Origin of the sequence: Actinosynnema pretiosum (genome assembly GCF_024171695.1) — a bacterium.
GTDB lineage: Bacteria > Actinomycetota > Actinomycetes > Mycobacteriales > Pseudonocardiaceae > Actinosynnema > Actinosynnema pretiosum.
Map to the genome: position 1 here is coordinate 1 of NZ_JAMTCF010000009.1, position 115343 is coordinate 115343.

General features: G+C 73.2%; 98 protein-coding genes, 1 tRNA gene and 1 pseudogene (1 of these 100 running past the window's edge). 60 read left to right on the plus strand and 40 right to left on the minus strand.

The annotated features are described in order from the left end of the window. Positions 1 to 327: pseudogene (locus LV78_RS19235) on the plus strand (IS5/IS1182 family transposase); the annotation flags it as partial. A 352-nt stretch (positions 328 to 679) separates the two neighbouring features. Here LV78_RS19235 and LV78_RS19240 read toward each other — a convergent pair. Continuing rightward, positions 680 to 925, minus strand: coding sequence for a DUF2530 domain-containing protein (locus tag LV78_RS19240; protein ID WP_253846660.1), 246 nt, complete (start codon positions 923 to 925; stop codon positions 680 to 682). 140 nt (positions 926 to 1065) lie between these two features. Between LV78_RS19240 and LV78_RS19245 the strand changes: the two genes are divergently transcribed. The 4 genes from LV78_RS19245 (at position 1066) to LV78_RS19260 (ending at position 5816) form a co-directional block, all read left to right on the plus strand. Continuing rightward, positions 1066 to 2505 carry an NCS2 family permease gene (locus LV78_RS19245; protein WP_253846661.1) on the plus strand — a complete coding sequence of 480 codons (1440 nt, stop codon included), beginning with the start codon at positions 1066 to 1068 and terminating at the stop codon, positions 2503 to 2505. 203 nt (positions 2506 to 2708) lie between these two features. Further along, a complete protein-coding gene (locus tag LV78_RS19250) occupies positions 2709 to 3155 on the plus strand; it encodes a MarR family winged helix-turn-helix transcriptional regulator (protein ID WP_177154480.1) in 447 nt (148 codons plus the stop codon). 4 nt (positions 3156 to 3159) lie between these two features. Further along, positions 3160 to 4545: an MFS transporter gene (locus LV78_RS19255; protein ID WP_253846662.1), complete on the plus strand. Its 1386-nt coding sequence runs from the start codon at positions 3160 to 3162 to the stop codon at positions 4543 to 4545. Beyond that, positions 4542 to 5816, plus strand: coding sequence for an MFS transporter (locus tag LV78_RS19260; RefSeq protein ID WP_253846663.1), 1275 nt, complete (start codon positions 4542 to 4544; stop codon positions 5814 to 5816). The genes LV78_RS19255 and LV78_RS19260 overlap by 4 nt, the downstream gene beginning before the upstream one ends. A gap of 183 nt (positions 5817 to 5999) precedes the next feature. On the opposite strand, the gene LV78_RS19265 is transcribed toward LV78_RS19260, so the two are convergent. After that, positions 6000 to 6629 (minus strand): superoxide dismutase, encoded by a 630-nt coding sequence (locus tag LV78_RS19265; protein WP_253846664.1) that lies wholly within the window; start codon positions 6627 to 6629, stop codon positions 6000 to 6002. Positions 6630 to 6732: 103 nt separating this feature from the next. On the opposite strand from LV78_RS19265, the gene LV78_RS19270 reads away from it, so the two are divergent. Both LV78_RS19270 and LV78_RS19275 read left to right on the plus strand, forming a co-directional pair. Further along, complete coding sequence (locus LV78_RS19270; RefSeq protein ID WP_308208731.1) at positions 6733 to 8346, plus strand: ABC-F family ATP-binding cassette domain-containing protein; 1614 nt, start codon at positions 6733 to 6735, stop codon at positions 8344 to 8346. A 4-nt stretch (positions 8347 to 8350) separates the two neighbouring features. Further along, the gene (locus tag LV78_RS19275) at positions 8351 to 8761 is read left to right on the plus strand and encodes a hypothetical protein (protein WP_253846665.1); all 411 of its coding nucleotides are present in this window, start codon (positions 8351 to 8353) and stop codon (positions 8759 to 8761) included. 67 nt (positions 8762 to 8828) lie between these two features. On the opposite strand, the gene LV78_RS19280 is transcribed toward LV78_RS19275, so the two are convergent. Then, entirely contained in the window at positions 8829 to 10322 is a 1494-nt protein-coding gene (locus LV78_RS19280) for a glutamate-cysteine ligase family protein (protein WP_253846666.1), read from the minus strand. Between the two features lie 195 nt (positions 10323 to 10517). On the opposite strand from LV78_RS19280, the gene LV78_RS19285 reads away from it, so the two are divergent. Genes LV78_RS19285 through LV78_RS40845 form a run of 3 tightly spaced genes read left to right on the plus strand, consistent with a single transcriptional unit; the run spans position 10518 to position 13793 of the window. Then, positions 10518 to 11300, plus strand: a complete 783-nt coding sequence (locus LV78_RS19285) for a TrmH family RNA methyltransferase (RefSeq protein WP_253846667.1) — start codon at positions 10518 to 10520, stop codon at positions 11298 to 11300. Positions 11301 to 11341: 41 nt separating this feature from the next. Next, on the plus strand, positions 11342 to 12058 hold the full coding sequence (locus LV78_RS19290) for a DUF2537 domain-containing protein (RefSeq protein WP_253846668.1): 717 nt from the start codon (positions 11342 to 11344) through the stop codon (positions 12056 to 12058). Between the two features lie 10 nt (positions 12059 to 12068). After that, the gene (locus LV78_RS40845) at positions 12069 to 13793 is read left to right on the plus strand and encodes an alpha/beta hydrolase family protein (protein ID WP_308208732.1); all 1725 of its coding nucleotides are present in this window, start codon (positions 12069 to 12071) and stop codon (positions 13791 to 13793) included. Positions 13794 to 14198: 405 nt separating this feature from the next. Here LV78_RS40845 and LV78_RS19300 read toward each other — a convergent pair whose 3' ends face one another. After that, entirely contained in the window at positions 14199 to 15470 is a 1272-nt protein-coding gene (locus LV78_RS19300; RefSeq protein WP_253846669.1) for an MFS transporter, read from the minus strand. A 71-nt stretch (positions 15471 to 15541) separates the two neighbouring features. On the opposite strand from LV78_RS19300, the gene LV78_RS19305 reads away from it, so the two are divergent. Further along, the gene (locus LV78_RS19305; protein WP_253846670.1) at positions 15542 to 17143 is read left to right on the plus strand and encodes a polysaccharide lyase family 8 super-sandwich domain-containing protein; all 1602 of its coding nucleotides are present in this window, start codon (positions 15542 to 15544) and stop codon (positions 17141 to 17143) included. A gap of 234 nt (positions 17144 to 17377) precedes the next feature. Here the strand turns inward: LV78_RS19305 and pdxH are convergent, their stop codons facing one another. Together pdxH and LV78_RS19315 are read right to left on the minus strand one after the other, a co-directional pair. After that, positions 17378 to 18037, minus strand: coding sequence for a pyridoxamine 5'-phosphate oxidase (pdxH, locus tag LV78_RS19310; protein WP_012783131.1), 660 nt, complete (start codon positions 18035 to 18037; stop codon positions 17378 to 17380). Between the two features lie 56 nt (positions 18038 to 18093). Then, positions 18094 to 18939: an urease accessory protein UreD gene (locus LV78_RS19315; protein WP_253846671.1), complete on the minus strand. Its 846-nt coding sequence runs from the start codon at positions 18937 to 18939 to the stop codon at positions 18094 to 18096. A 77-nt stretch (positions 18940 to 19016) separates the two neighbouring features. On the opposite strand from LV78_RS19315, the gene LV78_RS19320 reads away from it, so the two are divergent. Then, the gene (locus tag LV78_RS19320) at positions 19017 to 19553 is read left to right on the plus strand and encodes a DUF4232 domain-containing protein (protein WP_253846672.1); all 537 of its coding nucleotides are present in this window, start codon (positions 19017 to 19019) and stop codon (positions 19551 to 19553) included. Here LV78_RS19320 and ureG read toward each other — a convergent pair. The 5 genes from ureG to LV78_RS19345 form a co-directional block, all read right to left on the minus strand. Then, entirely contained in the window at positions 19523 to 20236 is a 714-nt protein-coding gene (gene ureG / locus LV78_RS19325; RefSeq protein ID WP_012783134.1) for an urease accessory protein UreG, read from the minus strand. The genes LV78_RS19320 and ureG overlap by 31 nt on opposite strands. Beyond that, positions 20226 to 20888: an urease accessory protein UreF gene (locus LV78_RS19330; protein ID WP_118945268.1), complete on the minus strand. Its 663-nt coding sequence runs from the start codon at positions 20886 to 20888 to the stop codon at positions 20226 to 20228. Before LV78_RS19330 ends, ureG begins: the two co-directional genes overlap by 11 nt. A 108-nt stretch (positions 20889 to 20996) precedes the next feature. Further along, positions 20997 to 22694, minus strand: a complete 1698-nt coding sequence (locus LV78_RS19335) for an urease subunit alpha (protein ID WP_253846673.1) — start codon at positions 22692 to 22694, stop codon at positions 20997 to 20999. Then, positions 22691 to 23002, minus strand: coding sequence for an urease subunit beta (locus LV78_RS19340; RefSeq protein ID WP_253846674.1), 312 nt, complete (start codon positions 23000 to 23002; stop codon positions 22691 to 22693). Before LV78_RS19340 ends, LV78_RS19335 begins: the two co-directional genes overlap by 4 nt. Before the next feature lie 65 nt (positions 23003 to 23067). Next, on the minus strand, positions 23068 to 23370 hold the full coding sequence (locus tag LV78_RS19345; RefSeq protein WP_253846675.1) for an urease subunit gamma: 303 nt from the start codon (positions 23368 to 23370) through the stop codon (positions 23068 to 23070). 230 nt (positions 23371 to 23600) lie between these two features. Here LV78_RS19345 and LV78_RS19350 point away from each other — a divergent pair, with 230 nt between their 5' ends. From LV78_RS19350 to LV78_RS19390, 9 genes are all read left to right on the plus strand, one after another. Then, entirely contained in the window at positions 23601 to 24716 is a 1116-nt protein-coding gene (locus LV78_RS19350; protein ID WP_253846676.1) for a citrate synthase 2, read from the plus strand. A gap of 152 nt (positions 24717 to 24868) precedes the next feature. Beyond that, positions 24869 to 25699, plus strand: a complete 831-nt coding sequence (locus LV78_RS19355) for an ABC transporter ATP-binding protein (RefSeq protein WP_253846677.1) — start codon at positions 24869 to 24871, stop codon at positions 25697 to 25699. Next, positions 25696 to 26493 (plus strand): ABC transporter permease, encoded by a 798-nt coding sequence (locus LV78_RS19360; protein WP_253846678.1) that lies wholly within the window; start codon positions 25696 to 25698, stop codon positions 26491 to 26493. The genes LV78_RS19355 and LV78_RS19360 overlap by 4 nt, the downstream gene beginning before the upstream one ends. Beyond that, positions 26466 to 27485, plus strand: coding sequence for a sensor histidine kinase (locus LV78_RS19365; RefSeq protein WP_253846679.1), 1020 nt, complete (start codon positions 26466 to 26468; stop codon positions 27483 to 27485). The genes LV78_RS19360 and LV78_RS19365 overlap by 28 nt, the downstream gene beginning before the upstream one ends. An 89-nt stretch (positions 27486 to 27574) precedes the next feature. Next, on the plus strand, positions 27575 to 28174 hold the full coding sequence (locus LV78_RS19370; RefSeq protein WP_253846929.1) for a response regulator transcription factor: 600 nt from the start codon (positions 27575 to 27577) through the stop codon (positions 28172 to 28174). A gap of 372 nt (positions 28175 to 28546) precedes the next feature. Continuing rightward, positions 28547 to 29680 (plus strand): phosphoserine transaminase, encoded by a 1134-nt coding sequence (gene serC / locus LV78_RS19375; protein WP_253846680.1) that lies wholly within the window; start codon positions 28547 to 28549, stop codon positions 29678 to 29680. 219 nt (positions 29681 to 29899) lie between these two features. Then, positions 29900 to 30715: a septation protein SepH gene (gene sepH, locus LV78_RS19380; RefSeq protein WP_253846681.1), complete on the plus strand. Its 816-nt coding sequence runs from the start codon at positions 29900 to 29902 to the stop codon at positions 30713 to 30715. Between the two features lie 744 nt (positions 30716 to 31459). Further along, positions 31460 to 31834 (plus strand): hypothetical protein, encoded by a 375-nt coding sequence (locus tag LV78_RS19385; RefSeq protein ID WP_253846682.1) that lies wholly within the window; start codon positions 31460 to 31462, stop codon positions 31832 to 31834. Between the two features lie 97 nt (positions 31835 to 31931). Further along, positions 31932 to 32516 carry a hypothetical protein gene (locus LV78_RS19390; RefSeq protein ID WP_253846683.1) on the plus strand — a complete coding sequence of 195 codons (585 nt, stop codon included), beginning with the start codon at positions 31932 to 31934 and terminating at the stop codon, positions 32514 to 32516. Between the two features lie 126 nt (positions 32517 to 32642). On the opposite strand, the gene LV78_RS19395 is transcribed toward LV78_RS19390, so the two are convergent. Continuing rightward, the gene (locus LV78_RS19395; protein WP_253846684.1) at positions 32643 to 32882 is read right to left on the minus strand and encodes a hypothetical protein; all 240 of its coding nucleotides are present in this window, start codon (positions 32880 to 32882) and stop codon (positions 32643 to 32645) included. Between the two features lie 104 nt (positions 32883 to 32986). On the opposite strand from LV78_RS19395, the gene LV78_RS19400 reads away from it, so the two are divergent. Together LV78_RS19400 and LV78_RS19405 are read left to right on the plus strand one after the other, a co-directional pair. Beyond that, positions 32987 to 34756, plus strand: coding sequence for an ABC transporter ATP-binding protein (locus LV78_RS19400; protein ID WP_253846685.1), 1770 nt, complete (start codon positions 32987 to 32989; stop codon positions 34754 to 34756). Beyond that, entirely contained in the window at positions 34753 to 36717 is a 1965-nt protein-coding gene (locus LV78_RS19405; RefSeq protein WP_253846686.1) for an ABC transporter ATP-binding protein, read from the plus strand. Before LV78_RS19400 ends, LV78_RS19405 begins: the two co-directional genes overlap by 4 nt. A gap of 117 nt (positions 36718 to 36834) precedes the next feature. On the opposite strand, the gene LV78_RS19410 is transcribed toward LV78_RS19405, so the two are convergent. Next, positions 36835 to 37812, minus strand: a complete 978-nt coding sequence (locus LV78_RS19410; RefSeq protein WP_253846687.1) for a glycoside hydrolase family 113 protein — start codon at positions 37810 to 37812, stop codon at positions 36835 to 36837. A 104-nt stretch (positions 37813 to 37916) separates the two neighbouring features. Between LV78_RS19410 and LV78_RS19415 the strand changes: the two genes are divergently transcribed. The 4 genes from LV78_RS19415 to LV78_RS19430 all read left to right on the plus strand — a co-directional run bounded on the left by LV78_RS19415 (position 37917) and on the right by LV78_RS19430 (position 42460). Further along, a complete protein-coding gene (locus LV78_RS19415) occupies positions 37917 to 38483 on the plus strand; it encodes a TetR/AcrR family transcriptional regulator (RefSeq protein ID WP_253846688.1) in 567 nt (188 codons plus the stop codon). A 366-nt stretch (positions 38484 to 38849) separates the two neighbouring features. Then, positions 38850 to 40232, plus strand: coding sequence for an APC family permease (locus LV78_RS19420; RefSeq protein ID WP_253846689.1), 1383 nt, complete (start codon positions 38850 to 38852; stop codon positions 40230 to 40232). Positions 40233 to 40374: 142 nt separating this feature from the next. Continuing rightward, positions 40375 to 41247: an aldose 1-epimerase family protein gene (locus LV78_RS19425; protein ID WP_253846690.1), complete on the plus strand. Its 873-nt coding sequence runs from the start codon at positions 40375 to 40377 to the stop codon at positions 41245 to 41247. A gap of 19 nt (positions 41248 to 41266) precedes the next feature. Beyond that, positions 41267 to 42460, plus strand: coding sequence for an amidohydrolase (locus tag LV78_RS19430; protein ID WP_253846691.1), 1194 nt, complete (start codon positions 41267 to 41269; stop codon positions 42458 to 42460). Positions 42461 to 42554: 94 nt separating this feature from the next. Here the strand turns inward: LV78_RS19430 and LV78_RS19435 are convergent, their stop codons facing one another. After that, a complete protein-coding gene (locus LV78_RS19435; RefSeq protein WP_253846692.1) occupies positions 42555 to 43700 on the minus strand; it encodes an acyl-CoA dehydrogenase family protein in 1146 nt (381 codons plus the stop codon). 82 nt (positions 43701 to 43782) lie between these two features. Here LV78_RS19435 and LV78_RS19440 point away from each other — a divergent pair, with 82 nt between their 5' ends. The 4 genes from LV78_RS19440 to LV78_RS19455 all read left to right on the plus strand — a co-directional run bounded on the left by LV78_RS19440 (position 43783) and on the right by LV78_RS19455 (position 48387). After that, the gene (locus LV78_RS19440) at positions 43783 to 44379 is read left to right on the plus strand and encodes a TetR/AcrR family transcriptional regulator (RefSeq protein WP_253846693.1); all 597 of its coding nucleotides are present in this window, start codon (positions 43783 to 43785) and stop codon (positions 44377 to 44379) included. Next, complete coding sequence (locus tag LV78_RS19445; protein WP_253846694.1) at positions 44376 to 45314, plus strand: carbohydrate kinase family protein; 939 nt, start codon at positions 44376 to 44378, stop codon at positions 45312 to 45314. The genes LV78_RS19440 and LV78_RS19445 overlap by 4 nt, the downstream gene beginning before the upstream one ends. Before the next feature lie 270 nt (positions 45315 to 45584). Then, positions 45585 to 46898 (plus strand): citrate synthase, encoded by a 1314-nt coding sequence (locus LV78_RS19450; protein WP_253846695.1) that lies wholly within the window; start codon positions 45585 to 45587, stop codon positions 46896 to 46898. A gap of 187 nt (positions 46899 to 47085) precedes the next feature. Further along, positions 47086 to 48387 carry a cryptochrome/photolyase family protein gene (locus LV78_RS19455; protein ID WP_253846930.1) on the plus strand — a complete coding sequence of 434 codons (1302 nt, stop codon included), beginning with the start codon at positions 47086 to 47088 and terminating at the stop codon, positions 48385 to 48387. A gap of 68 nt (positions 48388 to 48455) precedes the next feature. Here the strand turns inward: LV78_RS19455 and LV78_RS19460 are convergent, their stop codons facing one another. The 5 genes from LV78_RS19460 to LV78_RS19480 form a co-directional block, all read right to left on the minus strand. Beyond that, entirely contained in the window at positions 48456 to 49100 is a 645-nt protein-coding gene (locus LV78_RS19460) for a response regulator (protein WP_253846696.1), read from the minus strand. Between the two features lie 12 nt (positions 49101 to 49112). Beyond that, the gene (locus LV78_RS19465) at positions 49113 to 50402 is read right to left on the minus strand and encodes a sensor histidine kinase (protein WP_253846697.1); all 1290 of its coding nucleotides are present in this window, start codon (positions 50400 to 50402) and stop codon (positions 49113 to 49115) included. Positions 50403 to 50474: 72 nt separating this feature from the next. Next, on the minus strand, positions 50475 to 51692 hold the full coding sequence (locus tag LV78_RS19470; RefSeq protein ID WP_253846698.1) for an ABC transporter permease: 1218 nt from the start codon (positions 51690 to 51692) through the stop codon (positions 50475 to 50477). Beyond that, entirely contained in the window at positions 51689 to 52534 is an 846-nt protein-coding gene (locus LV78_RS19475; RefSeq protein ID WP_253846931.1) for an ABC transporter ATP-binding protein, read from the minus strand. Before LV78_RS19475 ends, LV78_RS19470 begins: the two co-directional genes overlap by 4 nt. Before the next feature lie 124 nt (positions 52535 to 52658). Then, complete coding sequence (locus tag LV78_RS19480; protein ID WP_012783164.1) at positions 52659 to 52919, minus strand: helix-turn-helix transcriptional regulator; 261 nt, start codon at positions 52917 to 52919, stop codon at positions 52659 to 52661. A gap of 183 nt (positions 52920 to 53102) precedes the next feature. Here LV78_RS19480 and LV78_RS19485 point away from each other — a divergent pair, with 183 nt between their 5' ends. The 4 genes from LV78_RS19485 (at position 53103) to LV78_RS19500 (ending at position 57903) form a co-directional block, all read left to right on the plus strand. Then, positions 53103 to 53546, plus strand: coding sequence for a YbaB/EbfC family nucleoid-associated protein (locus LV78_RS19485; RefSeq protein WP_012783165.1), 444 nt, complete (start codon positions 53103 to 53105; stop codon positions 53544 to 53546). 20 nt (positions 53547 to 53566) lie between these two features. Continuing rightward, on the plus strand, positions 53567 to 53875 hold the full coding sequence (locus tag LV78_RS19490; protein WP_253846699.1) for a type VII secretion target: 309 nt from the start codon (positions 53567 to 53569) through the stop codon (positions 53873 to 53875). Then, positions 53872 to 55638 carry a WXG100 family type VII secretion target gene (locus LV78_RS40850; RefSeq protein WP_301306895.1) on the plus strand — a complete coding sequence of 589 codons (1767 nt, stop codon included), beginning with the start codon at positions 53872 to 53874 and terminating at the stop codon, positions 55636 to 55638. The genes LV78_RS19490 and LV78_RS40850 overlap by 4 nt, the downstream gene beginning before the upstream one ends. Positions 55639 to 56703: 1065 nt before the next feature. Beyond that, positions 56704 to 57903: an amidohydrolase gene (locus LV78_RS19500; RefSeq protein ID WP_253846700.1), complete on the plus strand. Its 1200-nt coding sequence runs from the start codon at positions 56704 to 56706 to the stop codon at positions 57901 to 57903. On the opposite strand, the gene LV78_RS19505 is transcribed toward LV78_RS19500, so the two are convergent. The 7 genes from LV78_RS19505 to LV78_RS19535 all read right to left on the minus strand — a co-directional run bounded on the left by LV78_RS19505 (position 57893) and on the right by LV78_RS19535 (position 65412). After that, a complete protein-coding gene (locus tag LV78_RS19505; RefSeq protein WP_253846701.1) occupies positions 57893 to 58897 on the minus strand; it encodes an NADP-dependent oxidoreductase in 1005 nt (334 codons plus the stop codon). The two genes, LV78_RS19500 and LV78_RS19505, sit on opposite strands and share 11 nt — an antisense overlap. A 55-nt stretch (positions 58898 to 58952) precedes the next feature. Further along, positions 58953 to 59711: a GNAT family N-acetyltransferase gene (locus LV78_RS19510; protein WP_253846702.1), complete on the minus strand. Its 759-nt coding sequence runs from the start codon at positions 59709 to 59711 to the stop codon at positions 58953 to 58955. 93 nt (positions 59712 to 59804) lie between these two features. Next, positions 59805 to 60365, minus strand: coding sequence for a hypothetical protein (locus LV78_RS19515; protein WP_253846703.1), 561 nt, complete (start codon positions 60363 to 60365; stop codon positions 59805 to 59807). Further along, positions 60362 to 63160: an FtsK/SpoIIIE domain-containing protein gene (locus tag LV78_RS40855; RefSeq protein ID WP_308208733.1), complete on the minus strand. Its 2799-nt coding sequence runs from the start codon at positions 63158 to 63160 to the stop codon at positions 60362 to 60364. The genes LV78_RS19515 and LV78_RS40855 overlap by 4 nt, the downstream gene beginning before the upstream one ends. Position 63161: 1 nt before the next feature. Beyond that, positions 63162 to 63413: a hypothetical protein gene (locus LV78_RS19525; RefSeq protein ID WP_253846704.1), complete on the minus strand. Its 252-nt coding sequence runs from the start codon at positions 63411 to 63413 to the stop codon at positions 63162 to 63164. Continuing rightward, positions 63410 to 63670, minus strand: coding sequence for a hypothetical protein (locus LV78_RS19530; protein WP_253846705.1), 261 nt, complete (start codon positions 63668 to 63670; stop codon positions 63410 to 63412). Before LV78_RS19530 ends, LV78_RS19525 begins: the two co-directional genes overlap by 4 nt. Before the next feature lie 149 nt (positions 63671 to 63819). Then, positions 63820 to 65412 carry a hypothetical protein gene (locus LV78_RS19535; RefSeq protein WP_253846950.1) on the minus strand — a complete coding sequence of 531 codons (1593 nt, stop codon included), beginning with the start codon at positions 65410 to 65412 and terminating at the stop codon, positions 63820 to 63822. Positions 65413 to 65902: 490 nt separating this feature from the next. Here LV78_RS19535 and LV78_RS19540 point away from each other — a divergent pair, with 490 nt between their 5' ends. Further along, positions 65903 to 66427 carry an ESX secretion-associated protein EspG gene (locus LV78_RS19540; RefSeq protein ID WP_253846706.1) on the plus strand — a complete coding sequence of 175 codons (525 nt, stop codon included), beginning with the start codon at positions 65903 to 65905 and terminating at the stop codon, positions 66425 to 66427. 22 nt (positions 66428 to 66449) lie between these two features. Here LV78_RS19540 and LV78_RS19545 read toward each other — a convergent pair whose 3' ends face one another. Then, the gene (locus LV78_RS19545; protein ID WP_253846707.1) at positions 66450 to 67241 is read right to left on the minus strand and encodes an alpha/beta fold hydrolase; all 792 of its coding nucleotides are present in this window, start codon (positions 67239 to 67241) and stop codon (positions 66450 to 66452) included. 295 nt (positions 67242 to 67536) lie between these two features. Further along, positions 67537 to 68355, minus strand: coding sequence for a LysR family transcriptional regulator (locus LV78_RS19550; protein ID WP_253846708.1), 819 nt, complete (start codon positions 68353 to 68355; stop codon positions 67537 to 67539). Positions 68356 to 68429: 74 nt separating this feature from the next. Here LV78_RS19550 and LV78_RS19555 point away from each other — a divergent pair, with 74 nt between their 5' ends. Continuing rightward, a complete protein-coding gene (locus LV78_RS19555; protein WP_253846709.1) occupies positions 68430 to 69257 on the plus strand; it encodes a PhzF family phenazine biosynthesis protein in 828 nt (275 codons plus the stop codon). A gap of 572 nt (positions 69258 to 69829) precedes the next feature. After that, the gene (locus LV78_RS19560; protein WP_253846710.1) at positions 69830 to 70819 is read left to right on the plus strand and encodes a LysR family transcriptional regulator; all 990 of its coding nucleotides are present in this window, start codon (positions 69830 to 69832) and stop codon (positions 70817 to 70819) included. 73 nt (positions 70820 to 70892) lie between these two features. On the opposite strand, the gene LV78_RS19565 is transcribed toward LV78_RS19560, so the two are convergent. After that, on the minus strand, positions 70893 to 71708 hold the full coding sequence (locus LV78_RS19565) for an SDR family oxidoreductase (RefSeq protein ID WP_253846711.1): 816 nt from the start codon (positions 71706 to 71708) through the stop codon (positions 70893 to 70895). Between the two features lie 95 nt (positions 71709 to 71803). Between LV78_RS19565 and LV78_RS19570 the strand changes: the two genes are divergently transcribed. From LV78_RS19570 to LV78_RS19580, 3 genes are all read left to right on the plus strand, one after another. Next, positions 71804 to 72181: a winged helix-turn-helix transcriptional regulator gene (locus LV78_RS19570; protein WP_253846712.1), complete on the plus strand. Its 378-nt coding sequence runs from the start codon at positions 71804 to 71806 to the stop codon at positions 72179 to 72181. Positions 72182 to 72424: 243 nt separating this feature from the next. After that, positions 72425 to 73363, plus strand: coding sequence for a gamma-glutamylcyclotransferase family protein (locus LV78_RS19575; RefSeq protein WP_253846713.1), 939 nt, complete (start codon positions 72425 to 72427; stop codon positions 73361 to 73363). Positions 73364 to 73559: 196 nt separating this feature from the next. Then, positions 73560 to 74237 (plus strand): DUF4232 domain-containing protein, encoded by a 678-nt coding sequence (locus LV78_RS19580; RefSeq protein WP_253846714.1) that lies wholly within the window; start codon positions 73560 to 73562, stop codon positions 74235 to 74237. Between the two features lie 240 nt (positions 74238 to 74477). On the opposite strand, the gene LV78_RS19585 is transcribed toward LV78_RS19580, so the two are convergent. From LV78_RS19585 to LV78_RS19595, 3 genes are all read right to left on the minus strand, one after another. Beyond that, positions 74478 to 75935, minus strand: coding sequence for a hypothetical protein (locus LV78_RS19585; RefSeq protein ID WP_372494962.1), 1458 nt, complete (start codon positions 75933 to 75935; stop codon positions 74478 to 74480). Between the two features lie 475 nt (positions 75936 to 76410). Then, a complete protein-coding gene (locus LV78_RS19590; RefSeq protein ID WP_253846716.1) occupies positions 76411 to 78231 on the minus strand; it encodes a dynamin-like GTPase family protein in 1821 nt (606 codons plus the stop codon). Between the two features lie 98 nt (positions 78232 to 78329). Next, positions 78330 to 79196 carry an IniB N-terminal domain-containing protein gene (locus LV78_RS19595; RefSeq protein WP_253846717.1) on the minus strand — a complete coding sequence of 289 codons (867 nt, stop codon included), beginning with the start codon at positions 79194 to 79196 and terminating at the stop codon, positions 78330 to 78332. A gap of 245 nt (positions 79197 to 79441) precedes the next feature. Here LV78_RS19595 and LV78_RS19600 point away from each other — a divergent pair, with 245 nt between their 5' ends. Then, a complete protein-coding gene (locus LV78_RS19600; protein ID WP_253846718.1) occupies positions 79442 to 80752 on the plus strand; it encodes an Hsp70 family protein in 1311 nt (436 codons plus the stop codon). An 8-nt stretch (positions 80753 to 80760) separates the two neighbouring features. Then, positions 80761 to 83127 carry a helix-turn-helix transcriptional regulator gene (locus tag LV78_RS19605; RefSeq protein ID WP_253846719.1) on the plus strand — a complete coding sequence of 789 codons (2367 nt, stop codon included), beginning with the start codon at positions 80761 to 80763 and terminating at the stop codon, positions 83125 to 83127. 165 nt (positions 83128 to 83292) lie between these two features. Here LV78_RS19605 and LV78_RS19610 read toward each other — a convergent pair whose 3' ends face one another. Then, complete coding sequence (locus LV78_RS19610) at positions 83293 to 83829, minus strand: DUF2165 domain-containing protein (protein WP_253846720.1); 537 nt, start codon at positions 83827 to 83829, stop codon at positions 83293 to 83295. A gap of 124 nt (positions 83830 to 83953) precedes the next feature. Continuing rightward, on the minus strand, positions 83954 to 88000 hold the full coding sequence (locus LV78_RS19615; RefSeq protein WP_253846722.1) for a WD40 repeat domain-containing protein: 4047 nt from the start codon (positions 87998 to 88000) through the stop codon (positions 83954 to 83956). Positions 88001 to 89783: 1783 nt separating this feature from the next. Here LV78_RS19615 and LV78_RS19620 point away from each other — a divergent pair. Together LV78_RS19620 and LV78_RS40860 are read left to right on the plus strand one after the other, a co-directional pair. Then, entirely contained in the window at positions 89784 to 90965 is a 1182-nt protein-coding gene (locus LV78_RS19620) for a DNA-3-methyladenine glycosylase 2 (protein WP_253846723.1), read from the plus strand. 187 nt (positions 90966 to 91152) lie between these two features. Beyond that, positions 91153 to 91281 (plus strand): hypothetical protein, encoded by a 129-nt coding sequence (locus LV78_RS40860; protein ID WP_301306896.1) that lies wholly within the window; start codon positions 91153 to 91155, stop codon positions 91279 to 91281. A gap of 109 nt (positions 91282 to 91390) precedes the next feature. Here LV78_RS40860 and LV78_RS19625 read toward each other — a convergent pair whose 3' ends face one another. Further along, the gene (locus LV78_RS19625) at positions 91391 to 92224 is read right to left on the minus strand and encodes an SAM-dependent methyltransferase (RefSeq protein WP_253846724.1); all 834 of its coding nucleotides are present in this window, start codon (positions 92222 to 92224) and stop codon (positions 91391 to 91393) included. Positions 92225 to 92432: 208 nt separating this feature from the next. Here LV78_RS19625 and LV78_RS19630 point away from each other — a divergent pair, with 208 nt between their 5' ends. The 3 genes from LV78_RS19630 to LV78_RS19640 all read left to right on the plus strand — a co-directional run bounded on the left by LV78_RS19630 (position 92433) and on the right by LV78_RS19640 (position 94002). Continuing rightward, the gene (locus LV78_RS19630) at positions 92433 to 93317 is read left to right on the plus strand and encodes a Sco1979 family transcriptional regulator (protein WP_253846725.1); all 885 of its coding nucleotides are present in this window, start codon (positions 92433 to 92435) and stop codon (positions 93315 to 93317) included. A 156-nt stretch (positions 93318 to 93473) separates the two neighbouring features. Next, the gene (locus tag LV78_RS19635) at positions 93474 to 93713 is read left to right on the plus strand and encodes a DUF397 domain-containing protein (RefSeq protein WP_253846726.1); all 240 of its coding nucleotides are present in this window, start codon (positions 93474 to 93476) and stop codon (positions 93711 to 93713) included. Next, the gene (locus LV78_RS19640) at positions 93697 to 94002 is read left to right on the plus strand and encodes a hypothetical protein (RefSeq protein ID WP_253846727.1); all 306 of its coding nucleotides are present in this window, start codon (positions 93697 to 93699) and stop codon (positions 94000 to 94002) included. The genes LV78_RS19635 and LV78_RS19640 overlap by 17 nt, the downstream gene beginning before the upstream one ends. 397 nt (positions 94003 to 94399) lie before the next feature. Here LV78_RS19640 and LV78_RS19645 read toward each other — a convergent pair whose 3' ends face one another. Beyond that, positions 94400 to 95785, minus strand: a complete 1386-nt coding sequence (locus LV78_RS19645; protein WP_253846728.1) for a lytic murein transglycosylase — start codon at positions 95783 to 95785, stop codon at positions 94400 to 94402. Positions 95786 to 96148: 363 nt separating this feature from the next. Between LV78_RS19645 and LV78_RS19650 the strand changes: the two genes are divergently transcribed. The 4 genes from LV78_RS19650 (at position 96149) to LV78_RS19665 (ending at position 105979) form a co-directional block, all read left to right on the plus strand. Beyond that, entirely contained in the window at positions 96149 to 102121 is a 5973-nt protein-coding gene (locus LV78_RS19650) for an SdrD B-like domain-containing protein (protein WP_253846729.1), read from the plus strand. A 138-nt stretch (positions 102122 to 102259) separates the two neighbouring features. Further along, on the plus strand, positions 102260 to 103630 hold the full coding sequence (locus tag LV78_RS19655) for a serine hydrolase domain-containing protein (protein ID WP_253846730.1): 1371 nt from the start codon (positions 102260 to 102262) through the stop codon (positions 103628 to 103630). Between the two features lie 366 nt (positions 103631 to 103996). Next, positions 103997 to 104707, plus strand: a complete 711-nt coding sequence (locus LV78_RS19660; RefSeq protein ID WP_253846731.1) for a hypothetical protein — start codon at positions 103997 to 103999, stop codon at positions 104705 to 104707. Between the two features lie 705 nt (positions 104708 to 105412). After that, a complete protein-coding gene (locus LV78_RS19665; RefSeq protein ID WP_253846732.1) occupies positions 105413 to 105979 on the plus strand; it encodes an HD domain-containing protein in 567 nt (188 codons plus the stop codon). Here the strand turns inward: LV78_RS19665 and LV78_RS19670 are convergent. The 3 genes from LV78_RS19670 to LV78_RS19680 all read right to left on the minus strand — a co-directional run bounded on the left by LV78_RS19670 (position 105964) and on the right by LV78_RS19680 (position 108098). Beyond that, positions 105964 to 106437, minus strand: coding sequence for an NUDIX hydrolase (locus LV78_RS19670; RefSeq protein WP_253846733.1), 474 nt, complete (start codon positions 106435 to 106437; stop codon positions 105964 to 105966). The two genes, LV78_RS19665 and LV78_RS19670, sit on opposite strands and share 16 nt — an antisense overlap. Positions 106438 to 106548: 111 nt before the next feature. Then, the gene (locus LV78_RS19675) at positions 106549 to 107244 is read right to left on the minus strand and encodes an HAD family hydrolase (RefSeq protein ID WP_253846734.1); all 696 of its coding nucleotides are present in this window, start codon (positions 107242 to 107244) and stop codon (positions 106549 to 106551) included. Positions 107245 to 107255: 11 nt separating this feature from the next. Next, positions 107256 to 108098, minus strand: a complete 843-nt coding sequence (locus LV78_RS19680) for a GntR family transcriptional regulator (RefSeq protein ID WP_253846735.1) — start codon at positions 108096 to 108098, stop codon at positions 107256 to 107258. Positions 108099 to 108301: 203 nt separating this feature from the next. Here LV78_RS19680 and LV78_RS19685 point away from each other — a divergent pair, with 203 nt between their 5' ends. From LV78_RS19685 to LV78_RS19715, 7 genes are all read left to right on the plus strand, one after another. Then, positions 108302 to 108751 carry a hypothetical protein gene (locus LV78_RS19685; RefSeq protein WP_253846736.1) on the plus strand — a complete coding sequence of 150 codons (450 nt, stop codon included), beginning with the start codon at positions 108302 to 108304 and terminating at the stop codon, positions 108749 to 108751. Positions 108752 to 108869: 118 nt separating this feature from the next. Beyond that, entirely contained in the window at positions 108870 to 109037 is a 168-nt protein-coding gene (locus LV78_RS19690) for a hypothetical protein (RefSeq protein WP_253846737.1), read from the plus strand. Between the two features lie 82 nt (positions 109038 to 109119). Beyond that, positions 109120 to 109371 carry an AMED_5909 family protein gene (locus tag LV78_RS19695; RefSeq protein ID WP_253846738.1) on the plus strand — a complete coding sequence of 84 codons (252 nt, stop codon included), beginning with the start codon at positions 109120 to 109122 and terminating at the stop codon, positions 109369 to 109371. A gap of 319 nt (positions 109372 to 109690) precedes the next feature. After that, a complete protein-coding gene (locus tag LV78_RS19700; RefSeq protein ID WP_372494963.1) occupies positions 109691 to 111154 on the plus strand; it encodes an FtsK/SpoIIIE domain-containing protein in 1464 nt (487 codons plus the stop codon). Positions 111155 to 111180: 26 nt separating this feature from the next. Continuing rightward, a complete protein-coding gene (locus LV78_RS19705) occupies positions 111181 to 112749 on the plus strand; it encodes a replication initiator (RefSeq protein ID WP_253846932.1) in 1569 nt (522 codons plus the stop codon). Between the two features lie 12 nt (positions 112750 to 112761). Further along, positions 112762 to 112968, plus strand: coding sequence for a helix-turn-helix transcriptional regulator (locus tag LV78_RS19710; protein WP_253846740.1), 207 nt, complete (start codon positions 112762 to 112764; stop codon positions 112966 to 112968). Then, entirely contained in the window at positions 112965 to 114347 is a 1383-nt protein-coding gene (locus LV78_RS19715) for a tyrosine-type recombinase/integrase (RefSeq protein ID WP_253846741.1), read from the plus strand. The genes LV78_RS19710 and LV78_RS19715 overlap by 4 nt, the downstream gene beginning before the upstream one ends. Positions 114348 to 114533: 186 nt before the next feature. Here the strand turns inward: LV78_RS19715 and LV78_RS19720 are convergent. Beyond that, positions 114534 to 114606, minus strand: a tRNA-Arg gene (locus tag LV78_RS19720). Positions 114607 to 114782: 176 nt separating this feature from the next. Here LV78_RS19720 and LV78_RS19725 point away from each other — a divergent pair. After that, a protein-coding gene (locus LV78_RS19725; RefSeq protein WP_253846742.1) for a hypothetical protein crosses the window boundary here: on the plus strand, positions 114783 to 115343 show its 5' portion. The gene runs 402 nt beyond the window's last position; 561 of the gene's 963 nt are visible here — the first part of the coding sequence; its start codon is at positions 114783 to 114785; its stop codon lies beyond the right edge, outside the window.

Genomic DNA, 115343 nt, shown 5'->3' on the forward strand with positions numbered 1-115343 from the left:
GCACTGGCCCGAGCCTCCGTCGAACTCGACCTGCCCACCCTCGCAGACCAGGGCTATCTCAACGCGGGGCACGGGGTGGTCACCCCGAACCGCACCCCGCGCAAACGCTGGGCCGAACCCGAACTGAATGTGGACCAGAAGACCCACGACCTGCTCCTGCGTGGTCTGAGAGGTCGAGGCGAGCGTGGGTTCGCGCTACTGGTCGGACGGTGGAAGGCGTTGCGCCACACCACCGCCAGCCCACGAAAACTCACCCTCATCGTCGCCGCCGCACTGACCTGCACCCACTACGAACACAACTGGAACACCGACCAGACACCTCACTGAGATCACCTCACTTGTCAAGACGCCGTATGACACCCCGATCTACCGCACAATGCGGCGGCATCTTGACAAGCGCGCTTAGGCTTCGCCAGGCCAAACGGAGACGAGGGACGCGGGATTGGGGCTGCGTGGGCTCGCTGCGCTCGCCCCGCAGCCCGCGAGTGCGTGAAGCCTGCGGAATGCGTCTGTCTTGCGAATGCGTGTGACCTGTTGATGCGTGAAAGCCGGGAATGCGTGCGTCCCGAAACCGGCGTGCAGGCATGAGCAAGTGCGAGCAATTGCGAGCAGCGTAGGCAGGCGTGAGCAAGTGCGAGCGAGTACGTGCCCGTGCGGTGTGTGCGCAGCGTGTTCTTCGCTACTGCAACCCGCTCTGCGCCGTCCGCGACCCCCGCCGGGCCGCCGAGCGCTGCCAGGCGAAGATCCCGAACCCGATCCCGCCCAGGGTCCCACCTGCGACGCAGGTCCACACCACCACCGCAGGCGTCCCCATGACCAGTGTCACCACCAACCCCACCAGCCACAACGCGCTCACCACCGCGATCGGGGGCACGGGGTCCGTCAGCCTGGGCGGGAGAGGGGGCGGAGGGGGGAGTTCGGCCACGTCAGGCAGGCTACCTCCCCGAAACACCGATCAGGCAGGCTCCCACCCGCAACCGTCACCCTCGGCAACCTGCCTCGGGGACGGGGTTGGGCGTCGGAGTGCGCCCGAGCGGTCACACAGGGAACAGGGAGTTGCACGAAATGGGCCTGGACGGCTTCTTCAAAATCACCGAGCGCGGGTCCACCGTGGGCCGCGAGTTGCGCGGTGGTGTGGTCACCTTCGTCGCGATGGCCTACATCGTGGTCCTCAACCCCCTGATCCTCGGCAGCTTCTCCGCCGACGACCCGTCCGCGAAGACCGACATCACCGGCGCGATCCTGCCGGTGCCGCAGGTCGCGGCGGTCACCGCGCTGGTCGCGGGCGTCATGACCATCCTGTTCGGCCTGGTCGCCAACTACCCGTTCGCGCTCGCCGCCGGTCTGGGCATCAACTCGTTCGTGGCGGTCACCCTCGCCCCGCAGATGACCTGGCCCGAGGCGATGGGCCTGGTCGTGGTCAACGGCATCGTGGTGCTCCTGCTCGTCCTCACCGGGGTGCGCACGGCCGTGTTCAACGCGGTCCCGAACGAGCTGAAGGCCGCCATCGCGGTCGGCATCGGGCTCTTCATCTGCTTCATCGGCCTGGTCGACGCCGGGTTCGTGCGCCGCATCCCGGACGCCGCGGGCACCACCGTCCCGGTCGGCCTGGGCATCGGCGGCTCGATCGCGTCCTGGCCCACGCTCGTGTTCGTGGTCGGCCTGCTCGTCACCGGCATCCTGGTCGCCCGCAAGGTCCGGGGCGCGATCCTGATCGGCGTCCTGTCCACGGCGGTCTTCTCCATCGTCCTCGAAGCCGTCGTCAAGGCCGGTCCGTCGGCGGGCACCAACCCGAAGGGGTGGAACCTCGGCTACCCGGCCGTGCCGGACAGCTTCTTCAGCCTCCCCGACCTGTCCCTGGTCGGCGAGTTCTCGTTCGGCGCCTGGACCCGCCTGCCCGCGCTGGCCGCCGCGCTGCTGGTGTTCACGCTCGTGCTCACCGACTTCTTCGACACCGTGGGCACCATGACCGGCCTCGGCAAGGAGGGCGAGCTGATCAAGGCGGACGGGCAGCTGCCGAACGTCAGCAAGGCGCTGCTGGTCGACGGCGTCGGCGCGGTGGCGGGCGGCGCGGCGTCGTCCTCGTCCAACACGGTGTTCATCGAGTCCGCCTCCGGCATCGCCGAGGGCGCCCGCACCGGCCTGGCGAACGTGGTCACCGGCCTGCTGTTCCTGGTCGCGATGTTCTTCACCCCGCTCTACGAGGTGATCCCGGTCGAGGCCGCCGCGCCCGCGCTGGTGATCGTCGGCGCGCTGATGGTCGCGCAGGTCAAGGAGATCGACTTCGCCGACTTCTCGGTGGCGCTGCCCGCGTTCCTGACCATCGTCGTCATGCCGTTCACCTACTCGATCGCCAACGGCATCGGCGCGGGCTTCATCAGCTACGTGCTGCTGCGCGCGCTGACCGGGCGGGCCCGCAGCGTCCACCCGCTGATGTGGGGCACGGCGGTCGCGTTCGTCGTGTACTTCGGCATCGGCCCGATCCAGGCCCTGATCATGAACTGACGTCCGACCCAGGCGCTCGACCCGGACGCCTGACCTGGACGTCCGACCCCCGAGCGCGGGGAGAGCGCGAAGCCGAAGCGGCCCGCCCGGAGCCACCTACCGGGCGGGCCGTGCCGCACCACCGACCTGACCGGCGCGAACACCGTCCACCAGACCGCACGCCCAGCGCTGAATGGGCGATTTCACAGTGAAGGCCCGAGATCGTGAGGTATGCTAACTACGTGGCGGAGACCGACGACCATGGGCTGGCGAGCAGGCTGAGGCTCGCCATCATCAGGTTGAACCGGAGGCTCCGCGCGCAGCGGGTCAACTCCACGATCTCGCTCACCCAGGTGTCCGCGCTCTCCACGCTGCACAAGTGCGGACCGCTGACGCCGGGCGAGCTCGCGGCCAAGGAGGGCGTCCAGCCCCCGTCGATGACCAGGGTCATCGCCGCGCTGGAGGAGTTCGGCTTCGCCACCCGCAGGCCCCACCCCACGGACGGCCGCCAGGCCATCGTGGAGCTGAGCCCCAGCGGGATGCAGTACATCAACGCGGAGGTGTCCGCGCGCGAGGCCTGGCTCGACCAGCACCTCGCGGAGCTGACACCCGAGGACAGGGCGGTGCTCTCCAGGGCCGCCGAGATCATCGACAGGATGGCGGGGCAGTAACGAAGTGCCTGCTTATGCGGAGGGCTCGCAGACCGATCGACCCGATCGAGACACCGCGCTACCTCCGCCCAAGCGCAAGCGATCAGGCACGTTCAGCTCCCTGAAGGTCCGCAACTACCGGCTCTACGCCTCCGGCCAGGTCGTCTCGCTGGTCGGGCTGTGGATGCAGCGCGTCGCCCAGGACTGGCTGGTCCTGGAGCTCTCCGGCGGCGACCCGGTCGCGCTCGGCTTCGCCGCCGCCCTCCAGTTCGCCCCCACCCTGCTGCTGTCGCTGTGGGCGGGCGTGCTCGCCGACCGGCTCGACAAGCGCCGCCTGCTGCTCGTGCTGGAGACCGGACTCGGCCTGTGCGCGCTCGCGCTCGGCCTGCTGGAGGTCCTCGGCGCCGCCGAGCTGTGGCACGTCTACCTGCTGTGCCTGCTGCTCGGCGCGGTGTCCGCCGTGGAGACGCCGGTGCGCCAGTCGTTCGTGGTCGAGATGGTCGGCCGCGACCAGCTCACCAACGCGGTCGCGCTCAACTCCATGACGTTCAACCTGGCCCGCATGGTCGGACCGGCCGTCGCGGGCGGCCTGATCGTGGTCGTCGGCGGCACCGGCTGGGTGTTCCTGATCAACGCCGCCAGCTTCGTCGCGGTGATCGCGGGCCTGCTGCTGATGCGCCCCGCCGAGCTGCACCGGGGCGAGCCGGTGCCCAGGGAGCCCGGCCAGCTCCGGGAGGGCCTGCGCTACGTGCGCAAGCGCCCCGACCTGGTGATCCTGCTGTTCCTGGTGTTCTTCGTGAGCACGTTCGGGTTGAACTTCTACGTCACCCTCGCCGTGCTGGCCCGCAACACCTTCGGCGGCGACGCCGACGCGTACGGCCTGCTGTCCACGCTGCTCGCGGTCGGCACCCTCGCGGGAGCCACGCTCGCGGCCAGGCGCAGCACGCGCGGCGCGAAGCCGCAGCCGGTGCTGCTGGTCGTCGGCGCGCTGGCGTTCGGCGTGCTGGAGATCGTCGCCGGGCTGATGCCCACGCTGTGGCTGGTCGGGCTGGTGCTGATCCCGGTCGGCGTGGCCATGATGACCTTCACGACCACCGCCAACGCGACCGTGCAGCTGTCCGTCACGCCCGCCATGCGCGGCCGGGTGATGGGGCTCTACATGCTGGTCTTCCTCGGCGGGAACCCGGTCGGCGGGCCAGTCATGGGCTGGCTGGCCGACCACTTCACCGCCCGCGCGCCGCTCGTGGTCGGCGGCGCGGTGTCGATCGTGGCCGCGCTCGTCGGCGCGCTCGTGCTCACCCGCAGGGGCGGGATGCCGCTGCCCGTGGTCCGGCTGTCCCGGCGCAGGGCCAGCCCGGACCAGGCCGTGCCCGCCACCGCCACGCCCGCCACCACCACCCCCGACGCGTGACCGCGACCGGCGCGCCCCCGGCCCCGAGGCGGGCCGGGGCGTTCTCCTCGCTGCGCTCCCGCAACTACCGGCTCTACGCCTCCGGCCAGCTGGTGTCCCTGGTCGGCCTGTGGATGGAGCGGGTCGCGCAGGACTGGTTGGTGCTCCAGCTGTCCGGCGGCGACCCGATCGCGCTGGGCGTTGCCACGGCACTGCAGTTCGGCCCGGTGCTGGCGCTGTCCATGTGGGCGGGCGTGCTGGCCGACCGGCTGGACAAGCGGCTGCTGCTGATCGGCCTCCAGTCCGGCATGGCGGTGCTCGCGCTGGTCCTCGGCCTGGTCGACCTGTCCGGGATCGCCCAGCTGTGGCACGTGTACCTGCTGTGCCTGGCGGGCGGGGTGCTGTCCGCCGTTGAGGCCCCGGTGCGGCAGTCGTTCGCGGTGGAGATGGTCGGCCGCGACCAGGTCGCGAACGCGGTCGCGCTCAACTCGATGACGTTCAACGCCGCCAGGATGATCGGCCCGGCCGTGGCGGGCGGGCTGATCGTGGCGGTCGGCACCGGCTGGATCTTCCTGATCCGCGCGGCGAGCTTCGCGGGCGTGCTGGCCGGGCTGGCGCTGATGCGGGCCGCCGAGCTGCACCGGGGCGCGCCGGTGGCCAAGGCCAAGGGGCAGCTCGCCGAGGGGCTGCGCTACCTGCGGGGCAGGCCGGACCTGGTCGCGGTGATGCTCGTGGTGTTCCTGGTCGGCGTGTTCGGGCTGAACTTCCACGTGTCGCTCGCGCTGCTGGCCAGCGACACCTTCGACGGCGACGCGGACGCGTACGGGCTGCTCACCACGACCATGGCGGTGGGCACGCTGGCGGGCGCGGCGATGGCGGCCAGGCGGTCCGCGCCCGGCCCCCGGCTGCTGGTGGGCGGCGCGGCGGCGTTCGGGGTGCTGGAGCTGCTGTCCGGGCTGATGCCGACGATGCTCACGGCCGCGCTCGCGCTGATCCCGGTCGGCGCGGCGATGATGACGTTCACGACCACCGCGAACTCCACCGTGCAGCTCGCCGTCGCGCCCGAGATGCGGGGGCGGGTGATGGGCGTTTACATGACGGTGTTCATGGGGAGCGCGCCGCTGTCCGGGCTGCTCACCGGGTGGGTGGCGGACCGCTTCGACGCCCGCGCGCCGCTGGTGCTGGGCGGTGCGGTGTCGGTGCTGGCGGCGCTGCTCGGGGCGCTCGTCCTGGCGCGGGCGAACCGGATGGGGGACACCTCTTCCCAAAGCAGTGAAGTTAGGCTAACCTAAGCACGTCGCTTCGTGGTGGGAGCGGCAGTCAGTTCGGGAACAGACGAGGCCCCGCACCCCGGTCGTACCACCGGGGGCGGGGCCTGGTCGTTTCGGTCGTGGGGGCTTGTCGGAGCATCCACCACCGAACCCTCAGCGCCGGGGAGCTTGTCGGAGCACCCACCGCTGAATCTGCGGGCCTGGCTACCGCGTCGGCAGCAGCAGGCCGTTCTGGCCCGCGCGGGCCGCCTCGAACCGGGCGTTCACGTCGTCCCAGTTCACGATGTTCCAGAGCGCGCCGATGTAGTCGGCCTTCAGGTTGCGGTACTGGAGGTAGTACGCGTGCTCCCAGATGTCGAACACCAGCAGCGGCGTGGTGGCGATCGACAGGTTGGAGTGGTGGTCCTTCAGCTGCTGCGTGATCAGCCGCTGCCCCACCGGCTCCCAGGCCAGGATCCCCCAGCCGGAGCCCTGGATGCTGCTCGCGGCGGCGTTCAGCTGCGCGCGCAGGCCGTCGAACGAGCCGAAGTGCTCGTCGATCGCGGCGGCCAGCTCGCCGGTCGGCTTGTCGCCGCCGTTCGGGCTCAGGTTCTTCCACCACACCTGGTGCAGCGCGTGCCCGGCCAGGTGGAACGCCAGCGTCGTCTCCAGGCCCACGATCGAGCCGAACGCGCTCCTGTCCCTGGCCTCGTCGATCTGCTCAAGGGTGTCGTTGGCGCCCTTGACGTACGCGGCGTGGTGCTTGCCGTGGTGCAGCTCGTTGATCTCGCCGATGATCGCCGGCTGCAGGTCGCCGTAGTCGTAGTCCAGGTCCGGCAACACGTACTGTGCCATGCGCGCTCCTCGTTGCAAGTCTCTAGTACTTGCAACCTACTGGCAATAGGGCGGCGGGGAAACTCGGGTGCGGATCGTGGGACGGCCTGACAGCATCGGTGGCGTGTCCGCGCTGGCAGCAAGGAACCTGTCGCTGTCGTTCGGTCCGAGGACCGTGCTCTCGGAGGTTGATCTCGATGTTCCAGCAGGTGAGCGCGTAGGCCTGGTCGCACCCAACGGGGTCGGCAAGTCCACGCTGCTGAAGGTGCTCGCGGGTGAGCTCAAGCCCGAGCGGGGGACGGTCACCGCCTCCGGGCCCGTGGCCCACCTCACCCAGGAGACCGTCGTGGAGCCGGGCGAGTCGCTGCGCGACCACCTGGCCCGCCGCACCGGCGTCGCCGCCGCCGAGACCGCGTTCGAGCGCGCCGCGCAGGCCCTCGCCGAGGGCGCGCCCGGCGCCGAGGACGCCTACGCGGTGGCCTTCGACCGCTGGACCGCCGTGGGCGCGGGCGACTTCGCCGAGCGCGCCGACGAGGTGTGCCAGCGGCTCGGGCTGCCCGCCGACCTGCTCGACGCGCGCGGCTCCGACGAGCTGTCCGGCGGCCAGTCCGCCCGGCTGCGGCTCGCCTCGGTGCTGCTCGTGCGCGCCGACGTGCTGCTGCTCGACGAGCCCACCAACGACCTGGACGCGGACGGCCTGGAACTGCTGGAGGCGCACGTGCTCGGCACGCGCGCAGCCGTCGTCCTGGTCAGCCACGACCGGGAGTTCCTGTCCCGCACCACCACCGCCGTGGCCGAGCTGGACGAGTTCAGCCACGGGCTGTCGGTGTTCGGCGGCGGCTGGGACGCCTACCTCGCCGAGCGCGAGACCGCCGCCCGGCGCGCCCAGGAGGACTACGACGAGTACGCGGCCAAGAAGGACGCGCTGACCCGCCGCGCCCGCACCGCCAAGGAGTGGTCCCGCGCGGGCGTGCGGCGCAACGCCAAGTCCGACGAGCGCGACAAGTTCATCAAGTTCTTCGCCAAGCAGGGCGCGGAGAACACGGCGGGCAAGGGCGCCGCCGCCGACCGCGCGCTGGAGCGGCTGGAGGAGGTCGAGGAGCCCCGCAAGCCGTGGGAGCTGCGGCTGACCCTGCCCACCGCGAGCGGTGGCAGCCGGGTCGCGTTCACCCTGCGCGGCGCGGTCGTCTCGCGCGGGGACGTCACCCTCGGCCCGGTCGACCTGACCATCGGCGCGGGCGAGCGCTGGCGCATCACCGGCCCCAACGGCTCCGGCAAGTCCACCCTGCTCGGCGCGATCCTCGGGCGGGTCCCGCTGGACGCGGGGGAGCGGTCCGAGGGCAACGTCGTGGTCGGCGAGATCGACCAGGTGCGCGGCGCGTTCGGCGGGTCGACCCCGGTGCTGGACGTGGTCGTGGCGGCCACCGGGCTGGCGGAGGCCGAGGCCAGGACGCTGCTGGCGAAGTTCCGGGTCGGCGCGGACGTCGTGCTCCGGCCCGCCGGGACGCTCTCGCCCGGCGAGCGCACCAGGGCCGCCCTCGCGCTGCTCCAGGCCAGGGGGACCACGTGCCTGGTGCTGGACGAGCCGACCAACCACCTCGACCTCGCCGCGATCGAGCAGCTGGAGCAGGCGCTCGCCGAGTACGCGGGGACCGTGCTGCTGATCACCCACGACCGGCGTCTTGCCACGTCGGTCGGGGTGGACCACGCGCTCGACGTCCGGAGCCTGGCAAGATGAGGCAATGGGCACCGAGGAGGACTGGCCGGTAGAGCAGACGTGGTCGATGCGCAACACGCACTGGCACGCCTACGTCGAGCACACCTCGCTCGACGGCGCCTCACCGCGAGCCGAACGCCTGGAGCGCGCGCCCGAGGAGGTGCTGACCACGCCGACCGAGGTCGCCGCCTGGCTGGAGGTCAACCTCCGCAGCGCCACCAAGCCCGAGGAGACCGGGAAGAAGCGCGCCAAGGACGAGCGCGACTTCTCCGACTCGCACCGGGTGCACGTCTCGCTGGCCTCGCGCGGCGAGTCGATCTACACCGGCGTGAAGGGGATGCTGACCCTCGCGGTCGAGGCGGTCACCCCGGACGACTGCCGCAGCTCGCACGACGGGGCCGACGTCGCCCCGCTGAAGTCGGGCCGCCGCCGCTAGGCGCGACGGCGACCGCGCGACCTGGGGACCTGGGGACACCTGGGGACCTTCGGACCCCGCAGGGCGGTCACACCGACCAGGTGTGCACCGGCTCCCCCTCGTGCATGTGCTCCACGTACCTGGCCAGCATCCCGGCCAGCGCGCCCTCCCGGCCGGCGCCGCGCTCCTCCAGCCCGGTGACGACCTCCCGCTGCCACAGCGCCCCCGTCCTGGCGGCCAGGCAGCGCGCCTCGATCACGCCGAGGTAGCGCTCCCGCGCCTCGTCGGACACCCCGCAGTCGCGCAGCCCCTCGTGGGCCAGCGGGAGGAGGCGGCGCAGCACCAGCTCGTCGGGCGGGACCCAGCCGATGCCCGGCCAGTACAGCTGGGCGTTCATGCCGTGCCTGGCGCCCGCGTAGAGGTTCTCCTCCGCCGCCTGGAACGACATCTGCGTCCACAGCGGACGCTCCATCGAGGACAGCGCCCGCTGCGCGCCGTAGAAGAAGGCCGCGTTCGCGAGCGTGTCCAGCACGGTCGGACCGGCGGGCAGCACCCGGTTCTCGATCCGCAGGTGCGGCACCCCGCCGACCACGTCGTACACCGGCCGGTTCCACCGCCACACCGTGCCGTTGTGCAGCCGCAGCTCCGTCATCGCGGGCGTGCCGCCCGCGCCCAGCACGTCCACCGGGTCCTCGTCGCCGGTCTCCGGCAGCAGCGCGGGGAAGTAGCGGACGTTCTCCTCGAACAGGTCGAAGATCGAGGTGATCCAGCGCTCCCCGAACCACACCCTCGGCCGCACGCCCTGGTTCTGCAGCTCCTGCGGCCGGGTGTCGGTGGCCTGCTGGAACAGCGGGATGCGGGTCTCGTGCCACAGCGCCCTGCCCAGCAGGAACGGCGAGTTCGCCGCGATCGCCACCTGCACGCCCGCCAGGCACTGCGCGGCGTTCCAGTGCGCCGCGAAGTCCTCCGGCGCGACCTGCAGGTGCAGCTGCACCGACGTGCAGGCGGCCTCCGGCAGGATCGACTCGCTGCGGCTGAGCAGCCGCTCCGCGTCCCGCCCCGGCAGCGGCGCGCCCTCCAGCGACAGCACCAGCTCCTCGCCCCGCGCGGCGAAGATCTGGTCGTTGAGCAGCGAGTAGCGCGGGTTGTGCGAGAGCCAGCGGCGGTCGAAGTGCTCGGGGCGCAGCGTCGGCAGCACCCCGATCATCACCAGGCTCGCCCCCGCGTCCTGCGCCTTGGCGTCCGCGACGCCGAGCAGCGCCCGCAGGTCCCGCTCCAGGCCCAGGGTGTGGTCACCGGCCAGCTCGCGCGGGGGGACGTTCAGCTCCAGGTTGTGCTGACCCAGCTCCAGGGTGAACGCGGGGTCGTCGATCTTCTCCAGGACCTCGGCGTTGCGCATCGCGGGCGAACCGGCGCGGTCGGCCAGGTTCAGCTCGATCTCCAGGCCCATCTGCTGGCGGGGGAACGAGAAGCAGTCCTCGGCGAGCATCGTGCCCAGCGCGTCCAGGCAGCGCTGGACCCGCTCGCGGTACTGCCTGCGATCTTCTCCGGTGAACGTCCGAGTGGACACGTCCCTACCCATGCCGCCTCCCCTTCGCTCGGGCTTACGGCGGGCTTAGCGGAGGCCCAACGGTGACACAGCACTAGGGGGCCCGCCAGCGTCCAAATCGGTGCTCTCTGTCACATGGCGGTAACAATGAGCGAGAATATGCAGGTTACAGGCTTGCGATTCCGCCCTCTGGACTACGAGCGACGCTCACAGTGCGAGACTGTTCGAGTGGCCGAGGTGATCGAGATCGACGACCCGGACGACCCCCGGCTGGACGACTTCCGGGACCTGTCGACCGCTGACCGCCGCCCCGACCGGCCGGGCGGGCGCGGGCTGGTCATCGCCGAGGGCGTCGTGGTGGTGGAGCGGCTGCTGGCGTCCCCGTACCCGGTGCGCGCGGTGCTCGGCGTGCGGCGGCGGGTGGAGGCGCTGGGCGAGCTGCCCGCGCCCGCCTACGTCACCTCCGCCGACGTGATGGCGCGCGTGGTGGGCTTCCACCTCAACCGGGGCGTGCTGGCCGCCGCCGACCGCGCGCCGCAGCCGTCGCTGGACGAGCTGGCCGCCGGGCGGCGGCTGGCCGTGCTGGAGGGCGTCGGCGACCACGAGAACCTGGGCGCGCTGTTCCGCAACGCCGCCGCGCTCGGCGTCGACGGGGTGGTGCTGGGGCCGGGGTGCAGCGACCCGCTGTACCGGCGCAGCGTCCGGGTGTCGATGGGACACGTGCTGCGGGTGCCGTTCACCACCGCGAACGACTGGCCGGGTGGGTTGGACTCGTTGCGGGACAAGGGTTTCACCATCGCCGCGCTCACCCCGAGGCTCGGCTCGGTCGAGCTGCCGGACGCCGGGCTGCGCGGGCGCAGGGTCGCCGTGCTGCTCGGGTCGGAGGGGCCGGGGCTCACCGAGGAGGCGATCGGCGCGGCCGACGTGGCGGTGCGCATCCCCATGTCGTCGGGGGTCGACTCGCTCAACGTGGCCACCGCCGCCGCTGTCGCCTTCTACGCGATCGCCTGAACGCGCTACGTTCTCCCCGTCGAGCTGAAGGAGGCGCTCTCGTGGAACTGCGGGTCCAGGGAGGCAGGGCCGTGCTCGCCGGGCACGACGGGGCCGAGGAGCGCGAGGTCGACCCGCGCTCCCTCCCGCTCGGCGCGGGCTTGGCCGACGCGCTGCACGAGTGGGCGAAGGTCGCCGAGGCCGTGCTGCGCGCGGAGAGCGCCTCCGAGGCGCCCGCCGGGGAGCTGGTGACGCGGCGCGGGCGGCAGCTGGCCGTCCGGTTGGCCGCGGACATGGGCACCTCGGTGGAGTTCACCGATCCGGTGACGGGGGAGTCCCAGCGGGTGGAGGCGCCGCCGGTGTCGGAGGACGTGCGGGAGTCGCGCGAGTCGCGGCGGGAGCGGGGGCGGGGGCGGCACGCGGCTGGTGCGGCGGTCGGCGCCGCTGGTGCGGCGGGTGTCGCGGGTGTCGAGGGTGTCGCGGGACGGGGTGCGGAGGGGCAGCACGTGGCGGTGGCGGACGAGCCGACGCCGTGGGCCACCGGGCTGACCGTCACCGCCTTCACGGCGGCCGTGGTCGCGGTGACCGTGGTGTCGCTGTCGCTGGGGCTCAACGAGACCAGCGGGTGGCTCGCCGTGCTGGCGAACGCGCTGGTGGTCGGGGGCATCTCGCCGTCGGTGTGGCTGGGGCGGAGGGTCCCGGTGTGGCGGTGGGTGTCCTACGGCGTGGTGGTCGGGGTGGTCGCCGCCTGGGTGGCGTTGCTGGCGGCGCTGCTCTGAGGCGTGTGCGGTGGAGCTGACTGCGGAGCTGGTGGTGTCCGGGCTGCGGGTCGGTGGACCCGCGGTCTCGCCGGACGGCCGGTCGGTCGTGTTCGCGGCCAAGGGGGTCGGGGACGGGGCCGAGGAGTGCCCGGAGGGGCTGCGCTGGTGCGGTGAGCCCGCGGAGCTGGTGTTCCGGGTGGGCGGGCAGCTGTGCGCGGTCGGGGCCAGCGGGCCCGCGCGGGTGCTGGCGGACCTGCCGGACGGGGTGCGGTGGCACCTGCCGCTGGCGTCCGGCGAGGTGGCGCTGGCCGTGCCGGGGCCCGGTGGGGCGTCGCGGCTCAGCCTGCTCGACCCGGTCAGCGGGGTGCTGCGGGCGGTGGACCTGGGGGACCGGCACGTCGCGGAGGCGGCGCAGCGGCCCGGCGGGGGGCCGCTTGCGGTGCTGACCTGGGAGGGGCCGGGGTACGACCCAGGGCTGTTGCGGCCGAGGTTGCACCTGGTCGAGCTGGCGGGGTTGGCGGTCCGCGACCTGGGGCCGGTGGCGGCGGGGGCCGGGGGTTTGGCGTGGTGGCGGTCGGGCGACCGGTGGCGGTTGGCGCACCTGGCGCTGACGCCGCCGGGGTTGCAGGCCGGGATGGCGGTGTTCGACGCGGAGGTCCCGGAGAGCGGGGCGATCGTCGAGCACGTGAACCGGACGGCGGGGATGGCGGCGTGCCCGCTGGAGCTGGTGCAGGTGGAGCGCGGGGCGCCGCTGGTGCTGGTCGCGGCCGGGTTGGACACCGAGGTGCACCGGCTGGGCGCGGACGGGGTGACGCTGCTGGCGCGGCACGAGGCGCGGGTGGAGCGGCTGGCGGCGGACGGGGCGGGGGAGGTCGTCGCGGCGGTGGTGAGCCGGGCGGACGCTCCCCCGGACGTGTGTTCCGGGCCGGTGGGCGGGGATCTCACCCGAGTGAGTGACAGCAGGCCGGAGTTGCGCGGGATCCGCTGGGGGGAGCGGCGGCGGTTGTCGTGCGTCGCGGCGGACGGGGTGGAGCTGGACGGGTTGCTGGTGCTGCCGCCGGGGAAGGTCGAGGCGGACGGGCCGTTCCCGATGGTGGTGCTGCCGCACGGGGGGCCTTACGACCGGCACGCGGACGGGTTCGCGCTGGACTGGCACCCGTCGGCGCAGTGGTTGGCGCACGCGGGGTTCGCGGCGCTGCTGCCCAACCCGCGCGGGGGGAGCGGGCGGGGGCACGAGTTCGCTGCGGCGGTGGCTGGGCGGGTGGGGCACGAGGAGTTGGGTGATCTGCTGGCGCTGGTGGACCACGTGGTGGGGGCTGGGGTTGTTGATCCGGGGCGGATCGGGATAGCGGGGTGGAGCCACGGGGGGTACCTGGCGGCTTGGGCCGTTGCCACGACCGATCGGTTCGCTGCGGCGTTGGTGGGGGCGGGGATCAGCGACTGGGGGCGGCAGGGGGAGGAGGGGGAGTGGGGGGCTTTCGACGCGGCTCTGGCTTGCGGGGAGGCCGAGGAGCACGACCCGGTGGCGCGGGCCGGGGGGATTCGGGTTCCGGTGCTGGTGGTGCACGGGGCTGAGGACGTGAACGTGCCGGTGGCGCAGGCGGAGTTGTTGCGGGATGCGTTGGTGGAGCACGGGGTTGTGCACGAGGTTGTGGTGTATCCGGGGGAGGGGCATGTGATCGAGCGGCCGGAGAACCAGGTGGATCTGCTGGAGCGGACGCGGGAGTGGTTCACGCGGTGGTTGGGGCGGTGATGGAGCTGAAGGGCAAGAGCTGAAGGGCTCGCCTCGCCGGCGGGGCAGACCTCCAAAAAAGAGGGGACACGAGCTCTGCGGGCCGGTGGTCGTTGGTCTTGTGGTCCCGTTTACCACTGCGGTGGGCGGGGTCCCTCTTTCCCGTTTGGCCTCCTTTCAGGCAAGCACACTCGTCAAGACGCCGTATGACTGTGCGGTCTTCCGGGCAGTGCGGCGGCATCTTGACGAGCGTGCTCGGGCTTCGCCAGGCCAAACGGGAAAGAGGGACGCGGGAGTGGGGCTGCTTGGGCTCGCTGCGCTCGCCCCGCAGCCCGCGAGTGCGTGAAGCGCCGCAGCCGGCGAGTGCGTCGTACGTACAACCGTTTGCGTGCGTTCCCTGTGCCGTGTCCGGCTACCTCGCGTGTGTCACCCCTTCACCCCGCCCCCCAGCGGTTCCGGGGTGAAGCGGTAGCGCCAGACCGTGGGGATCAGGAAGGCCGCCGCCACCGTTGCCAGGACCACCAGCACGCCGCCCACCGCCGACGCCGGGCCCGGTCCGATCAGGGCGCCCGTCGTGCCGTGCGCCAGGTCGGCCAGGCGGGGGCCTCCGGCCACCACCACGATGAAGACGCCCTGCATCCGGCCGCGCATGTCGTCGCTCGCTGCCGTTTGCAGGATCGCGTTGCGGAACACCATGCTCACGATGTCGGCCGCGCCGCCCAGGGCCAGGAACAGCACGGCCAGCCACAGGGCGTTCGACAGGCCGAAGCCGACCATGAACAGGCCCCACGCGATCACCGCCAGCACCACGCCCGCGCCGTGCCTGCTCACCCGCGACGTCCAGCCCGACAGCAGGCCGCACAGGAAGCCGCCCAGGGGCATCGCCGCGAACAGCCAGCCCAGGGCCCAGCCGCCTCCCGGCGGGTCGCCGAAGGTCTGCTCCGCCATCTCCGGGAACAGCGCCCTCGGCATCCCGAAGACCATCGCGATGATGTCCAGCAGGAACGACGCCAGCAGGATCTTCTGCACTGCCAGGTAGCGGAAGCCGTCGATCACGTCGCCGAGGCCGGCGCGGCGGGACGGGGCGTTCAGGGGCGGCAGCGGGGGGAGCTTCCAGACCGCCCAGATCGTCGCGGTCAGCGCCACGGCGTCGATCAGGTACAGGGTCGGCAGGCCGATCACCGGCATCAGGGCGCCCGCCGCCATCGGGCCGAACACGCCGCCGAACGTCATCACGGTCGCGCCCAGCGAGGTCGCCGCCGGGATCATCTCCGGCGGCACCAGCCTGGCGATCGACGCGGTGCGCGCGGGCGCGTTCGCGGCGAAGAACATCTGCTGCAGGCCCAGCAGCGCGATCACCGGCCACACCGACGACAGCCCGACCGCCGCCTGCACCCACAGCAGCACCGAGGTCACCGCGATGCCGGTGTTGGTCACCAGCAGCAGCTTCCGCCGGTCCACCACGTCGGCCACGGCCCCGCCGTACAGGCCGAACACCAGCAGCGGCACCAGCGCCACGCCCGCGGCGACGCCCACCCAGGCCGACGACCCGGTGATGTCGTACACCTGCTTGGGCACGGCGACCGCGGTCAGCTGGCTGCCCACGGCGGTGACGATGGTCGACACCCACAACCTGCGGTAGGCCGGGATTCCCAGCGGCCTGGTGTCGATCGCGATCTTCCCCAGTGAACGCCTCACGGTGGTTAGCGTACGACAACTAACAGGACATTCACCCGAACGTCACGGCGCTCACCACCAGACTGGGGCGCATGAGCGACCTCGACGTCGTCCGGGCCCGCCTGCGCCCACCGCACCACCCCGGACCCGGCCTCCCCCCGCTGCCCGACGGCACCTGGGCCGACATCGACTACGCCGACCACGACGCCGCCGACTTCCCGCCGCTGGAGCACCTGCGCCGCGCCCTGTCGCTGCCGGACGGCCAGCGGCTCAAGGCGCTCGAGGCCTGGCGCAGGCTGGCCCCCCGCAGCGACAACTGGTGGTACAACGAGATCGGCGCGCCCCGGCTCGTCGGCGACGCCCTCCTCGGCGCCGACCTCGACCGCGCCCAGCGCGCCACCTGGGGCACCTGGCTCGCCGAGCAGGCCGGACCGGTGCCGATGACCGGGCAGAACCTGGTGTGGGCGCAGGGGATCGAGCTGCGCAGGGGCCTGGTCCAGGACGATCCCGAGCTGGTCCGCCGCGCGGTCGCCCGCATGTCCGAGGTGCTGCGCCCCGGCGACGGCGAGGGCATCCAGGACGACCTGAGCTTCCACCAGCACGGCCCGCAGCTGTACTCCGGCGGCTACGGCGCCTCGCTGGTCGCCGACCTCGCCCTGTGGGTGCGCGCGGTGCACGGCACGCCCTGGGCGTTCGGCGCCGACGAGGTGCGCCTGCTCGCCGACTTCCTGGTGGACGGCCTGCAGTGGTCCGTGCACGGCGGCGGCTTCGACTTCACCACGATGGGGCGCGAGATCGCCCGCGCCGACGCCCACCACCGCACCGCCGACCTGCGCACCGCCGTGCTGCGCCTGCTGGAGTGCGACCCGCCGCGCAGGGCCGAGCTGACCGCGTTCGACGACCGCCTCGCGGGCCACGGCGCGCCGCTGGTCGGCACCCGCTGGTACCCCAGGTCCGACTACCTGGTGCACCGCAGACCCGGCTGGTCGCTGTCGGTGCGGATGTCCTCGGGCCGGACGGTGCCCACCGAGTGCCTGAACGGGGAGAACCTGCTGGGCCGCCACCTCGGCGACGGGGTGGCCGCGCTGCGCCTGGGCGACCAGGCCGAGGACGGCTACCGCTCGGTGCTGCCGGTGTGGGACTGGGCCAGGCTGCCCGGCGTCACCGCCGAGCAGGGCCGGTCGCTGCGGCCCCGGCCCGACCAGCCGCGCGGCGGCGGCGTGGCGATCGGGTGGTCGGACGGGGAGAACGGCGTCGCCGCGCTGCGGCTGGCGGGCGTGGAGGGGTTCACCGAGGGCTGGAAGGCGTGGTTCTGCTTCGCCGACGCGGTGGTGGCGCTGGGGGCCGGGATCACCGCGCCGGACGCGACCGGACCGGTGGTCACCACGATCGACCAGCGGCTCGCGGACCACGGCAGCGTCACGTACGTGCCGATGACGACCGGGCACTTCTCCGGCGTGGAGCGGCGGACCGGCAGCTGGCGGGACCTGTCCGGGGTGGAGAGCGGGCGTCCGGTGGAGGCCGACGTGTTCGTGATGGGCTTCGACCACGGGCCCCGGCCGGAGAACGCCTCGTACGCCTGCCTCATCGCGCCCGGCGACGAGCTGCCCGAGGTGGAGGTGCTGGCGAACCGGGTGGACCGGCAGGCGGTGCGGTGCGGCTCGGTGGTGCTGGAGCGCTCCATGGCCGGTTGACGGCGGCGACCGGGATTAACTGCGGGAAAGCGCCGGGGAAACCCCGCCCAGCGGAAGAGCGGAAAAGCTCGGTGGCCGGAGGGATTTCGGCGGGGAGCGGTGGGGTGTCGCCGGGAGAACCGCTGAGCGGAAGTCCGGGCGGAGAAGTCGGAAAAGGGGGAAAAGGGGGAATCGGAAAGCGGAAATCGCGAACCCGGTGGAGCGGGGCCGGCGGCGCTGCCGGCCCCGTCGGGATCAGGGGGCCACGCGCTCGGTCTCCCAGCCGTCCCGGCCGAGGCGGAAGCGCAGGCGGTCGTGCATCCGGTCCTGGCGGCCCTGCCAGAACTCGACCTCCTCGGGCCGGATGCGCCAGCCGCCCCAGTGCGGCGGCACCGGGACCCGCTCGGTGTCGGTGAACTGGCGCTCGATCTTGTTGAGCGCGGACTCCAGGGTGGGCCGACCGGTCACCACCCGTGACTGCGGCGAGGCCCAGGCGCCCAGCTGGGAGCCCCTCGGGCGGCTCTCCCAGTACTCGGTGGTCTCCGCGTGGCTGACCTTCTCCACGGTGCCCCGCACGTGCGCCTGCCGCTGCAGGCCGTACCAGGGGAACGTGGTGGAGGCGTACCTGGTGGCCATCAGGTCGTGCGACTTGGCCGAGGTGTAGTTGGTGAAGAACACCAGGCCGCGCTCGTCCAGGCCCTTCGCCAGCACGGTCCGCGACGACGGCCGCCCGCTCGGGTCGGCGGTGGCCAGCACCATCGCGTTGGGCTCCAGCAGGCCTGCGTTGGTCGCCTCGTCCAGCCACAGCTGCAGCTGCTCGTGCCAGGTGGCGGCCAGGTCGCCCTCGCCCAGCGCGCTCCGCTCGTAGGACACTCGCATAGCCGGCAGCGTGATGCTGGTCGTGGCTTCCGACATCTCGACCTCCCAATGAGCGAATGCTCTCAGCTCGGGTGATCCCGCGACCGTACGACTTATCGGTCCTGCGCGGAACCGCCCGGACGGTGAGAACGGACACGGAGCGTGTGACCGTCTGCACGGAATCGTGCACGAGATCGAGTCAGCAGCTCACTCGAACCGGGATGGCTGCCACACGCTCCGGTGAGAGCGCGTTCGACCTCGATCACGGTGTCCCCCAACGCGGTCGCCAGGCTCCCGCCGCGCGCCAGCGGGACCAGCGACCACCAGTCGCCCGACACCGGCCCCGCCGGGTCCTCGCCCCAGCACAGCACCTCCGCGCCGATCACCCGTCTGCCCGCGAGCCCGGCGGGGCTGGTGTCCACTGTGTCCGGTCCGCCCCGCTCGTCCCCGATCGTGAGGGACTGCCGCAGCAGCGGTCCGCCGCGCCGCACCGACGTGGTCGTGGTGAGCCTGCCCGGCCGCTCGCCCAGCCGCCCCAGCACGAGCACCTCCCGCGCCCGCAGCCGCGCGCCCTCGGCCAGCTCCGCCTCCAGCACCGCCTCGTGGTCGGCCCGCGCGGTCACCACCGTCGGCTCCGGCAGGTGCTCGACGCTGCCGCCCTCCGCCACCTCCAGCAGCACCCGCGACCGGCTGCCGCCCGGCCGGTGCCCCGGAAGCGCCACCGTCGCGGCGACCCCGCGCAGCACGAGCGCCGCGCCCGGTCCCACGGTTATCCGCAATTCGAGCTCGTCACCCCCGAGCGGCGCGGTGATCGAACTGACCAGATGCACCAGCGCGTGCGCGTCCGAACGCGCGCCGCGTGCCGGGACCAGCGTCAACGGCGCCGCAGACCGCATTTCGCGGATCACCGTGCGGCCATTCGGGTTTCTTTCCGCGACCAGCCGTGCAAATGCCTTCACGAGGGCAACCCCGACCCCTTATATGACGTCCCTATTACCGGTCTGAAAGCTGCCCACGAATTTCGGGGGAGAACGTCATGAGCAGAACCACCACCGCGCTCGTCGCCACGGCCGCGATCCTGGCGGCAGGGGGCGCGGCAGGCGCCTCGGCCTCGGCGGGCGCCTCCCCGGAGCCGGTCGCGGCGGCGGCCTCGGTCCCCACCTGCCGCGCCGCCGGGCTCGACATCGCCTTCGGCGAGGTGCAGGGGACGGCGGGCACCACCTACCGCGAGATCGCCCTGGTCAACCGAGGGCTGCGCCCGTGCGCGCTGCGCGGGTTCCCCGGCGTGTCCTACGTGGACCAGCAGGGCGACCAGGTCGGCCCGGCCGCCGAGCGGGTCGGCGGCCCCGGCGAGGTGCTCGTGCTGCCGCGCGGTGGCACGGCCACGGCGGACGTCGGCTTCGTCCGGGTCGGCAACTTCGACCCGGAGGTCTGCCACCCCGTTCCGGTGTGGGGCGTGCGGGTGTTCCCGCCCGACGGGACCGAGCCGCTCTACCTGCCGCTCGACGGCGAGCACGGGTGCGCCGACGCCCGCGTCGGCTCTCACCTCACCGTGGCCAGCGTGCGCAGCTGACCCAGCACCCACTCCGCCACCGCGGGGGCGTCCGGCGTCTCGACCAGCGATTGGGCGATCACCGGCAGCTCCCCGCGCATCCGGTGGGCGTCGGCCGTCATGACACCGAGGTCGGCGCCCACGAGCGGGGCCAGGTCGGTCTTGTTGATCACCAGCAGGTCCGCGGTGGTCACCCCCGGCCCGCCCTTGCGCGGCACCTTGTCGCCGCCCGCCACGTCCACCACGAACACCTGCGCGTCGGCCAGACCCCGGCTGAACACCGCCGTCAGGTTGTCCCCGCCGCTCTCGATGATCACCAGCTCCAGTCCGGGGAACCGCTGCTCCAGCTCCTCCACCGCGTCCAGGTTCGCGGTGATGTCGTCGCGGATCGCGGTGTGCGGGCACGCCCCGGTCTGCACCGCCTCGATCCGCTCGGTCGGCAGCACGCCCGCCCTGCGCAGGAAGTCGGCGTCCTCGGTGGTGTAGATGTCGTTGGTCACCACGGCCAGGTCGACCCGCCCGCCGAGCGCGCGGCACAGCGCGGCGGTCAGCGCGGTCTTGCCGCTGCCCACCGGGCCGCCGATGCCGATGCGCACCGCCCTGCGGGCGTCGGGCGCCGGGACGTGCGGGTCGTGCCCCGCGTCGGTCGGGTCGAAGTTCACCGGGTGGGCGTGGCCGTGGCCGTGCCCGTGGTCAGCTGACAAAGAGACGCACCTCTTCCTGGTGGTGGCGGTCGTGCGCCTCGGCCATGAGGTCGAGGCCGGTCGAGCCGGGCGCCGGCAGCCCGGCGGGCGGGTCGGCGGCGCGGGCCACGGCGTCCGCCACCACCGCGCCGAGGTCGTCCGCCAGGCCCGCGAGCACGGCGTTGACGCCGAACGGGTCCAGGCCGAGCAGCCGGATCGCGGCCGTCGCCGGGCCGGACGCCGACTGGTAGGCGATGACCCGCGCCGCGTCGCCGGGGTCGCCCACCAGCAGCCCGGTGAGCACCGGGTGGTGCGGGCGCGGTTCGGCGCGCAGCAGCTCCTCCAGCCGCTCCGACGGCCACGCCCGCCGCGCCGCGCGGGCGATCCCCCTCCCCTGCGCGCGGGAGGCCCTGCGCTGCGCGGGTGACGGCGTGCGGGCGTCCAGCTCGACGTCCAGCTCCAGCAGGGCCGCCAGGTCGGGTGCGCGGGCCGCGGCGGCGGCGAACACCGCGGCGAGCGCGCCCGCCGTGCGCAGCCTGCCCACCAGGAACCCGCGCAGCGTCGCCTCGTCGGTCACCAGCCGCCGCGACACCGCCTCCTCCAGCCCGCCGGAGTGCGCGTGCCCGCCTCCGGGGAAGCGCGAGTCCACCAGCAGCAGCGCGGCCAGCTCCACCCGCCCGCTCCTCTCCTGCGCCGAAGGGACCTGCCCCGACTGGGCCCGGACGCCCAACCCGTTGCGCCACGGGTCCTCTGCGGGCAACCGTGGAACCGGGCCGGGTGGTCAGAACAGGAAGTACCGCTGCGCCATCGGCAACCGCTCCACCGGTTCCGGCTCGACCAGCTCGCCGTCGACGGTCACCGCGAAGCTGTCCGGGTCCACCCGCACCTGCGGCAGCGCGTCGTTCAGCACCATGTCCGCCTTGCCCACCGCCCGCGTGCTCCGCACCGGCACCAGCGGCCGGGACAGCCGCAGCAGGTCCGCGAGGTCCGCGTCCACCGCCTGCTGCGACACGAAGTGCACGCTGCTCCGCGCCGCCGCCCGCGCCCCGAACATCGGCCGGGCCAGCACCGGCTGCGGCGTCGGGATCGACGCGTTCGCGTCCCCCATCGCCGCCCACGCGATGAACCCGCCCTTGAGCACCACCGACGACCGCACCCCGAAGAACTTCGGCTCCCACAGCACCAGGTCCGCGAGCTTGCCCACCTCGACCGACCCGACCTCGTGGTCGATGCCGTGCGCGATCGCCGGGTTGATCGTGTACTTGGCGACGTACCGGCGCGCCCGCAGGTTCTCCGCCAGCTCGCCGCGACGGCCGTGCATGACGTGCGCGGTCTGCCAGGTCCGCATGACCACCTCACCGACCCGGCCCATGGCCTGCGAGTCCGAGCTGATCATCGAGATAGCGCCGAGGTCGTGCAGCACGTCCTCGGCGGCGATCGTGGTCGGCCGGATGCGGCTCTCCGCGAACGCCAGGTCCTCGGGCACCGACGGGTTCAGGTGGTGGCAGACCATGAGCATGTCCAGGTGCTCTTCGAGGGTGTTCACCGTGTGCGGCCGGGTCGGGTTCGTCGACGACGGCAGGACGTTCGGCTCGGCCACCACCTGGATGATGTCCGGCGCGTGCCCGCCGCCCGCGCCCTCCGAGTGGTAGGCGTTGATCGACCGGCCCGCGATCGCGTCCAGCGTGGACTCCAGGAAACCGGCCTCGTTCAAGGTGTCCGTGTGGATCGCCACCTGGACCCCGGACTCGTCGGCGATCCGCAGCGCGGTGTCGATCGCGACCGGCGTGGTGCCCCAGTCCTCGTGCAGCTTGAACCCGCCCGCGCCGCCGAGCAGCTGCTCGCGCAGCGCGTCCTCGCGGGCGGTGTTCCCCTTGCCCAGCAGCAGGACGTTCACCGGCAGGTCGTCCATCGCGGCCAGCATCCGGCCCAGGTTCCACGCGCCGGGCGTGACCGTGGTGGCCTTGGTGCCCTCGGCCGGTCCGGTGCCGCCGCCGATCAGCGTGGTCAGGCCGGACGCCAGCGCGGTGTCCACGATCTGCGGGCAGATGAAGTGCACGTGGCAGTCGATCCCGCCCGCCGTGAGGATCTTCCCGTTGCCGGACAGCACCTCCGTGGACGGCCCGATCACCAGGTCCGGGTGCACCCCGTCCATCACGTCCGGGTTGCCCGCCTTGCCGATCGCGCTGATCCGGCCGTCCCGCACGCCCACGTCGGCCTTCACCACGCCCCAGTGGTCCAGCACCACCGCGCCGGTGATCACCAGGTCCGGCGCGCCCTCCGCGCGGGTGGCCGTGCCCTGGCCCATCGACTCGCGGATCACCTTGCCGCCGCCGAAGATCACCTCGTCGCCGGAGCCCGCGCCCCGGCACAGGTCGTCGGTCACCGTGATCAGCAGGTCGGTGTCGGCCAGCCGCACCCGGTCGCCCGTCGTCGGGCCGAGCAGCTCCGCGTACCGCTCGCGGTCCACGCGGGTCACCGGTCCAGCTCCCCGGCGTGCTCGGGGCGCAGGCCGGGCACGACCCGGCGGCCCGCCAGCGGCACCAGCGACACCTCGCGCTCCACGCCCGGCTCGAACCGCACCGCCGTGCCCGCCGGGACGTCCAGCCGCTTGCCCCACGCGGCCTCGCGGTCGAACAGCAGGCCGGGGTTCACCGCCGCGAAGTGGTAGTGCGACCCGACCTGCACCGGCCGGTCGCCGCCGTTGACCACCACCAGCACCGTCCTCGGGCGGCCGGGGTTCAGCTCGACCGGCTCGTCGCCGGTGATGATCTCGCCTGGTCGCACGGGCGCGCTCCTCGCTGGTGGTGGGCGGTTCCGACGCCCGCGAGCCCCCGGCCCGCGCGGGCCGGTCAGCTGATCGGGTCGTGCACGGTCACCAGCTTGGTGCCGTCCGGGAACGTCGCCTCCACCTGCACCGAGTCGATCATCTCGGGCACCCCGTCCATGACCTGCTCCCTGGTCAGCACGTGCCTGCCGCTCTCCATCAGCTCGCCGACCGACCGCCCGTCGCGCGCGCCCTCCAGCACGTGCGAGGTGATCAGCGCGACCGACTCGGGGTGGTTCAGGACGACCCCGCGCTCCAGCCTCCGGCGCGCGACGTCGGCCGCCACGTGGACCAGGAGCTTGTCCCGCTCGTGCGGCGTCAGGTGCATCACCGAGGTCTACCACGGGTGGCGGCGCGGTAGCAGTGGGTGAGCGGGTGGAAACCAGGGCTTAACGATCTCCGCGCGCTCGGGCCGCTTCGGGATCGCTTCGGGGTTCGCCGTCCGGCCGGTCGGAGGGTGACGGACGACACCTCCGGCTGTGATTGCCAGTAGGGGTGCGCGGCGGCAGGGTTCGGACAACCCTTGGGCAGCTCTTCACGACGTTAGGAGCGCACAGCGTGGTGCAGCAGGCGGAGCAGGACGGGTTCAAGCCAGGACTGGAGGGCGTCGTCGCCTTCCGCACCGAGATCGCCGAGCCGGACCGCGACGGCGGCGCCCTGCGGTACCGGGGCGTCGACGTCGAGGAGCTGGCCGGTCGGGTCACCTTCGGCGACGTGTGGGCGCTGCTGGTCGACGGCGCCTTCGGGGCGGGCCTGGTGCCCGCCGAGCCGTTCCCCATCCCGGTGCACACCGGGGACGTGCGGGTGGACGTGCAGGCGGCGCTGGCCATGGTCGCCCCGATCTGGGGGTTCCAGCCGCTGCTGGACATCCCGGCGGGGGAGGCGCGCGACCAGCTCGCGCGGGCCTCCGTGATGGCGCTGTCCTACGTGGCGCAGTCCGCGCGCGGCACCGGCAGGCCCGCCGTGCCGCAGCACCGGGTCGACCGGTGCACGACCATCACCGAGCGGTTCCTCACCCGCTGGCGCGGCGAGCCGGACCCGGCGCACGTCAGGGCCCTGGACGCCTACTGGGTGTCGGCCGCCGAGCACGGCCTGAACGCCTCCACGTTCACCGCCAGGGTGATCGCCTCCACCGGCGCGGACGTGGCCGCCGCCATGTCCGGCGCGATCGGCGCGATGTCCGGCCCGCTGCACGGCGGCGCCCCCGCGCGGGTGCTGCCGATGATCGAGGCGGTGGAGCGCAAGGGCGACGCGCGCGGCTACGTGCGCGGCGTGCTCGACCGGGGCGAGCGGCTGATGGGCTTCGGGCACCGGGTCTACCGGGCCGAGGACCCGAGGGCGCGCGTGCTGCGCCGCACCTGCAAGGAGCTGGACGCGCCCCGCTACGAGGCGGCGGCGGCGCTGGAGCAGGCCGCGCTGGCCGAGCTGCGCGAGCGCAGGCCGGACCGGGCGATCGAGACGAACGTCGAGTTCTGGGCCGCCGTGGTGCTGGACTTCGCCGAGGTGCCGCCCGCGATCATGCCCGCGATGTTCACCTGCGCCAGGACCGCGGGCTGGTCGGCGCACATCCTGGAGCAGAAGCGCACCGGCAGGCTGGTGCGCCCGTCGGCCGCGTACGTGGGGCCGGAGGCGCGCTCGGTCACCGAGGTCGAGGGCTGGGACGAGATCGCGTGACGCGCGGGGCCGGGTCGGGCGACCCACTGGTTCGCCTGACCCGGTGACCCCCGAACGGGCGATCTTCGGCCCGTGTCCACCGTCCGGTGGACAACCGCTGTCCACCGGACGCACGTCCCGCCGCCCCCTCCCGCTGCGACAGCATTCCCGGCATGACAGCTGCGATCAGCGTTCGCGGCCTGCGCAAGTCCTACGGGGACTTCGAGGCCGTGCGGGGCGTCGACCTAGAGGTCGCCGAGGGCGAGGTGTTCGCCCTCCTCGGGCCCAACGGCGCGGGCAAGAGCACCACCGTCGAGATCCTGGAGGGCCTGCGCCCCCGCACCGGCGGCGAGGTGTCCGTCCTCGGCGCCGACCCGGCCACCGCGCCCCGCTCGTGGCGCGCGGGCATCGGCATCGTCCAGCAGGCCGCCACCGACCTGGCCGACATCACCGTCGCCGAGGCCGTCCGCCACCACGCCCGCTACTACCCGGACCCGCGCGACCCGGACGAGGTCGTCTCCGTCGTCGGCCTGGCCGACAAGGCCCGCACCCGCGCGGGCAGGCTGTCCGGCGGGCAGCGCCGCAGGCTCGACGTCGCGCTCGGCATCATCGGCCGCCCCCGCGTGCTGTTCCTGGACGAGCCCACCACCGGCTTCGACCCCGAGGCCCGCAGGCAGTTCTGGGGCCTGGTCCGCGACCTCGCCCGCGAGGGCGCCACGATCCTGCTCACCACCCACTACCTGGACGAGGTCGAGGCGCTGGCCGACCGCCTCGCCGTCATCTCCGGCGGCAGGCTCGTCGCCGAGGGCACCCCCGCCACCGTCGGCGGGAGGGACCGGGCCAAGGCCCTGGTCACCTGGGTCGGCCCGGACGGCGTTCAGCGCAGCCGCGCCACCACCGACCCGGTCGCGCTCGTCGTCGAGCTGAACGCCCTCGGCCCGGTCGCCGACCTGACCGTCACCCGCCCCACCCTCGAAGACGTCTACCTGGAGCTGATCGCGTGAGGACCGCGACCCTCGGACTCGCGCGCGGTGGCCTGGAGCTGCGCCAGTTCTTCCGCAACACCGCCGGGTTCCTCTTCACCTTCGCCCTGCCGGTGTTCCTGCTCCTGCTGCTCGGCTCGATCTTCTCCGGGCAGGCGCCCGGCGCGGAGTTCACGCAGCAGCAGGAGTTCACCGCGAGCATGATCGGCGCGGGCATCATCTCCACCACGTTCATCACCCTCGGCACCGGCATCGCCCAGGACCGCGAGAACGGCACCCTCAAGCGCCTGCACGGCACCCCGCTGCCGCTCGCCTCCTACTTCGTCGGCAAGGTCGTCCTGGTGCTCGTGCTCAGCCTCGCCGAGGCGGTGCTGGTGCTGCTGACCGGCGTGCTGGTGTTCGACGTCGACCTGCCCGCCGACCCGGCCCGCTGGCTCACGTTCGCCTGGGTGTTCGGGCTCGGCACGATCTCCTGCGCCCTGCTGGGCATCGCGGTCAGCTCCGTCGCGGGCTCGGCCCGCTCCGCCCCGACCGTGCTGAACCTGCCCTACGTGGGACTCCAGTTCGTGTCGGGTGTTTTCATCAGCGTCGCGGTCCTGCCGCAGTGGATGGTCGTGCTCGGCTCGCTGTTCCCGCTCAAGTGGGTCGCGCAGGGGTTCCGCTCGGTGCTGCTCCCCGAGGGGGCGGCGGTCGTGGAGGTGGCTGGGTCGTGGGAGCACGGGAGGACGGCGCTGGTGCTGGTGGCCTGGTGCGTCGCGGGCTTGGCGCTGTGCGCCGCCTCGTTCCGGTGGACGAACGGGCGAAGTGGGGGCTGATCACCGGGGCCGGGCTGCTCGTCGCGGCCTGCGGCGCGCTCCTGCCGGACATCGCCGCCGAGCGGCGCTGGGCGGTGGTCGCGGTGATCGCGCTGATCGCCGGGTGGGTCCTGCTCCAACCGCAGCGGCTCTACCTGACCGGGCTGCACGCGCTCACGGTGACGGCGATGTGGCTGTCACCGGGGGCGACGTTCCTGCTGTTCGCGGTGCTGCCCGAGGTGTACCGGCGAATCCCGCTGCGCCCCGCCTTCTGGGTGATGCTCGCGTTCGTCGTGCCGCCGTGGCTGCTCGCGTGGGCCAGGACCGGCGACCCGACGTCGATGCTGCTGGTGCTGCTCCCGACCGCGCTGTTCTCCCAGCTGTTCGGCTGGGTGATCCGCACGCTGGCCGAGCAGAACCTCGTCATCGCCGAGCTCTCGCACGGGGCGGGCGTCGCCGCCGAGCGGGAGCGGCTGTCCGCGGAGATCCACGACACCCTGGCGCAGGGCTTCACCAGCATCGTGACCCTGGTCCAGGCGGCCCGCGCCGACCCGGCCCGCGCCGACGACCACCTGGACCTGGCGCTGCGCACCGCGCGGGAGAACCTGGCCGAGTCGCGGGCGCTGGTGGCGGCGCTCGCGCCCGCCGCGCTGGAGGGCTCGCTGGCCGACGCGCTGCGCAGGCAGGTGGAGCAGGTGGCGGACTTCGGCGTCCGGGCCGAGTTCGCCGAGCGCGGCGCGGGCGAGGTGCCGCGCGCGGTCGAGGTGGTGCTGCTGCGCGCCGCCCAGGAGGCGCTCACCAACGCCCGCAGGCACGCCGCCCGCGTGCGCGTGGAGCTGGACGTGCTGCCGGACTCGGTGCGGTTGACCGTGCGCGACGACGGTCCGGGCTACCGGGGCGCCCCGGAGGGCTTCGGCCTGCGCGGGATGCGGGCCAGGCTGGAGCAGGTCGGCGGCACGCTGACCCGTTCGGACGACGACGGCGCGGTCCTGGTCGCCGAGGCGCCCAGGTGAGCGCCCGCGATCGCGCGCGCCGGGGTGGCGCGGTGCTCGGAACTGCCGGGGAGGCGCGGATGGACGACTCAAGAACAGTGGGCGGCCGGATGATCCGGGTGCTGCTGGTCGACGACCACCCGGTGGTCCGGCAGGGCGTGCGCGGGATGCTCGCCCCCGCCACCGACCTGGAGGTCGTCGGCGAGGCGGCGTCCGGCGACGAGGCGGTGCGCCTGGTCCGCGCCGACCCGCCGGACGTCGTCCTCATGGACCTGCGGATGCCCGGCGGAGACGGCGTCGAGGCCACCGCCCGCATCGGCGCGCTGTCCAGGGTGGTCGTGCTGACCACCTACGAGACCGACGCGGACATCCTGCGCGCCGTCGAAGCAGGCGCGGTCGGCTACCTGCTCAAGGACGCCTCCCCCGAGGACCTGGTGGCCGCCGTCCGAGCCGCCGCGCGCGGCGAGACCGTCCTGGCCCCCTCCGTCGCCGGCAGGCTAGTCCGCCGCACCCCGGCCCTGTCCCCGCGCGAGGTCCAGGTCCTGCGACTGGTGGGACGCGGCCTGTCCAACGCGGAGATCGCCCGCGAGCTGTTCATCGGCGAGGCGACCGTGAAGACCCACCTGCTGCGCGTCTTCTCAAAACTGGACGTCTCCGACCGCACCGCCGCCGTCACCACCGCCATGCGCCTGGGCCTTCTCGGCCACTGAGCCCCGCCTCCGCCCCCTCACCCTCGCCCCCTCACCCTCGCCCCCTCACCTTCGTCCTCGCCCTCGCCCTCGCCCACCTACCCTCGCCCACCTACCCACCCACGCACCCACGCGCCTCGTTCCGTTTCCCGGTTTTCCGGTTTTCCGGTTTCTTTTTTTCCGGAAATCGGGAGGTGTGCCGAGCGCGCTCACGGGGAAACCACCCGACGAGTCGCCGTTAGCCCGCCGATCGTCCACTCTGGCCGGTGCCCCTATACCACCTCGCCGGGCGTGACCGGGGACACCCTCTGGTGATCTGCAAGGAACCTTGCTGCAACACTGGGGCCCCGGCAACGTGGCCGGTCAGGTTCTCAACCCCCCGGAGGCGTCGAGATGACCCAGACCGCCGACCCGACCTCACTGGTCCTGCCCGCCGACCTGAAGCCGTCCGACGGCAGGTTCGGCTGCGGCCCGTCCAAGGTCCGGCCCGAGGCGCTGCGCGCCCTCGCCGCCGAGGGCGCGGACCTGATGGGGACCTCCCACCGGCAGAAGCCGGTGAAGTCCCTCGTCAGCGAGGTCCGCTCCGGTCTGCGCGCCCTGTTCTCCCTCCCGGAGGGCTACGAGGTCGTCCTGGGCAACGGCGGCACCACCGCCTTCTGGGACGCTGCGGCCTTCGGCCTGGTGCGCGAGCGCTCGCAGCACTTCACCTACGGCGAGTTCTCCTCGAAGTTCGCCAAGGTCACCAAGGACGCCCCGTTCCTGGGCGAGCCGGTCGTGGTGAAGTCCGAGCCCGGCACCGCCCCCGAGATCACCTTCGCCGAGGGCGTCGACCTGGTCGGCTGGGCGCACAACGAGACCTCCACCGGCGTGGCCGTCCCGGTCTCCCGCCCCGCTGGCTCCGACGGCGCGCTCGTCGCGATCGACGCCACCTCCGGCGCGGGCGGCCTGCCCGTCAAGGCCGAGGACTTCGACGTCTACTACTTCGCGCCGCAGAAGTGCTTCGCCTCGGACGGCGGCCTGTGGCTGTCCCTGATGTCCCCGGCCGCGCTCGACCGCGTCCGCGAGATCGGCGCCTCCGGCCGCTGGGTCCCCGAGTTCCTCTCGCTCACCACGGCGCTGGACAACTCCACCAAGGACCAGACCTACAACACCCCGTCCGTGGCGACGCTGTTCCTGCTCAACGAGCAGCTCAAGTGGCTGAACGGCAACGGCGGCCTCGACTGGGCGGTCTCCCGGACCGCCGACTCGTCGTCGCGGCTGTACTCCTGGGCCGAGCAGACCGCGTACACCTCCCCGTACGTGGCGAACCCGGCGCACCGCTCGCAGGTCGTCGGCACCGTCGACTTCGCCGACGAGGTCGACGCCTCGGTCGTCGCGAAGGTGCTGCGCGCCAACGGGATCGTGGACGTGGAGCCGTACCGCAAGCTCGGCCGCAACCAGCTGCGCGTCGCGATGTTCCCCGCCGTTGAGCCCGAGGACGTGACCACGCTCACCAAGGCGGTCGACTGGGTGGTCGGCCAGCTCTGAGAAAAGGGGCGTTTCGACGCGCTGAGTGACGGGTACCTCGCCAGGGATCTTCCCGGACCCTGGCGAGGTGAACCTTGCGGTAACACGCGTGCGTCGGCCGACGACATGCGGGAAGATCGCGTGAAGACATACGGTCGGCACGGCGAGCCTCCCGCGTCAAGGCGGCGCGCCGGACTACCGTCGGTACACGGCGAGGTGAATGGCAACCGGGAGGCCATGATGCGAACGCTGCGAGTGGTCGGGCTCGACGAGGACGGCAAGTCGATCGTCCTTGAGGACCCCGAACGCGGCGAGCGCTTCGTGCTGCCCGCCGACGAGCGCCTGCGCGCAGCCGCGCGCGGCGATCTCACCAGACTCGGCCAGATCGAGGTCGAGACCGAGAGCCAGATGCGCCCCCGCGAGATCCAGGCGCGCATCCGCGCCGGTGAGTCCGTGGACCAGGTCGCCGCGATCGCGGGCATCCCCGCGCACCGCGTCGAGCGCTTCGCCTACCCGGTCCTGCTGGAGCGGTCCCGCATCGCCGACCTGGCCCAGCGCGCCCACCCGGTCCGCGAGGACGGCCCGGACGTGCAGACCCTCGGCGAGGTCGTCGCGCACTCCTTCGGCCTGCGCGGCCAGGAGTACGTCGACGTCAGCTGGGACTCCTGGCGAGGCGAGGACGGCCGCTGGGTCGTCCAACTCCACTGGACGGCAGGCCGCTCGGACAACCGCGCGCACTGGGCCTTCCACCCCGGCGCGCACGGCGGCACCGTCACGGCCCTGGACGACGCGGCAGTCGACCTGATGGACCCCAACCCGAACCGGGTGCGCAGCCTGCGCGCCGTGACCCACCTGGCCCGAGCGGCCCTGGACGTCGAAGGCAGGCCCCTGGCCGAGCCGGAAATCCTGGTCCGCGAGGAGCGCCCGGTGGTGGACGAGCCGATCGTGGTGGACGGCGAACTGGCAGAGGACCAGCCAGCCAAGCGAGGCAAGAAGAACCACCCGATCGTCCCGTCCTGGGAGGACGTCCTCCTGGGAGTCCGCTCCAGGGGATGACGCCCAGGGGCGAAACCCCGGCACTCAAGCACCACCGATGGCCCGCCGACCGCATTGGTCGCGGGCCATCGGCATGGAAAGGCTGCGGCCTAGAACCAGAACCAGGTCCAGGCCCAGCCCATCCCCATCCCCATCCCCACTCGCGGGACAGCAGCCGCCCTGCCCCCGAGCCGCAGGCCACAGACCGATGGCCTCACGAGCACTCCTAAGCCACACGTCGACGCCCCACGGACCGCAAGCCGGCCGCACTCCTAAGTCCGCAGGTCGACTGCCCCACGGGCCGCAAGCCAGCCGCACTCCTAAGCCACACGTCGACCGCCTCACGAACCGCAAGTCGACCGCACTCCTAAGTCCGCAGGTCGCAGGTCGACCGCTTCGCGGGCTGCGGGGCGAGCGCAGCGAGCCCGCAGCCACCCAATCCCGCGTCCCTCTTCTCCGTGTGGCCTGGCGCAGCCCGAGCGCAGGTGTCAAGATGCCGCCGCACTGCGCGGAAGACCGGGGTGTCATACGGCGTCTTGACGCCTGTGCTTGCCTGAAAGGAGGCCACACGGAGAAGAGGGACCCCGCCCACCGCAGTGGTAAACCGCACCACCCCCGGAAGCGCCACCGGCCGGCAGAGCCCGTCCCCCTCTTTTTTGGAGGTCTGCCCCGCCGGCGAGGCGAGCTCTTCAGCTCTTGATCTCCATCCCCCACGTTGATCAACATCGGGTTTGCGCCCTCACCCGTTCGGGCAACCCCGTCCCCATGCTTGGTCGAGTGGTGGTCGGCGCCGCGCTGGGCGCGGGTCTCGGTGCCGCGTGGATGTGGCTGCGCGACCGGATCGTCTCCGGTCGGGTCTGCACCCAGGAGGACTGGGGCTGCCTGGAGCTCTACCTGGTGATGATCCCGGTCGGCCTGATCGCCGCCGTGGTCATCTCCTGGGCCGTGTTCGCGGCGGCCCACGTCGGCCGCCCCCTGGGCACGGCGGCCGTCAGCGTGGCCTTCGCAGCCGCGCTCGCCCTGCTCACCGTGTGGTTCGAGATCCCAGGCGACGTGCTGCTCACCAGCGCCGTCGGGTTCGTGCTCGCCTCACCGGTGACCGCACGCCGCCCCGCAGTCCACACCGCGACCCGTGGCTGAGGTGAGCCGCCTGAAGTCGGGCGGTCCCACGGACAGCTTCACGCACAGGTTCCGGTTGCGCCGCGCCACGGCCAACCCCCGAACGGAGGACACCCCGGTGAGCGAGACCATCTCACCTCGAAACACCACGTCCACCCCACCTTCCTTCCCCTCCTCGACCCCCTCCTCCTCCACCTCCACCTCCACCGAGGAAGTCACCTCGGCCCACAGCACCCCGGTCGACACCCGCCCCCGCCCGACCATCCGGGAGCGCGGCTCCCGAGCAGGCAGCTTCGCGTTCTCCGCGCTGCTCCGAGTCGTCCTCTCCGGCGTGGTGGGCGCAGCCCTGTGCGCGGCCTGGATCGCCGCCCACCAGGCGGGCCTCCTGCACCGCGCCCTGGGCGAGGCCTCCGCGTCCCTCCCCGACTTCCTGCTCCTGCTCTTCGTCGGCCTCCCCCTGGCCCTGGTCACCAGCGCGCTCCTCGCAGGCCCGCTGCTCTGGCTCCTCGGCGTCCGCCCCGCGTGGCCGATCGTGCTCCTCGGCCCGGTGGTCCTCGCCGCAGCCCACTACTTCGACGTGCCGAACCTGCTAGCCGGAACGGGCGACCAGTGGGTCGTCCTCGCGATCCTCGCGGGCCTCAGCTACGCCCTGGCCGGCCTGCTCACCATCCCCACGATGCTGATGCGCTCCCGCAAGGCCTGACCCCGAAAACACCCCCCGCCCCCAAGAGCACTCCCCCCCAAGAGCACTCCCCCCAAGAGCGCCCCTGACCCCGGCCCCGGAGCGGAACCCCCGCCCGGAGCCGGGGTCCTCCCGTGTCATCCCACGTCAACCCACGTCATCCCCAGGCCCCGGAACCACATCCAGCACCCCCACATCCCGCCCCTCCCGCGCACACCACTCCACCGCCACCTCCCGGCTGACCGGCCGCGCCCCGTCCGGCCCCCGCCCCGGCACCGGCCGCCACCCGTCCGGCGCGAGCACGCTCAACCGCCCGCCCCGAACCGCCATCAACCTCCCCACCGGGAACGCCATCACCGGTTCGGAGAGCAGAAAACCGATCTCCACGGTTGACCTCCAGCGCACTGGAGCCCTCACCCTCGGTGGTGAAAAACCGGATGCCACCGGCAGGCCCGCCTTCGTACTGTCGAAGTGGACCCGAGGGGGAACTCGTGAACGACCAACGTACTTCCACAGCCGCGACCCTGCGCAGGCTGTGGCCGTACCTGCGCCCCGTCAAGAACCCGATAGCCATCAGCACGGGAGCCGCCGCGCTCGCCATGCTGTGCGGACTCGGCATCCCGCTGGTCACCCAGCGGGTCGTCGACGGCCCGATCGCGCACCGCGACCCGTCCGCCCTGCCCTGGCTGATCGGCCTCGTCCTGGCGCTGGGCCTCGGCGAGGCCCTGCTCTTCTACACCCGCCGCAAGGTCATCGCAGGCCCGGCCTCGGACGTCGAGCTGGCCATGCGCACCGACCTCTACACCCGTCTCCAGGCGCTCCCGGTCTCCTTCCACGACCGCTGGCAGTCCGGCCAACTGCTCTCCCGCGCCACCAGCGACCTCACCACCGTCCGCCGGTTCGTGGCGTTCGTCCTGGTGTTCCTGCTGGTCAACACCACCGTCATCGTCGTCGGCCTCGGCGTGCTGTTCTGGCTGTCCCCGCTGCTCGGCCTGGTCGCGCTGGTGTGCACCCTGCCGCTGATGGGCCTGTCCTACCTGTTCGAGACCCGCTACAAGGTCGCCGCCCGCCTCTCCCAGGACCAGGCCGGCGACCTCACCACCACGGTCGAGGAGTCCGTGCTGGGCATCCGGGTGCTCAAGGCGTTCGGCCGGGGCCCGCACCTGGCCGCCAGGTTCCAGCGCCAGGCCCGCGAGCTGCGCGGCACCGAGCTGGTCAAGGTCCGGGTGTTCGCCGCGCTGTGGGCGGCTCTGCTGGTCCTGCCCGAGCTGTCCATCGCGGGCCAGCTCGCCGTGGGCGCCTTCGGCATCACCTCCGGCACGATGACCGCGGGCACCCTCATCGCCGCCATCGCGGTCAGCGCCTACCTGCGCTGGCCGGTCGACTCGATCGGGTGGTTGTTGTCCGAGACCAACCAGACCGCGGCGGCCGTCGAGCGCTACTTCGAGGTGCTCGACGAACCGCTCGCGATCACCTCTCCCACCACCCCGCGACCGCTGGCCACCCCGGTGCGCGGGCACCTGCGCTTCGAGGGCGTCCGCTTCGGCCACCCCGGTTCGGCCGACGAGGTGCTGCGCGGCGTCGACCTGGAGGTGCGGCCCGGCGAGACCGTCGCGCTGGTCGGCGCGACCGGGTCCGGCAAGACCGCGCTCACCGCGCTGGTGCCCAGGCTCGCCGACGTCACCGGCGGCCGGGTCACCCTGGACGGGGTCGACGTGCGCGAGCTGGACCTGGCCGAGCTGCGCCGGGTCGTCGGCACCGCGTTCGAGGAGCCGGTCCTGTTCTCCGCCAGCGTCACCGAGAACGTCGTCCTCGGCGGCGGGGACGCCTCGCCGCACGCGGTGCGCGAGGCGCTGCGGGTGGCGCGCGCCGAGGAGTTCGTCGACGCCCTCCCGTGGGGCCAGGACACCCGCATCGGCGAGCAGGGCCTGTCCCTGTCCGGCGGCCAGCGGCAGCGGCTCGCGCTGGCCCGCGCGGTCGCGGGCAGACCGGCGGTGCTGGTGCTGGACGACCCGCTGTCCGCGCTGGACGTGCACACCGAGGCCGAGGTCGAGGCCGCGCTGCGGCGCGTGCTGCGCGGCGTCACGGCGCTGGTCGTCGCCCACCGCCCGAGCACCGTGCAGCTCGCCGACCGGGTGGCCGTGCTGTCCGGCGGCCGGATCACCGCCATCGGCACGCACCGCGAGCTGCTCGCGGGCAACGCCGAGTACCGGCACCTCCTGTCGACCCTGGCTGACGAGGACGAGGAGGTGCGGGTGTGAACGCCACAACCGGCAACGGCCCGGAAGACCCCACCGGCACCGGACCCACCGCGCAGAACCCGACCCCCATCGCCCAGGACCCGACCACCCCGACCACCACCCAGGAGCCGCCCCCCACCACCCAGAACCCGACCACCCCACCCCCCTCGGTCGACGGCTGGCGCGGGGTCGCCGCCGAGGAGGTCGACACCCCCGACCGCGCCACCGGAACCCGCCTGCGCGCCCGCTCCCGCCGCCTCCTCGGCTCCCTGCTCCGCCCCCACGCCGCCCTGGTCGCCCTCTCCCTCGTCCTGATGGTCGTGGAGAACCTGGTCCTGCTCGCGGGCCCGCTGCTGATCGCCGCCGCGATCGACCGGGGCGTCCCGGCCGCGCTCGACGGCGACCCGACCACCCTCGCCTGGTGCGTCGGCGGCTACGCCGCGTCCGGCCTGGCCGCCACCGTCCTGCGCTACGCGTTCGTGCGGCTCATCGGCCGCATCGGCCAGGACGTCCTGCTCGACCTGCGCCTGCGCGTGTTCCGGCACGTCCAGCGGCTGTCCGTGTCCTTCCACGAGCGCTACACCTCCGGCAAGGTCATCTCCCGGATGACCAACGACGTCGACTCGCTGCAGAACCTGCTCGACGAGGGCCTCGACGGGTTCTTCAACGCGATGCTGTCGGTGTTCGCGATCAGCGTCGTGCTGTTCGCCCTGGACGTGCCGATGGCGCTGTTCGTGCTGTCCGGGTTCCTGCCGCTGGTGCTGCTGATCCGCTGGTTCCAGTCCCGCTCGGCGGCGGCCTACCGGGGCACCACCGGCTCGATCGCCAAGGTCGTCGTGCAGCTGGTGGAGACCATGAACGGCATCCGCGCCGTCCAGGCGTTCCGCCGCGAGCCGCGCAACGAGCGGATCATGGCCGAGCTGAACGGCTCCTACCGGGACGCCAACGTGACCGCGCTGAGCGTGGTCGCCACGTTCACCTCGTCCGTGCGCGCCATCGGCAACATCTCGCTCGCCGTCCTGCTGGCGTGGGGCGCGTGGCGGGTCGCGGACGGCAGCCTGGAGCTGGGCGTGCTGGCCGCGTTCACGCTCTACGTGCGGCGGTTCTACGACCCGATGGACAACATCGCCATGTTCACCAACGCCTACGCCGCCGCCACCGCCGCGCTGGAGAAGCTGTCCGGGCTGCTGGAGGAGCGCCCGTCGGTGCCCGACCCCGTCGACCCCGTCCCGCTGGGGCCGGTGCGCGGCGAGGTCCGCTTCGAGGGCGTCGAGTTCCGCTACCCGGCCTCCGACTCGCTCGTGCTGCCCCGGTTCGACCTGCGCGTCCCGGCCGGGCAGACCGTGGCGCTGGTCGGGGCCACCGGCGCGGGCAAGTCCACCCTGGCCAAGCTGGTCGCCCGCTTCTACGACCCGACCGGGGGAGCGGTGTGGCTGGACGGCGCCGACCTGCGGTCGGTGGCCGACGCGGACCTGCGCCGTGCCGTGGTGATGGTGACGCAGGAGAACTTCCTGTTCGAGGGCACGGTGGCCGACAACATCGCCCTGGGCCGCCCCGACGCCACCCGCGAGGAGGTCGTCGCGGCGGCGGTCGCGGTCGGCGCGCACGACTTCGTCGACGAGCTGCCCGACGGCTACGACACCGACGTGAGCAAGCGCGGCGGCCGGTTGTCGTCCGGGCAGCGGCAGCTCGTGGCGTTCGCGCGGGCGTTCCTGGCCGACCCGGCGGTGCTGGTGCTGGACGAGGCCACGTCGAGCCTGGACGTGCCGACCGAGCGCTCCGTGCAGACCGCGCTGGAGACGGTGCTGGCGAGCCGGACGGCGTTCATCATCGCCCACCGGCTGTCCACGGTCCTGATCGCTGACCGGGTGCTGGTGGTCGACGGCGGCCGGGTCGTGGAGGACGGGACGCCCGAGGAGCTGATCGGGGAGCGGGGCAGGTTCGCGCGGTTGCACGAGGCGTGGCGCGAATCGCTCGCCTGAACCGCGTACCGCCCCGCTGACGGGGTAACCGGACGAGGTGGGGGGCGGGCGGCGACCCGTCCCCCACCTCCCTCGTCCACGGCCCCGCTCACCCCCGCCCGTACCGCTCATCCCTGCTCACCCTCGCCCGTACCGCTCGCCCACCGCGTGGAACGCGGCCTTCGGCTCCCACCGCCGCTCGTCCAGCGCCCGCACCACCCCGTAGCTCGCCGCGTCGAACTCGCCGGCCAGGTGGTGGCAGGAGAACGTGCACAGGAACGCCGAGTCCACCCCGGCCGCCTCGAACACGTCCAGCAGCTCCAGCACCACCCCGGCCTGCTCCGCCTCGTCGCGCACCGGGTCGCCCCGCAACCCGGTGGTCCGCCCGTCCTCGCCCCACTCCACCATCCCGACCGCCCGCGCCCCGACGTCGCCCGCGCCCCGGAACGTCGCGCAGCCGAACTCGGTGATCGCCACCGGCTTCCCGCGCGCGACCACCCCCTCCACCGCCCCCGCGAACCGGTCGGCGATCTCGGCGGTCCGGTACAGGTCCAGCCCGACCAGGTCGAACGGCTCCCAGTCCACGTCCTCGATCGGGATGGCCGCGTAGGTCACCCGCCCGCCGAACCGCTCCCGCACCCCCGCGACCACCCGGCCCAGGAACGCGTTCAGCGCGGGCCCCGCGCCCCGGACCGCCTCGACCAGCCGCCCCGGATCGCCGCCGAGCAGCGCCATCCGCTCGGCGAAGGTCGCGCCGGGCAGGAACCCGGCGGTGCACAGCGTCAGCTCGGCGCCCGCGACCAGCACCACCTCGTGCCCCTCCAGCCGCGACCGCTCGGCCCGGTCCGCGCAGTCCACCAGCACCTCGTGCAGCTCGTCGGCGTCCAGGTGCCCGGAGAACGGCGACCACCAGACCTCCAGCCCCAGCCCGGCGGCGATCCGGGCGGCCAGCTCGATGCGGTCGAGGTCGCCGCCGGTGATCCGCACGGCCGTGCAGCGCAGGTCCTCGCGGATGGCCCGCAGGTCCCGCTCGACGTCCGCGCGCTCGAAGCTCTCGCGGGTGCTGACCAGCCCGTTGTGCCAGCCGGTGTCGTAGGTGATGCCCTTGGCGCGCATCGCGCCCCCTCCCCTTAGGGTACGCCCAGTACCTTCCGGAGCGAAGCTAGCGCGCTGCCCACCGTCCTGTAAAGTACGCTCAGTACCTTAAAAAGGGGGAGACGATGCGCCGAAGGGGAGCCGAGCTGGAGCGCGCGGTGCTCGACGCCGCCACCGCCGAGCTGCTGGAGTCCGGGTACCGGGCGCTCACCATGGAGCGCGTCGCCAAGCGCGCGGGCACCAACAAGAACGCCCTCTACCGCCGCTGGCCGCACCGGGCCGCGCTCGCCGCCGCCGCGTACCGCGCGCTCGTCGCCGACACCACCCGCACCCCGGACACCGGCGACCTGCGCGCCGACGTCCTCGGCCTGCTCCGCGACCTGGCCGCCGACCTCGCCTCGCCGCGCGGCGAGGTGCTCGCGGGCCTGGTCGCGGGCATCGCCGCCGAGGCGCCCGACCTGCTCGCCGAACTGCGCGAACTGGGCGCCCAGGCAGGTTCGGGGGTGTGGCTGACCGTGCTCGGGCGGGCCGTCGCACGCGGCGAGGCCAGGCCCGAGGCGCTGCTGCCCAGGGTCGCCGGGCTGCCGCTCGTGCTGCTGCGCAACGAGTTCCTGACCGGGGGCCCGCCCGGCGACGAGGCGCTCGTCGAGATCGTGGACCAGGTCTACCTGCCGCTGGTGCGCGTCAGGTAGGGGCGGCTCGGGTGTGGGGGTGTTGCAAGGGCGCGACCAGTCCGGTGGCCTGCCCCGTCGGCAGGTGCCGTTGGCGCGGTGGTCGGCTGCTGTGGTCGCAAGGGCGCTGCGGTGGCACTTTTGCCTGTTCCGCCTCGCTTCGCGAGGCGGGGCACGAACCCCGGTGGACGAGCACCCGTCCAACCGGGGTCCGGCGCGGTCCGGGCAGCCGCTGAACGTGCCCGTCCGCTTCACCGTCTCGTGGTGAATCCCGGCCGTCCGGAGGAGGCCCCATCCAACTCCGCACGCTCCGGCACCACCTGGATACCCGAAAAGACGCAACTATCACCCATTTGGACCGAGTGTGACCGGGCACACTTAACTGGCATGGCGGAATTGGCGGACAAGGCCGAGCAGCCCGAGCTGAACCGGGCCATCGGCCCCAAGCTGCTGCTGTTCTTCGTGGTCGGCGACATCCTCGGCACCGGCGTCTACGCGCTGACCGGCAACGTCGCGGGCAAGATCGGCGGCGCCCTCTGGCTGCCCTTCCTGGTCGCCTTCGCGGTCGCGTTCCTCACCGCGTTCAGCTACCTCGAACTCGTCGGCAAGTACCCCAAGGCCGCAGGGGCCGCGCTCTACACCCACCGCGCCTTCGGCATCCAGTTCCTCACCTTCATGGTCGCCTTCGCCGTGATGAGCTCCGGCATCACCTCGGCGGCCTCGGCCGCGCTCGCGTTCGGCCGCACCTACCTCCAGTCCGTCCTGCGCGAGTTCTTCTCCGACTCGGTCACCGTCTCCGCGTCCCTGGTCGCGGTGCTGTTCATCCTCGGCCTGGCCGTGGTGAACCTGCGCGGCGTCTCCGAGTCGGTCAAGGCGAACGTCGTCCTCACCTGCATCGAGGTGTCCGGCCTGCTGATCATCATCGCCATCGGCGCGCTCGCCGTGGCGTCAGGTGACGGCGACCCGTCTCGTTTGGTGCAGATCGACCCGGCCCCCGGCCAGTCCGCGCTGATCGCGATCACCTCCGCGACCTCGCTCGCGTTCTTCGCCATGGTCGGCTTCGAGGACTCGGTCAACATGGCCGAGGAGTGCCGCGACCCGGTCCGCATCTTCCCGCGCGCGGTCCTGTGGGGCATGGGCATCGCCGCGCTGATCTACGTCCTGGTGGCGGTCACCTCGTCCCTGCTGATCCCCGCCGACGAGCTCGCGGCGGCGGGCAGCAACGCCCTGCTCAAGGTGGTCCAGGTCGGCGCGCCCGCGTTCCCGCTGTGGGTGTTCTCCCTGATCGGCCTGTTCGCCGTCATCAACTCCGCGCTGATCAACATGCTGATGGCCAGCCGCCTCGTCTACGGCATGGCGAACGAGCGGATCATCCCGAGGTTCTTCGGCGCCGTGCACCCCACCCGCCGCACCCCGTGGATCTCCGTGCTGTTCACCACCGGCGTCGCGGTCGCCCTCGTCCTGACCACCGACATCGCCAAGCTCGGCGGCACCACCGCGCTGCTGCTCCTGGTCGTCTTCGCCGTCGTCAACGTCGCCGTCCTGGTGCTGCGCAAGGACCGCGCCGACCACGAGCACTTCCGCGCCCCCACGATCGTCCCCGTGCTGGGCGCGCTCACCTGCGCCTACCTGGCCAGCCCGCTGTCCGGCCGCCCGTCCGCCGACTACCTGATCGCGGTCTACCTGCTGCTCGCGGGCGTGGTGCTCTGGCTGATCAACCGGGTCACGCACGGCGCCACCGAGGTCGATCCGGCCAAGCTCGGCAAGTGACTCCCGCCAAGCTCGGCAGGTGACTCCCGCCGAGCTCGGCAAGTGACCGGGAAAGCGATTTCCCGAACCCGTCCGAACCCGCGCCCCTCACCCGGTCGTGGCGGCGCTGCGCCCCCGCCGCGCGTGCGTACGCTGTTGGTCCATGCTGGAGATCGCCCACGGCGGCGCGCGCGCCGTCATCGCCAAGGTTGGCGCCGGACTGAAGTCCTTCGAGGTAGACGGGGTGCCGTACGTCGAGACGTACGACGGCGAACCGCCGATGGGCAGCGGCGCGGTGCTCGTGCCGTGGCCCAACCGCACCGCCGGTGGCACCTGGGTGCTCGACGGGGCCGAGCAGCAGCTGGAGATCGGCGAGACCGCGCGCGGCAACGCCATCCACGGCCTGGTGCGGCACGCCGAGTGGACCGTCGTCGAGCACACCGGGTCCTTGGTGTCGCTGGAGGTCGGCGTCGAGGGCAAGGGCTGGCCGGTGCCGCTGCGCACCACCATCACCTACGCCCTGGACGACGAGGGCCTGACCATCTCGCACGCCGTGCACAACGTCGGCTCCGCGCGCACCCCGTTCGGCGTCGGCACCCACCCGTACCCGAGGGCGGGCAAGTCCAGCACCGACACCTCCACCCTCACCCTCGCCGCCACCACCGTGCTGCCGCTCGACCCGGAGAAGATGATCCCCTCCGGCCCGGCCGTCCCGGTGTCCGGCGAGAGCGACTTCCGGGCGGCCCGGCTGCTCAAGGGCGTGGAGCTGGACACCCCGTTCGGCGGCTGCGAGCCGGTCGACGGCCTGGTGCGGCACCAGCTGCGCGGCCCGGACGGCGGCGTCGAGGTGTGGGCGGACCCGGACTTCAAGTGGGTGCAGGTCTACACCCCGGACAACTTCCCCGGCCGGGGGAGGGCGATCGCGATCGAGCCGATGACCTGCCCGCCGGACGCCCTCAACTCGGGCGTCGACCTGCTCTGGCTGGCGCCGGGCGAGAGCTGGGCCGGACGCTGGGGTTTGCGCCCGCTGGCCTAGAACATTAGCTTGGCTAACTATGAGCGTCGCTATCACGGGTGGGTACGTCGTCCCGGTCATCGGTGAGCCGATCGAGAACGGGACCGTGCTGGTCATCGACGGGAAGATCGCCGCGGTCGGCGCCTCGGTGGAGGTGCCCGACGGCGTGCCCACCGTGGACGCGAAGGGGTCCTGGGTCCTGCCCGGCTTCGTGGAGGCCCACGGCCACATCGGCGTCCACGAGGAGGCCGAGGGCTGGGCGGGCCAGGACACCAACGAGATGACCGACCCCAACGGCGCCCGCCTGCGCGCCCTGGACGCCATCAACCCGGCCGACATGGGCTTCGCCGACGCCCTCTCCGGCGGCGTCACCACCGCCGTCATCAAGCCCGGCTCGGGCAACCCCATCGGCGGCCAGACCGTCGCGATCAAGTGCTGGGGCCGCACCACCGACGAGATGCTCGTGCGCGAGCCCATCAGCGTGAAGAGCGCCCTCGGCGAGAACCCCAAGCGCGTCTACGGCGACCAGAAGAAGCTGCCCTCCACCCGGCAGGGCGTCGCCGCCGTCATCCGCGACGCGTTCACCGCCGCCCAGGACTACGTCGCCAAGCGCGACGCCGCCGAGGGCCCGTTCGACCGCAACCCCACCCACGAGGTGCTGGCCAAGGTCCTGTCCGGCGAGCTGCCCTGGTGCCAGCACTGCCACCGCGCCGACGACATCGCCACCGCCCTGCGCCTGGCCGACGAGTTCGGCTACCGGCTCGTGATCAACCACGGCACCGAGGGCCACCTCGTCGCCGACCTGATCGCCGAGCGCGGCGTCCCGGTCATCGTCGGCCCGCTGTTCACCACCCGCTCCAAGGTCGAGCTGCGCCAGCGCACCCTGCGCACCCCCGGCGTGCTGGCCCGCGCGGGCGTCAAGGTCGCCATCACCACCGACCACCCGGTGATCCCGATCAACTTCCTGGTGCACCAGGCCACCCTCGCGGTCAAGGAGGGCATGGACCGCACCACCGCGCTGGAGTCCATCACCACCAACCCGGCCCAGATCCTCGGCCTGGACGACCGGGTGGGCGCGCTCAAGCCCGGCCTGGACGGCGACGTGGTCATCTGGTCCGGCGACCCGCTCGACGTGATGAGCCGCGCCACGAAGGTGTTCGTCAGCGGTCGCGAGGTCTACTCGTACGAGGACGGCGAGGGCAAGGTCGCGGACCCGTTCTACCGCGAGGGCTGAGACACTCCTAGAAGCGGAGGCCTGGCTGACCAGGAGGAAAAGCGCCTCCTGGTCAGCCACCGCTCCGCTTCACAGAGCGGCTCAGGTAAGCGGCTCACCCCTTGCGCAAAGCGCGTCCGATCACGACGCGCTGGATCTGGTTGGTGCCTTCAAAGATCTGGAGCACCTTCGCCTCGCGCATGTACCGCTCCACCGGGAAGTCCCGCGTGTACCCGGCCCCGCCGAGCACCTGCACCGCGTCCGTGGTCACCTTCATGGCCGCGTCCGTGCACACCAGCTTCGCCACCGCCGCCTGCCGGGTGAACGGCAGCCCCCGGTCCCGCCGCCGCGCCGCGTCCAGGTAGGTCGCCCGCGCCGAGTCCACCGCCGCGGCCATGTCCGCCAGCAGGAACTCCAGCCCCTGGAACTCGATGATCGGCCGCCCGAACTGGCTCCGGCCGCGCGCGTAGGCCACCGCCTCGTCCAGCGCCGCCTGGGCCAGCCCGACCGCGCAGGCCGCGATCCCCAGCCGCCCGGAGTCGAGCGCGCTCAGCGCGATGCGCATCCCGTCGCCCTCGGCCCCGACCAGCCGGTCCGCGCCGATCCGCGCCCCGTCGAAGGTGAGCTGCGCGGTCACCGACCCGGTCAGGCCCATCTTGCGCTCGGGGGCCGCCGCGCTCAGCCCGTCCAGCTCGCCGGGCGCGAAGAAGCAGCTCACGCCCCGTCCGCCCGGCTCGCCGGTCCTGGCCATCAGCGTGTAGAAGTCGGCCACCCCGCCGTGCGTGATCCACGCCTTGGTCCCGCGCACCACGTACTCGTCGCCCTCGCGCACCGCCCGCGTGGACAGCGCCGCCGCGTCCGACCCGGCGTGCGACTCGGACAGCGCGTACCCGCCCAGCAGCTCACCGCCGAGCGCGTCCGGCAGCCACCTCGCCCGCTGCTCCGGGGTGCCGAAGTTCACCAGCGCGTACGAGGACATCACGTGCACGGACAGGCCGACGGCCACCGACATCCACGCCGAGGCCACCTCCTCCAGCGCCTGGAGGTACACCTCGTACGGCTGGGCGCTCCCCCCGAAGTCCTCGGGGTACGGGAGCCCCAGCAACCCGACTCTTCCCAGGAGGCGGAACACGTCCCTGGGGAAGCGGCCCTCCTCCTCGTGCAGCCCCGCCTTGGGGGCCAGCTCGTCCCGCGCGATCTCCCTGACCAGGGCGATCAGGTCCTCGGACTCGGTGGTGGGCAGCAGCCGCTCGGCTGGCATCGTCGACCTCCGCTCGGTACTCTGCCCAGTACTGTAGGACGTACTGGAGTACTATCGCCAGTGGTGTGAAAGAGTTCCGCACATGACCTCGATCGTGGGACGCCCGCTGACGCCGAGGCAGGTCGACCTGCTCGGCAAGCTGGAGTCGCTCGTGCTCGCCGAGGGGTTCGCGCACTTCACGCTCGACGACCTCGCGGCCCGGTTGCACTGCTCCAAGTCGACCCTGTACGCGCTCGCCGCCAGCAAGGAGCAGCTGGCCGTCCGCGTCGTCGGCCGGTACTTCAAGGGCGCCGCCGAGCACATCGAGCGCCGCACCGCCGACATCAAGGACGTGCGGAGCAAGGTCGGCACCTACCTCGCGGTCGCCGCCGAGGAGCTGCGCCGCGCCAGCGCCCGCTTCCTGTCGGACGTCGCCGACTACGCGCCCACCCGCAGCACCTACGAGCGCAACGCCCGCGCCGCCGCCGCGCGCCTGCGCGAGTTCATCCAGGAGGGCGTGCGGGACGGGGTGTTCCGCGACGCCAACGCCGTGCTCATCGCCGAGATGGCCGGGGTCCTGATCGAGAACATCCAGACGGGCGTCCTGCCCCGGCGCGCCGGGGTCACGGACGCGGAGGCGTTCACCGCCCTCGGTGAACTCCTGCTCGACGGGTTGCGCAGAGAACGGAGCCAGGGTTGATCGTCGTTGCTGGTGAGGCCCTCGTGGACCTCGTGCCCACGCCCGAGGGGAACCTCGCCCCGCGCCTGGGCGGGGGGCCGTTCAACGTGGCCGTCGCCGTCGGCAGGCTGGGCGTGCCGGTGTCGTTCCTGTCCAGGGTGTCGCAGGACCTGTTCGGCGACCGGGTCGTCGAGCGGCTGACTGCCTCGGGCGCGGCCACCGACCTGGTGGCGCGCGGCCCCGAGCCGACCACCCTCGCCGTCGTCGGCCTCGCCGAGGACGGGTCCGCCCGGTACACCTTCTACGTCGAGGGCACCGCCGACCGGCTCGTCGCCGACCCCGGCCCCCTGCCGGACGACGTGCGCGCGGTGTCCTTCGGCACCCTGTCGCTGGTGCTGGAGCCCGGCGCGAGCGCCTACGAGGCCGTCCTGCGCCGCGAGTCCGCGCGCGGCGCGCTCACCGCGCTCGACCCGAACATCCGCGCGAGCCTCATCCCGGACGCGGACGCCTACCGGGCCCGCTTCCGCTCGTGGCTGCCCGACGTCGGCCTGCTCAAGGTGTCCGTCGAGGACGCCCGCTGGCTCGCCGACCTGCCCGACGACGCCCCCGAGGACGACGTGCTCGCCGCCGCCCGGCAGTGGCAGGCCGAGGGCCCGGCCGTGGTGGTGCTCACCCGCGGTGGCGACGGCCTGGCCGTGCTCACCGGATCGGGCGAGGTGATCCACGTCCCACCGGTGGCAGTCCAGGTGGTCGACACGATCGGCGCGGGCGACACCGTCCAGGGCGCGCTCCTGGCCTGGCTGCACGACCACGACGCGCTGTCCGCCGAGGCGGTGCGCGGTCTGGACGGGGCCGCGTGGATCAGGGCGCTGTCCTACGCGGGCGCCGCCGCGGCCATCACCTGTTCGAGGGCCGGAGCCGAGCCGCCGTTCAAACGCGAGCTGGAGATGACCTAGCTCTCACCTCCGGTCCGGTGGAGGAACAGGGCAAAAGGGTTACGGTGGGGATGCGCGCCAGCTAACCGCGCATCCCTTGTGATGCAGGTCCCACCTCGCGGAATCGGTGCACTCCGCGGCTGAGGAGCGGGTCGAACCCCGACTAGCGTGACGCCAACTGTCAGGACCCCAACGGGGTGGTGCTGCGGAGCGGACGACCCACCGTCCGCACTGCGGTCGTGCGCGACCAGCGCGAGAGCCACCCCGAACCGAGCGTGAGAGGGACTCTGCATGTCCGACGCGACGACTGCGCCGAACGACCCCCGTACCGTCGCGCTGCGCCACGATGGCGGAGAGCACGAGATGCAGCTGGTCCGGGCTACCGAGGGCTCGTCCGGCATCGACCTCGGCAAGCTCCTGGCCAAGACGGGCCTCGTCACCCTGGACAGCGGCTTCGTCAACACCGCCTCCTGCTCCTCCGAGATCACCTACATCGACGGTGACGCGGGCATCCTGCGCTACCGCGGTTACCCGATCGAGCAGCTCGCGGAGAAGTCGAACTTCCTGGAGGTCAGCTACCTGCTGATCAACGGCGAGCTGCCGACCGAGGCGCAGCTGGCCGACTTCTCCTCCAAGATCAGCAGGCACACCCTGCTGCACGAGGACCTCAAGCGGTTCTTCGACGGCTTCCCGCGCGACGCGCACCCCATGCCGGTGCTGTCGTCCGCGGTGTCCGCGCTGTCCACGTTCTACCAGGACAGCCTGAACCCGTTCGACACCAAGCAGGTCGAGATGTCGACCATCCGCCTGCTGGCCAAGGTCCCCACCATCGCGGCCTACGCCTACAAGAAGTCCGTCGGCCAGCCGTTCCTGTACCCGGACAACAGCCTGGGCCTGGTGGAGAACTTCCTCCGCATGACGTTCGGCTTCCCGGCCGAGCCGTACGACGTCGACCCCGACCTGGTGAAGGCGCTCGACCTGCTGTTCATCCTGCACGCGGACCACGAGCAGAACTGCTCCACGTCCACCGTGCGCCTGGTCGGCTCGTCCGAGGCCAACCTCTTCGCCTCCATCTCGGCGGGCATCAACGCCCTGTTCGGCCCGCTGCACGGCGGCGCCAACAGCGCCGTGCTGGAGATGCTGGAGAAGATCCGCAACGAGGGCGGTGACGTCGCCTCGTTCGTGAAGAAGGTCAAGAACAAGGAGGACGGCGTCCGCCTGATGGGCTTCGGCCACCGGGTCTACAAGAACTACGACCCGCGCGCCGCGATCATCAAGCGCACCGCCGACGACATCCTCGGCAAGCTCGGCGGCGACGACCAGCTGCTGGACATCGCCAAGGCCCTGGAGGAGGCGGCGCTCAGCGACGACTACTTCGTCGAGCGCAAGCTTTACCCGAACGTGGACTTCTACACCGGCCTGATCTACCGGGCGATGGGCTTCCCGACGAAGTTCTTCACGGTGCTGTTCGCGCTCGGCCGCCTCCCCGGCTGGATCGCCCACTGGCGCGAGATGATCAACGACCCGGCCACCAAGATCGGCCGCCCCCGCCAGATCTACATCGGCTCCCCGGCGCGCGACTTCGTGCCGATGACCGAGCGCTGAGCGGGTAGGCCGCCTCGGGGCACCGGGGTTCGGCGCTCAGGTCAGGGCGCCGGACCCGAGCGGGACGCGTTCCCGCGAGCACGTCGAGCGGGCCCGCACCTCCACCGGGGGTGCGGGCCCGCCGCTGTTCCCGGCCGCTGTTCCCGATCGGGTTTCCCGCCTTCGGGTGGGCCGGGCGCGCTCCGTCATGCAGCCGGGTGGGGCCGCTCCTAGGGTCGGCCGGGTGACTTCCTCGACCGTGGTGTGGTTCCGCCGAGACCTGCGCGTGGAGGACCACCCCGCGCTGCTGGAGGCGGCGGACCGCGCGGACCGCGCGCTGGCCCTGTTCGTGCTGGACCCGAAGCTGCTGCGCCCGTCCGGCAAGCCCAGGATCGACTTCCTGCACCGCTGCCTCAAGTCCCTGGACGACCGCCTGGGCGGCAGGCTCATGGTGGTCGAGGGCGACCCGGTCGAGGTGGTCCCGGCGGTGGCGCGGGAGATCGGCGCCGAAACCGTGCACGTCTCCGCCGACACCGGACCGTACGGCCGCAGGCGCGACGAGGCCGTGGGGGAGGCGGTCGAGCTGGTGGAGGCCGGGTCCCCGTACGCCGTCAGGCCCGGCCGGGTGCGCAAGGCCGACGGCGCCCCGTACCGGGTGTTCACCCCGTTCTACCGGGCCTGGGCGGACCACGGCTGGCGCCGCCCTGCGGACACCGACGCGTCCACCGTGGACTGGATCAAGCCCCCGCGCAGCACCCGCCCCAGGGCGAAGCCGCTGCCGGACGTGGCCGAGCTGTGGGAGCGCTTCCGCGACGAGCGCCTCCCGGACTACCACCGCACCCGCGACATCCCCGGCGTGGACGGCACGAGCCGGTTCTCCGCGTTCCTGCGCTGGGGCGTGGTCCACCCCAGGACCCTCCTGGACGACCTCGGCCAGGACGAGGGCTCCAAGGTGTTCCGCAGCGAGCTGGCGTGGCGCGAGTTCTACGCCGACGTCCTCTGGCACCACCCCACCAGCGCCCGCCACAACCTGGACCGCCGCTTCGACCGCATCGAGCTGGACGAGGACCGCGACCACTTCGACGCCTGGCGCCAGGGCCGCACCGGCTACCCGATCGTGGACGCCGGGATGCGCCAGCTCCTCGACGAGGGCTGGATGCACAACCGGGTGCGCATGATCACGGCGAGCTTCCTGGTCAAGGACCTGCACCTGCCGTGGTGGTGGGGCGCGAGGCACTTCATGGAGCACCTCGTCGACGGCGACCTGGCGTCCAACCAGCACAACTGGCAGTGGGCGGCGGGCAGCGGGACCGACGCGGCCCCCTACTTCCGGGTGTTCAACCCGATCACCCAGGGCCAGAAGTTCGACCCGAAGGGCGACTACATCCGGCGCTACGTCCCGGAGCTGCGGGACGTGGAGGGCAAGGCGGTCCACCAGCCGAGGGACCCGATCGTGGACCACGCCCACGAGCGCCAGGTGGCCCTGGACCGCTTCGCCGCGATCAAGTAGCCGCCCGCGTCCGCTCACCTGCCTGCCTGCTCGCCTGCCTGCCTACCCGCTCGCCCGCTCCGCGCCCGTCAGGCGGCCCGCAGGTAGGCGAGCACCGCCAGCACCCGCCGGTTCCCCTCCACCCCCGGCGGCAGCCCGAGCTTGAGCAGGATGCTCCCCACGTGCTTGTGCACCGAGGCCTCGGTGACGGTCAACCGCCGCGCGATGGCCGAGTTCGCCAACCCCTCGGCCACCAGCGCCAGCACCTCCCGCTCCCGCGCGGACAACCGGGCCAGCGGGTCGCGCCGCCTGCCCAGCAGCGACCGGACCACCTCGTGGTCGATCACCGTCCCGCCCGCCGCGACCCGCCTGAGCACGTCGACGAACTCGGCGACGTCCACGACCCGGTCCTTGAGCAGGTACCCGACCCCCTGCCCGTCGCCGGAGGACAGCAGCTCGGCCGCGTACTCGTCGGCCACGTACTGGCTGAACACCACCACCGGCAACCGGGGGTCGGCCTCCCGCAGCCGGACCGCCGCGCGCAGCCCGTCGTCCCCGTCGCCCGGCGGCATCCGGACGTCGGTGAGCACGAGGTCGGGGGAGTGCAGCGCCACCGCGTCGACCAGCGCGACCGCGTCCCCGACCGAGGCCACCACCTCGAACCCGAACCGCCGCAGCACCTCCTCCACCCCGGCCCGCAGCAGCACCCCGTCCTCGGCCAGCACCACCCGCACCGCCCCGCCCCCTCAGCCGCTCAGGGGCAGGGTCGCCCGCAGGACCGTCGGCCCGCCCGCCGGGCTGGACAGCGACAGCGCCCCGCCCACCACCGCGACCCGGTCCGCGAGCCCGGTCAACCCGCTCCCGGCGGCCGGATCGGCCCCGCCCCGCCCGTCGTCCAGCACCTCGACCACCACGCCCCCGCCCTCGATCCCGGCCCGCACGCGCACCTCGCCCGCGCCGCTGTGCTTGACCGCGTTCGCCACGGCCTCGGCCACCACGAAGTAGGCCACCGACTCCAGGTGCGCGGGCGGCCGGGTCGGCAGGTGCGCCCGCAGCGTCACCGGCAGCACCGACCGGTCCGCCAGCTCGGCCAGCGCCGCCCCCAGCCCGCGATCGGTCAGCACCGCCGGGTGGATCCCCCGCACCAGCTCCCGCAGCTCCGCCATCAACCGCTTCGCCTGCTCGTGCGCCACCGCCACGTCCTCGTTCTCCGGCAGCTCCGCCTTCGCCAGCCCCAGCCGCAACGTCAACCCCACCAACCGCTCCTGGGCCCCGTCGTGCAGGTCCCGCTCGATCCTGCGCCGCTCGGCGTCGAACTGGTCCACCAGCCGCGCCCGCGACCCCGCGACCTCGGCCAGCTCGGCCCGCAGCGCCTCGTCACCGCGCAGCAGCGCCCGCCCGACCACCAGGTGCCCGGCCCCGAGCAGCCCCACCGCGTACGCCAGCACCGGCGCCAGGGCGAGCCCGGCCGCCGTGAACCACAGCCCGTCCGCAGGCGTCACGGCCCGCCACCCCAGCACCACCAGCGGCGAGTCCGGCGTGACCAGCAGCGGCGCCAGCAGCATCGCCAGCGGCACCCCGCACGCCAGCAGCAGCACCCCGCCCAGCCCGGTCCCGGCCAGCGCCAGCAGCACCGCGTACCCGGTCTCCCGCCAGGCCGCCGCCGTCAGGTACCGGCTCCGCAGCCAGGCCCCGAGCCCCGGCGCGGGCCGCACCGCCGCCAACCGCTCGTCCCCCAGCAGCACCAGCCGCCACCGCTCCGCCCACGCCACCGGCGCGGACAGCACCGGCAGCGCCGCCGCCAGCGCCGCCCCGAGCAGCAGCGCCGCCACCGGCACGACCCCGCTCACCACCTCGCCGCGCACCACCTTGACCACCGCCGCCGCCCACAGCAGCCCCACCGGGGCCAGCGGCGCCGCCGCCACCGCCGCGACCAGCGGCGTCGTCAGCGCGTGCAGCAGCGCCCGCCACGGCCACACCGAAACCAGGAAACCCTTGCGCCGCAAGGCCCCCACCACGTCCCGCGATTCGTCCACGCCGCAGAACGCTAACGACGCGCGGCCCCCTCGTCTGCCCCGCCAGGAATAGTCCTGCGGGTGGTGCCGGCGCTACCGCCGGGCGGACCGCAGCGCGTCCCGCAACCGCACCCGCGCCCCGGTCCGCAACACCGCGTTCGCGTACACCTTCCCGCCGACCCACACCACGAGCACCGCCGCCCCCACCGCCAGCGCGACCGCCAGCAGCACCTGCCACACCGGCGCGGCCCCGATCGCCATCCGCCCCGGCATCAGGATCGGCGCGAACGGCGGCAGCACCGACAGCACCGCCACCAACCGGCTGGCCGGGTCCCGCACCAGCAGGTTGAACCCCACCACGAACGCGATCACGATCAGCATCGTGATCGGCGTCAGCACCGACTGCACCTCCTCCTGCCGCGACACCAGCGACGCCGCCGCCGCGAACACCGTGGCGTACAGGAAGAACCCCAGCAGGTACCACAGCAGCCCGATCAGCAGCGCCCCGCCGGTCGGCCCGTCCACCCGGACCACCCCGGCGGCGGACGCCAGCCCCAGCCCGACCGCGCCGATCACCACCAGCTGCAGCAGCCCGACCGCGCCGAGCCCGATCACCTTGCCCATCAGCAGCTGCGCGGGCCGCAACGTCGACAGCAGGATCTCCACGACCCGGCTCGACTTCTCCTCCACCACGCCCTGGGCGACCATCGTCCCGTAGACCAGCAGCGAGTAGTACAGCAAGCCCGCGATCACCAGCCCGATCACCAGCCGCTGCCCCACCATCGGGTCCTCCGGGTCCAGCGCCACCACCTCGACCCGCGCGTCCTCCACGTTCCGCTGCACCTGCGCCGGGTCCAGCCCGGCCTCGGCCAGCTGCGCCGCCAGCACCTGCTGCTTCACGATCAGGTCGACCGCGTTCGCCAGCGAGCTGTCCAGCCCGTCCTTGACCAGCACCCGCAGCGCGTCCGGCGCGCCCAGCACCAGCGCGTCCAGGTCCCCGGACCGCACCAGCTCCTCACCGGCAGCCGAGTCCGGCACGTCCACGACCTCGACCTCGCGCCCGAGCGAGCGCGCGGTCTCCTTCAACGGCTGGGCGAGCACCGTCGCCTGCCCGTTCAACCCCACCACCGACGTCGACGCCGAGGTGAACAGCAGCGCTTGCAGCGCCACGAACCCCGCCATCGCCGCGATGATCACCACCGTGCCGATCACGAACGACCGGGTGCGCACCTTGCTCAGGAACTCCCGGCGCGCCACCAGGAGGACCGCTCGGCCCGGTGACAGCGCGCGGCCGGGGGACGGTGCGCTCATGCGGCGCTCTCCTCGCTGGTGACGACGCTGCGGAACAACTCGGTCAGCGACGGCCGCTGCCGGGAGAACTCGTGCACCGGCCCGGTCGCCAGCGCCGCGCCCAGCACCGCCTGGTCGTCGGCGCCCGGCGCCAGCTCGACCGAGGTGCGCGCGCCCTCGTACCGCGCGGACAGCACGCCGGGCACCGCGTCCGCCCAGCCGGGCGCCGCGCCGGGCGCCTCGACCACCAGCCGCGCCACCCCGCCCGCCCGCAGCTCGTCCACGGTCCCGCAGGCCACCATCGTCCCGCCGCGCACGATCCCCACCCGGTCGCACAGCCGCTCCACCAGGTCCAGCTGGTGGCTGGAGAACACCACCGGCACCCCGGCGGCGGCCTGCTCGCGCAGCACCTGGCTCATCACGTCCACCGCCACCGGGTCCAGCCCGGAGAACGGCTCGTCCAGCACCAGCACCTCCGGCCGGTGCACCAGCGCCGCCGCCAGCTGCACCCGCTGCTGGTTGCCCAGGCTCAGCTTCTGCACCTCGTCGCGCCGCCGCTCCCGCAGCCCCAGCCGCTCCACCCACAGCTCGGCCGACCGCAGCGCCTCGCGCGGCGCGACCCCGTGCAGCTCCGCCAGGTACACCAGCTGCTCCAGCACCCGCATCTTCGGGTAGAGCCCGCGCTCCTCCGGCATGTAGCCGATCGAGCGGCGGGTCCGCAGGTCGATCGGCGCGCCGTTCCACCGCACCTGCCCGGAGTCCGCCTCCAGCACGCCCAGCGCGATCCGCATCGTCGTGGTCTTGCCCGCCCCGTTGCTGCCGACGAACCCGAACAGCTCGCCCGCCCGCACCTCGAACGTCATCTCCCGCAGCGCGACGACGTCCCCGTAGCGCTTGGAGACCCGGTCGACCTCCAGCAGCCCCCTCGTCGGCAGCCCGTGCGGAACCAGCCCCTGCGACACCCTCGCTCCTCCTCGCTCGCCGGGATCACCGGCGGTAGACCTGGGTGGACAGCGGTTCGAACGGGGCGCGGCCGAACACCGCCTCGACGGGCAGGCCGAACACCTCGCAGATGCGCAGCGCCAGGTCGAGGCTCGGGTAGTGGTCGCCGCGCTCCAGCGCGCCGATGGTCTGCGGGTTCACCTCCACCGCCTCGGCGAGGTCGGCCCGGCTCAGCCCGCGTTCCGCGCGCAGCACGCCGATCCGGTTGTGGATGGGCTGCTCGGAGCCCCGGCGCACCGGACTCATGGACGAAGTGTTGCGAAAACCCAACAGGACGGCAACCTGACCGCACGGTCAGCGAGCCATTCCCCCGGATGGACCAATTCGGTCACGCGCGGGTGAAACGATGGGGCCGCCGGAACCGAATCGAACGACGACGGGTCGAACGAGCACAGGGCGGGTGAGCCCGGTGTGCGATGAGGGGTGCAGATGGAGCCGGACCAGTGGCTCGCGCAGTACGGGCAGAAGATCGAGCAGGCCAAGCGCGAGGCGGCGCAGACCGAGGCGAAGCTCGGCGGGGTGGGCGGCAGCGCCACCTCCCCGGACGGGCTGATCACGGTCACGGTGAACGCCTCCGGCGCGCTGACCGACCTGATCCTGCGCCCCGCGCTGCGCGGTGAGGACCCGGAGCGGATCGCGGCGGCGGTGCTCAAGGCCGTCGCCGAGGCGCAGCGCGCCGCAGCCGGGCAGGTCGTGGAGATCGTGTCCGAGCTGGTCGGCGACAGCCCGGCGCTGGAGTTCGTGAAGTCCCGGATGCCGAACGGCTATTCGGGTGACGGCACGGACCCGGTGGAACCGGCTCCCGAGGTGCAGCGTCGGGACACCAGGCCCGACGACGACTACTTCACCAACCCGCCAGACGTGATGGCCTAGAAGAGCCGGGGGACAGATCGATGTTCGACTCCTTCAACGTGAGCCCGGAGCAGATCCGGGCGCACGCGGGAACGGTCGACCAGCTGACGCAGCGCATGGTCACGGCGACCCAGACCGCCGACCCCTCCCTGGCGACCGACGCCTTCGGGATCTTCGGGTCGTTCCTGGCCGAGTTCCTGCTCAAGCAGGCGGGCGCCTCCCAGGACATCCTCGGCCAGGCCGCCGAGACCGTGGCCGACATGTGCCAGGGGCTCAAGGAGGTCGCCGACCTGTACGAGAACGTCGACCTCGACAACGCGTTCGGCTTCACCGGAAAGGCGCGCGGATGACCCCCCAGGCAGGCACCGACGTCGCGACCACCCAGCAGCGGGACCCGGCCAACCTGGTCGGCGACGTCAAGGGGACCGCCGACGCGATCGAGCGCGGCGACTGGGTCGCGGCCGGGCTCGGCATGGCCAACACCGCCATGAGCGTGGTCGGGCTGGCGAGCAACCCCATGGGCGGGCTGGTCTCGGCCGGGTTCAGCTGGGCCGTGCAGCACGTGTCGTTCCTGAAGGAGCCGTTCGACGCGCTGCTGGGCAACCCGCAGGCGATCACCAAGATGTCCGACAGCTGGGCGAACGCGGCCAAGCAGGTCGAGTCGATCGTCGCGGACTACCGGCGGACCTCGGCGGAGGAGACCAAGGGCTGGAAGGGCCGCTCGGCCGACGGCTACCGGGCCGCCGCGACCAAGCACTCGTCCGGCCTGGAGACGCTGGCCAAGGCGGCCAAGGGGATCTCCACGGCGGCCAAGGGCGCGGGCGAGCTGGTCGGCACCGTGCGCAAGACGATCATGGACTTGATCGGCAAGGCCGTGTCCGAGATGGTCATGAAGATCATCCAGTGGCTGTCGGTGTCCTGGCTGACCTTCGGCGCGTCCATCGCCGCCGCGATCGGCGACATCGTGCGGATGGCGTGCGACTACGCGAAGAAGTTCGTGGACTTCCTGCAGAAGCTCGCGACCTCGCTGAAGAAGCTCATCGACCTGATCAAGTCCGTCGCGCAGATCGCCCAGACCGCGAAGCAGGTCCTGCAGGCGATCACCGCGATGACCCACTCGAACTCGGCGGGCGCCGCCGGGGCGGGCGGGAACCCCAGGCTCAGCGCGGGCGGCCTCGGGCTGACCGACGCGCAGCTGGCGAACATGGACCGGGGCGCGAACACCCGGTACAGCGAGAACGGCAACGGCAGCACCTGGACCAGCGGCGCGAACGGCGCCGATGGCGGGGCGGCGGTGAACCGGCCGGGCGAGCTGGGCGCGGGCGCCGGGTCCGGGGCCGGTTCCGGCTACGACGGCGGTTACGGCGGCGCGGGCGGCAGGCCGGTCGTGTCCCAGCCGCCCCTGGTCGGCGGCGGCGTCGGCGGCGTCGGTGGTGCTTCCGGTGGCGGCTACGGCGGCTCGACCGGCGGCGCCGCGGTGTCCAGGCCGCCCACGGTCGGGACCGGCGCGGGAGGGACCGGGGGCTCGGGCGGTTACGGCGGCTCCGGTGGCTCTGCGGGTGGTTCTGCGGGGGGCCACTGGGAACCGGGCCGCTGGGTGCCGTCGGGGACGGGCGTCACGGGCGTCACCCCGCTGCCCGCGCGCGACGTCACGCACGCGACCAACACGACCCCCACGATTCCCACGCCCGTCACCCCGATGCCGACCGTGAAGCCGTTCGGCGGTGACCTCGGCGGTTCGGGTGGCGGTGGTGGTGGCGGCCCGATGCCGAGCTTCGGTGGCGGCGGCGGTGGTTTCGCCGGTGGCGGTGGCGGCGGTGCCGTCGGCGGCCTGGGCGGTGCGGGCGGCGCCAGCCCCCAGCCCATGCAGGCGGGCGGGGCCTCCGGCGTGCTCCCGTCCGGAGCGGCGGGCGCTCCCGCCCCCGGCACCCCCGGCGGTGCTCCTGCGGGCGGCGCCCGCGGTGGCGGCGGCATGGGCATGATGGGCGGAGCCCCGATGGCACCGATGGGCGGCCAGGAGGGCGGCAAGGACCACCAGCGCAAGGTCCGGATCCAGGGCGACCCGCTGGCCGAGGAGCCGCCGAAGGCGGCGAAGCCGGTGATCGGCGAGTGACCTGACCGGGGTCGCTTGAGCAGGTCGCTTCTGCGACGACGAGGAACGCACGAAAGGGCCGCCCGTGAGGGCGGTCCTTTCGCTTTTTGGGGGGGCGGAAGCGGGGGCGGGCGTGGACGCGGGTGAGGGGGCGCGAGACGAGTCGCTGGTACAGGCGTCGGCACGGGCACGGGCACGGGCGCGGGCATGGGCATGGGCACGGGCACGGGCATGGGGACGGGCGCGGATGCCGCTAAAGGCACTGGCGCGGGTGCCGCTACGGATACGGGCACAGGTATGGGCGCGGGTGCTGCTACGGGCACGGGCACAGGTATGGGCATTGGTGCGGGTACAGGTGCGGGCCACATACGCCACGGGATGAGTCCCGGTTGGCCAGGCCCGTTGAACGGTCCGTTCACCCAAGGTTGAACGGACCGTTCAACCTTGTTGATGTAGGTCTAAAGGTGCAGGCCGGGGGGCGGAGCGAGTCGCGGTCGGCCAGACCGGTTGAACGGTCCATTCGCCCGAGGTTGAACGGTCCGTTCAACCTTGCAGGTGTGGGTGCAGGCCGGATGCGGGGTGAGTTACGGCTGGTCGAGTCCGTTGAACGGTCCGTTCGCCCGAGGTTGAACGGTCCGTTCAACCTCGTAGGTGTGGATGCAGAGTGGGTTGCGGATGGCCAGGCCGGTTGAACGGACCGTTCAACGGACTCGACCAGCCGTAACTCACCCCGCATCCGGCCTGCACCCACACCTGCAAGGTTGAACGGACCGTTCAACCTTGCAGGCGCAGGCTAGGTGCGAGAGGCGAGTGGCGAGTGCGGGCATGGGGGCGAGTCGCGTTCGGCCGGGCCGGTTGAACGGTCCGTTCACCCCAAGGTTGAACGGACCGTTCAACCGAGATCCCGTGCCATCTCGCTCGGCCTCAAGCCCTGCATCGCCCGCCGTCCACTACACGCCGCCAGCCATGCGCTGCTTGCTCATCCGCCCGCTTCCAGTTGCCACGCGCCCCCCACCCCCCTCACCCACCCCACCCCCACAAACACCACCCCCCACCCCCACCCACCCGAAGGACTAGCGTCACCCCGTGCCCGGAGACCTGCTGATCCGCTCAGTCCGCCCGTGGCCCGCCGACCCCGGTGCGCCCACCGTCGACGTCCTCTGCTCGAACGGCACCCTCACCGCCTTCGGCCCCCGCCTCACCGCCCCGCCAGGCGCCACCACCGTCGACGGCCGCGACGGCGTCCTCCTCCCCGCCTTCACCGACGCCCACGCGCACCTCGACTCCACCCGCCTCGGCCTCCCCTTCCGCCCGCACTCCGCAGGTCCCGGCCTCGCCGCCCTGGTCGACAACGACCGCCGCCACTGGCGCGCCGACGAGCCCGTCGCCGACCGCGCCACCCGCACCCTCGGCCGCACCATCGCCTCCGGCGCCACGCACGTGCGCAGCCACGCCCAGGTCGACGTCGACTCCGGCCTCGACCGCCTCGAAGGCGTCCTCGCCGCCCGCGAGGCCCACCGGGACCGGGCGCTCGTGCAGGTCGTCGCGTTCCCCCAGTGCGGCATCCTGCGCGAGAAGGGCACCGCCGACCTGCTCGACGCCGCGCTCCGGGCGGGCGCCGACCTGATCGGGGGGCTCGACCCCGCCTCCGCCGACCGCGACCCCGTCAAGCACCTCGACACCGTCTTCGGCCTCGCCGAGAAGCACCAGTGCGGCGTCGACCTGCACCTGCACGACGACGGCACGCTCGGCGCGTTCCAGATCGAGCTGGTCTGCGAGCGCGTCGCCGCCCTCGGGATGCGCGGCGAGGTCACCATCAGCCACGCGTTCGCCCTGTCCACCGTCGACGACCACCGCCAGGGCCTGCTCGTCGACCTCCTCGCCGAGCACGACGTCGCCGTCACCACCGTCGCCCCCGGCGCCCGCGAGCCCCTGCCGCTGCACCGCCTGCGCCGCGCGGGCGTGCGCCTGGGCCTCGGCCAGGACGGCATCCGCGACCACTGGTCCCCGTACGGCGACGGCGACGTGCTCGGCCGCGCCTGGCAGCTCGCCTACCGGAGCGGGTTCCGCCGGGACGACCAGGTCGAGATGTGCGTGGACATCGCCACCAGGGGCGGCGCGGCCGTGCTCGGCGCCAAGCTCGGGCTCACCGAGGGCTCGCCCGCGTCCGTCGTGGTCGTGCCCGGCGACACGGTCACCGCCGCCGTCATGGACCGCGCCCCGCGCGCGCTCGTCGTGCACGCGGGGCGCGTCGTCGCCAGGGACGGCGAGCTGGTCAGAACCTGACCAGCGCCTTCCCGGTGTTCTCCCCGCGCAGCATCCCGATGAACGCGGCGGGCGCGTTCGCCAGCCCGCCCTCGGTGACCGTCTCGCGGTAGCGCAGCTTCCCCTCCGCGACCCACCCGCCCACCTCGCGGGTGAACTCCTCGCGCAGGTGGCCGTGGTCGCTGACGATGAACCCGCGCAGCGTGGCCCGCTTGCCCACCAGCAGCCCCAGGTTCCTCGGCCCGGCGGGCGCCTCCTCCGCGTTGTACGCCGAGATCGCCCCGCACAGCGCCGCCCGCGCGCCCGTGGTGAACGCCCCGATCGCCGCCTCCAAGTGCTCGCCGCCGACGTTGTCGAAGAACACGTCCACCCCGTCCGGGGCCGCCGCCGCGAGCTGCCCGGCGACGTCCCCGTCCCGGTAGTCGAACGCGGCGTCGTAGCCCAGCTCGTCCACCAGGTACCGCACCTTCTCCGGCGACCCGGCGCTGCCCACCACCCGCTTCGCCCCGCGCAACCGGGCGACCTGCCCCGCGACCTGCCCGACCGCGCCCGCCGCCCCCGACACGAACACCGTCTCGCCCGCGCGCATCCCGGCGACCTCCAGCAGCCCCACCCACGCGGTCAGCCCCGGCATCCCCAGCACGCCGAGGTAGGCGCCCAGCGGCGCCACGTCCGGGTCGACCTTCCGCGCCGACCCGGCGGGCACGGCCGCGAACTCGCGCCACCCCAGCCCGTGCAGCACCACGTCCCCCGGCGCGAAGTCCGGCGACCGCGACTCGACCACCTCGCCGATCGCCCCGCCGTCCAGCGGCGCGTTCAGCGCGTACGGCGGCACGTACGACTTCGCGTCCCGCATCCGCCCGCGCATGTACGGGTCGACGCTCATCACCAGGTTGCGCACCAGCAGCTCCCCGTCGCCCGGCGCCGGTACCGGGACCTCGACGAGCGCGAAGTCCGACTCGGTCGGGAAGCCCTTCGGGCGGGCGGCCAGGTGGATCTCGTGCGCGGTGGTCATGCGGTTCTCCCTGCGGTCGCTCCGGACGTCCCCCTCACCGGGGGGCAACGCCCGGTCACGCCGCGCTCTTCCCCGCAGTCCCGCCCGCCTCCGGCCCACCGGCGCGCACCGCCGCGAGGTCCAGCACGGACAGCTCCCGGTAGGCGTACCCGAGCCGCGCGTACACGCCGATCGCGGTCGGGTTGTTCCGGTCGACCATGAGCGCGCACTCGCCGTGCCGCTCCAGCAGCTCGGCGGTGACGAACGCGCACAGCACCGACGACAGGCCCCTGCGGCGGAAGTCCGGGTGCGTGGCGACCCCGCCGACGAACCCCACCCCCTCGGTGGACCACGCGTCGGCCGCCACCGCGGCGAGCACCCCGCCGATTCTGATCCCGGCCCACCGGGTCGGTCCCGGCTCACCCGGCCACACATAGCTGTGCGGGCTGGCGGCGGCCAGCAGGGCGGTCACCTCGGGCCAGTCCGACTCGGGCAGCCAGGCGCACTCGGGGGCCCGCTCCGGCAGGTCGCCGGGGTCGGCCCGCTCCATCCAGCCGAACGCGGCCCGCACCGGCACCCCCAGCCCGGCCGCCAGCTCGCTGGTGACCAGCGGCGACAGGCCGGGGGCGTAGTGCTCGTCCAGGAGGGCTCGGACGTCGCCGGGGGAGCCGTCCAGGACCAGCCGGTCGTGCCGGTTGAGCGCGGGCGCGAGCACGGCGACGGCGTCACCGAGCGCCCAGGCCGCGCCACCGCGACCGGGGGCGAGGGCCTGGGCGGACCAGCGGATGAGGGTGCCGCGCGCGGACAGCTCGGCGGGGTGGTGCAGTCGACGCATGGGGGCATCATCACCCCCGCCGGGTGCGGTTCGGGTCGCGGGGAGGGAGCGGGCGCCCCGCGCCGGACGTGAACCGCGTAGCCCGGCGCCCGGCTAGGCCTTGCCGCCCCGGAACAGCGACCGCTTGGCCAGCGAGTCCACCAGCCCCCGGTAGGCCAGCTCCACCTCGTTGTCGTACTCCAGCTGGTCCCTGGGCGGCACGGTCTGGTCGGGCCGGGGGCGCTGGCCGATGCTCTCGATCGACCGCTCCTCCCACAGCGCCTCCACGGCCTGCTGCCACAGCTCGTCCACGCCCAGCTGCGCGACCTTCTCCCGGTCGATCGCGGCGGCCATCCGGATCTGCGACTCGGCCAGCGCCTCCAGCAGCTCCGCGACCCGCCGCCGGTCCACCTGCCGCATCCGCTCGACCGCGTCGCCCGCCAGCTCGACGACCTCCTTGTACCGCTCGGCCGCCGACAGCGCGCCGCCGAACCCGGTGTTCGCGCCGGGGACCGGGACGGCGCCCGCGCCGTAGCCCTGCCCCGCGCCTGCGCCCGAACCGGAACCCGAGCCCGAACCCGTCCCCTGCCCCGGAACCGAGCCCGGAACCGGACCCGAGCCCGAGCCCGGACCCGCCCCCGAGAGCGCCGACACCGACACCGGACCGCCGATCATGATTCCTCCCCCGTGCCGAACGGGATGACCACCTGCGGGCGCGAGTGCTCGAACCGGTCGAAGAACAACCCCCTGCGGGGTCGCGGCGACCAGGACATCACCTGCTCCGGACCGAACGAGATCAGCTCCTTGCCCTGCACGTCGAACGCGATCCACGAGCCGATGTCGTCGTACACGCCGGGCGGCAGGCTGTTCTTCAACCGCTGCGCCCCGCGCCACCAGCCGAGCAGGTGCGTCCGGTTCTCCGGCCCGTGCTTGAGCAGCAGGCGGAAGCTGTCCACACCGGTCGACCGGGTCTTCTCGTCCTTGACCTCCAGCAGGCTCTGCGCCGCGTCGACCCCGTAGACGATCAGGTACTCCGGGACGACCGGGTCCGCGAACGTCCCAGAGTTGATCTCCCGCAATCGCTTCGCGTGCGTGTCCACGACCTCCCGGAACCCGCGCCGCTCCTCCTCCGGAACCTCGCGGAAGTCCTTCAGCGGCACCTCGTCGACCTCGAACCCCTCGCCCTTGAGCGCCTTGCTCAGCCGGTCCGCGTGCGGCTTCGCGTCGTCCACCAGACACGCCACCGTGAACTTCGCCCCACCCTCGAAGTGCTGCCGCGCCAGCGACAGCGCCGCACCGGCCAGCACCCCGGCCGCGTCCTCCGCCATCGACCCGATCACCGCCGTGTTCCGCCCCGGCGTCCGCGCGAACCGCACCTTCGCCGCGCTCCCTGCCACGTCGATCACCTGCCCCAGCAGCACCGTCGGGCTCGCCTCACCCGGCCGCAGCGCCCGGAAGTCCGCCAGCTCGCCCAGCACCGGCACCCGGCTGCCGTCGAACAGGATCGGCTCGGGCAGCTCCTCCGGCCTGATCCGGTGCAGCTCCGCCTGGAGCGCGTCGAACGTGCCGCGCTGCGTCGCGTCCGGCACCCGCGCCACCACGTTGCCCGGCCGCACCCCCGACTCGTGGTTCACCACCGCGTGCCAGCGCGGCAGCTCCACCGCCGCGTCGTTCTGCGGCTCCGCCAGCACCCGCCGCGCCTTCGGCAGCGCGATCCGGACGGTGAACTGCTCGAAGATCGCCGACTTGCCCCAGAACCCCTCGATGCCCGCCACGTCCTGGCTCGACAGCACCAGGTGGATGCCCTGCGACCGCCCGCGCCGCGCCACGTCCTCCAGCAGCTGCGTGGCCTGCGAGGTCACCTGGTCGCGCTCCCCGAACAGGTACTGGAACTCGTCGATCACCGCGACGACACGGGGCCACCGCCCCTCCGGGTCCTCCTCGCGCAGCTGCTCCAGCTTGGTGACCTCGTGCCGCTTCGCCGCGTCCGCCCGCCGCCGCATCTCGTCGGCCAGGAACTTCAGCAGCGCCACCCCGAACTCGCGGTCGGTGTTCACGTTCACCCCGACCAGCCGGGCGTGCGGCAGCCAGCTCGGGTCCTTGCGGCCCGGCGCGAACTGCGCGAACGACACGCCCTCCTTGAAGTCCAGCAGGTACAGCTCCAGCTCGTCCGGCGAGTACCGGGCCGCGAGGCTGCCCAGCACCGCGTACAGCAGGTTCGTCTTGCCCGACCCGCTCGGCCCGCCGATCAGCGCGTGCGGCGAGGTGTCGCCCAGCGCCACCGGCACCGGGTCGCCGTCGAAGAACCCCAGCGGGGCCACCACGCCCGCCGCCGACCGCTCCTGCCACAGCCGCTCCGGCAGCAGGTCCGCGAACGTGCCGAACCGGCTGCGCCGCTCCTCGCGCTTCTCCGCGATCGCCGCGCACGCCCTCGGCACCGCGTGGCGCGGCAGCGGCGGGTCCAGCAGCACCCGCACGTGCTTGCCGGTCATGGTGCAGGTCGCCGTGTGGTCCGCCGCCACCCGCACGGTCTCCACCGGCGAGTTCACCGTGATCGGGATGTCGACGATGAACAGCTGGATGCCGCAGGCCAGCCCGTTGCGCGCCACCCGCTGCAACTGCTGCTGGTGCTCCTCCTTCAACGCCTGCCGGTTGCCCAGCAGCACCGCGATCCGCCACGGCTCGGCGCGCCTGCCGCTGACCGCCCTGATCGACTGGTGGCCCTCCACCAGCACACCGGTGTGCACCCGGCGGATGGTGTCGGACAGCTCGTCCAGCAGCTCGTGCAGCCGCGCCGGGTCGTGCACGGTCAGCAGGCCCGCCCTGGTCAGCGGGTACAGGCCGGGCAGCGCCCCGGTGAGCTGGCCGACGTCCCACACGTGCACCTGCACCAGGCCCGGCTGGAAGTGGCTGAGCACCCGCAGCAGCAGGCCCTCCACCAGCGACTCCGCCGTCGCGCGCGACTCGGGCGCGGACGCCACGTGCAGGTGCGCCTGGTCCAGCAGCGGCACCGCCACCGGGAACCGCCTCGGCTCCGGCGCGGCGGGCACCTCGCCCTCGCCGATCCGCCACAGCTCCGGCACGCCCTCGCTGCCGTCCGCCGTCCCGGTGCCGCCCAGCCAGGCCTCGGGCGGCCAGGACGCGGCCCCCGGCGACGCCTCGCCGACGATCTCGGCCAACCGGTCGGGGCCCTGCTCGGACCAGTCCCGGAACGCCTCGACCCGGTCCGCCATCGCGTGCGCCAGCACCGGTCCGAACAGCGGGTTCTCCAGCGGCTTCGCCAGCAGCGGGTCGGCCAGGGCGCGGTCCACGCCCTGGCCGCGCACCATCACCTCGACCATGTCGCGGGCGCGCTCGGCCGCGATGCTGCGCTGCTCGCGCGCGGCGTTGCCGAGCGCGGCGGCGACCGCCCCGTGGAAGCGCTCCAGGGACGCCTTGATCCGCCACCGGCGGTCGTCGCGCCTGCTCACGTCACAGCTCCGCGGCCAACCGCTGGACCAGTTCCAGGCTGCTCACGATCAGCTCCAGTTCGTCGGGGAAGGCCTCGCGCGCCCGCAGGAACGCGGGCGGCACGAGCTCCTCGTGGTGGTTCTCACCCGCCTCCGCCAGCGCGTCGACCGCTTCCACCAGCAGGTCCTGCGCCTCCCGCACCGAGCGGTAGGCGTCCCGCAGGCCCTCGGTGACCTGCTCCAGCGCGAGCCGGACCTCCGCTACCGACGTCACAGCCTGGAGTTGATGCTCTCGGCCTGGGAGATCCCGTTCTCCAGGTACTTCTGGAGGTCCGAGACACCGCTGGCCACCTGGGCGAACTGGGCGTTGGCCGACTCGACGTCGGACTGGACGCTGCCCTGGGTCGCCGAGTTGAGCAGCGCCTGCGCGTCCTCGGCGAGGCTGGCGGCCTGCTGGAGCGCCTTCGCGCTCTCGTTGGCCTTGTCCACGGCCTGGGCGATCGCCGCGCGGACTTCTTCGATGCTGGCCATGTCGGTTACCGACCCCTCCTGAGCGCACGCAGTGGCCTGGCGACCACTTCTGTAATTGAAGTAATACCCAGAGTTTCACGCTAATCAAGCAAGATCGGCTGACAGGGTGGTGTGGTTACCCACTCCTTCGGAGCAATGCCGATCCGCTCTCACGCGGGCGGTGTCCACTGGAATGCCGAGAGCGGTGTCGCGGTCAGCTCCAGCGCGGTGACGCCCGTTGTCGGGGTGGGCCCCGCTGACCAGCGCACCACCGCCGAGATCCCGACCCGCTCGACGCCGGACCACCCGTCGGGCGTCATCGCGGCGGCGGCGTCGAGGAGCGCCGACGTGGGCGAGGCCTCGCTCGCGCCGAGATCGACGTGAACTGCCAGTAGTCGTCCACCGGGGGCCACCCGGGTGATCTTGCCGGCCGGGGCGACCCGGCGCGCTACCGACCGTGCCTGCGCCTCGGGAGGCGTGGTGGGGTCGGTGATCGCGCGGATCTCCAGGATGAGCCGGACGGGCGAGTCCAGGAGGGGCTCGGGGGGTGCCGGGGCTGGTTCCTCCTGCCGGGAGGACGGCGGGGAGGCGGGGGGAGCGGGTTCGGGGAAGGGGTGCGGGGGAGCCGGGGGGAGGACGGGGAACGGCGTGGTGGGGGGCTCGGCGGGGGTGGTGGGGAGCGGCTGCGGGGCGGGGGCCTCGGGAGCCGGGAAGGCCGAGATGGCGGGGATCTCGACGCCGGGCGGGAAACCGGTCGACGGCGGCGCGACGATCTCGGGTTCCACCCGCGCGGGCGGGACGGGCGTGGGCCACGCGGGAGCGGGCCAGGCCGGTGCGGGCCACGCGGCGGCGGCTCCCGCCCAGGTCGGCGCGCTGCCGGTGGGGTTCGCGGGGCGCGGGGGGATCACGGGGGGCGCGGGCTGCTCGGCGACCGGCGGCTCCGCGGGGGCTGGAACCTCGGGGGTCTCGGGGGAGACCGGGGCCGGTGGGGCTTCCGGGAGCGTCGTGGCTTCGGCGGTTCCGGCGGCTCCGGCAGTTCCGACGGGTGCGAGGGGGGCGGGCTCGACGCGGGGCTCGGGTGCCGTCGGCGGCTCCTGGGGCTCGTCGTGCGGCGCCACCTCGGCGAGTTGCGGCTCGCCGTCCTGCGCTTCCACCTCACGGGGCTCGACGTCCTGCGACTCGGCGTCCTGGGGCGCAGTCGGTCCGGCGGTCGGCCCGGCGGTCGGCTCGGTGGGCGTCGGCGGTTCGCTGGGCGCAGGCGGTTCGGGCGTCTCGACGGGAACCACCGGTGCGGCGGGAACAACCGGTGCGGCGGGCGCGGTCGGCACCGGCACCGGGGGCCGCTCGTCCCTCGGCGCGGGCACGGGGCTGCGGCGCAGCGGGTCGCCGCCCGCCCAGGCCTCGACCAGCACCCGCTCCGCGCCCTGGACCAGCGGGCCGAGCAGGTGGACGTCGTCGAGCACCGTCCACGCGGTCGGCGGTTCGCAGGCGACCTTCGGGGTGGGGAAGTGCTCGCCCAGCCCCCGGACGAACCGGCGGACGGCCCTGGTCAGGGCGGCGGGCACGCTGTGCTCCGCGCTCTCCCCCGACTCCTTGAACACCGTCAGGGACCAGCAGCCGGGCTCCTCGTCGGAGCAGTCCCTCGTCTGGACGATCCGGCCGCCGATCCGGCGCAGCAACCCGGCGCAGGCGTCCAGCGCCTGACGCTCGTCGTGGGCGGTGACCACCACTGTGATCACCAGTTCCAGGTCCTGTCCGCTCATCGCGGGCAAATTCTCCACGAGTCCCCGAAGGGCCCGACACCGCCACCCGTTCGCCGTAGCCGACTGGTCCGCTCGACGGCCGCCACCGGCACCCGCTGTGGTCATGACCGTGCAGAACGGGTGCGATTCTGCCCGGTGGAGGGAAAAGCGCGCTGAATGGTCAAGTCCGCGAACCGAACGATTTCAGGTGATCCGGCTCACTGAACGGCTCGGTGGGGCGCCCGGACCCGTCCCGCGCGCCTTTGCCGGGCGCATTCCAGGGGGCGGGTGGCGGAATGCCGAACCCGGCGCGCGGACCGGCCGCGCCCACCTCGCCGTTCAGCGGCGCGACGCGCTCGGGGGCGCACCATGATGGACCGGCGCCGCGCCGCCGCGACGAGGGCTGCCACCCCCGACCGGCGCGGCCACCGCACGCCCGGCCGCCGCGCGGGGGAGGGCCCGTGCGGGTGCGCGGGGGAGGGGGCTCGGTGGGGTTGGGCGGTGCGGAGGAGTGGGCGGGGCGTTCCGGGCGGGGCCGAGGCCGTTGACCGGGCACACCGTGCTGTGGGACCCGGTCCGGTTGACGGCGGCCGAGTTCGCCGGGTGCTGGGAGCAGCTCGACCTCGGCGAGCCGCCGGGCGCGCTCGGGCTGTCCGACGTGGACCCGGTGTGGCCCGCCGAGGTGCTGGTCGGGTTGCGGCGCAGGGGGATCGCGCTGCGCGGCGCGCGGTTGGAGCGGCAGCTGCGGGCGCTGGCGCGCCGGGACTACGCGGTGGACGTCGACGGGTGCCGCGCCCCGCGACCGGTGCGGGTGCGGGCCTCCGTGGTGGGGAGCATCGGCGTGCTCGCCGAGCGCTGCGGCGACGAGGTGGTGCTGGTGAGCGTGCCGCACTACGCGGTGCCCGCCGAACTGGTGGCCAGGCTGCCGGAGAGCGCGTCGGTCGAGGTGACCAGGGACGGCGTGCGGGTCGGGGCGAGCCGGTGCGGCCCGCGCGGCGAGGTGGCCGAGCTGATCGAGCGCACCCGACCGGGCTGACCCGCCCCGCCGACCGGCGCGCTCAGCCCCCGGCCAGCGCCCTCCTGGCGAAGTCGACCACGTCGCCGAGCACCTCGTCCCGGTTCGTCTCGTGGAACACCTCGTGCTTGGCCCCCTGGTAGATCCGCTCCTCGAACCGCGTCCCGCGCAACCGGTCCGTGCCGGTGCGCGTGTCGGCTTCAGGGACCAGCCGGTCGGCCGCGCCGTGCAGCCACAGCACCGGGACCCGGTCGAGCGCGGGCCCGAAGTTCACCTCGTCGATCGCCCGCTCCACCGCCTCCAGGGTCCGCCGGGGCACCGGCCCGTGCCACACCAGCGGGTCGGCGGCGTACGCGCGGCCGACCTCCTCGTCGCGGGACAGCTCCGCAGGGTCGACCGCCGTGCCGGACAGGTCGTCGCCGCCGAGCGCGTCCAGGCCCTCCCAGGTGCCCAGCACCGGCGCGGACAGCACCAGCGCGGCGAGCCGGTCCTGGCGCTCCTGCGCCCACTTGGCCGCCACCAGGCCGCCGAGGCCGTGCCCGACCAGCACCACCGGCAGGTCCACCCCGGCCGCGCCGATCACGGCGTCCACGTCGTCGACCAGCGCCCCGACGTCCTCCACCAGCGCCCGCTCGCCCTCCGACGCCCCGTGCCCGACCTGGTCGGCCGCGACCACCAGCGCACCCGCCTCCACCAGCGCCTCGGCGACCAGCCCGTACCGCCCGGCGTGCTCCCCGCACCCGTGCACGAGCACCGCCAACCAGGTGGCGCCCAGGTTCGGCCAAGTCCGCACGACCAGCTCACCGGCACGTCCGGGAACGTTCGACTCGATCACCCCACCCAGGTTAGGGCCAACCCGATTAAGAGCCACCCGACCCGCCTAGACCCAACCTGACCTGACCCGCCTCGCTCCGACCCGCCCCGACCTGACCCGCCTCGCTCCGACCCGCTTTGTTCCGCCCTGCTTCGCCCCGACCCGCCCTGCTTCGCCCCGACCCGCCCTGCTTCGCCCCCACCCCGCCCGCTTCGCCCCCGCCCCGCCCTGACCCGACCCGCTCTGTGAAGCGGAGCGGTGACTGCGCACGGGGCGCTTTTTCCCGTGCGCAGTCAGGCCTCCGCTTCTAGAAATGTCAGAGCACCGCTTCACTTACCGCCTTCACCGCCGTCGGCAGCGTTCGCCTCGGGTCGGTCACCAGGTACAGCGTGCTGTCCGGCAGCTCCCCGAGCCGCCGCAGCGCGCCGCTCTCCAGCTGCTCGGCCACCGCCACCCTCGGCAGCACCGTCCACCCCAGCCCGGCCACCACGCACGACCGCACCGCCTCGATGCTCCCGAACCGGGTGATCTGCGGCCGTCGCCCGTTCAGCTCCCGCACGAACCGGTCCGTGTACGAGCAGCCCTCCTCCAGCAGGAAGTACCGCTCCTCCGCCACCGCGCCCGGCGCGGCCACCAGCTCGATCGGCTCCACCCCGATCGGGTGGACGGTCAGGCCGGGCGCGACCAGGCCGTCGTCCAGCGCGAGCCCCAGGTCGAGCGTGCCGCGCCGCACCCCGAGCAGCACCTCCTTGGTCCCGGCCGGTGACAGGTGCACGGTGATGTTCGGCCAGCGCAGCGCCGCGTCCGCGATCCGCTGCGGCAACCGGTACGCGCACACCGACTCCGGCGCGCCGATCCGCACGTCGCCCTCGACCTCGGTGCTGCCGCGCACCGCGTCCAGCAGCCGCTGCTCGGCGGACAGCACGTCGCGCGCGTTCTCCACCGCCTTGCGCCCGGCCTCGGTCAGCCGCGCGCCCTGCGGCAGCCGGTCGAACAGCCGCGCCCCCAGATGTCGCTCCAGGACCTTGACCTGGCTGGTCACCGAGGACTGGACTAGGTGCAGCTCGGCGGCTGTCGCGGTGAAGCTCCCGGTTCGCGCGAGGACCAGCAGGGTGCGCAGCAGCCGGGTGTCCATCCATCGAACATAGCGATACCGCCCATGCGCGTTCATCGTTGGACTCGATTCCACTGATTCCGCACCATGGGCGCATGTCGAACGTCCTGCGCTACGCCGCTTTCACCACCACCCCGACCGGCGGGAACCCCGCCGGGGTCGTCCTCGACGCGCGGGAGCTCACCCCCGAGCGGATGCTCGCGACCGCCGCCGAGGTCGGCTACTCCGAGACCGCGTTCCTGCTGCCCGGCCCCGACCCGCGCCGGTTCGCGATCCGCTACTTCAGCCCCGAGGCCGAGGTCCCGTTCTGCGGGCACGCCACCGTCGCGGCGGCCGTCGCGCTCGGCCTGCCGGGCACGATCGCGCTGGACACGGCGGCGGGCGAGGTGCTGGTCGACGTGGACGGCGGCACCGCCACCCTGACCAGCGTCCCGACCCGCACCAGGCCCGCGCCGGACGCCGACGTCGACGCCGCGCTCGCCGCGCTGCGCTGGTCGCGCGCCGACCTGGACCCGGAGCTGCCGGTCCGCTGGGCGTTCGGCGGCGGCTGGCACCTGGTGGTGGCGGTCCGCGACCGGGCCGTGCTGGCCGCGCTGGACTACGACTTCCCCGCCCTGCGCGCCCTGCTGGCGGGCGCCGACGCCCTCACCGCGCAACTGGTGCACCGCCGCGAGCCCGCCGTCTTCGACGCCCGCGACCCGTTCCCGGTGGGCGGGGTGGTGGAGGACCCGGCGACCGGGGCCGCCGCCGCCGCGTTCGGCGGGTACCTGCGGGAGCTGGGGCAGCTGCCGGAGGGCGGGCGGTTCGTGCTGCACCAGGGGGTGGACATGGGGCGGCCGAGCGAGCTGGTCGTGGTGGCCGAGCCGGGCGCGCCGGGCGTGCGGGTCACCGGGGCCGCCGTGCCGATCGACGCGCTGGGCTGACGCGGGACCACCGGGGCGCTCGCGCTCACGGGCCGGTTCGCCCGCTACCGGTTCGCCCGCAGCGCCGAGCCGCGCCGCCGGTCGTGCTCACCCGCCCGCGCGCCGTGCGGAAACGCCGTGCGGAAACCCCGCCGAACCGCGCCCCGAGCCCCGCGCCACCACCGAAAGGCCGCGCCGACCCGCCCACCGGATCGGCCATCCGCCGCTGCCGCCCCACCCCCGCCTGCCGGCAGGGTGGTTCGGCACGGCTGCCCCAGGCCACCCGCCGTTTCTCCGCAGGCACGGCGGGCGGCCCGGACAGCGGGGCGCTGGCGCCCCGCGACGGCTCGTCCCCCTCCCGGCCGCCCGCGCGTCCCGCCCGCGTCAGCGGGGGCGCGGGCGCGCGGCGGAGGGGGACCGCCGAAGCCCTTATCCGATCCGGACGGCGCGCTGGATCTGGTTGCGCCTGGTCCGGCTGCCGCGCGTCTGCTCCTGCCGCACCTGCTCCTCCTCGGGGTGGGTCGCCGGGACAGGCCCACTATGTCCCGCCCAGCCGCGCCGGAGGGCATCCGGAAAGGGGATACGCGGTAGTTATGCCCGACTTGGAGCTGCGCCACCTGCGCGCGGTGTGCGCGATCGCCGAGGAGGGCAGCCTCACCAAGGCCGCCTCGCGGCTCGGCCTCACCCAGCCCGCCATGAGCGCCCAGCTGCGCACCGTCGAGCGGATCGTCGGCGGCAGGCTGTTCGAGCGCACGCCCGGCGGCAGCGTGCCCACCGAGCTGGGCAGGCAGGTCGTCGCCTCGGCCAGGCTCGTGCTCGACGAGGTCGGCGGCCTGGTCCGGCTGGCCAGGGAGCGCAGCTCGGGGGCCGACCGGGGACCGCTGCTGGTGGGGAGCGTGCCGACGCTGTTCTTCGGCGACTTCGTCACCGAGCTGCGCCGCGCCGCGCCCGACGTCGAGATCCGCACCGAGACCATGCAGGGCGGGTCCGAGCTGCTGGAGAAGCTGGTCGCCGGGCAGTTCCACGTGGCGGTGCTCGACTGGTTCGAGGGCCTGGGCACCCGCGACCTGCGCGGCGTCGAGGTGCGCAAGCTGGTGAGCGAGCCGCACTTCGTGGCGCTGCCCGAGTGGGACCGGCTGGCCGGGCAGGACGAGGTCGACCTCGCCGAGCTGGCCGACCGCGACTGGGTCACCCCGCCCGACCAGTTCATCGGCAACCGGCTGCAGATCGTCGCCGCGTGCGCGGGAGCCGGGTTCACGCCCCGGTTCACCCACCACGCCAACGAGGCCAGCAGCGCGCGCGGGCTCGTCGCCAGCGGCGCGGTGTGCTTCGCGCTCCCGCAGTCGCGCGGCGGCGACGGCATCGTGGTCAAACCGCTCAAGGGCTCGCCGCTGCTGATCGACGTCCTGGTGGCGACCCGCCGCGACGGCCCGGTCGCGGGCCGGGCGCACGAGGTCTACGCGTGCGCGGCGCGGGCGTACCGGGCGCTGCTGCCGAGGAACCCGGCGTTCGAGAAGTGGTGGTTCGCCCACCAGGAGACGCATGCGGAACTGGATGCGGCCCTGCTGGTCGACCCGGCGTGAACCCCTCGCCCACGCCGAGCCGGACGTCCCCCGTGCCCAGGTGGTGCTCCGGGACACGGGGGACCGGCGGTGATCAGCGGTTCTCGACGGCCTCGGAGATCGGGGTGGCCGGGCGGCCGAGCAGGGTGGGCAGGTCTTCGGTGACGCGCTCCAGGGCGCCCCGGCCGATGTTGACCTCGATGTCCGTCAGCAGCTCCGCCACGAAGTCCGGCAGGCCGAAGCCGACCAGCCCGGCGATCCGCTCCTGCGCCGTCACCGGCTTCGCCTCGTCGCCGGACAGCGCGGCCAGCTCGGCGAACGTCCACGCGCTCGGGCCGGTCAGCTCGTAGGTCCTGCCCTCGTGGCCCTCGCCGGTCACCACGATCGCGGCGGCCTCGGCCAGGTCGTGGCGGGAGGCGCTGGCGTTGCGGCCGTCACCGGCGGCGTGCGCGACGACGCCGCGGCCCAGCGCCTGGGTGTAGTTCTCGTGGTACATGCCGTTGCGCAGGAACGCGAAGGCGATCCCGGACTCGCGGATGACCCGCTCGGTCGCGGCGTGGTCGGGGGCGAGGGAGAGCGTGGACGTGTCGGCGTCCACCACGCTGGTGTAGGCGATGAACGCCACGCCCGCGGCCTTGGCGGCCTCCACCACGCGGGTGTGCTGCGCGATCCGGTCCGGCCCGTCCGCCGAGACCAGCACGAGCCGGTCCACGCCCGCGAACGCCGCGCGCAGCGACTCCACGTCGTCGAAGTCGGCCTTGCGCACGTCGACGCCGCGCGCGGCGAGCGCGTCGGCCTTCTCCGGCGAGCGGGTCGAGACGGCCAGCTCCGAGGCGGGGATGCGGGTGAGGACGTGGTCGGCGATGAGGGCGCCCAGGTGGCCGGTGGCCCCGGTGATCAGCGTGGTCATGCGACCACGGTAGGAATCGAAGCTCACTTTTCGTAAGTACCCACTATTTTGTCGGGTACTTACCTCAGCGGAAGGATGCAGGTAACGTGGTTGTCATGGCGACGACGGGTGACGTGTACGACCGCAACTGCCCCTCCCGGCAGATCGCCAGCCACGCCACGAGCCAGTGGGGCGGGTTGGTCCTCGGCAAGCTCCTGGAGGGCAAGCTGCGGTTCAGCGAGCTGCGCAGGGCGGTCGTGGGCGTCAGCGAGAAGATGCTGGCCCAGACCCTGCAGGCGCTGGAGCGCGACGGCCTCGTGCTGCGCGAGGTCCACCCGGTCATCCCCCCGCACGTCGACTACTCCCTCACCCCGGCGGGCGCGCAGCTCGCGACGCGGGTGCGCGGCCTCTACGACTGGATCGAGGACAACCTCCCCGACCTGTGCGCGGCCAGGGACGCCTACGACGCCAAGCGCGCGGGGACCACCGTGTGACGGGTGCGACGGCCCCGTGAGTTCTGAACCGGTTCGGCGGGGTCGTTGTGGTCTGCGCGGAGCCGGGTGGTCGGAACCACTGGAGGTCGAATGGGCGGCAGACGGAAGCACACGGCGAGCGGGGCGGCACTGGCGCTGCCCTTCACGGACGACCGGCACCCGGCGGAGCCCTACCCCGGCGCTCGGCCGGGTGCCTGCTTCGTTCACCTGGACGGTGCGGGTTGGCCGGTAGATCCGGACCCGATGAGCGACTCGGGGTGGCGCGTATCCCCCGATGGGGTGGACCTGGACGAGTGGCTGGCGGGGCATGGCGAACCCCCGCTGGCGGAGCGGACCCCGGTGCTGGCCTACGGGTCCAACGCCAACCCCGCCAAGGTCACCTGGTTGCGCGAGGAGCTCGGTCTCACCGGTCCCGCGGTGGTGCTGCGCGCCAGGTGCGAGGGGCTCGCGGCGGTGTGGGCCTCGGGCCTGCGCAAGGTCGACGGGCAGCGGCCCGCGACCCTGGCCGCGATGCCGGGCGTCACCGAGGAGCACGCGGTCTGGTTCGCCACCGCCGAGCAGCTGCGCGTGCTGGACCGCTGCGAGGGGCGCGGGCTGCGCTACCGGCTGGTGCGCGTGCACAGCGGCCGGGTCACCCTGTTCGACGGCTCGGTGGTCGACTCGGTGCTCGCCTACACCGGCGCGGGCCGCAGGCGGATGCCGCTGCTGTCGGCCGGTGAGCCGGTGCGGTGCGCCGAGGTCGACCAGGTCGGCGCGCGCTGGCTCGGCGGGCGGCCCGCACCCGACGACGGCCTCGACGTCACCCCGGTGCACGGCTACCCGGCGCCCGACGAGTGGCCGGACCGCCTGTTCGTCTACGGCACGCTCCAGCCGGGGCAGAGCGCGTGGGGGCTCGTGGAGCCCTTCACCAGCGGCTCGCCGGAGGCGGCGCGGGCGTCCGGGACGCTGCACGACACCGGGCTCGGCTACCCGGCGCTGCGCCCCGGCGGCGGGGTCGCGAACGTGCCGGGCCACGTGCTGCGGCTGACCTCGCCGGAGGAGGCGCTGCCGGTGCTGGACGAGTACGAGGGCGACGAGTACCGGCGGGTCAGGGTGACCCTGCCGGACGGGCGGGTGTGCTGGACGTACCTGTGGCGCGGCCCGGTCGACGGCTTCGCGGAGCTGCCGGAGGGGTGGGTGTGACGGCGCGGGTCGTTCGTGGCCGCCCCCCTGGAAGCGGACCGTGACCAGCAACGACCGCTCGGGTCTCCCGAACGGGTGAGATCGAGCCGCGCGGACCCGGCGTAGGCCCGATCCGGTGAATCTCCCCCGGCAGGGGCCACCGGAGCGGGCACCGGGTACGTCCTCCTTCAGCAGCATCCGACTCTGGAGGTGGGACATGAGGCGACGGCTGATCGCGGTGTGCGGGGTGGCGCTGGCCGGGGTGCTCGCCGCGTGCGGCGGCGGCGCCCGCCCCGCTGCCGAGCAGGGCGTGCTCACGACGGAGCCCGCGCCGAGCAGCGCGGCGACCGGTTCGAGCGAGCCGGGGACCTCGGTGGAGGGTGCCCCGAACAGCGCCGATCCGGGCGGCGCCGATCCCGGCGGCGGCGCGGATCCCGTGCCGCCGAGCGATCCGGGCCAGCAACCGCCCGGCGCGGGCGGCCGCTGCACGGCGGCGTCCCTGGCGGGCCGGTTCCAGCCGACCGACGCGGGCGCGGGCAACCGGTACGGGACGTTCGTGGTGACCAACACCGGCGACCGGCCGTGCACCCTCACCGGCTACAGCGGCCTGCAGCTGCTCGACGCGGCGGGGCGGCCGGTGCCGACGGACCTGGTGCGCACCGGCACGCCGGGCCCCGAGCCGGTCGTGGTGGAACCGGGCGCGTCGGCGTCGGCGAACCTGCGGTGGACCGTGGTGCCGACCGGCGACGAGCCGGTGGAGGGCCCCTGCGAACCACAGCCGGCGAGCGCCGCGGCCATCCCCCCGGACGAGACCCAACCGCTCACGGTGACCTGGGTGGCGGGCCCGGTGTGCGGCGGCGGGAAGATCGAGATCAGCGCGTTCTACGCGGCCTGATCCCGCAGCTCGACCCGGAGCGCGGCCGGTCCGCGCTCCGGGCGGGCACGCGGACCGGGCGGGCACGCGGACCGCGCCGAGCTGGTGCCAACCACTTGCCGGGGGCGCACCCGTTGCCACTCCGCTGTCGGCGACCGGTTGCCGTCAACTGCTCGCCGTCGCCCCGCGCCCGCCGTTACCCCACCGCCCGTGTCACCCACGCGCGCCGCCCCCGCCGCCCGCGTCACCCCTCGCCCACCATCACCCCACCGCCCCCATCCCCACCAGCACGCCCTCGCAACTCCGCACCACCACCCCCGCCGCCCGGCGCTGGGTGTTGTCCAGCACCGGGCTGGCCGCGTGCTCGCGCCACCGCCCCAGCACGTCCAGCAGCACGTGCCGCAGCTCCCGCCCCGACAGCCCCTGCTCCTCCACCCCCAGCCGCGCCGCAGCGCCCGTCCCCGCGCCGCCCACCAGCCTGGTCGCCTCCGCGCCCAGCTCGCCCGGCAGCCCGACCCGCCCGCCGCCCAGCGCGGCCAGCAGGCGCAGCTCGCGGAAGTCGTGCGCCCCCGCCACCACCCGCTCCAGCGCCCCCAGCAGCCCCACCGACCCCGGCCTCGGCTCCGCGCGCAGCACCACGTCCAGCCCCAGCAGCGCCGACCGCGCCTTCAGCGCCCCGCGCCGCTCCGTCAGGTGCGACCCGATCGCCTCCCGCAACTGCCCCAGGCCGCTGCGCTGGGCCAGCTGACCGGTCAGCTTCACCCGCGTGTCGAAGCCCTGCCTGATCAGCGTCGTGCACAGCCGCACCCCGAACAGCCCCAGCCGGTCCAGCAGCCGCTGCCTCGCCGCCGCGCCCAGCGCCACCGGGAAGTCCTCGCCCGCGAACCGGTCCGCCGACAGCAGGTGCCCGTCCAGCTCCGCCCGCGCCACCCCGGACAGCGCCCCCAGCGCGGCGAACTCCTCGTCCCTGAGCGTCCGGGACGCCACCGCCAGCAGCCCGGCGAACGCCACCGCGTCCTGGCACAGCCCCCGCACCGCCGGGTCCCGCCTGCACCGCCGGGCGATCTGCTTCGCCGACGACAGCGCGTCGATCCGCCCGCCGCCGATCTCGTCGGCCCGCGCCAGCACCAGCAGCGTGGTGACCGAGGCCGCTCGCGCGATCGGGTGGTCGTGCCCGGCGCGCAACCGCTCCAGGTCCTCGTCGCGCACGTGCCTGCTCAGGTGCAGCACCGCGTCCGCCTCGCCGAACACCAGCTCGACCGGCGCGTCCGCGCGCGTGTCCACCAGCACCAGGTCCCGCAGCGACCGCGCGGGCCACTCGACCACGACCCGCTCCGCGCCACCGGCCTCCACCCGCACCCCGTCGTCGCGGCGCACCACCGGCACCTCGTGCGCGCCCACCCACGCGGCCGGGCGCGCGCCGTCGCGGTACCAGGCGGTCGCGGTGGGCTGCGGGGCGAACTCCTCGCCGACCAGCGCGCTCACCAGCGTCGACTTGCCGGTCCCGCGCCCGCCCGCGACCGCCACCCGCACCGGCTCGGCGAACCGCGCCCGGTGCCCGCGCAACCACGACACCGCCCTCGGGCTGTCCCGGTACAGCGCCAGCGCCTCGTCGAGCAGCGCCTCGACGGCGGCCTCCAGCCCCACCGCGCCCGCACCCGAGCCCGGAACCGCAACCGCGGACCCCGGCCCGCCCAGCCCCACCACGCTCCCGTTCACCACAGCACCACCAACGACGCACCCCCGATCCGGGTTACCCCCGAACGGGTGGCCGCAGCTCCGCCGCAACGCCCAGTCACACAGTGGCACCCGGCCCCGCCGTCACGCCCAGCCCGGCCACCACATCCGACCGCGCCGTGATGCCCAGCCCGGCCACCGCATCCGACCGCGTCGTGATGCCTGCTCGCCTACGACGCCCGGCTCCGCCGTCACCTCCGGCTCGCCGTGACACCCGACCACGCCGTGATGCCTGCCCGCCCACGACGCCCGGCTCCGCCGTCACCTCCGGCCCGCCCGCGACGCCCGCCCCCGCCGTGATGTCCGGCCCGCCGTGGCGCCAGCCTCGCCCGGACACCCAGGGCCACCGTGATCCCAGCCCAGCCGCCCAGCCCAGCCGTTCAGCAGCACCGTCACGCCCGGCCCCACCGTCACGCGCGGCCTCGCCCCCCCTGCCCGGCCCCGCCACCCCACCCGACTAAGCCGTGATCCCCAACGGCGCCGCGCCGACCCCGGCCAGCGCCTGCACCCGCTGGTACAGCTGCACCAGCCCGTCCAGCTCGCCCTTGGCCTCGCGCGCCCGCCGCTCCCGCTCGGTCGCGTCGTCCTGCACCGCCCGCCGCGCGCTGCGCGCCGACTCCAGCAGCGTCTCCTGCAACTCCTCCGCGATGGTGCTGAAGTGGTTGCGCAGGCTCCGCTGCACGTGCCGCGCCGCGTCCCGGCAGTCCTTGCTGAACTTCACGAAGAAGTCGTCCACGTGCCGCTGCACGGACTGCTTCGCGGCGGCCTGCCTGCGCTTGAGCCGCTGCTCGCCCTCCTCCAGTATCGACCGCCCGCCGAACAGCGCCCCCGCGCCGAGCGACACCGCGTTGATCAGCGGCATCCCGGCCAGGCTGGTCACCAGCCCGAGCATCAGCACGCCCCCGTACGACCCGCGCAGCCCGGTGAAGAACTTCTGGCTCGCGGTGAACCGCTCCAGCGCGGGCGCGTCCATCTCGGCCACCCGGTCCAGCAGGTCGTCCGGGAACACCGACTCGGGCAGCAGGTCGTCCCGGTGCACCGGGAAGCTGCGCGCCACCTTCTCCGCGACCCACTCGGCCCGCTCCAGCAGCCACGCGAAGTTCGTCGTCGCCGCCTCGGTCAGGCTGGTGCGCAGCCACGGCTCGAACTCGTCCCAGACCTTCCCCGGATCGGCGGTCTCGAAGGTGCGGTCGACCTCGCGCAGGATGCTCCTGGTCCGGTCCCGCAGGTCGTACTCGACGTCCGACACCAGGTCGGCCATCTCGTCGGCGAGCACGGTCTGCCACCGCGCGGACCGCCGCCGCAGCTCGTCCACCCGCCGCTGCGCCTCGTGCAGCGCGGCGATCGTGTCCTCGGGCCCGCGCGCCCCCACGCTGGCCAGCTCCTCCTTGAGCGGCGCCACCAGCTGCTTGACCGCCGAGGCCGCCGCCGCCGCGACCGACCGGCGGCCGAGCACGTCCGCCGCCGCCACGATGTCGCGCTGCACGCACGCCAGCAGCTCCGGGAACCCGGACTCGGCGTTCAGCTCCCGGTCTCCGGTCTTGGCCGCGCGCAGCCGCAGCGCCGAGGACACCGGCAGCACCTTCGCGCTCACCCCGGCGCGCGCGAGGTGCGCGCGGTCGCGCTGGAGCACCTGCCGCCACTGCGCGGACAGGTCGGTCTTGGTCAGCACCACGGTCACGTTCGGGCAAGCCGCCACCACCCGGTGCAGCAGCTCCAGCTCGGACGCCGACAGCTCGGCGGTCGCGTCGGTCACCATCAGCACCGCGTCCGCCTGGAGCAGCGCCGCGTAGGTGCTCGCCGCGCGCGCGCCTCGGGTGTCCCCGGTGCCGGGCGTGTCGATCAGCACCAGCCCGGACGCCAGCAGCTCGCGCGGGATGCCGACCTCGGCCGCCAGCACCTCGCCCGCGCGCGCCTCGCTCCCGGCGCGCCCGCTCACCGCCCGCGCCACCTGGTCGATGGGCACCGGCACGCGCTCGGTCGGCGCGTCCGCGATCGACCCGCCGCGCAGCAGCGCCGCCGACGGCGTCTCGGCGTGCTGCACGAACGTGGGCACGGCGGTGGTCACGTCGTCGCCCACCGCGCACACCGGCGCGTTGATCAGCGCGTTCACCAGCTGGCTCTTGCCCTGCTTGGACTCGCCCACGACCAGCACCCTGATCCTGGGGTCCAGCTGGCTCGCGCGCTTCTCGCGCAGCCTGGCGGCCAGGTCGGGGCGGTTGCGGGCGGCGCAGGCCCTGATCGTGTCGTCGAGCACGTCGAGCCACGGAGCGGACATCACCCGGTTGAGTCTGCCGTGTTCCCCCGCTTGGGTGAAAGAGCGAAGCGGCCCCGCCGGGTGAGCGGGGCCGCTTCCGGCCGCTGAGCGGTTCAGGCTCAGAACAGCAGGTCGCCGATGGGGGACTCGGCGATCGGCGCGGCCGCGTGGCCCACCGCGTCCGTGACGCCGCCGACGCCCGCGTTGTGCGCGGTGCCGGAGACGGTCGCGGTGAGGTGCTGGGTCAGGTCGCCCACGGGCTCCAGGGTCGCGCCCAGGTCGAGGCCACCGCCGCCGAGCGCGCCGAACGCCTGGTCGGCCACGGCGCTGACGGAGCCGTGGACCGAGCCCACGGTGTCGAACACCGGGGAGGTCACGCCCTCCAGGCCGGGCAGCACCGAGCCGGTGGTCCCGTCCAGGGTGTCCACCGCGCCGGACAGGGTGGCGTCGACCGTGGTGTCCACGGCGGCGACGGAGTGCGCGGCCACGGTGGTCGCGCCGTCCAGGGTCGCGGTCACGTCGCCCACGGCGGAGAAGCTGGTCGCCACGGTCGCGTCCACGCTCGCCGCGACGTCGGCGCCCAGGCCGAGGCCCAGGTCGCCCGCGCCGCCGAGCAGGCCGACGCCGCTCGCGTCGGCGGTGAGCGCGCCCACGGCGCCCAGGTTGAGGTCCGAGCCCGCGCCGACCGCGCCGCTCAGCTGCTGGGTCACGGCCTGCAGCTGGGCGATCGCCGAGACGGAGCCCTCCAGGTCGAGGTCCAGGTCACCGGCCACGACGCCGTCGAGGGCGGGCAGGCCCGCCGACGGCGCGAAGTCGAGCACCAGCGGGATGACCTCCTGGACGTCCAGCGCGGTGACGTCGCTCAGGCCCGCGGCGGCCAGGCAGCCCTCGGCGTCGACCTGGAAGGCGGCCAGTGCGCTCGGGTCGCTCAGCAGGTCGAGGACGAAGTCGTGCAGCGTGTTCGGGGCGTCCGGGGTGGCGACCATGAGGCGTTTCTCCTGGTGGGTGGCGCGGGAGTGGGTGGGCCGGAGGGCGTCGCCCTGCCGGTGGCACAACCGTAGGAGCGGGGGGATCACGAGCCATCGGGGATTGCTCCCAGTAGATGCCGCATCCCCAGAGGGGGGGTTCTCGTTCACTCCCTAAGGGGGAGGGGGACGCGCTTGTCGGCCCTTTTACCCCCGTGTAGGTAGTTGACCGTTGCTGCGAACAGGTGAGTGAAGGAGGCTCCGGGTTGTCGTACGTCCTCGGGGTCGACGCGGGCACCACCCGCACCTCGGCCGCCGTCTGCCACCTCGGCGGCGCGGGCCGCTCCGAAGCCGAGGTCGTCGGCCTCGGCGGACCGGGCGGTGGCGTCGCCACCTGCCTCCAGCTGACCGCCGACGGCGACTTCGCCGTCGGCGAGCCGGGCGACCCGCGCTGGACCGCCGCGGACTTCGTCCGCCGGGTCGGCGACGACGTCCCCGTCGTCCTCGGCGCGGACCCGTGCACCCCCCAGGAGCTCGTCGGGCTGCTCGTCGCCCACGTCGCCCGGCGCGTGGCCGAGCGCGAGGGCGAGCCGCCCGCGCACGTCGTGCTGTCCCACCCGCCGGGCTGGGGCCCGCACGCCAAGGCCCTGGTCCACGCCGCCCTGCGCGACGCCGGGCTCGCGCGGGTCACCCTGCTCCCGGAACCGCTGGCCGTCGCCGCCGACCACGCCGAGAACCACCGGGCCCGCACCGGCCTGCTCGCGGTCCTCGGCGTCGGCAGCCACGCCAGCACCTGCGCCCTGGTCCGCCTCGCCCCGAACGGCGATCACGAGCTGCTGGCCTGGTCCGAGGAGGCCGACCGGTGGGCGGGCGCGGACCTGGACGACCTGGTCTTCGCGCACGTCGCCGCCGAGCTCGGCGGCCTCGACCCGGCGCAGCCGCACCTGCTGCCCGCCGTGGCCAGGCTGCGCCGCGACTGCGAGTCCGCCAAGCGCGTCCTGTCCGGCGTGCCCGTCACGGCCGTGCCGGTGCACCTGCCGGACGGCCGCGTCGACGTCGAGCTGACCAGGGAGCGCTTCGAGGAGCTGGCGAGGCCCGGCGTGGAGCTGGCCGTGCGCGGCCTGGAGCGGCTGTGCCGGGGCAGCCGCCCCGACGCGATCGCCCTGGTCGGCGGCACGGCCAGGATGCCGCTGCTGGCCGCCGCCGTCACCGCCGCCGTGCCGGGCAGGCTCGTGCTGGCCGCCGCCCCCGAGGCCTGCGCGGTCCGGGGAGCCGCCCTCGCGGGCAGGCGGCTGCTGCTCGGCCCGGACACCGGACCCGACCACGGCGAGACCTCCGTGCTGCTGCACGGCGACGACCCGTCGCTGCGCTTCCCCGTCGGCCAGCTCGCCTGGGACGACGCGGAGACCGCCGCGCCCCCACCACGCCCCCCGGTCGAGATCACCCCGCTCGACCTGCCCACCCCCCTGTCGGTGAAGCGGGTCGTGCGCCGCGGCCTCGCCCCGATCGGCCGCTCCCGCCGAAGCGGCCGGTCCGCACCCCGACACCGCACCCGAGACGACGAGGACGGCCGTTGAGCCACCGCATGACGACTCCCCCCAAGCCCGTCCTGGACACCGCGGCGCGCGCCCTGCTCGACGACATCGCCGCGAACCCCGGCGCGGTCCTGCGCCTCGGCGTGCTCGCGCCAGGCGGGCACGGGAAGACCACCCTGCTGCGCGAGGTCGAGCGGGCCTTCGCGCAGAACGGCGCCGACGCCACCGTCGTGGACGACGCGCACCTGCTCGGCGACGACGAGCTGCGCGCCCTGCGCGCCCAGGTCGAGCGCGGCGACACCTCCACCGTGGTCGCCTACCGGCCGTGGCCGCGCTCCCGCGCCCTGGCCGCGCTCGCCGAGTCCCTCGGCCGCGCCCGCCCCGCCCACCGGCCCGCCCCGCTCACCCGCGAGCAGGTCAAGCACGCCCTGCCCCCGGCCACCGGCCGCGCCCTGGTCGACTTCGTCCACCAGCAGACCGGCGGCGTGCCCCGCTTCGTGGCCAGGCTCTCCGGCCTGACCTCGCCGGAGCTGACCCCGGACGTCATCGCCTCCTTCCGCGCCGACCTGGACTGGCTCGACCCGGACGCCCAGAAGTTCCTGCTCGCCGCCGAGGCAGGCGCCGCCCTGCGCCTGGACCTGCTCCAGTCGCTGCTCGGCGGGGACGCCGACCGGGTCGCCGACGTGATCGACGCCGTCCGCGCCACCGGCCTGCTCGCCCCCGGCGGAACCCTGCTCCCGGTCGCCCGCACCGCCGTCGCCACGCTCAGCCGCACCGACCGGCGCATCGCCGTGCGCCGCGCCCTCGCCGAGACCCAGCTGCGCGCGGGCGGCCCCGTCCTGGACCTGGTGCGACCGCTGCTCACCGCCCCCGGCCCCGAGCTGTCCGAGCTGTTCACGGCCGCCGCCGCCGAGGCGCTGCCCAGCGACCCGGCGCTCGCCGCCCGGCTGCTCGCCGCCATCGGCACCCCCACCCCCGAGGTCGCCGTCCGGCACGCCACCGCCTCCGCCATGGCGGGCGACCTGGACTCCGCGCTGCGCCTGGCCGACCGGGTCGTCGCGGGCGGCGACCAGACCCACCGGGGCGCCGCCGCCGAGGTCGCCGCCATCGCGCTCGCCCACCGGGGCCAGCTCGCCCGCAGCACCGAGCTGCACCGCTGGTCGCCCAGCGCCACCTCCACCGCGTTCGCCCACATCGGCCAGATCGGCGTCGGCGTCCTCCCGGTCGCGCCGCTGCCGCCCGCCCCGCCCACCCTGCTCGGCGGGGCCGCCTCGCTGATGGCGCACGGCGTCCTGGAATCGGTCACCGGCAGCCCGACCACCGCGCTGTCCACCCTGGTCAGGGCAGCCGGACTGCTCGAACCGGCCGGTGCGGGCGTCCTGCTGCCCGACTCGCCCGCCGCCCTCGCCGCGCTGGTCGCGCTGCACAGCGGCGAGCCCGTGGTCGCCGAGTCCGCGCTCGACCGCGCCGTCGCCACCGGCCTCGGCGGCTCGCTGATGGCCGTGCGGCACCGGCTGCTGCGCGCCTGGATCGCCATGGGCCGGGGCAACCTGGAGCGCGCCCGCGAGACGATCACCGCCCTGCGCAGGGCGAACCGGCCCCTCGAACCCCGCGACTGGATCTTCGCGGTGGCGCTGGAGATCGGCGTCGCCCGCCGCAACAGCGACCTGCCCACCCTCAAGCGCACCTGGGAGCAGGCCTGCGAGGCGGTGCTGCGCCACCCCGTCGACCTGTACACGTTCCTGCCGCTGGGCGAGTTCGCCGCCGCCGCCGCGAGGCTGCGCGACCAGCACCGCCTCGCCCCGCACCTGGCCGCCGCCGAGGAGCTGCTGAGCGGCCTCGGGAACCCCGCGCTGTGGGCGGTGCCGCTGCACTGGAGCGGCCTGCACGCCGCCGTCATCGCCGAGGAGATCCCGGCCGCCGAGGAGCACGCCGCCGCGCTCGCCGCCCACCGCGACTCGGGCCGCTACTGCGCGATCGTCTCCCGCGCCGCCGAGAGCTGGCTCGACGTGCTCGCGGGCAAGGTCGACCCCGACCAGGTCGAGGAGGCCGCGCGCGGCCTGCACGCGGCGGGCCAGTGGTGGGACGCCGCCCGCCTCGCGGGCCAGGCCGCCATCCGCACCTCCGACCGGCAGGCCATGGTCCGGCTGCTCGACTGCGCGCGGCTGCTCCAGGGCAGGCCGCTGGGTGGCCGCAAGCCCGCGCTGCCCGAGGCGGGCCAGGAGACCGGCAAGCTCAGCGACCGCGAGCGCGAGGTGGCCGAGCTGGTGGTCGGCGGGCTCACCTACAAGCAGGTCGGCGACCGGCTGTTCATCTCCGCCAAGACCGTCGAGCACCACGTGGCCCGGATCAGGCAGCGCCTCGGCTGCACCAGCCGCGCCGAGCTGCTCGACCAGCTCCGCCAGATCGTCGGCTGAGCACGCGCGGGCCTTCCCCGAGGCCCGCGCCCCGAGCCGGTCGGCCCGCGTGCGAGCGGGCCGACCACCGGCGCGGACGGGTCCGTCCCCCGTCCGCGCCACCGGCGCGGCGGAACCCCCTGACCTGCGACCAGGGGGTTCCGCCGCGACCGCGACGCCACCGGGTCAGCCCGCGCGCTCCACGTCGGCCACCACCCGCTCCGCCACCGGCTCGCCCCGCCCGGCCAGGTGCACCAGCACCAGCCCGAACCCCGCGATCACCACGTTCTGCAGCGCCGGGGTCAACCCGTTCCACTGCTTCGACTGCCACATCAGGAACCACTCGCCGCCGATCACGATGAACCCCAGGCCGAACAGCAGCACCTGCATCCCGAACCCGGTCCCGGACAGCAGCGACCCCAACCGCGACCGGCCCGCCAGCCACGACCCCAGCCCCGCCAGCAGCACCACCGCCGTCAGCGCCTCCCAGGCGATGATCAGCACGTACGCGGCCGTCACCAGCGCCGGGCTCGTGATCGCCCGCCACGCCGCGCTCGGCGCGCCGAACGTGGTGTCCATCGCGAACACGTGCTGCACGAACGCGTGGTTGGACCCGTAGTCGGTGACGTTGTTGAACGCCACCAGTGCCATGTAGACGCCGGCGACCGCGGTGAGCACCACGACCGCCGCGCGGGGTCCCCCGACCCGTGCCAGGAAGCGCATGACTGCTGAACCTAGTCACCGCGCGGCGGAAGTCCACGGGCCCGCGAACGATCACCCGGATGGCCGCGCCGACTGCTTCGGGTGCCCGATCCGCCTGCCGGTCAGCGCCCCCCGACCGCCGCGCCTACCTGCACGGAGGCGCGTAGTCCAGCTGCGGGACGTGCTCCCGCCAGGCGTCCTCGGTCAGCACCCCGCCGGTCCGCGCGCAGATCCGCCGACGGGCCCAGTCCGCGTCCAGGTGCCACAGCCGCACCGTGCCGTCGGCCGAGCTGGTCGCCACCACCGACCCGTCCGGGCTCACCGACACGTCCCGCAGCGCGGAGTCGTGCCCGACCACGCCCTCCCCGATCGGCCCGGCCAGCGCGGGCGCCGAGGTGTCCCACAGCCGCAGCCGCGCGTCCTCGCCGCCGCTGGCCAGCGTGCGCCCGTCCGGGGTGAACGCCACCGCCACCACCGCCTCCTCGTGCCCGGCCAGCGGCTGCCCCAGCGCCTTCGGCGCGATCGGGTCCGAGAAGTCCCACAGCCGCACGAGCTTGTCGTCGCCCGCCGTCGCCAGCACCCGCCCGTCCGGGGACAGCGCGCCCGCCCGCACCGGGCCGTCGTGGCCGGGGAAGCGGCCCACCGCCCTCGGGGCCTGCGGGTCGGCCACGTCCCACACCCGCAGGGTGCTGTCGGCGCTGCCGGTCACCAGGAACCGGCCGTCCGGGGTGAGCAGCGCGAAGTTCACGTACCCGTCGTGCAGGTCCAGCGGCCCGCCCAGCGGCCTCGGGTGCTCCCGGTCGGCCAGGTCCCACAGCCGGACCGACTCGTCCTCGTGCCCCGTGACCAGCAGGTTCCCGCGCAGCGCCAGCGGCGAGCTGAACCGGGTGCCCAGCGGCAGCGGCTCGCCGATCCGCTCCGGCTCCCCGCCCGGCCGCACGTCCCACAGCAGCACCGACCACGGGCTCGCCGTCACCATCGTGCGGCCGTCCTCGCTCAGCACCACCGCCCGCACCGGCTCGTCCGCGTCCCGCCGGTCGCCGATCGGGGTCGGCGCGTCCTGGCCGCCGGGACCGGCCAGGTCCCACGCCCGCACCGTGCCGTCCTCGCTGCCGGTCAGCAGCGCGCGCCCGTCCGGGGTGAAGCGGGGGCCGACCGTGCGCGCCGCGTGCCCGACCAGCACCGTCGACGGCAGCGACCACAGCCGCACCACCGGGTCCAGGCTGCCGGTGGCCAGCGCCCGGCCGTCCGGGGCGAACCCGACCGCGAACACCGTGCCGCTGCGCCCCGTCAGCGGCTTGCCCAGCGGCTGGACCCGCGCCGGGTCGGTCACGTTCCACAGCCGCGCCGTGCTGTCCGCCGCGCCGGAGGCCAGCACCCGGCCGTCCGGGGAGAACGCGACCGACCACACCGGGGCCAGGTGCAGCGCCAGCGGCCTGCCGCGCACCGAGGGCGCGGCCGGGTCGGACACGTCCCACAGCCGGATGGTGCGGTCCTCGCTGCCCGCCGCCAGGGTGCGGCCGTCCGGGGCGAACGCGACCGAGTGCACCGTGCTGTCGAACCCGTCCAGCGGCGCCCCGACCTGCCTCGGCGCGCGCGGGTCGGTCACGTCCCACAGCCGCACGGTCGCGTCGTCCGAGCCGGAGGCCAGCAGCCCGCCGGTGCGGGAGAACGCCACCGTGCGCACCTGCTGCCCGTGCCCGGCCAGCTCCGCGAGCCGCTTCGGCGCGCGCGGGTCGGTCACGTCCCACAGCCGCACCACGCGGTCGGCGTGCGCGGACGCCAGGGTGCGGCCGTCCGGGGAGAACGCCACCAGGTAGACGGTGTCCTTGCCGGGGGCCACCGAGGTGCTCAGCGGCTTCGGGCGCTCCCGGTCGGTCACGTCCCACAGCCGCACCGCGCCGTCCTTGCCCGCCGACGCGAGCGTGCGGCCGTCCGGGGAGAACACGGCGGAGCTGACCCAGTCGTCGTGCCCGGTCAGCGGCAGGCCGAGGGGCTTCGGCGCGGACCGGTCGGTGACGTCCCACAGCCGCACGGTGCGGTCGTAGCTGGCGGTGGCCAGGGTGCGGCCGTCCGGGGAGAACGTGGTCAGGTACACCGCGCCGGTGTGCCCGGTCAGCGGGGTGGCCAGCGGCGCGCCGCCGGACGAGATCAGCCGGGTGCCCAGGTCGGGCGCGGCGGGCCGCATCCCGCGCGCGACCAGCGCCAGCTGCGCGGACAGCGACGGGTCGCGGTCGAGCAGCTTGTCCGCCTCGGCCACGACCTGCCGGAACACCGCGTCGTCGCGCTGGCGCACCGCCACCACGGCCGCGACCCCGGCGATCAGCGCCAGCACCACCACCAGCGCGGCCCCGCCGCGCAGCGCCCACACCGCCCGCCGGTGGTGCTGGCCGGACACCGCCAGGAAGTCCCCGGTCGCGCCGGTCGGGCCCGCGCCGTCCGCCCGGTGCCTGGCCGCCCAGTGCCTGGCCGCCTCCAGCCGCGCGCCCCGGTACAGCAGCGAGGAGTCCCGCCCCTGCTCGGCCCAGGCCGCCGCGTCCTCCTCCAGCCGCTGCCGCAGCAGCTCGCCCTCCCGGTCCTGGTCGATCCAGCCGCGCAGCCTCGGCCACGCCTGGATCAGCGCCTCGTGGGTGATCTCCACCGAACCGGCGTCGAGGGTGATCAGCCGGGCGCGGGCCAGCACCTCGAGGGCCTCCTCGGCGGCGGCCGGGTCGCCCGCCTGGCCCACCAGCTCCTGCCGGGTGGAGCGGCGCCGGGTGTCCTGGGTGTCCGCGCCGATCCGCACCAGGCGCAGCAGCAGCGGGCGCGCGGCGGCCTGCGCGGCCGGGGCCAGGTCGGACCAGGCGCGCTCGGCCGTCGCGGCCACCGCGCCCTGGATGCCGCCCGCCGCCCGGTAGCCGGCGGTGGTCAGCCTGCCCGCCTGCCTGCGCTGCCAGGTCGCCAGCAGGGCGTGCGAGAGCAGCGGCAGGGCGCCCGCGTCGTACGCGCCCCGCGCGCCGCGCACCGGCGTCCGACCGGCCCGCACGCCCAGGTCGCGCAGCACCAGCTCGACCAGGCCCGCCTCCAGCTGGAGCCCGGCCGCGCGCGCGGGCCTGGCCACCGCCTCGCGCAGCTCGGCCGAGGTCATCGGCCCCAGGACCATCTGCCGCTCCTGGAGCGCGTCGGCCAGCTCCGGGATCGCCAGGCAGCGCCCGTAGAAGTCGGCGCGCACGCCCAGCACGACCAGCGCGGGCGCGTGCCCGCCCGGCCGCTCCGGGGTGCAGGCCGCCGCGAGCGCCTGGACGAACAGCTGGACCTGCGCGTCGTCGCCGCAGAGGGTGAAGGCCTCCTCGAACTGGTCGACCACCAGCACCAGGCGGTCACCGCCCCGTGCGCGCGCGTGCTCGGCGACGGCGGCCCTGACCCGTTCCGCGAAGTCGATCACGCCCAGCGACCTCGGGCCTGCGCCCCCTGCGGCCGGGGCGTCCTCGGGGAGCCCGCCGGGCGGTGCGGCGGACAGCGCGTCGGCCAGTTCGGGAACGCGCTCGACGAGTTCGGCGAGCGGTTTCGCACCCGGAGTCATCACGGCCGACGGCCACCGCGCGGAGCCGGGGTCGGCTAACGCCCCCTCGCGGATGGAAGGAATGAGACCGGCGCGCACGAGCGAGGATTTCCCCGCGCCCGACGCGCCGACCAGGACAATGATTCCGCCGCATTCCGTGGAATTGTCCAGCCGGGTCACGAGCGCGGCCGTGCTGCGCTCCCTGCCGAAGAACCAGGAGGAATCCTCGGACTGGAAAGCGGCCAATCCCCGGTAGGGGCACACGCCGCTTTCCTCGGGCATTTCCACCGGTGCGCTCTCGACCGCCGCGACGGGGCTCGCGAGCGCCTGCTCCCACAGCTCGCGCCAGGCCGCGAGGTCGTGCAGCTCGGGGATCGGCGGGGTCGGCCGCTGCTTGCGGGCTTCACCGATGAGCACCTCCAGCACTACCGAGAGTGCCGAGAACCGGGCCGGGACGTTGCGCCCCCGGCGCCAGTCGCTGACCCGCTGCGCCGTCACCTTGACCGGTCTGCCCTGCTCGTCGACCCGGCGCGACCTGGCCACCGAGGCGGTCACCCGCTTGAGCGGGGGGTCGCCCGCCTCCGCGTAGAGCAGCGCGAAGCGTTCGGCGAAAGCGGTGCGCGGACCCGAACCGTGACCGTTCCCCACCATCCGCTGAGCGCCCTCCCCCGGTGCCGGTTTCCGGTCCGGAAAAACCGGATCGCGGTGTGAACAGGGCTTTTGCCCGCCTTCGGCGGCCCGCCCGTTCCACCTTAACGACCGGGGGTGCCAGGGTGCTCCCAGGCGTTGCGCCGACGCCGACCGGAAGTGCGGCGGGGCCGGGTGCGGTGGTTTACCCGGAGACAGCCGAACCGGGTGCGGGCCATTCACCGCTGAGGAGTCCTGGGGGTCTTCTCAGCGAGGCTGAAAGGTCAGCGAACCGGGGAAGACCGCGTGGGGAGCGACTCGACCGTACGGGGAACGAGGGGTGTGAGCCGGACCAGTGCCGGTCACTGCCCGTGACGGTCGCCAGGGGTCGTGCCAGCCCGGTCGCACACCGGTCGGAAGGGCGGGGCGCCCACCGCCCCGCACCCCGCGCGAGCGGGGGTCGGAGCGCAACGCCGGAACAACGTTCCGGAGCGGGTCCGCGGTTTGCGCACAACGGCGTGCCCAAGCCGCGACCGCTTTGTTCGATGTCGTTTTTCCGCCAGAGTTCGGGCACCCGGTTCCGAGCCCGCCGAGCGGTGCCCGAGGCCGTGCAAGAGGACGCAGTGGAGCACAACCGGTCGATGTCACCAGACCACCTGGCTAACCGCGGTCGGCACTTCACCGGACCACACCCCCGCACCCATTGCGGGGCGCCTTCCACACCCCCGACCGCACCGGTCCCGAACGGCGGGGCAAACGACCGGACACCCCGGTTCCGCACCCGCGGCGAACCGGCGGACGACCACTCCGCGCGGTCGCGGGAACCACTGGGCGCCCCCACCGAACCGGGGCCGCGCGGGGTCGGGTCGAGCGGGCGAGGGTCGAACGGGCGTGGGTCGAACGGGCGGGAACGGGCGCCGGGACGCAGGGCGCGGGGGAGGGGGCCGAGGTGCTGAGGGCGGAACCGGGAGTGCCGGGACGGCGGACCACGCCACCGAGGACGACCGCGCAGGGCCGCGCGAGCGCCCCGCAGGAGCGCACGCCACCCGACGCGCAACCCCCGACACCCGCCCGCGCCACGACGACCGGTGCCGCTCCCGTCGATGGCCGCGCCACGACGCCTCACGCAGCTCCTGTCGATGGCCGTGCCACGACGCCCCACACCGCTCCTGCCGATGGCCGCAAACCTGCGGATGACCGGGCTCCCGCCGCTGGTCACGCTCCCGCCGCTGGTCACGCTCCCGCCGCTGGGCACGCCTGTGCGGATGGCCGCGCCCCTGCAACCGGCCGCACCCACACCGCTGGTCGCGCTCCCGGCGGCGATCACGTGCCCGCTGGTGGTGGTGCGCCAGCAGGTGGCCGGGCTCCTGCCGGCCGCGCTCCCATCGATGGCCGTGCTCCTGCCGGTGGCGCGCCTGCCGGTGGCCGTGTCCCCGCCGGCCACGCACCTGCCGGTGGCCGAGCCCCTGTCGCCGGACGCGCACCCGCCAACGGCCGCGCCCCCGCCGGTGGCGCGCCTGTCGGACACCGCGTCCCCGCTGGTGGTCGCCCTTCCGCCGATGTCACCCCCTCTGCCGGTGGCCGCCCCCCTGCGGGCACTCCCGCTCCTGCCACCGCGCCCGCTCCTGCCACCGCGCCCGCTCCTGCCGGCGGCCCCGTTCCCACCACCGCCCGCCCTCTCACCGCCCACCCCATCACCGCCCACCCCATCACCGCCCACCCGCTCCCCGCCCACCCCCGCGCCACCGCCACCCCACCTGCCACCCCGCCCCAAACCGACCCCACCTGGGGCCCCAGGGCCGACCCGGTGGCCAGGGCCCTGCGGATGATCGTCGACGGCGTGGTCGACCGCGAGGGCGTCCCCGGCCTCGCCACCCGCCTCGGCTACAGCGTCCGCCAGGTCGAGCGCCGCCTGCTGGCCGAGCTGGGCTCCGGGCCGCTGGCCATCGCGCGCGCCCGCCGGGCCCGCACCGCCAAGCTCCTGGTCGAGACCACCGCCCTTCCCATGACCGAGATCGCGGTGGCGGCCGGTTTCGCCAGCGTGCGGGCGTTCAACGAGACGGTGCGCGAGCTGTTCGGCCGCTCGCCCACGGATCTGCGCGGCGGTCGGCGCGCGCCCGGCGGCGAACCAGGCGCGGTCACCGTGCGGCTGCCGTTCCAGGGGCCGCTGCACGCCCCGTCGCTGTTCGGCCCGCTGGTGGCGAACGCGATCCCCGGCGTGGAGGAGTGGCGCGACGGCGCCTACCGCAGGACGCTGCGCCTGCCGCACGGCCACGGCGTGGTGTCGCTGCGCCCGCGCGCGGACCACGTGGAGTGCGACCTGGCCCTGACCGACTCGCGCGACCTCCCGGTCGCCATCTCCCGCTGCCGCCGCGCGCTGGACCTGGACGCCGACCCCGCCGAGGTCGACGCCGCGCTCCGCGCCGACCCCGTCCTGCGCCCGCTGGTCGACGCCGCGCCCGGCACCAGGGTCCCCGGCGTGGTGGACGGCGCGGAGTGCGCGGTGCGCGCCCTGCTCGGCGAAGGCACGACCGCGACCGCGAGCACGACCGCGAGCACGGGCTGGGCGCACCGGGTGGTGCAGGAGGCGGGCGAGGCCGTGCACGACCCGGCGGGCGGCCTGACCCACCTGTTCCCCACCCCGCGCGCGCTCCTGGAGCTCGACCCCGCCCTGCTCCCGCCGCAGGCGCGCGCCCCCCTCACCGCCCTGCTCACCGTGCTGGTCGGCGGCGTCGACCTCGGCGCGGGCGCGGACCGGGCCGAGGCGCGGTCGGCGCTGCGCTGCGCGGGCGAGCGCGTGCTGGACGCCGTCCTCACCCGCTCGCTCGGCGACCCGGACGGCTTCTGCCCCGACGACCCCGCCCTGCGCGCAGCCGCTGGCGAGGTCGGCCTGCCGGTCACCGCCGCCGCGCTGGCGGACCGCTCGCGCGCGTGGCGCCCGTGGCGCGCCTACGCGACCCGCTACCTGCTCGGCCGCGCCCCGCGCTGACCACGCCGAACCCTTGTCCCGCAACCGATCCGCGCCGGGAATCGGCGGTTCCCCCCACCCGTCCGAACCCGGCGCTCTATGATCGCCATGACCGGACTCGGGGAATCGTGGCGGAAAATCGGTTTCGCCAGCGCCTGATCTGCCTATCCTCAGCGCGTCCCGAGTCGTCATGGACGGAGATCCCCCGTTGAGCACGGAACAGCTGTTCAGCCACCTTGAGTCGCACGACGCGCACTTCCCCGTGCCCGCCTCCGCCGAGCCGAGCTACGAGGACCTGTTCCACGAGCCGCCCGCGACCGTCGAAGCTTCGTCCTGATCGGACGTTCCCCCGACTCCCGTTGGCGCAGCGGGAAGACCGCCGCCAACGGGAGCCTCGCGCGCCCCGGAACCGTTGCGCCCCAACGGCCGCCCCGAGCGGCCCGGCGTCACCGCTTCCAGCCGACCGCACCCGCGATGCAGTGCGACACCGGGGCCAGCTCCTTGAGCTGAGGCCCGTCCGGCCACCAGTCGGCGCAGATCACCAGTCCGGGCTCGACCAGCTCCAGCCCGTCGAACAGCTCCAGCAGCTCCGAGCGCTTGATGAACTTCCCGCTGCCCATGGGGCTGTGCAGGAACGCCTGCTCCATCCGCCGCGACAACCGGCCCAGCTCCTCGGTCTCCGGGTCGAGGAAGTGGCTCAGCGCCACGAACGAGCCGGACGGCAGCGCGTCCACGTACTTCGCCATGATCTCCTTGGCGGACGGCGAAGTCCCGTTGTAGTGGTGCATCGTCCCCAGTTGCAGCAGCGCCACCGGCTTGCTGAAGTCGATGTGCGCCCGCACCACCGGGTCGTCCAGGATCGCCTCGGGGTCGAAGATGTCCGCCGCCGAGAAGTGCGTCTGGTCGTTCTCCTCCAGCAGCGCCCGCCCGTGCGCCAGCACCACCGGGTCGTTGTCCACGTACACCACCCGCGCCTCGGGCTGGAGCCGCTGCACGACCTGGTGGGTGTTCTCCGCCGTCGGCAGCCCCGAACCGCAGTCCAGGTACTGCGTGATCCCGGTCTGGCTGGCCAGGAACCTGGTCGCCCTGATCAGGAACCCCCGGTTGTCCACCGCCAGCGTCGCCGCCTCCGGCGTCACCTGCTGCACCCGGCGCAGCACCTCGCGGTCGATCTCGTAGTTGTCCTTGCCGTTGAGGAACGCGTCGTAGACCCTGGCGATGCTCGCCTTGGTCGTGTCGATGTAGACCGGGGCGGGGGCGTCCGGCGACAGAGCGGGCATGGCTACCTCGCAGGGTGGTCCGGGAGTAGAACTGCTCGTGCACCTCAGCACAGACGATCATCGAAGGGTATGGGCCCGCGCTGCGCGGGGACCGCTGTCGGGAGGGGTTGGACGGACGTGGGTGTACGTTCAGTGACGATGCGATGTCGGGCCACCGCGGCGCTACCGCCGATCGGGTGCGCGCTCCGGCGAGCGGGGAGGATCGGCGATGGCCACCGGTGAGCCCCGGCTCCCCAGCGGCGAGCGGGACAGCGGCCCCACCGCGCTGAGGATCGTGCTCGGCGCCCAGCTGCGCAGGCTGCGCGAGGCCGCGGAGATCACCCGAGCCCAGGCCGGCTACCAGATCAGGGGTTCCGACTCGAAGATCAGCCGCTTGGAGCTGGGCCGGGTCGGGTTGAAGGAGCGCGACGTCTCCGACCTGCTGACCATGTACGGGATGGTCGACGAGGACGCGCGGCAGAAGTTCCTGGCGATGGTCCGCAGGTCCAACGAGCCGGGGTGGTGGCACCGCTACACCGATCTGATGCCCGACTGGTTCCAGGACTACGTCGGGCTGGAGGAGGCGGCGACCCGCATCCTCAGCTACGAGACGCACTTCGTGCCCGGCCTGCTCCAGACCGAGGACTACGCGCGCGCCATCGCCAGCCACGGCAGGCCGGAGCTCGCGGGCCCGGAGGTGCAGCGCCGGGTGACGCTGCGGATGCGCCGCCAGAAGGTGCTCGCCAGGCCCGGCGCGCCCCGGCTGTGGGTGGTGATCGACGAGTCGGTGCTGCACCGGCCCATCGGCGGCAGGCAGGTGCTGGTGGACCAGTTGGACCACCTCCTGGAAGTGACCAAGCAGCCGCTCGTCACCCTCCAAATAGTCCCATTCCCGCTCAGCGGTTATGCCGCCGAAGGGCCGTTCACGATGCTCCGGTTCGGGGAGCCGGACCTGCCGGACATCGTCTACGTCGAGCACCTCGCGGGCGCGCTCTACCTGGACAAACCCGAGGAGCTGGAGATCTACGGACGGGTGTTCGACCGGCTCACCGTCGATGCGGAGACGCCCGATCGCAGCAGGCAGGTGCTGGCCAAGGCGCGCGCCTCGCTGTGACTCCCGGATAGGGGTTTCCGCCATTAGAGGGAGATTCCGCCGCTGCATATGCACGTGCATTTACGGGTGTCCACGCCGCTGCTAGCGTCCGTGCACGGCTCAGATGCACGTGCAGATGCACCGTCTGCGGAGCTTCGGACCGAATGGGGTGGGGCAATGGCGGGCAAGGTCCACAACGGCATGTCGGCGGCGTCGCTGCAGGGGGTGGTGTGGCGGAAGAGCGCACGCAGCGGCGCGCTGGGCAACTGCGTGGAGCTCGCCGACCTGGTGGACGGGGGGATCGCCGTGCGCAACTCGCGCTTCCCCGACGGTCCGGCCCTGGTCTACACCAGGGAGGAGGTCGCCGCCTTCGTCGCAGGGGCGAAGGACGGCGAGTTCGATGACCTCCTCGGCTGACCAGGGGTGTCGAACAGCCGGGCAGTTACGCCAGTTGATCGCGCGGGGGTTCCAGTTCCTGCACCCGCGCGACGCGAGGGGTGAACTGGCTGCTGTCGTCGGCGTTCGGGCCCACCACACCGTGATCGACGTGGTCCGGCTGCACGACGAGGACAACGCGGTCGCGATCCGGATGCCCGCCGACGAGTCGAACGTGCTGTTCCCCAGCAGGTTCTCCTGGCGCAGGCGGGGACCGGCGACCGCGGTGCTGGAAGAGCTGCTCGAACTACCGGACGACCGGATGACCTAGGTCGTCCCTCCCCCGGCGAACTGACCTGGGTGAGCGCACGGGTTCGGGCCCCACGCGCCGGGGCCCCCGGCCCGCTCCCCGTTCGTCGAGACCGGCGCGGTGGTCGCCGCAGGCGCCCTCGCGGGCGTCGCCTGACCGTGCGGCGATCACCGCGCCGCGCCGGTGAGAACGAGGGGTTCCACCGTCCACAGAGGACTTCGATCGTCGGGCTCGGGTGGTGCGGCAGCGCCGCCCGGCGTCACAGGGGGTGACGACGAGCGAGGTCCGCGCGGGGTTCGGCTTCCCGATGCGCGAGCACGGGCGGCCCGACCCCGCCGCAGGCGGTGGGACGCCGAAAAGCGGATGCCCCCTCCCGGAATCCTCGGGAGGGGGCATCCGCGCGTCCGGGGGCGGTCCGCTACTCGCGCGCGGACTTCTCCACAGGCTTGTCCACAGGTGTGGACATCTCGAACAGGTGTTCGATCGCCGCGACCTGCTCGGCGGTGCACCCGGCGAGGCGCACCTCGTCGGCGGTCGGCGCGACCGGCCGCGCGGCCTGCGCGTGCTCCTGCACCAGCACCAGGCACCGGTCCACCTGCGGCGGTTCCGGCGCGGCGGGGCGCTTGCTCTCGACGGGCGGCGCGTTCGCGGGCTGCGGCGCGGAGTTCGTCGCCTGACCGCCCTGGAGCGCCGGGTCCTGCGGGTTCGCGCCCTGCGGCGCCTGCGAGCCGGGGACCGCCGAGTCCGGGGCCGCCGAGCCGGGGTCCCCCTGGCCGGTCGCGGGGGACTGGGGCGCGGCCGGGTCGGCCGGGGGGTTCTCCGCCGAGCCCGGCGCGGCGGAGTCCGGCGCCGAGGAGTCCGGCGCGGCGGACTCGGGAGCCACTGACCCGGAGGCCGACTCCGGAGCCGCCGAGTCGGGCGCCGACGACTCCGGCGCCGAGGACTCCCCTGACGCCCCGGCGCTTTCCGGCTTCCCACCGTCGTCGCCCTCGTCCTCGTCCGCGCCCGGCGGCAGCGCGGGCACCTCCACCGCGCCGTCCGAGTAGGCCCGCATCCAGGTCTCCACCGCCACCACGTAGGTCCGCGAGTGGTTGTACCGGAACACCGCCGCGTCCAGGTCGCTCTGCTTCGACAGGTCCATCCCGCCCGAGCACAGGTACTTCCCGGCCGCGACCGCCGAGTCGTGGATGTTGTGCGGGCTGGACACCCCGTCGCCGTTGCCGTCCGCCGCGTAGCGCTGCCACGTCGACGGGATGAACTGCATCGGCCCGACCGCGCGGTCCCAGGACCGGTCCCCGTCGTGCCGACCGCCGTCGGTGTCCCGGATCGCGGCGAACTCCCCGCCGTCCAGCACCGGCCCGAGGATCTGCGGCGCGGTCTCCCCGCTCGGGTCGGCCCGCCCGCCGCGCGCGTGCCCCGACTCGATCTTCCCGATCCCGGCCAGGTGGTACCAGCGCAGGTTGCACGACCCGGCGAGCGCCTGCTCGGCCTTCCGGTACGCCTCCAGCACGTTCACCGGGATGCCCTTGGCCCCGGTGGTCGCGGGCGGCGCCGGTTCAGCCCCGGCCGCGCGGTCGGCCTCGGGGCCCTGCCGCGCGGCCTCGGGCGTCGCCGCCGGTGTCAGGCCGTCGGAGTCCTCCACCGCCATCGGCCGGACGCTCCGCTCCGCGGGCGGCGACGTCGCGCCCGCGGCGGCAGGCCCAGGGTCGGGCAGCGCCGCGTTGGATGATGCCGCGATGGCGCACAGGACACCGACCATCGCGGTCAGCGCCGGACGTCGGTGGGTCGTCTCACGTGGGTGCACGGGGAATCCCAATACCGTCGTGGGTGGTCAGCGATACGCGATCCACTAGTAACACGGCTGGTGGGGGTGCCAACCGCCGTTCCCCCCATCGAGTTGGTGTTTGTCCGCCGCCTGATCGCTCGGACCGGTTAACTTCCGCCCTTGACCGTGCACCGCTCCTCCGGGCGACGGACAGTGCTGCGGGGTTCACCCTCAGTTCACATCCGCCGGATTCCGGTCCTCGATCACGGAGTTGTGCCGATGCCCGAGATAGGGATGGCGCGCCGCCTCACCGCGGCCATGATTTCCACTGGCCTAGCGCTGGGAGGCACGCTGGTCGCGACGGGGGTCGCCGAAGCGACCGTCGTCGCAAACTTCGCCCCCGTGTACGAAAAGTCCGTCTACGGAGACTTCGTCCAGACGGGCAACGGCAACATGACCTGCCCGACGGGGGCCGACCCGGCCTCGCTCAGCAGCCTGTCCTTCACGGACTGCGTGACCGCCCAGGGCGGCACGGCCACCGGCAACAACGGCCGCGAGGCCCACTACATGAAGTACGTGGACGCCGACGGCGGTGGCAACGTCGCCACGTACAACTCCTCGATCGCCAAGGTCAACATTCCGGCGGGCGCGACCATCGACTACGCCCGGCTCCACTGGGGCGGCAACACCGGTGTCTTCCGCAACGCCACGGACGCCAACGGCAACCGGGGCTGCGCGACCGGCTACACCAGCTCGGCGAGCACGTTCCCGCCCGGCAACCCCGGCACGGCCCAGATCTCGATGGCCATCGGCGCGGGAGCCCCGCTGACCATCGGCCCCGACTCCTACGTCGCCGACGACGCCGCGACCCTGGTCGTCAACGAGGCCCAGCAGTACGTGGCGTGGACCGACGTCAAGAGCCTGCTCGGCCCGGCCGTCACCGGCTCCGACGTCAACCTGACCATCGGCAACATCTGGACCCCCCAGGGCTACGGCTGCCACGCGGGCTGGTCGCTGACCGCCGTCTACGTCGTCCCCAGCCCGACCGGTGGCGCGATCAAGCGCTCCATCCAGATCAAGAACGGCTACGTCAAGCAGCACGCCTCCGAGGGCAACTACACGACCTCGCTGGAGACCATCGACGGGGCCAGCAAGACGACCGGCAGCCGACTCGGCGTCACGGCCTTCGGCGGCCACCAGAACCTGACCTCCGACGCGCTGTCCTACAAGGCCACCGCGCTCACCGAGCCCAGGCTCAACAACTCGACGAACTTCTTCGCGTCCACGTCGACCAACCAGGTCACGCCGTCGGTCGTGAACAACTTCAGCGTCGACGCCAAGGTCGCGGTGCCGACCAACGTCGCGGTGGGCGACAAGAGCGGCCCCGTCGTCCTCGGCAGCGGCAGCGACACGTTCGTGCTCTCCAGCCTCGCGATGTCCGTGCCGACCCCCGGCATCTACATCACCGCGACGCCGACCACGAGCGGGCCCTACTACCAGGGCGACACGGTCACCTACAACGTCGTGGTGGGCACCTCGGACAACCAGACGCTCACGAACGTCGGGGTCGGCAACACCGATCAGGCGTTCGGGAACTGCAACAGGCCCCCCACGGCCACGCTGGACAGCACCACCCCCACGCTCTCGTACTCGTGCACCGTCACGGCGGGGACCGAGAACTTCAACAACATCATCCAGGCGGTGGGAACCAACGCCTTCCTGGAGCCGGTCAGCGACTCCAAGACGATCACGGCGACCGTGAACACCGTCGGCCTGTCGCTGACCAAGACCGCCGACAAGCCGGTCTACGCGGCGGGCGACACGATCAACTTCACCGTCACCGCCACGAACACCGGCAACACGGCGCTGACGAACGTCGCGATCACCGACCCGAAGGTCACCTCCTGCGCCAAGAACCAGGCGACCCTCGCGGCGGGCGCGCAGCTGATCTCCACCTGCTCGGCCACCGCGCCGATCGCCGGTGACCAGAACACCGCGAACGTCACCGCGACCGACGTGCGCGGCAACCCGGTCAACAACACGGCCAACGCCAGCGCCGTCTCCGAGGGCGCCATCTCCGGCCGGATCTTCGCCGACCGCGACAACAACGGCGCCTTCGACGCACTCGGCGGCGACACCAACCTGGTGAACGTCGGCGTCACCCTGACCGGCACCGAGACCAACGGCGGCGCCCCGGTCAGCCTGAACACGTTCACCGCGCCCGACGGCGGCTGGTCCTTCGCGAACCTGAAGGCGGGCAACTACACCGTCACCAAGGCCCCGACGCCGGACTACGACCCCGGCAAGCGCACGCCCGGCAACGCGGCCACCGCGCCCGCGAACACCGAGACGTTCACCGTCGCGCTCCCCGGCGGCCAGTCCTCCACCGGCAACCTGTTCGCCGTGATCCCCACGTCGAGCCTGGCCGGGTTCGTCTACGAGGACAGCAACAACAACGGCGTCAAGGACACCGGTGAGAAGGGCATCCAGGGCGTCGCGATCGCGCTGACCGGCACCGACGACGGCGGCAACTCGCCCGCCTGGAACACCACCACCGACGTCAACGGCGCGTACAGCTTCCCGGCGCTGCGCCAGGGCACCTACAACCTGTCCGAGGCCCAGCCCACCGGCTGGACCGACGGCAAGGACACCCCCGGCTCGGCGGGCGGCACGCGCGACGCGCCCGACTCGATCGTCGACATCTCGCTCGACCCGCGCGTCACCGCCATCGACTACCAGTTCGGCGAGTACAAGGGCACGTCGATCGCGGGCAAGGTCGTCGACGACGCGAACACGGGCATCGCGGGCGTCAAGCTCACGGTGACCGGCGGCGCAGGTCCGCTGGAGGCGACCACCGACGCGGGCGGCGCGTTCAGCTTCACCCTCGCACCGGGCACCTACACCCTCACCGAGGAGCAGCCGCTCGGCTACGCCCAGGACACCGACACGGCGGGCACCACCGGTGGCACGCACTCCTCGGAGAACACCTTCAGCAACATCGTGCTGAAGTCCGGCGACGCGGGCACCGGCTACGTGTTCAAGGAGAAGCGCGGCTCGCTCGCGGGCTACGTCTACGAGGACAAGAACGGCAACGGCGACAAGGACGCGGCCGAGCCCGGCATCGCGAACGTCGCCATCAAGATGACCGGCACCGACGCGATGTCCCGCCCGGTCAACACCACCATCACCACCAACTCCCAGGGCCTCTACACCTTCCCCGGCGTCGTCGGCGGCACCTACTCGCTGACCGAGACGCAGCCGGACGGCTACGAGAACGGCGTCGACAAGGCGGGCACCCTGGGCGGTGACTACACGCCGCCGGACACGATCAGCGACATCTCGTTCCCGGCGGGCGCCGAGGCGACCGGCTACCTGTTCGGCGAGTACAAGTTCGGCTCGATCTACGGCGAGGTCCTGAACGACAAGGGCAACCCGATCGCCAACGTGAAGATCACGCTGGAGAACGACGAGCGCGCCCCGATCGGCAAGATGACGATGACCGACGAGTTCGGCCAGTTCGTCTTCGAGGACATCGTCCCCGGCACCTACAAGCTGGTCGAGGAGCAGCCCGCGGGCTACGCCGACGGCCCCGACGTCGCGGGCACCGGCGGCGGTGACACCTCCGTCGCCGACACCATCGGCCTGATCCCGGTCGCGTCCGGCGACATCCTCACCGGCTACCAGTTCACCGAGAAGCGCGGCTCGCTCTCGGGCTACGTCTACGAGGACGTCAACAACAACGGCCTCAAGGACACCGGCGAGAAGGGCATCCAGGGCACCGAGCTGACCCTGACCGGCACCGACGCGCAGGGCAAGGCCGTCAACCTGACGGCGACCACCGACGTCGCCGGTCTGTACAAGATCGAGTTCATCGTCGGCGGCACCGGCTACACGCTGAGCGAGAAGCAGCCCGCCGGGTACGTCACCGGCAAGAACAAGGCGGGCAGCCAGGGCGGCACGGTCACCGCGCCCGACAAGATCACCGGCATCACCTTCTCCGCGGGCGCCGCGGCCACCGGCTACCTGTTCGGCGAGCTGACGCCCGCCTCGCTGGCCGGTGACGTGGTCAACGAGAAGGGCGAGGGCATCGCGGGCGTCACGGTCATGCTGATGGGCACCGACGACATGGCGATGACCGTCAACAAGTCCGCGGTCACCACGGCGGGCGGCAAGTACGCGTTCAACTCGCTGCGGCCCGGCACGTACAACCTGACCGAGACGCAGCCGGACGGCTACGGCCAGGGCTCGGCCACCCCCGGCAGCGCGGGCGGCACGGCCGTCACCACCGACGAGATCACCGGCGTGGTGATCACCTCTGAGGCGAAGGCCACCGGGTACCGCTTCAGCGAGAAGCGCGGCTCGCTCTCCGGCGTGGTCTTCGACGACCGCGACAACGACGGCGTGCGCGACGACGGTGAGCCGGGCATCCAGGGCGTGACCCTGACGTTGAAGGGCAACTCGGAGTGGTGCGCGGTCGGCGAGCCCGACGGCACCGACACCGAGACCGACAACAGCGCGGGCACCCCGACGCCGGGCGCGGGCACCGACCCCGGTACCACCGACCCCGGCACGGACCCCGGTACGACGGACCCCGGTACGACGGACCCCGGTACCACCGATCCCGGTACGGACCCCGGCACGACGGACCCCGGTACCACGGATCCTGGCACTGACCCCGGCACTGACCCCGGCACCGACCCCGGCACCGGCTCGGGCGGCGTGCCCGACACCGGCGTCGACGCCGGTGGCAATCCGGACACCGGCGGTGGCCGGGTCGACCCGACCGACACCACCGCCGCCGCCACCGACGGCGAGATGACCACCATGGCCGACCCGGCCGTCTCGGCGGGCGACGCCGCGCCGACCTGCGCGGTCAACCTCACCGCCACCACCGACGCGTCCGGCGTGTTCTCCTTCGCAGGCCTGGTCGGCGGCACGTACGACCTGATGGAGACCCAGCCCGCCGCGTACGCGGACGGCAAGGACACCGCAGGCACCTCGGGCGGCACGGTCACCGCGCCCGACGCGGTCATGGGCATCGTCCTCGCGGGCGGTGTCGACGCCACCGGTTACCTGTTCGGCGAGCGCGCGGGCGTCATCACCGGCACGGTCTGGGTCGACGCGAACGGTGACGGCAAGATCGACACCAACGAGCCGAACCGGATCTCCGGCGCCAAGGTCGACCTGATGAAGGGCGACAGCACCACCCCGCTCGCCAGCACCACCACGGCGACCGACGGCACCTACGAGTTCAAGGACGTCCCCGCGGGCGAGTACTCCCTGATGCTCACGCCGCCGATGGGCTACGGCTCGACCACGCCCACCACGGTCAAGGTCACCACGACCACGACCAGCGGCACGAACGTCGACTTCGGCGTCCAGAAGGCCGCCATCGGCGACTTCGTGTGGGACGACCTGAACCGCAACGGCGTCCAGGACGCCGGTGAGCCCGGCATCGCCGGGGTCAAGGTCAACCTGCTGGACGAGCAGGGCGAGGTGAAGAGCAGCACCACCACGAACGCAGGCGGCAAGTACGTGTTCGGCGACCTCGACGAGGGCACCTACCGCGTCCAGTTCACCGTGCCCACCGGCCGCACGTTCACCGCCCAGAACGCGGGCGCTCCCGACAAGAGCTCCGCGGTCGACCGCTCGAACGGCCTCAGCGGGCCGATCGCGTTCATGGTGGCCGGTGGCAAGGTCATGCAGAACATGAACATCGACGCCGGTGTCGTCGACCGGATCACGGACCTGGGCGTCACCCTCACGGCGGACAACCCGTCGCCGCAGGTGGGCTCGCAGGTCGTGATCACCAGCAAGGTGGTCAACACCGGGACCGTGCCGGTCAACGGCGCGATCGCGACGATCAGCATCCCGCAGGGCCTGACCATCAACGGCGTCGACGGCGGAGCGCCGCAGGCGCAGGGCATGGCGATGGCCAGGGCCGCTCGGGCCGACGCGGGCTGGACCTGCGCGGTGAACGGCCAGCAGGTCGTCTGCACCACGCCGGACGTCATCCAGCCGGGCGGCTCGTCGCTGCCGATCACCATCACCACCACCGCGAACAGCGCGTTCACCACCACGAACGCCACCGCGCTGGTGACGCTGGCGGACGGCACGGGCGACGACAACCCGGCCAACGACGGCGCGACCACCCCGGCCCTGTCGACGGAGACCCCGTCCACGGGCGGCCCCAACACGGGTGGTGGCACGACGCAGCAGCCGATGCCCCCGATGCCCCCGAACGGCATGGGCAACATGCCGCTCGCGTGGACCGGTTCGGAGATCCGACCGGTGCTGATCGGCGGCCTCGCACTGCTCCTGGCGGGCCTGGGGACGCTGTTCCTCGGCAAGCGCAGGCGCAGGCAGGGCATGTGACAGCGCTCGACTAGCTGAACCCAGGGGCGGCCCCCGGACCACACAGGTCCGGGGGCCGCTCCCGTTCGCGCGGCGCTGCCCGGTTATCGGCCCGAGGTCCGATCCCCACGCGACCGAACTCTCGCACCATTCGTTGCCATGCCACCCCACCTCCTCCTGGCCGCGACCCTCGCCCTCTCACCCGCACCGTCCACAGTGGACTTCGCGACCATCGAGTCCACGATCCAGGAATTCCTGTCCCACCGGGAGATCCCCGGCCTGGCGGTCGCCGTGACGCACGACGAGCGGACCGTCTACGCCGAGGGCAGAGGCCACCTGGGCGACGGGACCCCGGTCACCGCCACCACCCCGATGCCGGTGGCGTCCCTGAGCAAGTCCATGACCGCGCTGGTCGTCGTGCAGCTGGCCGAGCGGGGCCGGATCGACCTCGACGCCCCCGTGCACGACCAGCTCCCCGAGTTCACCACCGCGGACCCCAGGTCAACCGGCATCACCCCGCGCCACCTGCTCCAGCACACCTCCGGCCTGACCGACCGGACCAACCCCACCGACCCCGCCGCCCGAACCCCGCGCGACGCCGTGGCCGCGATGCGCGCGTCGACCCTGGCCTCGGCGCCGGGAACCGAGTGGTCGTACCACAACCCGAACCACCAGCTCGCCGCCCGCCTGGTGGAGCACGTGACAGGTCAGCCCTTCGCGGACCACCTGCGCACGGCCCTGTTCGACCCCCTGGGCATGTCCGACAGCCGCGCCGCGAACACCCCGCTGGACCTCCCCGGCCACCGAGGCCACCTGCGCCTCCCGATCGGTCCACCGCTGCCGTTCCCGGAGCCGATGTCCTTCGGCGGCGGCTCGGGCGGCGTCCTCAGCTCGGCGCGCGACCTGGCCGCGTGGCTGATCGCCCACCACCGGGGCGGCCCCGCGTTCACCGCCACGACCACCCCGACCCCCGCACCCCCGTTCCACGCGATGGGCTGGTTCGCCCGCCACACCCCGTCCGGCGCCCCGCTGCTGACCCACGACGGCGACCTGGCCACCGCGACCGCCTACCAGGCCCTCCTCCCGCCCACCGGCCACGGCGTGGCGGTGACCGCGAACACCGCGACCCGCCACGCCGACGCGCAAGCCCTGGGCCAGTCCCTGGTGACCCTCCTGGACGGCGGAACCCCCAAGATCCCCACCGACCCACAACTGCCCGTGGACGCCGTCCTCCTGGCCCTGACCCCGCTCCCACCAACTCTGGCCACCCACCGCACCCGCCGCCCGTCCCGCCGCCGCCGCTGGACCTGGCCCCTGCTCCTGACCCCGTGGCCACTGCTCCTGGGCGCGCACCACGTGACCTCGTACCTGTACCGGGGAAGGCCCGTGTCCTGGCTCCAGGCCGTGACCCTCTACCCGACGTTCCTGCTGCTCCTGCTGGTGACGGCCCTGTCGTCCACCGCTCTGCTGGTGACGCGCCTGCTCACCCTCCGCGCCGCACCGGCTTCACAGGATCGAGTGAACCCCTGACCGGTGACGGCCTGCTTCCCAGGCCTAGGTGGGTAGCGTCACGACCGGGTCAAAGACCAAGAAGTCACACGGAAGCTCGGACCATGACGACGTGCGAGGAGTTGCGCGCCCTCCTGGCGGACGGAGGACTGCCGCACCCGGAGCGGATGCGGCGCGTCCTGGCGCTGGCCGCGATCAAGGACCCGGCGTCCCTGGACTGCCTGCGCGAAGTGCTCTACCGACAGCCGGAGTGGGACGAGTTCGACCAGCACCCAGCCAGGTGGCGAGCCCTCTGCCTAACTGCGGTACGCCGCCCACCCACGACCCGAGCCGCGCCAAACCAACCCCAGCCCCACCTCCCGCTGCTGCCCCTCCAGAAGGCCCGCTTTGACCGTCTCCCTCACGCCCGGCGCCCCGCTGCCGCACGTCCCAAGGCTGGTCCTGGCAGGCCGCTCAGTCCTGGTGGGCCCGTACAACGACGCTGAGGAGCACGAGCGCCACGTGCTGTCCACGGCGGGCGCGGGCAACTGGCCGGACACGGCGGACGACGAATACCGCTTCGACCGAAAGAAGGACGCCCTGGTCAGCGCCCTGGTCCACATCCCCGACGCCCCCACCCCCGAACCACCCCCGTGGCACACCACCCCGACCACCCAGGCCACCCTGACCACCACCGCCCCCGACCCCCGCCAACCGGCCTCCCACTACTGGCTCCCCCCAACCGCGACCGCTCTGGCGTGCGCCTACGAGCTCGCACCCGAACAGCCCCCCACCCGCCTGCGACTGGCGCCGGCCTTCTCACTGCTGATCGCGGGCGACCGCCTGTGCGGCTGGCTCCTGGAACACCCGGACCGCCACGTGACAACGGGCTGGTCCCACCCAAGCCCGTCAATCCCGGACAACCCTTTCCGCACCGCGCTCACCAGGTACTTCCACCTGACCACCCCGAACGCGGTGGCCGCCATGGAAGACGGCGACCCGACGGTGCTGGCACAACTGGCCGCCCTGCGCACCGCAGTCCCGCTCACCGAGGGCGTCCGCCTGCGCCGGGCGGCCTTGCACGCCGCAGTCGAAGAGCTGCTCGACTTCTACGGCTGACTGCTCGTGGGCTGTGTGGGGCGGGGGCGCGGCGGAGCTCGGTCCGCGACGAGTCCGTGAACGGTGGAAAGTGCCGGATCGCGACCTGCGTCCCGCAGTCCAAACCCCTGGAAATAGATCAAGCCCCGACCGCGTTTCCGCAGGTCAGAGCTTGATTAACCCGGCGAAAGGTGAGTGCCCCCGGCAGGATTCGAACCTGCGACACACGGTTTAGGAAGGCGTGACGCACACACGGTCTTCCCTACCGCGTGACTTGCACGGACGCCCCATCTGCCGGGGCCGCTGCCTCGGGTCATTTCGCAATGGCTTCGCGTTTCGCGAACCAGCTCCCCGGCGCGCCCTGTCGCCCCTCGTCGGCAAGACGGCGCAGCCGTCGCGGCAGCCGATCGCCGCGCCCAGCTCGGGCAGCCGCGTGACCGCGCGATCGTCCCAACAGGATGCCGCTGAAGCTCCCCCAGATCCAGCGCGACGCCCCCAGCGCGCCGCGACCGGACCACCTGGCACCGGCGCCCGCGCACGGCCGCTGGGCGGAGCGAAGCGGGAGCCCGGCGTGCCGGGATGCGGGGGCCGGTGCCAAGGTGAGGCCCGGCCAACCCGCGCGCTGCCGCAGGCGGCGCGCCTTGATCCCGTAGAGCGGAATTCGGCAAACAACCTCGTGGAGCGCTCGACGTGCTGTTCTGCCTGGCGGCTGCTTAGGCTGGGGGTGTGGAACTCGTCGCATCGGCCTACTCGGTTGCTGAGGAACTGCTCTCAAGCTCGTTGCCACGCAGATGGGCGCACGTTCAGGGAGTAGCGGAACGTGCGAAGCGGGCAGCTGGCCTTTTCGATGCGGCAGAGCGTGATTTGTTGGTGGCGGCGGCTGTCCTGCATGACGTGGGGTACGCGCCTGACCTGGTGGTTACCGGGTTCCACCCGCTCGACGGTGCCCGCTACCTGCAAGAAGCAGGTTTCCCCGACCGCGTGTGCGCCCTCATCGCGCACCACTCCTGCGCATACCGGGAAGCTGGCATACGCGGCTTGGCTGATGAGTTGGAATCGTGGGATGACGAAGCGGGGCCGCTTCGTGACGCTTTGTGGTGGGCGGACATGACCACTACCCCTGAAGGCGGTCGAACCGGGGTGGCCGCACGAATCGCGGAAATTCGGGAGCGTTACGGCGAAGGGGATGTTGTCACCCGCTTCATCAGCGAGGCCGAACCTGAGCTGGTCGCTGCCGTTGAGCGCACCGAAAGGCGGTTGGCGAACGCGGACCCAGGTCAGGTGGCGAAGTAGGGCCTGTCCTGCGTGCTGAACCCGTGCTCGATGCGGAGTCGGATGGATGGGTGGATGTTCAGGGCGGCAAGGTCGTCACGGGCGACCCAGTGGACCTCGCTTGACTCGTTGCTGGTGTGCAGCTCGCCGCCCAGCAACCGGGCGCGGAAGCAGATCGAGAACTCCTGGCGGACCTCGCCGTCGGTGTACGAGATGACATGGGCGGGGTCGGAGTAGACGCCGATGATGGTGGTGGGCTCGACGTCGATCCCGGTCTCCTCCTTGACCTCGCGCACCACGGTGTGGCCGATGGTCTCGCCGACGTCTTGGGCGCCACCGGGGATCGAGTAGAGGTCGTTGTCCGTGCGCCTGATCATGAGTAGTCGGCCCTGCTCGTCCTGGACGAAGGCCGTCACCGCCACGACGATGTTGGTCGCCTTGGGGGCGTTCGGGTCGTTGTAGTGATCAGTGCGTGCCATGCTTTCTTGCCTACCACTGTGGGAGCTTCGGGTCTACGCCGGTCGTTATGGGCGCTTGATTGAAGCTGAAACCGTTGCGCAGAAAGGAATCCCGCAGGCGCTTAGCGGCTGTCAGAGGAGCAGCGCGCGGCTGAGGTGCGTCATGCTTGTGGTGATGGCACTGGGGTTCTCCGTCGCGAAGAGCGCTGACTTGCCGATCTTGTTCGCGTAGCCGATGACGCGGGAGCGTGCCCGCTGCGCGGCTTGGAGGTCGGTGAGCGAGTCGCCCACCAGGGTGCACTTCACCGGTGGAACCGCCACCGCTTCACTGGCGCGGTGCAACAGAAGCGGGTTCGGCTTCAGCTTGCTCGGTTCGGGGTCGGTGCGGGCCGATACGGTGTGGACGAGTCCGGTGAGGCCGTGCAGGTTCAGGTAGGTGCTCACGGCGGCCTGGGAGTTGTTGCTCACCACCGCCAGGGGGCGTCCGGTCTCATGCCAGGCCCGGATCAGCTCCACCGCTCCGGCGGTCGGCTTCGCGGCCGTGACCGCCTCGACCTCGTGGGCGCGCAGCGCCGCCTCGGTGTAGCGGATCTCCTCCGCGCCCAGGGTCGCGGCGTGCTCCAGCACCTCGAACGGATCTTCGGAAGCGGCGACGTGCTCAGGCAGGCTGACGTGGCCGCCATCGGCCAGAACGCCTCGGAGCTGAGCAGCCACCTCGCGCGCGGGGAAGTTCGAGAAGACCGCGCAGATCGGGCCGTCGAAGTCCAGGAACAGGGCATCGGTGGTCGCCAGGACGTGGTGCAGCACTGCCAGGTCGTCCACCGGCACCTGGTCCGTCGTCACCGCTCGTACTCCGTGGCGATCGTGTTCCACAGGCTGTCGAACCACGTTCGGGCCTGTTCCACGTACTGGCTGCCGGTGCTGCTCTCGTCGTCGGTGGTGCTGTGGTGGAAGAGGATCGCGTCCTTGCCCATCAGGTCGTAGATCGCCTGGGGCTCTCCGCCGAGTGAGAGCACGTGCTCACGTACCGGGTAGAAGCCGAAGAACGCTTCGTCGTTGTTGATCAGGTACAGCTTGAACAGCGGGGCGGCGTTGTGGACGCGGACCTCGGCGGTGGCCTCCTTGACCAGGCCCAGGGCGCCCAACTCGGTTACGTTGTCCACGATCGCGAGGGTGTGACGGCGCATTATCTCCGCTGCTCGGCGACGGAAGGCCGGGCTGTCTTCCTTGTCCTCGACGGTGCACGGCACCGACCACGGAACCGTCGGGTCGGGCACGAGGATGCGGACGTGGATCGACTCCGGCGTGAGCCTGCCGATGCGGATCTTGTCCAAGGGCTCCTGGATGACGCCGTGCAGGGTCTCGCCGGAGAAGCCCGCGAAGTCGATCGTCACGTGGTCGGACTCGAAGGCGCGTTCGATGTGAGGGCGGAGCCCCACCGGGCGCTCGGTGCGCTCTCGGACGAAGACGCCGCTGCCCTGCCTGGAGACGATCAAGCCCTCGTCGCGCAGTTCGCGCAGCGCGTTCTGCACCGTCATCGGAGCGACGTCGTACTTCCTCGCCAGCTCGGCGCGGGAGGGGAGCTTGTCACCGGCCTTGAAGACCTTGGTCAGGATGGCGGCCCGCAGAGCGTTCGCCACCTGGATGTACGGCGGACGCGGGTCGTCGGGATCTAGTGCCATGCCCTTCCTCTCCCTCGTGTCGGTTGTCCCGTGTCCCGCACGATTACTGGGACAACCACAGCGTAAAGGAGTTGCCTAGCCCGCCTAGCGAGCTAGCTCACTACTTCAGGTGACACCGTGCTTGACTTGTCTAGCCAGGCTGGCTTACCTTCAACCTGTCTAGCTCGGCCAGACGGGCTAGCGAGGTTGTGGAGGTGCAGGTCATGGCGGTTCCCTACGGCTCCCGGTTCGGGGCCTCGTTCGACCAGGTCTTCCCGATGGGCGCGCTCATGGTTGGCGGGGTCGTGCCGGATGTGGAGTACCTGAGTGCCGAGGACAAGGCGCGTGGCAAGCAGCCCAAGCAGCGCGTGGACGAGCGATCGGGCAAGCGTCAGTGGAAGGTCGTCGTCACCGACCCCTCCGCCGAGAAGGAGCGGGACGCCTCCGTCACGGTGACGATCCTGGCGGACGCGCAGCCCGTACCGCCGCAGGCCGTGCAGGTCATGCCCGGTGTCGAGGTCCGGCCCGTGGCCTTCGACGGGCTCACGGTCGAACCGCGCGTCATGGGTGATCGGTACAAGTACCAGGGGTTCACCGTTCGAGCTACGGGACTCCTGTCGCCGCAGGTCGGCACGAAGCGGGCTGCTGAGAAGCCCGAGCAGAAGGCGGCTTGAGGTGGTGCGGCCGTCTCGCGAGGCGGTCGCTCGGTGGAACACCGCGTACGCGGAGCAGACGAGTGCCCTGTTCGCGGCTGCTGCGGTGGGTGACCTGGCCGCTGTTCAGCGGTTAGCCGTGAGCTACGCGGCTGTGGCGCGGGCGTGGCGGGCGCTCGGCGGGGAGTTGGCCGTGTCCCTGTGGGCTCGTCACGCCTGCGTCATCGCCGCTGAGGAGTTCGAGCGCCGCGCTGAGGTCGAGCACGCGCGTGCTTCCCGGATGGAGTTGGACGAGGGCGCCTCATGAGCAACGAGCAAGTGGCCGTGTCGAGCACGGGGACAGGTCGGAGACCGCACTGATGACATCGACTGCTGGGGGACAGGGACAGATGGCCGCTCAGTCCAATAGGCCGAACTGGTGGGACATCGCCAACAACGCGCAGACCCTGATAGAGGCGCATGAGGCGTTGAGCAGGCTCATGCCTGATGGGGACGCGCCCAAGGCGGTGTGGAAGTCGTTCTACGTCAGGTCTGGGAGGGTTTACCGGCGCATCGCGGAAGTGGATCGCGGGCACCACCACGAAGCCCTTTACTGGGCGACTCGTGAAGAGGAGAAAGCGGAGGCCATCGGCTCCGAATAGCGGGAGAAAGTCCCTTTGATCGCTAACGCATGATCCGGGCGGGTCATGTGGTGATGCCGCACAACCTGTTTCGGCGCAACGAGAACGTGAGACGCAGGAGCGGACACCGGCTACCAACCACGCCGCTCCTGCGTTGCTCACCACGCGGAGCGGAGTGAACGGTTATGACCGTAGTGGGTCGGCGTGAGCGTGCGCCAGAGGGTGTCGCTCGGAAGCGTTGTGGGAAGTGCAGGAAGTTCGCCCGGCTGCTTGACGGGCAGGTTGTTTGTGACGCCTGCCTGGGTGTTCTGCCGCTGATATTCGGTGGCGGTGAGCAGCGATGAGCGGCGGGAAGTGGGTTGACCCGGCACCCTTCGAGGGCGTTCGGCCTCGGGTGCCCTGGTGGATGTTGGTCCCCGGCAAGGTGAAGTGGCTCGCTGCCCTCGTGGCCCTGGTGTGGCTGCTCCTGGTCGGGCTCGTGCGCCTGGTGCTCGTCGTCGTTCGGTACCCGGTCGTCACGCTGGTGCCCGCGCTGGCGGTGTGGAGCTGGTGGCGGTTCGGGCCCTCGCCGGTGGTGCTGGCGCTGTTGACGCTGGTCGCGCTCCTGCTGCTGTGGTTCGGGTACGACTCGGCCTCGTTCCTGCGGCTGTGCTGGTTCCGGCTGCTGAGCCAGTGGCGGCGGGCGACGGTCTACGTGCCTCGGTGGCGGTCGGTGGTGAGGCTGGCCGACCTGGCGGTGCGGGAGCGTGGGCGTGAGTACCGGCCTCGGTTGCGGGTGGTGCGGTCGGAGGGCTGGCGGGACCGGGTTCGGGTGCGGATGATCCCGGCCCAGTCACCGGAGCAGTGGGAAGCCAAGAGGGAAGCGCTGGCGCACTCGTTCCACGCCCAGTCATGCCGCGTTCGGGTTCTGCGGCCCAAGGTGCTGGAACTCGATTTCGTGCACACCGACCCGCTCAACAGGCCCGTCCCTGTGCCTGAGCTTGGCGGGGACGTCGACCTCAAGCGCGTGGTGGTTGGCCGGACGGAGAACGGGAAGCCTTGGCGGCTGCGGCTGCTCGGGTCTCAAGTGCTCGTGGTCGGGGTGCCCGGCGCGGGCAAGGGGTCGGTGTTGTGGTCGATCGTGTGGCAGCTCGCCCCGGCGGTGCGTGACGGCCTGGTGCGCCTGGTGGGCATCGACCCCAAGGGCGGTATGGAGTTGGGGCAGTGCCCAGACGCGTTCGATCGGGTTGTGTACGACAACGGGCCGGAAGCTGTTGCCCCGCTTGAGGAAATCGCCGCTGAGGTCAAGGAGAGGGCGGCCAGGTACCGGGGTGTTCGGCGGCTGTGGGCGCGCTCGGGCGGGGAGCCGTTCACGGTCCTGGTGATCGATGAACTGGCTGACCTGATCGCCTACCAGCCGGACCGGCAGTTGCGGGAGCGAGCGTCGCGGGCGGTGCAGACCATCACCTCCCAAGGGCGGGCACCGGGGTACGCGGTCGTCGGGCTGGTGCAGGACCCGCGCAAGGAGGTCGTGGGGTTCCGGCACCTGTTCACCACCCGCGTCGCCCTGCGGCTGGACGAATCGCAGCAGGTGGACATGGTCCTGGGCGACGGGGTGCGACAGCGCGGCGCGGCTGCGCATGAGATCAGCGAGAACACGCCCGGCGTGGCCTGGATGAAGGAGGACGGGCGGCGGGAGCCGGAGCGGGCTCGAGCCTTCCACGTCACCGATGCTGACCTCGGCACCCTGGGCGCGTTCCTCCGGCCCGCCACGGTGCACGAGTTCCCCGCTCGGCCTGACTCGGCGGGGGAGGTGGCGGCGTGAGTGAGTACCTGACCCGTGCCGACCGGATGAAGCAGCCCGCCGCGCTCGACGTGGCCCGTGCCGTGGCTGAGGAGCATGGGGTGTGCGTCCGGCCGCTGGCCAAGGAGCGCATCGACCTGGACACCGGGCGCATCGAGATCGTGCCCGTGCCGTGCGGCTCGACGGTGGCCAGCGTGTGCCCCACCTGCGCGGAGAAGAACCGGCGGTTGCGCATGGCCCAGTGCCGGGAGGGGTGGCACCTCACCGAGGAACCCGACTTCACCCCCGACTCGCCCGACCACGACCAGCGGGAGCTGACGGCCTACCGGGCCGACCTGGTCAAGGCGTACCAGGCCGCTGTGGATGAGGGGGACGACACCGGTGCTGAGGAGGTTCGGGAGGAGGTCGCGGAGGTTGACGCGGAGCTTCGGCAGCTCGGAATCCGCGGGAAGCTCCCCGCTCTGGAGGCACGGCCGCGGCTTGCCCGGAAGCGGTCCACCAAGCGCCGCCAGGACGCGCCGAACCTGCCTCGGCGGCCGGTCACCAAGCGCACGGTGGGGGCGGTGTTCGGGGGCAAGTACCGGCCTTCGACGTTCCTCACGCTGACGTTGGACAGCTACGGCAAGGTGCGCGGGGACGGGACACCGGTGAACCCGGCCACCTACGACTACCGGCGGGCTGCTCGGGACGCGGTGCACTTCGCGGCGCTGCTCGACCGGTTCGTGCAGAACCTCCGGCGGTGTGTCGGCTGGGATGTGCAGTACTTCTCCACGGTCGAACCCCAACGTCGCCTGGCGCCGCACTGGCACGCCGCGATCCGGGGCAGCATCTCGCGCGCGGAGCTGCGGGCGGTCGCCGAAGCCACCTACCACCAGGTCTGGTGGCCTGCGCACGATGAGGTCAAGTACGGCGGCGACCGGCTTCCGGTGTGGAGCGGCAACGGGTTCGTGGACCCGGACACCCGTGAAGCGCTGCCCACCTGGGCTGAGGCACTGGAGCAGACCGAGCGGCCCGCGCACGTGGCGCGGTTCGGGGTTCAGGTGCACGCCAAGGGCATCCTGGGCGGCTCGGCTGACGCTGGGCGGCACATCGGCTACCTGACCAAGTACCTCACCAAGAGCATCAGCGAGTGCTACCAGGCCCAGAGCACCCGCCAGGAGGACCACGCGGACCGGCTGTGCGCTGAGCTGGCCGTGACCCCGTGCTCCCCTCAATGCCCCGTCTGGCTGCTCTACGGGGTCCAGCCCAAGGGCGCTCGGCTGTCGATGGAACCGGGGCGCTGCAAGGGAAAGGCCCACAAGCGGACCACCCTCGGCGTCGCCGGGCGGCGGGTGCTGGTCTCCCGGAAATGGTCAGGGAAGTCCCTCGCCGATCACAAGCACGACCGTGTCGCCTTCGTTCGGCAACTGCTCGCGGACGTCGGGATCAAGCAGGAGGACCAGCCCACGCGGGTGCTCTGGAACAACGTCCAGCCCGGTGATCCGAACGTGCCGCCACGGCAACACCTGCTGCTGCGGGCGGTGGCCGAACGGCGGCGGTGGAAGGCGGAGTACACGGCCGCGCTGCTCGCCTCGGCCAATCCGCCAGATGGTTTGGCAACGTCACTAGCTGTGTAAACGGGGGATGAGATGAACAGCAAGGTGCGTGAGCTGACCCAGTTGATGTCCGTGCCGGAGATGCTGGAAGCGCTCGGCGGGGTCTCGCGGGACACGTTCTACAAGTGGCGGCAGACCGGTAAGGGCCCGAGGTGCTTCACCCTGCCCAACGGCGAGTTGAGGTGCAGGCGCGTGGACTTCGCGGCGTGGCTGGAAGACCTGTACCGGGCGGCGGCATGAGTGCGAAGTTCAAGGTCCGCTTCTGGGAGCTCGCCGACTGGTCCAAGAAGCCGAAGCGGAGCGCCCGGCCCTACGGCGTGCGCTGGGTGACGGACGGAAAGTCCCACTCCGAGTGGTACGCCACGAAGGCGCTCGCCAACAGCCGCCGGTCCGAGCTGATGCAGGCGGCCCGGCGCGGTGAGGAGTTCGACGTTGACAGCGGGCTCCCGATCTCCGAGCTGAAGCGCGTGAACTCGTTGTCATTCCTGGACTTCGCTCAGTCCTACGTGGACATGAAGTGGCCGGACAGTGCCGCCAAGACGCGGGGGAGCACCGTGGAAGCCCTGGCGACCGCTGCGGCTGCGTTCGTCCGGGACGGGGTGGGGCGGCCGGGGGTGGTCGAGCTGCGACGGGTGTTGACCCGGTACCTGCTGCCCTCGACCACGCGGGACGCCAAGAGGTCGAACGGGGAGGAGGACGTGGCGGACTGGCTCGTCAGGAACTCGCGGCCCCTGTACGACCTGACCGCCGCGCCCGCCGTCCGCGAAGTGCTCGACGCCCTGGCGGTCAAGCTCGACGGCAAGGCCGCCGCCGCGACGGTCTACCAGCGCAAACGGGCCGTGCTGTTCAACCTGCTCGGGTACGCGGTCGAGCGGGAGTTGATCCCCGACAACCCCCTGACCAGGGTTAAGCGGAAGACGACCAAGGTGGTTGAGCAGGTTGACCCGCGTGTGGTCGCCAACCCCCGCCAGGTCGCCGACCTGCTGGCGGCCGTCTCGTACGTGGGCAGGCGCAACGCGGATCGGGGCGCGCACCTGGCGGCGTTCTTCGCCGTGGGCTACTACGCGGCTGCACGTCCGGCTGAGGGGCTGGCCCTCCGGGTGAACGACTGCACATTGCCGCAGTCCGGGTGGGGTGTCCTGATGCTGGGGGAGTCGCGGCCCTCGGCGGGGAAGCGGTGGACGGACTCCGGCGAGGTCCACGATCAGCGCGGGTTGAAGCACCGGGGGGTCAAGGAGGTCCGGCCCGTCCCGATTCCACCCGTGCTGGTCACGATCCTGCGGGAGCACATCGCCCGGTTCGGGTCGGCCCCGGATGGTCGGCTGTTCCGATCACCGAACGGTGGGGTGGTCTCCTCGTCCACCTACTCGCGCGTCTGGGAGCAGGCCCGCGCCTACGGCCTCACCCCGGCCCAGGTGGCATCGCCGCTCGCGGGTCGCCCGTACGACCTCCGGCACGCTGCGGTGTCGCTCTGGCTCAACGGCGGCGTCCCGGCCCCGGAGGTCGCCGAACGGGCCGGGCACTCGGTGGACGTGCTGCTGAAGGTCTACGCGAAGTGCATCGACGGGCAGCGCGAGACGGTCAACCGGAAGATCGAATCCCTCTTCCGCGCCGCGTGACCCACCTCACGGATCGGCCCCCTGGGACCTGCCCCAGGGGGCCGAGGTCATTTCGCGGTGGTTTCGCGGACCCCGGCAAACGGGGGCAGATCCGGGCTGACAGCGACCGCCGCAAGCCCCGGAAATAGATCAAGCCCCGACCGCGTTACCGCAGGTCAGAGCTTGATTCACCCGGCGAAAGGTGAGTGCCCCCGGCAGGATTCGAACCTGCGACACACGGTTTAGGAAACCGATGCTCTATCCCCTGAGCTACGAGGGCGCGTCCCACAGCCTACCGGGCGCCCATCACCCGTGCGGACCCAGGGGGTGCACATCGCGTGAGATCCCCCCTCCTCCGGTTTCCGCTGTTGGGGGGAACCCGGCCCCGCCCGCTTCTGCCCGCCCGGTTCCCGGGGTACAGAAGTTGCATCCCCATCCCGATGCGAAGGTTCACCCATGAGCGGTAGACCCTGGCCCGACTTCCGGCCCGGACCCCTCGGGGCCGTTGGTTCCTGGTGGCGGCGGCGGCAGATGCGGCGGGCCGAGCAGTTCACGTTCGTGCCGCCTCCGACCACGCACGAGCTGGTGTTCGAGACACCGCTGCCCTCCGCGGTGTACGGGCTCGACTTCCACGCCAAGTTCACCATCCACTGGCGGGTCGACCTGGCCTCCGGGTTGCGGCACCACTCGCCGCGCAGCGCCGCCGTCAACGACGTCGTCCAGCGGGCCCGCGCGGTCACCGAGGGCTCGATGCTGGTGCACCACGCGCCGCTCAAGCACCAGCTCGGGGACGAGCTCGCCGACGAGCGGCAGGTCGAGGGCACGCACGTGTGGGCGCGCGCCGAGCACGTCGAGCTGCGCGTGGACGACACCGACCTGGAGATGGCGCGCAAGCACATCGAGCTGCTGCGCGCCACGACCATCCGCCAGGCCGAGCGCGACGCCGAGCGGGACGAGATCCGGTACCTGCGGGACGAGGTGCTCACCGACCTGTCCACCGCCACGATCTGGTGGCTG

What these genes read in the sequence shown, in the direction of transcription:
- LV78_RS19530 (WP_253846705.1), bottom strand. Translation starts at nt 63,670, where the DNA reads ATGGCCAGCATCGAAGAAGTCCGCGCGGCGATCGCCCAGGCCGTGGAC.
- LV78_RS19630 (WP_253846725.1), top strand. Translation starts at nt 92,433, where the DNA reads ATGGCCACCGGTGAGCCCCGGCTCCCCAGCGGCGAGCGGGACAGCGGC.
- LV78_RS19570 (WP_253846712.1), top strand. Translation starts at nt 71,804, where the DNA reads ATGGCGACGACGGGTGACGTGTACGACCGCAACTGCCCCTCCCGGCAG.
- LV78_RS19410 (WP_253846687.1), bottom strand. Translation starts at nt 37,812, where the DNA reads ATGCGCGCCAAGGGCATCACCTACGACACCGGCTGGCACAACGGGCTG.
- LV78_RS19565 (WP_253846711.1), bottom strand. Translation starts at nt 71,708, where the DNA reads ATGACCACGCTGATCACCGGGGCCACCGGCCACCTGGGCGCCCTCATC.
- LV78_RS19345 (WP_253846675.1), bottom strand. Translation starts at nt 23,370, where the DNA reads ATGCACCTGACGCCGCACGAGCGGGACAAGCTCCTGGTCCACGTGGCG.
- LV78_RS19635 (WP_253846726.1), top strand. Translation starts at nt 93,474, where the DNA reads ATGGCGGGCAAGGTCCACAACGGCATGTCGGCGGCGTCGCTGCAGGGG.
- LV78_RS19370 (WP_253846929.1), top strand. Translation starts at nt 27,575, where the DNA reads ATGATCCGGGTGCTGCTGGTCGACGACCACCCGGTGGTCCGGCAGGGC.
- LV78_RS19435 (WP_253846692.1), bottom strand. Translation starts at nt 43,700, where the DNA reads ATGCCAGCCGAGCGGCTGCTGCCCACCACCGAGTCCGAGGACCTGATC.
- LV78_RS19440 (WP_253846693.1), top strand. Translation starts at nt 43,783, where the DNA reads ATGACCTCGATCGTGGGACGCCCGCTGACGCCGAGGCAGGTCGACCTG.
- LV78_RS19485 (WP_012783165.1), top strand. Translation starts at nt 53,103, where the DNA reads ATGGAGCCGGACCAGTGGCTCGCGCAGTACGGGCAGAAGATCGAGCAG.
- LV78_RS19715 (WP_253846741.1), top strand. Translation starts at nt 112,965, where the DNA reads ATGAGTGCGAAGTTCAAGGTCCGCTTCTGGGAGCTCGCCGACTGGTCC.
- LV78_RS19480 (WP_012783164.1), bottom strand. Translation starts at nt 52,919, where the DNA reads ATGAGTCCGGTGCGCCGGGGCTCCGAGCAGCCCATCCACAACCGGATC.
- LV78_RS19450 (WP_253846695.1), top strand. Translation starts at nt 45,585, where the DNA reads ATGTCCGACGCGACGACTGCGCCGAACGACCCCCGTACCGTCGCGCTG.
- LV78_RS19605 (WP_253846719.1), top strand. Translation starts at nt 80,761, where the DNA reads ATGACGACTCCCCCCAAGCCCGTCCTGGACACCGCGGCGCGCGCCCTG.
- LV78_RS19470 (WP_253846698.1), bottom strand. Translation starts at nt 51,692, where the DNA reads ATGAGCGCACCGTCCCCCGGCCGCGCGCTGTCACCGGGCCGAGCGGTC.
- LV78_RS19355 (WP_253846677.1), top strand. Translation starts at nt 24,869, where the DNA reads ATGACAGCTGCGATCAGCGTTCGCGGCCTGCGCAAGTCCTACGGGGAC.
- LV78_RS19610 (WP_253846720.1), bottom strand. Translation starts at nt 83,829, where the DNA reads ATGCGCTTCCTGGCACGGGTCGGGGGACCCCGCGCGGCGGTCGTGGTG.
- LV78_RS19670 (WP_253846733.1), bottom strand. Translation starts at nt 106,437, where the DNA reads ATGGCACGCACTGATCACTACAACGACCCGAACGCCCCCAAGGCGACC.
- LV78_RS19560 (WP_253846710.1), top strand. Translation starts at nt 69,830, where the DNA reads ATGCCCGACTTGGAGCTGCGCCACCTGCGCGCGGTGTGCGCGATCGCC.
- LV78_RS19535 (WP_253846950.1), bottom strand. Translation starts at nt 65,412, where the DNA reads ATGAGCGGACAGGACCTGGAACTGGTGATCACAGTGGTGGTCACCGCC.
- sepH (WP_253846681.1), top strand. Translation starts at nt 29,900, where the DNA reads ATGCGAACGCTGCGAGTGGTCGGGCTCGACGAGGACGGCAAGTCGATC.
- LV78_RS19515 (WP_253846703.1), bottom strand. Translation starts at nt 60,365, where the DNA reads ATGATCGGCGGTCCGGTGTCGGTGTCGGCGCTCTCGGGGGCGGGTCCG.
- LV78_RS19700 (WP_372494963.1), top strand. Translation starts at nt 109,691, where the DNA reads ATGAGCGGCGGGAAGTGGGTTGACCCGGCACCCTTCGAGGGCGTTCGG.
- LV78_RS19265 (WP_253846664.1), bottom strand. Translation starts at nt 6,629, where the DNA reads ATGGCACAGTACGTGTTGCCGGACCTGGACTACGACTACGGCGACCTG.
- LV78_RS19305 (WP_253846670.1), top strand. Translation starts at nt 15,542, where the DNA reads ATGAGCGACCTCGACGTCGTCCGGGCCCGCCTGCGCCCACCGCACCAC.
- LV78_RS19280 (WP_253846666.1), bottom strand. Translation starts at nt 10,322, where the DNA reads ATGGGTAGGGACGTGTCCACTCGGACGTTCACCGGAGAAGATCGCAGG.
- LV78_RS19385 (WP_253846682.1), top strand. Translation starts at nt 31,460, where the DNA reads ATGCTTGGTCGAGTGGTGGTCGGCGCCGCGCTGGGCGCGGGTCTCGGT.
- LV78_RS19615 (WP_253846722.1), bottom strand. Translation starts at nt 88,000, where the DNA reads ATGGTGGGGAACGGTCACGGTTCGGGTCCGCGCACCGCTTTCGCCGAA.
- LV78_RS19595 (WP_253846717.1), bottom strand. Translation starts at nt 79,196, where the DNA reads ATGGTCGCCACCCCGGACGCCCCGAACACGCTGCACGACTTCGTCCTC.
- LV78_RS19555 (WP_253846709.1), top strand. Translation starts at nt 68,430, where the DNA reads ATGTCGAACGTCCTGCGCTACGCCGCTTTCACCACCACCCCGACCGGC.
- LV78_RS19420 (WP_253846689.1), top strand. Translation starts at nt 38,850, where the DNA reads ATGGCGGAATTGGCGGACAAGGCCGAGCAGCCCGAGCTGAACCGGGCC.
- serC (WP_253846680.1), top strand. Translation starts at nt 28,547, where the DNA reads ATGACCCAGACCGCCGACCCGACCTCACTGGTCCTGCCCGCCGACCTG.
- LV78_RS19685 (WP_253846736.1), top strand. Translation starts at nt 108,302, where the DNA reads ATGGCGGTTCCCTACGGCTCCCGGTTCGGGGCCTCGTTCGACCAGGTC.
- LV78_RS19490 (WP_253846699.1), top strand. Translation starts at nt 53,567, where the DNA reads ATGTTCGACTCCTTCAACGTGAGCCCGGAGCAGATCCGGGCGCACGCG.
- LV78_RS19625 (WP_253846724.1), bottom strand. Translation starts at nt 92,224, where the DNA reads ATGCCCGCTCTGTCGCCGGACGCCCCCGCCCCGGTCTACATCGACACG.
- LV78_RS19415 (WP_253846688.1), top strand. Translation starts at nt 37,917, where the DNA reads ATGCGCCGAAGGGGAGCCGAGCTGGAGCGCGCGGTGCTCGACGCCGCC.
- LV78_RS19580 (WP_253846714.1), top strand. Translation starts at nt 73,560, where the DNA reads ATGAGGCGACGGCTGATCGCGGTGTGCGGGGTGGCGCTGGCCGGGGTG.
- LV78_RS19510 (WP_253846702.1), bottom strand. Translation starts at nt 59,711, where the DNA reads ATGCGTCGACTGCACCACCCCGCCGAGCTGTCCGCGCGCGGCACCCTC.
- LV78_RS19455 (WP_253846930.1), top strand. Translation starts at nt 47,086, where the DNA reads ATGCAGCCGGGTGGGGCCGCTCCTAGGGTCGGCCGGGTGACTTCCTCG.
- LV78_RS19245 (WP_253846661.1), top strand. Translation starts at nt 1,066, where the DNA reads ATGGGCCTGGACGGCTTCTTCAAAATCACCGAGCGCGGGTCCACCGTG.
- LV78_RS19275 (WP_253846665.1), top strand. Translation starts at nt 8,351, where the DNA reads ATGGGCACCGAGGAGGACTGGCCGGTAGAGCAGACGTGGTCGATGCGC.
- LV78_RS40850 (WP_301306895.1), top strand. Translation starts at nt 53,872, where the DNA reads ATGACCCCCCAGGCAGGCACCGACGTCGCGACCACCCAGCAGCGGGAC.
- LV78_RS19590 (WP_253846716.1), bottom strand. Translation starts at nt 78,231, where the DNA reads ATGTCCGCTCCGTGGCTCGACGTGCTCGACGACACGATCAGGGCCTGC.
- LV78_RS19680 (WP_253846735.1), bottom strand. Translation starts at nt 108,098, where the DNA reads ATGGCACTAGATCCCGACGACCCGCGTCCGCCGTACATCCAGGTGGCG.
- LV78_RS19475 (WP_253846931.1), bottom strand. Translation starts at nt 52,534, where the DNA reads ATGACGTTCGAGGTGCGGGCGGGCGAGCTGTTCGGGTTCGTCGGCAGC.
- LV78_RS19430 (WP_253846691.1), top strand. Translation starts at nt 41,267, where the DNA reads ATGAGCGTCGCTATCACGGGTGGGTACGTCGTCCCGGTCATCGGTGAG.
- LV78_RS19655 (WP_253846730.1), top strand. Translation starts at nt 102,260, where the DNA reads ATGCCACCCCACCTCCTCCTGGCCGCGACCCTCGCCCTCTCACCCGCA.
- LV78_RS19705 (WP_253846932.1), top strand. Translation starts at nt 111,181, where the DNA reads ATGAAGCAGCCCGCCGCGCTCGACGTGGCCCGTGCCGTGGCTGAGGAG.
- LV78_RS19640 (WP_253846727.1), top strand. Translation starts at nt 93,697, where the DNA reads ATGACCTCCTCGGCTGACCAGGGGTGTCGAACAGCCGGGCAGTTACGC.
- LV78_RS19710 (WP_253846740.1), top strand. Translation starts at nt 112,762, where the DNA reads ATGAACAGCAAGGTGCGTGAGCTGACCCAGTTGATGTCCGTGCCGGAG.
- LV78_RS19550 (WP_253846708.1), bottom strand. Translation starts at nt 68,355, where the DNA reads ATGGACACCCGGCTGCTGCGCACCCTGCTGGTCCTCGCGCGAACCGGG.
- pdxH (WP_012783131.1), bottom strand. Translation starts at nt 18,037, where the DNA reads ATGTCGGAAGCCACGACCAGCATCACGCTGCCGGCTATGCGAGTGTCC.
- LV78_RS19575 (WP_253846713.1), top strand. Translation starts at nt 72,425, where the DNA reads ATGAGCGACTCGGGGTGGCGCGTATCCCCCGATGGGGTGGACCTGGAC.
- LV78_RS19505 (WP_253846701.1), bottom strand. Translation starts at nt 58,897, where the DNA reads ATGACCACCGCGCACGAGATCCACCTGGCCGCCCGCCCGAAGGGCTTC.
- LV78_RS19425 (WP_253846690.1), top strand. Translation starts at nt 40,375, where the DNA reads ATGCTGGAGATCGCCCACGGCGGCGCGCGCGCCGTCATCGCCAAGGTT.
- LV78_RS19695 (WP_253846738.1), top strand. Translation starts at nt 109,120, where the DNA reads ATGGCCGCTCAGTCCAATAGGCCGAACTGGTGGGACATCGCCAACAAC.
- LV78_RS19320 (WP_253846672.1), top strand. Translation starts at nt 19,017, where the DNA reads ATGAGCAGAACCACCACCGCGCTCGTCGCCACGGCCGCGATCCTGGCG.